This is a genomic window from Halopseudomonas pachastrellae, from assembly GCF_900114765.1.
GTDB lineage: Bacteria > Pseudomonadota > Gammaproteobacteria > Pseudomonadales > Pseudomonadaceae > Halopseudomonas > Halopseudomonas pachastrellae.
The window spans coordinates 1-114,676 of sequence record NZ_FOUD01000015.1; the positions used below are offsets into that span (position 1 = coordinate 1).

Genomic DNA, 114,676 nt, shown 5'->3' on the forward strand with positions numbered 1-114,676 from the left:
GCTTCAGCCTGACTGCTGCTACCCGCCCGGACCGTGTGGCCCGCCGCGATTACGACTTTCTGAAACCCCGCCTGCAGCTGGAGGCTGACGCCACATTGCAAGACGGCGCGCCGCAACCAGCGCTGGAAGACTACGACTACCCTGGCCGCTTTGCCGATCGCGAGCGCGGCAAGCAACTCAGCCGCATCCACCTGCAGCGCCATCGCAGCCATCAGCTGCAAGCCAACGGCGAGAGCGACCAACCCGGCCTGCGAAGCGGGCACTTTCTGACGCTCACCGGCCACCTGCGTGATGACTGGAATGACCTCTGGCTGCTGACGAGTATCGAGCACCAAGGCAAACAGCCGCAGGTGCTGGAAGAAGCCGTAACCAGTGATACCCAAGCCAGCGATGGCTTCACCCAAGGCTACCGCAACCGCTTTATCGCCACCCCTTGGCAAGCCATCTGGCGCCCGGCCTTGGACCACCCCAAACCCCGCATCGCCGGCAGCCAAAGCGCCGTGGTTACCGGGCCAGAAGGCGAAGAAATTCACTGCGACCCGCACGGCCGCGTGAAGGTACAGTTTCATTGGGACCGTGAAGGCCAGGCCGACGACACCACCAGCTGCTGGCTGCGTGTTGCCAGCGGCTGGGCCGGCGATCGCTACGGCGCCCTGGCCATTCCCAGGGTCGGCATGGAAGTGCTGGTGAGCTTTCTCGAGGGTGATCCGGACCAGCCGCTGATCACCGGCTGTCTTTACCACGCCGAACACGTGCCGCCGGTTGATCTGCCTGCCCACAAAACCCGCAGCACCTTCAAAAGCCTCAGTTCCCCCGGCGGCGAAGGTTATAACGAGCTGCGCATTGACGACCAGAAAGGCGCCGAGCAGATCTACGTGCACGCCCAGCGCGACTGGGACCAGCGCATTGAGCACGATCAACGCCTGCACGTTGGCAATGAACGTCACGACCACATCGTCGCCAACCATTACAGCGAGCACCTGGCCGAAGTGCACCGCACTGTCCACGCCAACCGCCTTACCGAACTCAAGGCCAATGATCATCTGACGATCGCCGAGAGCCAGCACACCCGCATCGGCCAACGCCAGCTGACCGAAGCCGGGCAGGAAATTCACCTCTCCAGCGGCCGCAAGGTCGTGATCGACGCCGGCATGGAAATCACCCTCAAGGCCGGCGGCAGCTTTATCAAAATCGACCCCAGCGGCGTCACTATCACCGGCGCCAATATCCGCCTGAACTCCGGCGGCAGCCCGGGGCAGGGCACCCCGGCTGAGCCGGGGTTGCCGGCTCTGCCGGCACACACTGCACTGGACAGCGCAGGGGAAACCACTGGTAGAGCAGCGTCTAACCTGCCAGTTGCAGAGTCGAATCAGAAGACCGGGCTGGAGCAACTGATAGTAGACGTGTGGGGAGACCCGGCGTTCGGCGGGCAGGTACAGCTGCTGGACCCGGAGGATAAGCAATGAGTGAACTCAAGGACGAGTCAATCGAGCAAGGCACGCGCAAGCGCGCCCAGTATGAAAACGCACAGCGGGCCAACCTGGCGTTGAATCTTGAGCGAGAGGATGGTGGCACCCTGCAAATTCTGGTCGAGCAGGACATGCGCAGCCACGAGGAAGAGCCGGAAATTCAGCAAAATACCTTCCTGGCAATCGTCCCCATGGCACGCCTGCCTGTCAGTGAGGGGGCCGACCAGGAGCCTGTTGGTGCGCTGACCAGACCGGGGCGTATCTATGTTTTTCGCAAGGGCAAGCTCTGGCGCGAGCAGGTGTGTGATGGCAGGGGGGCGCTTGCCGACGTTGATGTGAGCTACTGGCGGAGTCAGTCGGCGGTGGGCCAACCCTGCGACGACCGTGCCCCCGTAGGCAAGCCACTGGCACTCACGTTGGTGCCCGTATTGCTACAGGGGCGCTACGTCGGCGATCAGGTCGACATGGCCTACAGCGAGATGCCCTGGAGTTGGGAGTACATCAGTTGGCTCGAGGCGGACAGTAGCAGGGTCAAGGCGCGCTGCCAGAACGTAGCGCCCGCCTGGGCAGCAGCCGTGGTCGGCAAGGAACACTGGCGCCCGACTCTTGCGATGCCGGCCGTGCTGGTCGATGCACTGGAAAGCGGCCTGCGCCCTCGAGACCTGCACCTCGAGTGCCTGCTAAGCAATCCCGACACCTTTACGCCCGCACTGCTGGAGCTTAGCCCTGAGGAGCCGCTTGTGCGCTTGTACAGCCACCAGCAGGCCCTGGCCGAACACATGTCAACACAAGGCCCGCAGCCGCTGCCGGCGTTGCCGCCTGCCAATGATGTGCTGGATGACAAAGCCCTGCGAGGCTATCCCAAACTGGTCGGCCTGTTGTTGAATGATCCGCTATTTGAGTTTCGCCATGCTGTTGAACAATCTCGTTTGGCGACCGAAACCCTGCAAACCTGCAACGCGCTGATCCCCTATCAGCCCCATGGTCGTTATGCCGAGCTGCTGCATCAGTGGGCCATGTTGGCTGATGCTCCCTTGGCCAGCTTGCGCGCGCAGGTCGACACTCAGGCACTGGACAAGTCGATGATGGAACAGGAGCGACGCATGGCCCGCGACTGCCTGCACCGGCAACTCGATCGCACCATGTCGCTGTGCCACGACGGCCTGTCGCTAGTCTGGAACGACTGGATTTACTCCCGCGATGAACGTCTGCTTGAGCCATATAGCCTGCTGATAGAACTATTGGAGCAGCTTGGCCGCCTGCCGCACGATACCGATGCGCGTAGCACCGTAGCCGATAGCCGTCGGCTGTCGCGCTCGATAGAGCGCCTGGTAACCCACCTTGCGGAAGCCAGTCACCCGCTGACGCGCACAGCGCTTGCCGCAGGGGAGGGGGAGCTGCCGGAGCTGGCGAGCCGACTGGCTGACCTTGCTGCAAAAGCGCAGCCGGCGGACCCCGAGAATATGGGGATCAGTACCCTCGCGCTGTTTGCAGGAATGGAAAGCCAAGGCGATGCCAACTATCAGTACTCCACCCAAAACCTGGCTCTGGCAGTTGATGAGTGGCTGGCGCACCTGTCGAAAGTGATGCTGATGACGCTGCGAAAGTTGCGGGTAGCCCCCTCAACTGTGCAGGTGGAATTGCCGCGCCTGTTTACACCCACAATGGGGTTGCTGAAGTCGCTGCACTCCAAGGCAAAGTCGCTTCAGTTTCTACCCCAGGGTCAGGCACTGGCGCAGGATATGGTGGTGCTGGGCGTTCATGGTGCGGGCCTGAGTTTTGGGCTGACACCTAGCGAGCGAGCCACCCTGACCCGAGAAAACTACCTTTACAGTAACCTGCAGGGTCGTTCCGGCGACGTGCTCGGCACCTCCAGCGGCAAGCTTGCAAAGGCGAACCATTTTGCGAGCAAGGACCTGGGCCGCCTCATGGTGGTTGCTGCCCCGGCAAACGATCCGCTGGTGCAGGAACTCAATAGCTGGCGGGTGGGCGTCTCGAATGTTGGGAGGGCTGCGCAACTAGCCAAGTCGCCCGCGTTGCCGCTGCTGGCGACGGTGATGGCTGCGTATAACTTGCATGTGAACGTTGAGGGTGCGAGCGGGAAGGGCAGGACTACTACCGTCGCAATCTCAGCGTCTGTAGATCTTCTCTTAGCGGCCAACAATGTCGCGCTGAAAGTTCTTGAAGGTTCCAATAGCAAGTCTCCCTGGTATGTACTTTGGGAGAAGGGACGCATCGATGTATCAAAGGTATCAGAGCGCTGGGCTGGTAATTTAAAAAGTCGTACCGGTAGCACTTGGTTAAACGCGTCTCGGATTTTAGGTGGAGGAGCCATGGCGCTCACGGCGTTGATTTTTGTTTGGGACGCCAAGCGTGCTTTTGATGCAGGAGACAAAGATGTTTCGGTGGCAAATGCTATCGCAGCAGGGGGCGGTGCGATATGGGCTTTGTATACGATCGGCGTGCTCGCAAGTCCTTGGATACTGGCAGCAGGGGTCGTGCTGCTGATCGGTGGTGCGTTAGCTGCGGCGCTGATGGCCGACTGTGCTGATACGGTATTCACCTGACAGTTGACCACTGTCAGGGGTGGTGGTCATACGGCCTCGAACCGGGTTATGAAACGGGTACCCCTACCTGTCCGTAACCTGGAGAAGCACGCATGACCACCGAGGAGAAAATAGCACGACGTAAGCTCAGCCTGCTGGACTTGGCGCAAGAGCTACGCAACGTCAGCAAGGCCTGCAAGGTGATGGGATACAGCCGCCAGCAGTTCTACGAGATCCGCAGGAATTACCAGACCTACGGGTCATCTGGCCTGCTGGATAAGCTGCCGGGCTGCAAAGGTGCGCATCCTAACCGGGTGTCGCCCGAGATTGAGCAAGCCATTCTGGACTACAGCTTACAGCGCCCTACCCATGGCCCATTACGGGTATCGCAAGAACTGGCCCTGCGCGGCATCACGGTTAGCTCAGGCGGCGTTCGAGGCGTCTGGAGCAGGCATGACTTGCTGTCCAAGCATGACCGTTTGTTGCGACTGGAACGTGAGCAAAAGGATCGTGCGCTGGAGCTCAGCGATGAGCAGATTCGCCTGCTGGAACGCTTTAGCCCTGAGTTCCGGGAGCGGCAGATTGAGGTGCATCACACCGGCGAGTTGGTTGCGATAGACACGTTCTTTGTTGGCACGCTCAAAGGCGTCGGCAAGGTTTATCTGCAAACCGTCATCGACTGCTTCAGCCGTTTTGCTTTTGGGAGGCTGTACACGAGCAAGATGCCGGTCACTGCGGTTCATGTCTTGAATAACGATGTGCTGCCGTTCTTCGAGCAGCACGCCGTGAGGGTAGAAACCGTGCTGTCGGACAACGGCCGCGAATACTGCGGCAGGCCCGATAACCACCCCTTCGAACTGTTCCTGCAGCTCGAAGGGATCGAGCACCGAACCACGCGTGTTCGACGTCCACAGAGCAATGGATTTGTGGAGCGACTACACCGCACGCTGCTGGATGAGCACTTCCGCGTGGCAGGGCGTACGACGTGGTATGAGAGCGTTGAACAGATGCAGGAGGACTTCGATAAGTACCTGCACCACTACAACTACGAGCGCCCCCACCAGGGTCGAATGATGAACGGGAGAACGCCAAGCCAAGCGTTCATCGAAGGTATTGTTGAGCAGCCAGAGCCGGCCACGGAGGACGCTGCTTAACTCAGCCCCGGAACGGGGCCGGTGTCAGGTGAATACTTGATCTGTACAGGCCGACGGTGCGATTGAGCAGGCGATTAAGCACGGCCCCTTTGGTGTTGAGCATCGTTTGTCGCATATGAACGATCCGAGAGTGGCCTATCAGCAACTGCTGGGGGCGATTGGCGAACCACAGGTGAAGATCGTTCGCTTGAGTACTTGGGTGGCGGGTGCGCCGGAACATGAAAGCCGAAAACTGGAGCTGGCTGCGCGTGCGAGCCAGCGAGATTTACACCCCCTCGACTGGGTAGTGGAGCTGAAATCCGTTTTGCTGGGCCAGTATCCCAACGACAGCCGATTCCGATTGATGGCTTCTGAGCTGCAGTGGGTCCGAGGCCATCAGACAGGCTGGAAGCGTCTACCAGCCAGGCCGCTCTCTCATTACAAGCTAGGCGCGGTGGTTATGGATGCCAGCCGCGTTGTCTATGTCCTGCCGCATGTCGGTAGTCAGGCTTACACTGGCCTGATGCAAATGCAGTACGCCCTTAAAGTGAGAGCGCAGTTTGCGTTGGGGCGACAAGACTGCAGGCCGAATGATCCCTTTCCTGCCTTCGATGATCTGGTGCTACCGCAACCCCCTGCCCGTGACTGGGCTGTTTTTAACCCGCGACTGTTTCCCGAAGATAGTGATGTTGATGGTAGCGTCCCCTACTGGCTGATTGCGCTAAGTGAGCGTGACTCCCTATGAGCCAAATTCTGACTAATACGGTTTATGCCGCCAGTGCCTACGATTCAACCTGTATACCTGCTCAACCTCCGCACAAATGGCGCGAGGACGAGAGCCGCACTGACCTACAGCGTACCCAGTTGAGCTGGGGCCATTACGCCGGCCTGGAACCTTGGCAGGTTGTTGATATGCAGTTGCAGGGGAAAGAGCAAACTTGGTTGGAGGGTGCAGGTGGCGGTGATATCTATTGTGACCACCAGCGTTGGCGATTCGAGAACTTCAATAAAATAATTTTGCTATTGAGTTTCTTTAAATACTTTTCTTTGTTTTTTCTTGCATGGCTATTTTGGGCGATCTCTGTCGTGGGGCCTTTGCCAGAGGCCGACCATCAAACAAAGCTCATTTCTTTCGCTATAGGTGTATTTTCTGTGCTTATGATCGGATTGAGTGCTTGGCTGTACTGGGAACGAAGCTTAAGTTCCTACTTGATTCTGGCTGGTTGTGGCCTATGCGTTAGTGTTTCGTGCGCTATAGCTGACTACTTAGTATTAGGTAAGGGCTACAGCGTTTTTGGGCCTCCTGCGATAATGTGCGCTTCCATATTTATGGGCACTATCGGATTTGACCTATTGGTTGCTCTTTACCTGCGCCTGTTCAAATACGACGGCAGCGGTTTCAATCGTCAGACCGGGATGGTGACCGTTGCGCGTCGCTTTCGTAAGCCCTTTATGGCGCCGTTCTATGAGTTTGATGTCACCATGGAATACCGCCCTGGCTCGCACGGCAGCGGTGGTATGGCGCTCTGGCTACACCACAGGTACACCACCTGTGAGGTGTTCTTGGGTGGCAAACTGCATCCCCTGGGGCTTTCACCAGAGGAGGCGATGGCCTTCTGGGACTGCCTGCAACGCTACATGGATATCAGTCAGCCGCTGCCGGACTTACCGGTGCTGGAGCAATTCCGCCACCTTGATCCGACTACCGCGCGGTACGACGCTCAAAGCGGCAGGCCCCCACGCCGCTGGCGTGATACCAATGCCCGCGCCTGGCAACGGCGCGGCCAGCATGAATCCATGCGCCGCAACGCAGCCTATCGTTGGCAACAACAACCCTGCATTCTGCGCGCACGTATCGATCCGCAGTTAAGCATCGAGGCTTATTACCGCGACCAAGAAGCCCGTGGCATTCAGGCTACGCCCAAGGCAGAAGACTTTGACAATATTCATCGTGCTGGTGCGTAAAGCCCAGCACTGAAAAGGTCGTGCTGGTTAGAAACGTAAACTGCAGCTCACCGATTCAAGAAGGTTTGTACGTGGTTTCGCGTCAGCAAAGGAGCTGAATTGGACAGCCTTTCAACTGGCCTTACATACGCCGACAGCGCCTATGATTCGCGCCAAATACCCCGGCAGCCTCCTCATAAATGGCAGCAAGACGAAAACCGTACCAATCTTCGCCGTACCCAGTTGAGCTGGGGGCATTACGCTGGACTTGATCCGTGGCAGGTTGTCGATATGCAGCTGCAGGGGAAGGAGCAAGCATGGTTAGAGCGCACTGGTGGTGGCGATACTTATTGTGATCATCAGCGCTGGAGATTTGAGAATTTCAATAAGATTATATTGTTGTTTATTTATTTTAAGTACTTTTTCCTCCTCGTTATTACTTGGATGTCTTGGGCATTTTCAGTGGTGGAGCTAATACCCGATGAGTCTGATGACGTTCATCAGGTGGCTGCCTTACTGATGGGGCTCGGAGTTTTTTGCCTAATTATGATGGTTGTCAGTGTCTGGCTATATTGGGAGAAAAGCTTTAAATCATACTTGGTGCACGCAATCTCGGGTCTAGGAGTAAGCGTTGTATGTGTATCTATTGCGCACTTTTGGCTTGACAAGGACGTAGAGATTTTCTGGTTTCCAGTGGCCATGGGGCTATCCATATTTATGGCAGCCATCGGTTTTGATCTGTTGATCGCTCTTTACCTGCGCCTGTTCAAATACGACGGCAGCGGATTTAACCGTCAGACCGGGATGGTGACCGTCGCACGTCGCTTTCGTAAGCCCTTTATGGCGCCGTTCTATGAGTTTGATGTCACCATGGAATACCGTCCCGGCTCGCACGGCAGCGGTGGTATGGCGCTCTGGCTACACCACAGGTACACCACCTGTGAGGTGTTCTTGGGCGGCAAACTGCATCCCCTGGGGCTTTCACCGGAAGAGGCGATGGCGTTCTGGGACTGTCTGCAGCGCTATATGGATACCAGTCAGCCTCTGCCGGACTTACCGGTGCTGGAGCAGTTCCGCCACCTTGATCCGACTACCGCGCGGTACGACGCTCAAAGCGGCAGGCCACCACGCCGCTGGCGTGATACCAATGCCCGCGCCTGGCAACGGCGCGGCCAGCATGAATCCATGCGCCGCAACGCAGCCTATAGTTGGCAACAACAACCCTGCATTCTGCGCGCTCGCATCGACCCTGAGTTGAGCATCGAGACCTACTACCGCGACCAAGAAGCCCGTGGCATTCAGGCTACGCCCAAGGCGGATGACTATGACAACGTTCATCGCGGCTGAGGAGGGTGTTCGTTGTCTGGTTTGCCGCTTTGCCCTCAGTTGCTGAATACCCCTTTATAGCCGCTGGCTGACCGCCATCAGCCGCCCTGTTTGTTGTGCTACCGTCGGCGGATAACAAGTCGAGGTTTCATGCAGGAGGAGTGCAGCGGTGAATTACGATGATGTGGTGTTGGGGCGGCGCAGTATCCGTGCTTTTCGGCAACAGCCGGTGCCGCGCGAAGTACTTGAGGAGGTAATCAGTCTGGCCACACGTGCGCCGTCATCAATGAACTCCCAGCCTTGGCACCTGCATGTGTTGACCGGCGAGCCGCTGGACCGTATTCGAGCAGAGAACACCGAGCGCATGGTCACTGGCGTAGCGCCGTCCAAGGAAACCCGCGATTCAGGCAGCTACGAAGGTGTGCATCGCCAGCGTCAGGTTGAGATCGCGGTGCAGCTGTTCGAGGCCATGGGCATCGCCCGGGACGATAAGGAAAAGCGGCAGGACTGGGTGTTGCGCGGCTTTCGTCAGTTTGATGCGCCGGTATCGGTGGTGGTGACCTACGACCGCCAGTTGCGTGAGGGTGATATTGCGCAGTTTGATTGTGGCGCTTTGGTCAACGGGTTGGTCAACGCGGCCTGGTCGCGTGGATTGGGCTGTGTAGTTAACAGTCAGGGCATCATGCATTCACCGGTGGTGCGCGAGCACGCGGGTATTCCGGATGATCAGGTGATCATTATCTGTGTGGCGATGGGCTATCCCGACGACAGCTTCCCGGCCAACGCAGTGGTGTCGCGCCGCCGTGAGGTGGCAGAGGTGGCCAGTTTTGTAGGCTTTGCCGAGTAGTACGCGCGCTGGCGTGACCTTTGGGGGCGCCTTTCGGGCGTTCCCACCTTAAAGACTGTGAGGGCATAAGCGTGAAAGATGAGGCTCTGGAGCTCTCTGCCTTTGATTGGCATCGAGACGTGATCACCCCGCAGACGCCAGTCAATGCGGGATATCGCAACGCCCAGAATGTGCGTTGCTTTATGCGTGAGGCTTGTGGCCCGGCATTTCGCTTTGACAGGTCCTTTATGGCCTGGATGAGTGACGGCACGCCGAAAACCATGGGGGACGCGGCGGCTGAGTGGCTGAAGCAAAATGCCTGATTATCGGGACGCGCTAGTCGGTAGGCGACGGCTTGTCCAAACAGCAAAGACGGTAAGTGGGTGAAAGGCGCTTGCCGGCCTTTTTCTTTCCACCTCATCCAGGCTTCCAGCTTCCAGCTTCCACTCAGTCGTCCCTTCCCTCAAGCATGTTTCTGCGCAGCAGCACGTAGACCGATCCGGTGCCGCCGTGGCGGGGGATGCAGGAGGTGAAGGCGAGCACCTTGTCGTGCTGCCTGAGCCAGGTGTTGACGTGGCTTTTCATCAGCGGTTTGCGGCCGTCCAGCCTGCGAGCCTTGCCGTGAGTAACCCTGACACAGCGGATCTCCTGCTTGACCGCCTCGGCGAGAAAAGCCCATAGCAGCTCGCGGGCGCGCTCGATCGTCATGCCGTGTAAATCGATGGAGCCGTCGAAGGGTATCTGGGCTTGCTTGAGCTTGCGCAGCTGCGCGTCCTGCACACCGTTTGATGCCCAGGCCAGTTCCTGCTCGGGGTCCACGTCTATGACGAACTGGTCTGACAGGCCATCAACCACGACGGCGCTGTCTTTGAGGGTCGCACGCTGGCGACTGGCGGCGATGCTGGCGCGGTCGCGAGGGGCTTTGCCGACCTCGGCCTGGTCGTGCTTCAGACGCTTGGCGCCTTGCACGGCCTGACGGAAAAGGTCGAGATCGTCGTCGGGAGAAAAGTCCTGTGGCATGCTGCTGGCCGGTACGCAAAAAAGGCTAGTGTAACAGCTGCGGCTTATCGAAAAGCCAGCCTGGCGCGCGATTGCGCCGGTGTTTGTTTGCATTCGCGGCTGTTCGCAAGCGGTCTGGCGGGTAAAATGGATGCCTGCTTTGAATAAGGACTCTTGCATCATGAGTGAATACGCCGCTTTGCACAGCATTCAGGATCTGGTTCGCTGGGGCGTCAGTCGCTTCCATCAGGCCGAGTTGTTTTTTGGCCATGGCACCGATAATGCCTGGGATGAGTCGCGGTTGTTGGTGCTGCACGCCCTGTACCTGCCCTGGGAGACGCCGCAGGAGTACCTGCATTGTCGCGTAACCGACGAGGAGCGTGACGCCGTTGTGGCGTTGCTGGAGGAGCGTATTCGGTTGCGCATGCCGGCCGCCTATCTGACCGGACACGCACGTTTTGCCGGGCTGGATTTTGTGGTGGATGATCGGGTACTGGTGCCGCGTTCACCCATCGCCGAGCTGATTGATGGCCGCTTTGAACCTTGGCTTGAGCGCGCGCCGTTGCGCATTCTGGACCTGTGCACCGGTAGCGGCTGCATTGGTATCGCTTGCGCCTACGCGTTTCCTGAGGCCGAGGTGGTGCTGGCAGACCTGTCTGCCGATGCGCTGGCGGTGGCCGAACAGAATATCGAGATGCACGAATTGGCCGAGCGGGTTGAGGCGCGCTGGTCGGATGGCTTCGATGGGCTGGCTGGCGAGCGCTTTGATCTGATTGTCAGCAATCCGCCCTATGTGGATGCCGAAGACATGAGCTTGTTGCCCGACGAGTATCGACACGAGCCGGAGATGGGGCTGGCCGCAGGGGATGACGGGCTTGACCTGGTGCGCCGGATGCTGGCCGAGGCGGCGGACTACCTGACCGAGGACGGCGTGCTGGTAATCGAGGTCGGTAACAGCATGGTGCACGTGATGGCCGAGTGGCCAGAAGTGGATTTTGAGTGGGTCAAGTTCCGGCAGGGTGGCCACGGTGTGTTTGTGCTGAGCGCAGAGCAGTGCCGTCACTTTCAGTCACTGTTTGCCGAGAGCCTGTAACGCGTTTTAGCGGCTGGTGCGTGGCGTTCGCTGCGCAGGTCTTTGCTCAGGGTTGGCTCAGCGCAGCACAACCCACAGCAGCATCAACGCCTGAAAAATCGAGAAGACAATCAGACAGCCGATGGCGAAGCGGTTGCCCAGGTCCGCGCGCTTGTAGCTGGCGATGGCAGACTCGAGCTGGTTGATCTGGGCGCTTTGTTTCTGGGTCAGGCCCTCGTGCTCCCGCAGTTGGGCGAGCAGGTTGTTGACCTGTAGAGGTTGGATGCGCTCGGTATTCCAGCTGCCGATCAGGTCGTTGACGCGGTTGGCCTGGGCGATAGCGGTACCGGCCTCGCTGTCCAACGGGGTAATGCTGAAGCCTGCATGGCTGAGGATGGTGTCGCGGGCTTTGCGGGCGTCCTCGGTGGCGCTGTCACTGTCGCGCAGGGTGATGGGCGTCACAGCGTAGTCGCCGCAGTAGCGCTGGCACCAGTGAATCAACTGAGCGAGCATGAAGGTTCCCAGTCCGCGCTGACCAGGCTGTATCTGCACGCCTTCTATCGGGCCAAAGCGCACCCGCTTGCGCTTGTGGTCCACCAGCACTTCCATCCGGTTACCGGACTCGGCGAGCGGCTCTCCTTCAAAGCGTACCTGCAAGCGCAGCAGCTCCAGCGCGCCAGCCTGCTCCTGGGTGACCGCGATCTGGGCGAGCTTTTCCGGGTGCACCAGCATGCGCGCCTTGAACACGGGCTTGAGCTGCACCCAGTAGGAATCCGACGGTTTGGCGCGGGCGAACGGGTCCCGCAGGGCGCTTTGCTCCGGGGGAGTGCGGTCAGCCAGTGCGTCGGTTGAGGTCATGCTGTCATCCTGGGGGCTACGGGTGCTTGTGCACCTCTCCAGCCTGTATCGGCCGGATGACGGTTTTCTGTAATGTCACCACCAGCTGGACGCGGCTTCCCAGATCAGGCGAGCAGCCAACAAGCTGAGCACCAGGTTGAACAGTCGTCCAAAGTGCCGATCACTCATACGCTTGAGCAGATGCAGGCCTAGCCAGGTGCCCAGTGCGCCAGCGGCGATCATGGCCGCCATCAGGGCGAGCCAGTCATGAAAGATAAACCCTGCGGCGCTAAAGGCAAAGGCTTTGGGCAAGTGCTGCAGGCTCATGGCGGCGGCAAAGGTGGCGACTGTCTGCAACCGCTGGTGTGCTTGCTGCTGCTTGATGAAAGCGGCGACCAATGGCCCGGTGGCGCCGACAAACAGGCTGAGAAAGCTGGTAATCACCGAGGCGAGCAGGGTGCCGACAGGGCCGGTGGCTACCTTGGGTATTGCTGGCCCCCAGCACAGCAGCAGAATAAACAGCGCGATACTCAGTTGCACTACTGCCAGCGGCAGGCGCACCAGCAGCAGGCTGGCAGCCAGCGCCCCCAAAACCACGCCAGGGGCAAACCAGGCGATGACCCGCATGTTGATATGGCGCCAGGTCATCAGGGCGCGATTGGCGTTGGACCCCAGTTGCACCATGCCATGGACCGGAATGATTGCGGCAGCCGGCATGATCAGCGCCATGATAGCCAGGAGCATGACGCCACCGCCGGCGCCCATCGCAGCGGTTACCGCAGAGGTGAAGGCGGCGGCGAGGATCAGGATCAGCGCCCAGTGCGGAGCCAGGTTGTCGGGTAGCAGTAGTGGCAGCAACTCGCTCATGGTGGCTCCGGCGTCAAAGAGGAGGGCGTAGCCTACCCGCCGGGCCGCAGACTGTCACCGTTAACGGCCAGCGGGTATACTGCCGCACTGCCCATGTTTAGCTCAGGTTCTTGGTATGTCTGGAAACACGCTCGGTACCCTCTTCACCGTTACCACGGCTGGCGAAAGCCACGGCCCGGCGCTGGTCGCCATTGTTGATGGCTGCCCGCCCGGCCTGCCGTTGTCGAGCGAGGACCTGCAGCGTGATCTGGATCGCCGCAAGCCCGGCACCAGCCGCCACACCACCCAGCGTCAGGAGGCCGATGAGGTCGAAATCCTGTCCGGAGTGTTTGAAGGCGTAACTACCGGTTGCCCGATTGGTCTGCTGATTCGCAATACGGATCAGAAGTCCAAGGACTACTCGGCGATCAAGGATCTGTTCCGCCCGGCCCACGCCGACTACACCTACCATCACAAGTACGGCCTGCGCGATTATCGCGGCGGCGGCCGTTCGTCCGCGCGTGAAACCGCCATGCGCGTTGCTGCCGGTGCCATTGCCAAGAAATATCTGGCGGCCCAAGGCATCCAGGTGCGTGGTTACATGAGCCAGCTGGGCCCCATCGAGATTCCTTTCAAGAGCTGGGATGGCGTGAACGACAACGCGTTTTTCAGCCCGGATCCGGACAAGATTCCCGAGCTGGAGGCCTACATGGATCAGCTGCGCCGTGATCAGGACTCGGTCGGCGCCAAGATCACTGTCGTTGCCGAAGGCGTGCCGCCGGGGCTGGGTGAGCCGATTTTCGACCGCCTGGACGCCGAGTTGGCTTACGCCCTGATGAGCATCAATGCGGTCAAGGGTGTCGAGATCGGTGCAGGCTTTGCGTCGGTTGCTCAGCGTGGTACCGAGCATCGCGACGAGCTGACGCCGGAAGGTTTTGTCAGCAACCAGGCTGGCGGAGTACTGGGCGGCATCTCCTCCGGCCAGCCGATTGTGGCGAGCCTGGCGCTGAAGCCGACCTCCAGCATTACTACCCCCGGCCGCTCCATTGACGTGAACGGTGAGCCGGTCGATGTGATTACCAAAGGTCGCCACGATCCGTGCGTCGGCATTCGTGCAACGCCGATTGCCGAAGCCATGATGGCACTGGTGCTGATGGACCACCTGCTGCGTCACCGTGCGCAGAACGCTGACGTCAAGGTCACCACTCCGGTGCTGGGTCAGCTCTGACCCGGCGCGCGCAGCCGTGAGCACGGTCGCGGGTTCACCACTGCCGTATTGGCGGCTGTCCGGTTTCTATTTTGCCTACTTCGCCCTGCTGGGCGGGGTAGCGCCATTCCTGTCGCTTTATTTCGAATCGCTGGGCTTTTCGCCGGCGCGCATTGGCGAGCTGGTTGCCATCCCCATGCTGATGCGCTGCATTGCGCCCAACCTGTGGGGTTGGCTGGGCGATGCTACCGGGCAGCGTCTGCTGATCGTCCGGGTAGGCGCGCTGCTGACTGCGCTGTGTTTTGCGGGCATCTTCTGGCGGCAGGACTACTGGTGGCTGGCGGCGATCATGGCGCTGCACAGCTTCTTCTGGCACGCCGTCTTGCCGCAGTTTGAAGCCATTACTCTGGCGCACCTGGGTAGTCAGTCTGCGCGCTATAGCCAGCTGCGTCTTTGGGGCTCGGTTGGCTTTATCCTGACAGTGGTCTTGCTGGGCTTGCTGCTGCAGCGTGCCGGCATGGCTGTCTACCCCATGGCGATGTTCGGCATCATGCTGCTGATTGCAGTGTGCAGCAGCCTGGTACCGCAGCCGCCACGCCAGCCTGCCAGCGCCGCGGTGGCCGGCGACGGGTTCTTGCGGCGTCTGCGTCAGCCCGGTGTGCCTGCCTTTTTTGTGGCCGTGGCGTTGATGCAGCTGTCGCACGGGCCTTATTACACCTTTCTCAGTATCCACCTCGAGGCGCTGGGCTATGGTCGAGGCCTCATTGGCCTGCTCTGGGCGCTTGGGGTGTTGGCCGAGATCGTGCTGTTTATGTTCATGCACCGCCTGCTGGCCTGGATAAGCCTGCGGCAATTGCTGGTGGTCAGCTTTGCTTTGGCAGCGTTGCGCTGGCTGTTGCTCGGTACGCTGGCAGAGGAGATGCTGGTTCTGCTGTTTGCCCAGCTGCTGCATGCAGCGACATTCGGTGCATTTCATGTTGCCTCCATTCATCTGGTGCAACAACGTTTTGGCGAAAGGTATCAGGGACAGGGGCAGGCACTTTATGCCACGCTGGCAGGCATTGGCGGTGCGCTGGGTGCACTGTGTTCCGGTTACGCCTGGGCTGGCATGGGGCCCACGCTGACGTTTGCCGCTGCCGCGCTGGCAGCCTTTGTCGGCATGTTGCTATTGCTGCTACGCCTGCACGACCAATCATCAAAGGGGGCTGGATGAGCATTCTGGCGGTTTACGGGGTGGAGGATCTGCAGTGTCCACGCCGGGTACTGACTCATAGGCAGGATATTGAAACCGAGCTGGCGGCGATGGGTATTACGCTGTTGCCGGCCGAGGCGCCGGCTATGGTCGGGGCCCAGCGTAAACATGAGTGCCATGGTGCGCCTGCCTATGAACAGCCGGAGGAGCGCATTGATGGTGCTCAGGTTTTTGTTTGCGGGGCGCTGGAGCGCCGTATAGAGCGGGGGCGGGTGAGGCTGTGCCTGCTCAACGCGTCGTCGGTACTGCTCATTGCTCTGCGCGCTGGTGATCGCCTGACCTTGCCTGCCGGATTATCGCAATGTATGTTGCCCACGCCCGGTGATACCTGCAGCTGGGTGGATACGGCCGCCGTGGAAAGTGCCCTGGCGTATCAGCCGGTTCCCCAATCTGCGCTGGTCATGCTGGCGCCGCTGGAGGTCTGACAGCGGGATTGGCGAGCGCCTCCTATACTGTGGTGACACACAAAATGGGGGTACGTTATGAACATCAACACTGGCGGTGGGCTGATCGGCCTGCTGATTCTGATTGGCGATATCTGGGCCATCATCAACATTTTGCAGAGTAACGCCGGCATGGGGGCCAAGCTGTTGTGGATTCTGCTGGTGGTGTTGCTGCCGCTGCTGGGGCTGATTATCTGGTTTGTCGCGGGCCCGCGCGGCGGGAAGGTATAGAAAAAGCCCTCGGTGCATGAGCACCGGGGGCTTCTTCGTTACAGAGGCTGCTTATTTCTCGACGAAGGCGCGCTCGATCACATAGTGACCCTGGTCGCCGTGGCGGGCTTCCTGGAAGCCGTGCGCGTCGAGGATTTCACAGCAATCTTTCAGCATGCTGGGGCTGCCGCACAGCATGAAGCGGTCTTGCTCCAGGTCAAATTTCGGCAGGCCGATATCTTCGAACAGCTTGCCGTTGCTCATCAGGTCGGTCAGACGGCCTTCGTTGCGGAAGGGCTCGCGGGTAACCGTAGGGTAGTAAATCAGCTTCTCGCGTACCAGATCACCGAAGTACTCGTTGTTCGGCAGGATGTCGGTAATCAGTTCCTGATAGGCCAGGTCGCTGACATTGCGGCAGCCGTGGGTCAGAATGACCTTGTCGTACTGTTCGTAGGTTTCCGGGTCCTGAATGATGCTGATGAACGGCGCAAGACCGGTGCCAGTGCTGAGCAGATACAGGTTGCGGCCGGGGATCAGGTGGTCCAGCACCAGGGTCCCAGTCGGCTTACGGCTGATCATGATCTGGTCGCCGGTCTGAATGTTCTGCAAGCGTGAGGTCAGTGGGCCGTCCTGCACCTTGATGCTGAAGAACTCCAGAGTTTCCTCGTGGTTCGGGCTGGCGATGCTGTAGGCGCGCATCAACGGGCGACCTTCCACTTCCAGACCGATCATGATGAAGTGTCCGTTCTTGAAACGGAAACCCGGATCACGGGTGGTCTTGAAGCTGAACAGGGTATCTGTCCAGTGGTGCACGCTGAGTACTTTCTCGGTGTTGAAACCTGCCATGACGCCTCCAGAAGTGAACATCTCTTGGCTGGGGAGTCTACGCGCGGTTAGTCTTGCCGTTAAAGAGAATTGTTCTTATATAGCTATTCGGTAAAATCGATTATGAAATATACCCTGCGGCAGCTTGAGGTTTTTCTGGCCACGGCGCATTACGAAAACCTGACCCGCGCCGCTGCCAGCCTCTCGATGTCGCAGTCTGCGGCCAGCAGCGCGCTGAAGGATCTGGAAAGCCAGTTTGACGTGCAGCTGTTCGACCGGGTAGGCAAGCGCCTGCAGCTTAATGCGCTGGGTGACAGCATCCGTCCTCGCGCGCAGGCGCTGTTGGAGCAGGCGAGCAGTCTGGAGGAGGCCCTGGCCCGACATCAGGGCACCGGACATTTGCGCGTCGGCGCTACGCTGAGTATCGGTAACTACCTGGCAGTCGAGATCATGGCGCGGTACATGAGTGAGCAGGAGGGCGCTCGGGTAGAGCTGGAGGTGGCCAATACCGAGACCATCGTGCGCAAGGTGGCCAACTTTGAACTCGACCTGGGTCTGATCGAGGGCGAAAGCCGGCACCCTGACCTGGAAATGGTGCACTGGCGTGATGACGAACTGGTGGTGTTCTGCGCGCCAGATCATCCGTTGGCCGGCAAGCCCTGGCTATCGGATGACGACCTGCTTGATGCAGCGTGGATTGTCCGTGAGCAGGGCTCGGGCACGCGGCAGCACTTTGACTGGGCTATGCATGGGCTGCTGGCCAATATGGATATCAAGCTGGAGCTGCAGCATACCGAGGCCATCAAGCGTGCGGTGGAGGCGGGACTGGGGCTCGGTTGCCTGTCGGAGATCACGCTGGTCGATGCGTTCAATCGCGGGCGCCTGGTGCCGCTCCCTGTGCCGCATCGGGACTTTCATCGCCGTTTCTACTTCGCTTTGCACCGGCAGAAGTTTCGCAGCACTGGTGTGGAACGTTGGCTGGAGTTGTGCCGCGAGAGCACTCAGGGGCTGGAGTAAAGGCTGCCTGACAGGCAGCACGCGCTGTGTGGGTGGCATAAGGGCGTGATGGGGCAGGTTGCCAAGCGGCACCCTGAAAAAACAAGGCCGCGATGCTTGCGCATGGCGGCCTTGCGTTTACAGCGTGGGTAAATCAGTTGCTGCTCAGCACCAGCTGACCGTCTTTCAGCGGGATGCTGCTGCCGGGTTTCTCGTCCATGCGGACAGTGCCGGTTTCATCGCCGATGCGGTATTTTACGTTGTAGCCGACGACCTCGTCGTGGCTGTCGTAGACAGTCTCACAACGACGCTCGGTAGTGGTGTAGGTGCTGTTGTTCTGCATGTTTTCCTGTACGCGGTTGCCGGCATAACCGCCAGCGGCAGCACCTGCGACGGTGGCGATCTTCTTGCCGCTGCCGCCGCCTACCTGGTTGCCCAGGGCGCCGCCGACGACCGCGCCGGCGATGGTGCCAAGGATGCGGTTTTGATCCTGCACAGGTTTTTGCCGGGTGACGGCGACGTCATTGCAGACTTCCCGTGGGGTCCGTTGAGTTTCCGTGATTTCGGCTACATCAAGAACTTCAGCCTCGGTAGGGGTGGTGTCCACAAAGGCGGTGTAACCGGCAATGGCGCCGCCAGCTGTGGCTACCGCCGCGCCGATCAGGACGCCTGTCAACATAGACTTGTTCATGATGAGTACTCCTTTCCTGCCTATGATCTGAGGTCGCAACACGGTGTTGCGCTCCATGCCGATATGACAGCAAAGGTTGGCAGCCGTTCCCTTGGAGGCCGCGGATTCCGTCGCTTTGTGATCAAGTTGGCGGTTTAGGTGACGGCGTAGTCCGGCGGATTTTGCAGCAGGCTGCGTAGCTGGCTGGCGTCCATCGGCCTGCCGAACAGGTAGCCCTGAAATTGCTCGCAGCCTTGCTGGTGCAGAAATGTGAGCTGTTCCTGAGTTTCCACGCCCTCGGCGATCAGGCCCAGGTGCAAGCTGGTGGCAATCGCGATGATCGCGCGGATGATTTCGGCGTCGTTGGGATTGTGCGGGCAGTCGCGAACAAAGGATTGATCAATTTTCAGCAGGTCAACCGGCAGCTGTTTCAGGTAGCTGAGGGAGGAGTAGCCGGTACCGAAATCGTCGATGGCGAAGTGCACGCCGTGGCTGCGCAGCAGGTTCATCTTGTCGATGGTGTCGTTGATGTTCTCGATCACGATACCCTCGGTGATCTCCAGGCTCAGACATCTGGTCGGGATGTCGTGCAGGGCGATGGCCTCCAGCACGTCGTCGACAAAACTGGCATGGCGGAACTGGCGCGGGCTGATATTCACACTCAGGCTGAATTGCGGAGTGATCAGGCCGGCCTCCAGCAGTTCGGCGATGAAGGCGCAGGCCTGATGCAGAATCTGGCGACCTGCCTCGAGAATCAGGGTGCTTTGTTCGAGAACATCGATAAAGGCGCCGGGGCCTATCAGACCACGCTCCGGATGTTGCCAGCGCAACAGTGATTCGGCGCCTTCAATGCGCTGGCTGCGATAATCAAACTGCGGCTGGTAGTACAGGCAGAACTGCCCCTTGCTGATGGCCCGTCGCAGCTCGGATTCGATGGCCAGGCGTTCACTGGCCGCCACCTGCATCGATTGTTCAAAAAAGGCTATGCCGTCACGCCCGCGTTCCTTGACCCGGTACAGGGCTATATCGGCGCGTTTTAGCAGGTCTTCCGCGCTGTCGCCGTGGTCCGGTATCAGGGCAATGCCGATGCTGGCGCTGAGTTGCAGTGCGTGCCCCTCAATCTGCATGGGTGCAGAGATGGCATCAAGCAGCTCGCGGGCGGCACGCTCTACTTCCTGCGCGAGCGCTGCGCCATTGCTGGTAAAGCCGCTGAGCAGTACAACAAATTCATCCCCGCCAAGGCGGGCAACGGTATCTTCGGCTCGCACGCGGCAAAGCAGGCGGCGGGTTACCTCTTGCAGCACGGCGTCGCCACAGGAGTGCCCGAGCGAGTCGTTAATGTGTTTGAAATGGTCGAGGTCAAAGAACAGCAGGGCGCCTCGCAGGCCGTGGCGCTGGTGCAGGGCATTGAGTTGGCTCAGGCGGTCGCTCAGCAACAGGCGATTGGGCAGGTTGGTCAGTGCGTCGTGGTACGCGAGGTGTTTGACGCGGGCCTCAATGCGCTTCTGTTCGCTGATGTCGCGGGCGGTCAGCAACATGCAGTCGAGGCCATCCAGGGTTAGCGGCTGGGCCGAAATGGAGACAAGTATCTCTTTGCCGTGGCGTGTGCGGATACGCATCTCTCGCCCGTATACGCCGCCCTTTTCCTCCATCGTGCGGATCAGGTCGTCGCGCTCGTTTGCGTCTATCCAGATGCCGAGCTCGTCGACCGTGCGGCCAATGGCTTCCTCTGAGCTGTAGCCGGTCAGGCGACAAAAGCCGTCATTCACTTCGAGTTGGCGGCCGGTCTTCAGTTCGCTGATGCTGATCGAGTCGGGGCTGCCCTTGAAAGCGCGGGCAAACTTGTCTTCCGATGCGCGCAGCGCCGATTCGGCCTGGGTTCGCGCAGTGATATCGCGGAAGCTGAACAGCACGCACTGCTGGTGGTTGATACGAATACGTGTGCTGCCCACCTCACATAACAGCAAATGCCCGTTGTTGGTGGAAAAGGTCTCGGTAAAGCCGTGCAGCTCACGTTCACCACGCGCGGCTTGTTGCAGGCTGCGGTGTGCGCTGTGCGAGCTCCACAGGCCGATCTCTTCGGGTTGGCGCCCAATCAGATCAAGTGCGCTGTAGCCGAAGGTGCGCGCAAAGCTCTGGTTGACCTCTATGACGCGCTGATTGTGCAGCAGGCAGTAGGGGTCAGGCGCGTTTTGAAACAGGATGGCGAACTTGGCTTCACTTTCAACCAGAGCGTTCTGGTTGCGGCGCTGGTCGGTAATGTCGACCAGTGTGCCAATCATGCGTGCGGGCCGGCCCTGCTGATTGAGGTGCAAGGTGGCGGTCGCCTGCAGCCAGCGCTGGCGCTTGTTGACGGTGACGCGATAGGTTAACCGGTAACGCGGCTCGCGCCCCCGACAGATGGCAATGAAGGCGCGGCGAATGGCCTGCCGGTCCTCGGCAACGACATGCTGCAGGAAGTGGCTTGCGCAGCCGTCCCAGTCGTCGCTCTGGAAGCCGTGCAGCTCTGCACTGCGGGCAGAGCAGTGCAAGGCGTCGGTCGCTATCTGCCAATCCCAGATGCCCATTTGGCCGGCCTCCAGCGCCATTTTCAGGCGGCTGCGGCTGTCTTTTAGCGCTTGATCGCTGGCGTTGCTGCTTGAGCGTGGCTGCAGGCAGAGCAATAGCTGCTGGTTGAGTTTGACGATGCTCACCTGATAGCTGAGCAGGCCGCCATCACGGCGCAGCAATTCGATGGGTTGATCGTGTAGTGAGTTATGGCGCTGCTGGCTGCGCATCATGGCGCGCCAGCGCCTCGGGTGGCCCCATAGCGGAAAGTCGCCAGCGGGCTGTCCGAGCAGTTGCTGGCGTTCGTATTGCGTGGCCTCAATAAACGCCGGGTTGGCGTCGATGATGAGCTGGGTTTGACTGTCAATGAGCAGTGCAGGCCCAGGCATGCCGTTGAACAACAGCACAAAGGAGGAATCGGTCGCAGTGGAGGGAGTCGGCGGGGCGACTCCGGTTTTGCCTGGCATTGATGTTTGATCCATTTTGGGACCAACCAGGCCGGCGAAAAGCGATGGTTGGCCCGATGCCGAGCAGGGTGTTTGGGCGTCTTGCCCGGCGGTTTCCGACTACCTTGACCTTAGTCGTTGGCGCGCCAGTCAACAAGCCATTGTGCCTACGCCATTGGTCGGGTAGCCGAGCGGTCTGCCTTGGCGTCTGTGCGAGCCGCACGAAGCAGGGTAATCAATTCGCGGGCGGCGTTTGATTGGGTCCGTCCGCTGTGCCAGATGCAGCCCAGCTCGCGTTGCAGGTGCACGCCCGGGAGCTGCAACACGCTGACCTGGCTGTCGAGCATGCTGCGCGGCAGCACGCTCCAGGCCAGACCAATGGAGACCATCATCTTGATCGTCTCCATATAGTTGGTGCTCATGCTGATCTGCGGCTGGACGCGGTAATGCTCGAACAGGTCGCTGACCACCTTGTGGGTGAAGGTGTTGGTGCCAGGGAAGACCGCCGGATAGGCCGCCAGCTGGGCTAGCTCCAGATCGCGCTGTTGGGCAAGCGGGTGCTCGGGCGCGATAACAAAATCCAGCGGATCATCCCAGATCAGCTCGCTCATCACCGGTGGTGCAACCTCCGGCGCCAGGGTAATCACCGCCAGCTCGATTTCGCCGTGCAGGACCTTGTCGTAAGCAACTTCCGAGTCCAGAAACTGGATGTCGAAAGACACCTGCGGATGTCGGCGGGTAAACTCTCGCAGCACCGGCGGCAGGCGATGCAGGCCGATATGGTGGCTGGTGGCAATGCTCAGACGGCCGGATACCTCGCTTGATAGATTGCTCAGGGCGCGGCGCGTATCATTCATCAGACTGAGCACTTGCTGGGCCCTTGGCTGCAGGGCGAGGCCAGCTTCGGTCAGCGAGACGTGGCGGCCAATGCGGTCGAACAAACGCGCATCAAGCTGCTGCTCCAGCATGGCGATACGCTTGCTGACAGCCGGCTGGGTCAGGTGCAGCTGTTCGGCTGCTCGTGAGAACGAGCCGGTGTCGGCAACGGCAAGAAAGGCTTGCAGGTTTGCTGTGTCCATCTCGAATTCCAGTTGGTTATCTGTTTCATAAATAATATTCCTTTGTTTTATCTTCGGGCAAAATTTATTCTTTGCCTGTAGAAGAGCCGCCGCAGGGCCTGCAGTCGCAGGGGACGGTGGCCAGAGTCTGATGCCAGGAGTTACCCATGTCTGCAAAAACGCTGTACGACAAGTTGTGGGACAACCATCTCGTCAAGGAACGGGATGACGGTTCTGCGTTGATCTATATCGATCGCCACATTCTTCACGAGGTGACTTCACCGCAGGCGTTTGAAGGGCTGCGACTGGCTGGCCGCAAGCCGTGGCGCATTGATGCCAACATTGCCACGCCCGATCACAACGTGCCGACCACCAAGGCCGAGCGCCAGGGTGGCCTGGACGCTATCGCCGATGAAGTGTCGCGCATTCAGGTCAGAACGCTGGATGAGAACTGCGATGACTTCGGCATTCTCGAATTCAAGATGAACGACGTGCGTCAGGGCATCGTGCACGTTGTCGGCCCGGAGCAGGGCGCGACCCTGCCGGGTATGACGGTTGTCTGCGGTGATTCGCACACCTCTACCCATGGCGCCTTTGGTGCTTTGGCGCACGGCATCGGTACATCCGAGGTTGAGCACGTACTGGCTACCCAGTGCCTGGTCGCCAAGAAAATGAAAAACATGCAGGTGCGTGTTGAAGGGCAGTTGCCTTTCGGCGTCACGGCCAAGGACATTGTGCTGGCCGTGATCGGCAAGATTGGCACCGCTGGTGGTAACGGCCATGCAATGGAATTTGCTGGCAGCGCGATTCGCGAGCTGTCGGTCGAAGGCCGTATGACCCTCTGCAACATGGCCATCGAGGCGGGCGCGCGGGTTGGCATGGTCGCGGTTGACGAGAAGACTATCGATTACGTCAAAGGCCGCCCGTTTGCACCGCAAGGTGCTGATTGGGAGCGTGCCGTGGCGGCGTGGAAGGATCTGGTGTCTGACGCCGATGCGCACTTTGATACCGTCATCGAGCTGCGCGCCGAAGATATCAAGCCGCAGGTCAGCTGGGGTACGTCTCCAGAGATGGTGTTGGCGGTTGACCAGAAGGTGCCGGACCCAGAGGCGGAGGCCGATGCCGTCAAGCGCGGCTCCATCACGCGTGCCCTCAAGTACATGGGCCTGACAGCCAATCAGCCGATCACCGATATCAAGCTGGACCGCGTGTTTATCGGCTCCTGCACCAACTCGCGCATCGAAGACCTGCGCGCGGCGGCCGCCGTTGCCAAAGGCCGCAAGGTTGCCGCTACCGTGAAACAGGCGCTGGTGGTGCCGGGCTCCGGTCTGGTCAAGGCGCAGGCCGAGCAGGAAGGTCTGGACAAAATTTTTGTCGAGGCCGGCTTTGAATGGCGTGAGCCCGGTTGCTCCATGTGTCTGGCGATGAACCCGGACCGTTTGGAAAGTGGCGAGCACTGTGCTTCCACCTCCAACCGCAACTTTGAAGGTCGTCAGGGCAATGGCGGGCGTACCCACCTGGTTAGCCCGGCGATGGCTGCGGCGGCTGCGGTCACCGGCCACTTTGTAGATGTCCGTGAATTGATGCAGGCCTGAGGAGTCGCCCGATGAAAGCTTTTACCCAACATACCGGCCTGGTCTGTCCGCTCGATCGCGCCAATGTCGACACTGATCAGATCATTCCGAAGCAGTTTCTCAAGTCGATCAAACGTACCGGTTTCGGTCCGAACCTGTTCGATGAGTGGCGTTATCTGGATGTCGGCCAGCCGAACCAGGATTGCTCGACCCGTCCGATCAACGAAGACTTTGTGCTGAACTTTCCGCGCTATCAGGGCGCAAGCGTACTGCTGGCGCGTGAGAACTTCGGCTGCGGCTCCTCTCGCGAGCACGCGCCCTGGGCGCTGGACGAATATGGTTTTCGCACGGTGATTGCACCGAGCTTTGCCGATATTTTCTACAACAACAGCTTCAAGAACGGTCTTTTGCCGATCATCTTGGCCGATGAGGTCCTCGACGAGCTGTTCGCCCAGTGCGAGGCCACCGAAGGCTATCAGCTGACGATTGATCTTGAAGCCCAGGTTGTTACTCGCCCGGACGGTAAACAGTACCCCTTTGAGGTGGACGCGTTCCGTAAACACTGTCTGCTCAACGGGCTGGACGATATTGGCCTGACGCTGCAGGACGCCGAGGCCATCAGCGCCTTCGAGTCGGGCCATCGTCAGCGTCAGCCTTGGCTGTTTCGTGAGGCCTGAGGCAGGTTGAATTCAGCACAGAGCCGAGGCGCTCTGTGCGCAAGCACATTATGAGGAATGCAATGAGCAAACAGATTCTGATTCTGCCGGGTGACGGTATTGGTCCGGAGATCATGGCTGAGGCGGTCAAGGTGCTTAACCTGGCCAATGACAAGTTTGGCCTGGGCTACGAGCTGAGCTTTGATGATCTCGGTGGCGCTGCTTATGACCGTTACGGTTCGCCGCTGGCGGACGAAACCCTGGAGCGCGCCCGCGCTGCCGACGCCGTTCTGCTGGGCGCTGTTGGCGGCCCCAAGTGGGACACCATTGACCCGGCGCTGCGCCCTGAGCGTGGTCTGCTGAAGATTCGTTCCGAACTGGGCCTGTTCGGCAACCTGCGTCCGGCTATTCTGTACCCGCAACTGGCTGAAGCGTCCACGCTCAAGCCGGAAGTCGTCTCCGGTCTAGATATCCTGATCGTGCGTGAGCTGACTGGCGGTATCTACTTCGGCAAACCGCGCGAGCGCACCACGCTGGAAAACGGCGAGCGCATGGCTTTTGATACGCTGCCCTACAGCGAGAGCGAAGTGCGCCGTATTGCCAAGGTCGGTTTTGACATGGCGATGGTGCGAAACAAGAAGCTTTGCTCGGTCGACAAGGCCAACGTTCTGGCCTCCAGCCAGCTGTGGCGTGAAGTGGTCGAAGAAGTGGCCAAGGACTACCCGGAAGTCGAGCTGTCGCACATGTACGTCGACAACGCCGCCATGCAGCTGGTCCGTGCACCCAAGCAGTTTGACGTGATCGTCACCGACAATATGTTCGGCGACATCCTGTCTGATCAGGCCTCCATGCTGACCGGCTCTATCGGCATGCTGCCGTCGGCGTCGCTGGATGTGAACAACAAGGGCATGTACGAGCCCTGCCACGGCAGTGCGCCGGACATCGCCGGTCAAGGTATCGCCAATCCGCTGGCGACCATCCTGTCTGTTTCGATGATGCTACGTTACAGCTTTGGCCAGGTTGCTGCTGCCGATGCCATCGAGCAGGCGGTCAGTCAGGTGCTGGATCAGGGCTTGCGTACAGGTGACATTCAGTCCGCTGGTTGCCGCAAGGTCGGCACTGCGGAAATGGGTGATGCCGTGGTAGCAGCACTGAAAAACCTGTAATCTGTCCGATTATCCATTTACGCCCGGCCTCGGCCGGGCGTATGTGTCTTTGAATCTGTTACCCCACGGGGGTTGTTGTTATGAAACAAGTTGGTTTGGTTGGTTGGCGTGGCATGGTCGGCTCTGTGCTGATGCAACGCATGCGCGACGAGAATGATTTTGCCGATATCGATCCGGTGTTTTTCACTACCTCCAACGTAGGTGGCAAGGGTCCGGATATTGGTAAGGACATTCCTGCGCTCAAGGACGCTTTTGACCTTGAAGCACTCAAGCCGATGGACGTCATCATTACCTGCCAGGGCGGTGATTACACCAGTGAGGTGTACCCCAAGCTGCGTGCTGAAGGCTGGAAAGGCTACTGGATTGATGCGGCTTCCACGCTGCGCATGGAAGATGAGGCCGTCATCGTGCTGGACCCGGTCAACCGTCGCAATATCGATCAGGCGTTGCGTGATGGTGTCAAAACCTTTGTTGGCGGTAACTGCACTGTCAGTCTGATGCTCATGGGCCTGGGTGGCCTGTTTGAGCAGGGGCTGGTTGAGTGGATGAGCGCCATGACCTATCAGGCGGCCAGCGGTGCCGGCGCCCAGAACATGCGCGAGCTGATCAGCCAGATGGGCGCGATCAACGCTTCTGTTGCTGATCAACTGGCTGATCCGGCCAGCGCCATTCTGGACATCGATCGTACCGTTGCGTCTACGCTGCGTAGCGAGTCTTTCCCGGCTGACAACTTCGGCGTGCCGCTGGCCGGCAGTCTGATTCCGTGGATCGACAAGCAACTGGCCAACGGTCAGAGCCGTGAAGAGTGGAAGGCGCAGGCCGAGACCAACAAGATCATTGGTCGCAGCGGTCGTCCGATCCCGGTTGATGGTATCTGCGTGCGCATCGGTGCCATGCGTTGCCACAGCCAGGCGCTGACCATCAAGCTGAACAAGGATGTGCCGCTGGCGGATATCGAGTCGCTGCTGGCTGAGCACAACCCCTGGTCCAAGGTGATCCCCAATACCAAGGAAGACACCCTGGCGGGCCTGACCCCGACCGCGGTTACCGGTACCCTGAGTGTGCCGGTTGGCCGACTGCGCAAGCTGAACATGGGCTCGCAGTACCTGTCGGCGTTCACCGTGGGTGACCAGCTGCTGTGGGGCGCTGCCGAGCCGCTGCGCCGCATGCTGAGGATTTTGCAGGAAGGCTGAGGTCGTGCGCGACCGAGGTTGATCAGGGCACCCCGTCGTTGGCGGGGTGCCCTTTGTATTTGTGCAACATGAATATGTAGGGCAGGGCGATGAGCAACGTAGCGGATATTGCAATTGTTGGGGTGAGCAGCCTGGTTGGTGACATGCTGATCAATGTGCTGGAAGAGCACAGCTACCCCTTTGGCCAGGTGCGACTGGTTGATGTCGATGACGAGGCAGGTGAGCGGCGCATGATCAATGGTCAGAGCGTGCGCGTCGAGGCGTTGAGCAGCTTTGATTTTGCCGGCGTTAAGCTGGCCATCGTTGCAGGGGATCGTGATTTTGCCCTGCAGCATATCGCGGCGATTCGTGATGCTGGCGCGCTGGTGATCGATACCACCGGTTTGCTGACGGGGCAGGGCGTTACTGTCGTTGCCGAGGTGAACCCCGCAACGTTGGCCGATGCGGTGCAGCGACGCGTGGTTGCCTGCCCGGACAGCCAGGTCCTGCAGAGCGCGCTGGTGCTCAAGGTGCTCGATGGCATGTCGCCGGTGCAGCGGGTGAGTGTTGCTACCTATCAGTCGATGTCGACCCATAGCAAGGCGGCGGTCGAAGGTCTGGCGATGGAAACCGGCCGACTGCTTAACGGTCAGCCGATCGAGAAGGGTGGTGCGTTGGCCAAGCAATCGGCCTTTAATCTGCAGCCCTGTGCCAGCGACCTGGACGAGTCGGGCGCCAGTCGCGAGGAGCGCGACCTTGTAGCAGGCATTGGTGAGGTGCTCGGGTTGCCGTCGCTGCCGGTGCTGGCCAACTGCGTCATGGTGCCGCTGTTCTATGGCACCGCGCAGATGATGCAGGTCACTACCGCCGAGCCTCTTGATGCTCAAAAGGTGATCAACGTGCTGCGTCGGGCTAAGGGTGTCAAGGTGTTGGACAAGGCTGAAGCGGGTGGCTACCCGACGCCGGTGACCGATGCGACGGGCTCCGATCAGGTGTGGGTCGGACGGGTCCGCCAGGATGCAGGCCAGCCCAACACTATCCATTTGTGGATTGTGTCTGATAATTTGCGTAAAGGTGTCGCACTTAACAGTCTGATGATTGCTGACTTGTTGATAAAAGACTATTTGTAATCGATACTTGCTAGAGTTTTTGTATCAAGCAGGTTAGGTTTGCAGGAACTGAAACCGTTTGGCCGTCGTGACTGCGCGTGGCAAAACCGGGTGGGGAGATAGAACAATTGGCCGGTTTGTCGCAACAGGCACGTAGAAGCCTGGAAAAACGATAAAAGCAAAGGATTTACGCTATGGTTCGCAAATTGGTTATCGCTGTTGCCGCAGCAAGTGCCGTGATGTCGTCCGGAATGGTTCACGCGTTGGGAGTCGGCGATATCCATCTGCAGTCGTCATTGAACCAGCCGCTTGAAGCAGAGATTGATCTGTTGCAGGTGCGAGACCTCTCCAACGAGGAAATTCGCACCACGCTGGCCTCTCCCGACGACTTTGGTCGTGCCGGCATCGACCGTAACTTCTTTCTCACCGATCTCAAATTCCAGCCGGTCGTCAAGCCTGATGGCCGCTCGGTCATCCGAGTGACGTCCAGCCGTCCGGTCAGCGAACCTTTCCTGAACTTCCTCATGGAGGTGCGCTGGCCTTCTGGCAAGGTCCTGCGCGAGTTCACCGTTCTCCTCGATCCGCCGCTGTACCAGCCCACGCCGGTCGTCAGCAGCAGCTCTGTCCGCGCCCCGTCCAGCAGCGGTGCAATGCCCACGCCGCGCGTAGCGCCTGCGCAGCCCAGTGCTGCAGGTCGGGCCTCCGCAGCTGCGGTCTCTGGAGGCACTACTCAAACTACTGCAGCTCCTGCGTCGGCCCGTGATGGGCGTGTGACAACCAGCCGCTCTGACACTCTCTGGGAGCTGGCGCTGCGCAATCGCCCGCAGGGTGCCAGTGTGCATCAGACCATGCTGGCGATTCAGGACCTCAACCCCGGTGCGTTCAGTAACGGCAACATCAACCAGCTCAAGGCCGGGCAAAACCTGACCTTGCCAACTGCCGAACAGGCAGGCCGTCGCAGCAACAGTGAGGCGGTGGCTGAAGTCGCGGCGCAGAATCGCGCCTGGCGTGAAGGGCGCGCTCCGGCAAGCGCTGAGGCCAGTGCTCCGCAACTGGACGCTCGCCCACGCGAGAGCGCTGGTGCGGCGCCTGAAGCTGTCAGTGGTGAGGACTCTCTGCGCCTGGTGTCTGGCGCCGATGAAAACGCCGCTGAAGGTGGTGGTGATTCGGCTGCCGGTAACGGTGCTGAGTCGACACAGCTGCGTGACGCGCTGGACCGCACTAAAGAACAACTGGACTCGGCCGAGCGTGAGAAGGCCGAGTTGAATGATCGCCTGAGCGATGTGCAGGGCCAGGTAGAAACCCTGCAACGCCTGCTCGAACTGAAAGATGCCCAGCTGGCATCGCTGCAGGAGCAGGTTGCGGGCGGTGGTGAAAACACCGAGCTGACGCCCGAGCCGCAGGCTGACCTGCAAGACCTTGTCGATAGCGAAGATGCGGCAGTCGAAGCTGAGCCGGTGGTGGCCGATGAGGCAACTGACGAGGCGGGCGATGCTGCCGAGTCTACCGCCAGTACCGATGAGCTGGCCGCTGATGTCGAGGCCATTGATGGTGCGCCTGCGGATGAGACTGTCAGCGAAGAGGCGCCGGTCGTCGAAGAAGAGCCGGCTGTCGCCTCTGCGCCGGCAGACGTTGAGGCAGAGCCTGCGCCAGTGTCTGAGCCAGTTGCTCCGGCAGAACCTGCAGCGCCGGCAGAACCTGCCGCCAAGGACCCGACCTCCCTGCTGCAGGGGCTGATGCAAAATCAGATGCTGCTGATCGGTGGTGGTGTGGTCGCCATTTTGTTGCTGTTGCTGGTGCTGATGTCGCTGTCTCGTCGTAATGCGCGGCGCGAGGCCGAAATGGCTGACAACTTCATCGCCAATGCGGCCGACGATAAGTCAGAAGCCGCCGAAGCTGAGTCGGACGACTTCAACGTTGCGCTGGCCGGTAGCGATGACGGCGAGCAGGATGATATGAGCCTGGCAGCTGACCCGCTCGTTGAAGCGGATGCGCTGCTGGCCTATGGCAAGCCGCAGGAAGCGCACGATGTGCTGGCTGATGCTATCGCTGCCGAGCCAGAGCGTGATGACCTGCGCCTGAAACTGATGGAAGTCGAAGGTCTGCTGGAGAATGCCGAAGGTTATCGCGACCAGCGCGCGGTACTCGAAGCCAAGGGCAACCAGGCTGATCGTATCGCCGAACTGGATGCGCGCTTCCCGCTGATGGCCGCTGCTGCGGTCGGTGCTGCGGCGGTGGTACTGCAGGAAGACGACGAGCTGAATGCACCCGCGCCGGCAGTCGATGTCGCTGAAGACGACATGGATTTTGATTTCAGCGAGTTTGATCTTGGCGATGATGCTGCTGACAAGCCGGCGGAGGAAGTGCCCTTCGAAGACGTGCTGGCAGAGGCACCTGCAGAGCCGGCCGCAGCTGAAGATGATGGCTTTGATCTCGACTTTGACCTGGATGAGCCGGTAGCGGAACAGCCTGCGGAAGAGCCGCTCGATTTCGCTGCACCTGTTGAGCCGGCGCCGGCGTCTGCAGACGCGGCAGACGAGTTCGATCTGTCCGATTTTGAACTGGATACCGATAGCTTCGAACTGCCGGAGTCGGCAACCGAGCTGCCGCCAGAAGAGCCAGCGGCAACGCTGGATGCTGACTTTGACCTGTCCATGACAGAGGATCTGGAGGCGGACAGCCTGATCGCTGAGTTCGAGTCCATGGACTCGCCAGCAGCTTCAGGTGAGCCTGCGGCGGAGGAGTCGCTGGACCTGTCTGACGCATCGCTGTCTGATCTGGAGGCAGAACTGCCACCGACCGATGCGCTCGATGACCTGGAACTGCCGGCTGCTGAAGAGCAGGGCGATAGTCTGGACTCCTTTGAGTTGCCTGAGCTGGATGACGCCGACCTGACCCCGATTGACAGCGCCACGGAGGACACAGTGGGCGATACTCTGGATGAAGACGACGAGTTCGACTTCCTGTCTGGCACCGATGAGTGCGCGACCAAATTGGACTTGGCCCGTGCCTATATCGATATGGGTGACCAGGAAGGTGCTCGCGATATCCTTAACGAAGTGGTTGATGAGGGTAGCGAGCAGCAGCAGCAGGAAGCGCGCAGTCTGATGGAGCGCCTGACTGACTGATGGTAGATGATGCAATAACCTCAGCGGCCGCCCCCGAGGCGGCCGCTGTTGTTTCCAGGGTGGCCGCTTGCGTGGAGTACCGAGGTACCGCCTACCGTGGTTGGCAGCGTCAGCAAAAGGGCGTGCCCAGCGTACAGGAAGCGGTCGAGAAGGCATTGAGCCGGGTTGCCAATCACCCTGTACAGATATTCTGTGCCGGGCGCACCGATGCCGGCGTGCATGCCTCCTGTCAGGTCATTCACTTTGACAGCGACGCCGTTCGCTCCCCGCGCAACTGGATTCACGGCGCCAATGCCAATCTGCCGCCGGACATCTCCCTGAGCTGGGTGTTGCCTGTCGGGCAAGACTTTCATGCCCGCTTTTCTGCCCAGGCTCGCCGATATCGTTACGTCATCTATAACGATCCGGTTCGGCCGGCGCATCTGGCTCACGAGGTGACCTGGAACTATCGCCCGCTTGATATCGAGCGTATGCGTGCCGCAGCCAAGGTGCTGGTAGGGACCCACGACTTTACTTCGTATCGGGCGGTCGGCTGCCAGGCCAAGTCGCCGATCAAGACTATTCATCACCTTGAGCTGCTGGAGTTTGGCCGGTTCATTGTGCTGGATATCCGTGCCAATGCGTTCCTGCATCACATGGTGCGTAACATCGCCGGGGTACTGATGCAGATCGGCTGTGGCGAGCAGCCGGTCGGCTGGGCCGCCCAGGTGTTGGCTGCCCGGGATCGCGCCCAGGGTGGCCTGACAGCGCCAGCCTATGGCCTGTACCTGGTGGATGTAACCTACCCGCCGGAGTTCGACTTGCCGCACCGCTACCTGGGGCCGCACTTTCTGTCCGCGCTGCCGGATGTGCTGAACTGACGCCTGTGTCCCTATCTGCTAACATCGATCCCCTTTGAAACCAGACAGGTAAGCCCTCAGGCGATGACCCGAATCAAGATATGTGGCATTACCCGCGAGCAGGACGCGCTGGCCGCAGCTGCAGCCGGTGCCGACGCCATTGGCCTGGTGTTTTACGCTCCCAGTCCTCGCGCAGTCGATGCCGCCCAGGCGGCGCGCATCGTGGCCGCATTGCCTCCTTTTGTAACCACGGTTGGCTTGTTTGTTGATGCCGAGCCTGCGGCTGTGCGCGCGGTTCTGGCAGAGGTGCCACTGGATCTGCTGCAGTTTCATGGCGAGGAGAGTGACGACTATTGCCGTCAGTTCGGTCGCCCGTATCTCAAGGCGGTGCGGGTGCGCAGCGCTGATCAGCTGCAAGACGTGGCCGCGCAATGGCCAGGCGCAGCTGGCATTCTGCTTGATAGCTACAAGCCCGGCGTGCCCGGCGGCACGGGTGAGGTCTTTGACTGGCGGCTGGTACCGCGCGAGCGGGACTGGAATCTGGTGCTGGCCGGCGGCCTGGCCGCCGGCAATGTGCGTCAGGCGATAGATGAAATGCAGCCCTGGGCCGTGGATGTCAGCGGTGGTGTAGAGGCGGCCAAGGGCATCAAGGATGTGGCAAAAATTAACGCGTTTGTTCAAGAGGTGAAGCGTGTCTGACTCCAATTCCATCGATTTTTCTGCGGTGCCCGACGCGCGAGGCCACTTTGGCCCGTACGGCGGCCGCTTTGTTTCTGAAACCCTGATGGACGCGCTGGATGAGCTGGAGCGTCTTTATCGCACGTTGTCCGATGACCCTGCCTTTCAGGCGGAGTTTGACCGGGATCTGGCCTTTTACGTGGGCCGGCCTTCGCCGCTGTACCTGGCTGAGCGCTTGACGCAAAAGGTCGGTGGCGCGCAGATCTACCTCAAGCGCGAAGACCTTAACCACACCGGCGCCCACAAGGTGAATAACACTATCGGTCAGGCGCTGTTGGCCAAGCACATGGGCAAGCCGCGGGTGATCGCCGAAACCGGTGCCGGTCAGCACGGTGTGGCGACGGCGACGGTCGCTGCGCGTCTGGGCCTGAAATGCCAGGTTTACATGGGCGCAGAAGATGTTCGTCGTCAGGCGCTCAACGTGTATCGCATGAAGTTGCTGGGTGCTGAGGTGATTCCGGTCACCTCCGGTTCGCGTACGCTCAAAGATGCCATGAACGAGGCGATGCGTGACTGGGTCACCAACATCGACGATACCTTCTACATCATCGGCACCGTCGCAGGCCCGCACCCATACCCCGAGCTGGTGCGCGACTTCCAGTGCGTCATCGGCCGTGAGGCGCGCGAGCAGTGCCTGGCCCAGGCCGGTCGTCTGCCTGACGCGCTGGTTGCCTGTGTCGGCGGTGGCTCCAACGCGATCGGTCTGTTCCATCCGTTCCTGAATGATGAGGGCGTGCGCATGTTCGGGGTCGAGGCCGGTGGCCACGGCATCGCGACAGGTGAGCACGCCGCGCCGCTGAGTGCCGGTCAGCCGGGTGTTCTGCATGGCAACCGCACCTACCTGATGTCGGATGAGGCGGGGCAGATCATTGAGACCCACTCCGTCTCCGCTGGTCTCGACTATCCGGGCGTTGGCCCTGAGCACAGCTGGCTGAAGGACGTCGGTCGGGTTGAGTATGTCGATGCGACTGACGATGAGGCGTTGCACGCGTTCCGCGAGCTGACCCGCGTCGAAGGCATCATGCCGGCACTGGAGTCCAGTCATGCGGTGGCCTACGGCATGAAGCTGGCAGCCAGCATGAGCCCCGAGCAGATCGTCGTGATCAACCTGTCCGGTCGCGGCGACAAGGACATTCACACCGTCGCCGGCATTGACGGCATCAGCATCTAGTCGAGTTATCCATGAGCCGAATTCAAGCCCGTTTTTCCGCCCTGCAGGCCGCTGGCCGCAAGGCGCTGATCCCTTACATTACTGCCGGTGATCCTGCCCCGGCGGTAACCCTGCCGCTGATGCATGACCTGGTTGCAGCCGGTGCCGACGTCATTGAGCTGGGTATTCCGTTCTCCGACCCGATGGCTGATGGCCCGGTGATCCAGCTCGCCATGGAGCGTGCGCTGGCCCACGAGGTGAGCCTGCGTCAGGTGTTGCAGATGGTTGCCGAGTTTCGTCAGCGTGATAACGAGACGCCGGTGGTGCTGATGGGCTATCTCAACCCGGTCGAGCGCATGGGCTATGATGAATTTGCCCGTGAGGCGGCTGAAGCCGGCGTTGATGGCGTGCTGACCGTAGACCTGCCGCCGGAAGAGGCAGCTGACGTGGTGCCGCTGTTCAAGGCGCGTGGGCTGGACACTATTTTTCTGTTGGCGCCGACCACTACGCTCGAGCGTGCGCGCTCAATTTGTCAGCAGGCCAGCGGCTATGTCTATTATGTTTCTCTGAAAGGTGTGACCGGGTCCAGTGCTTTGGACGTCACCGATGTAGCAAACAAATTGGACATGCTGCGTACGGTAACCGACTTGCCGATTGGTGTTGGCTTCGGTATCCGCGACGGCGCTACTGCCGCAGCGGTTGGTGAGGTAGCCGATGGCGTTGTGGTCGGGTCTGTGCTGGTTAATCAGATTGCGGCCAATGCCGATAATCCGGATGCAGCGCGCAAGGCGATTTCGGCCATCATTGCCGAGATGCGCGGCGCCATGGACCACTGAACAACGTCCACTGCCCGCTGGCAGTGTTGACTGAGCTGATAACAGAGAAGGAAAGGCGATGAGCAACTGGTTGGTGGACAAACTGATTCCCTCCATTGTGCGCTCCGAAGCACAGAAGAGCAGTGTACCCGAGGGACTGTGGCGCAAATGCCCGTCCTGTGACGCGGTACTGTATCGGCCGGAGCTGGAGAAAAATCTGGATGTCTGCCCCAAGTGCAGTCATCACCTGCGTATTGGCGCCCGCCGCCGTCTGGATATCTTCCTCGATGCTGAAGGGCGCACTGAGATTGGCGCCGAGCTGGAGCCGGTGGATCGCCTGAAGTTCCGCGACAGCAAGAAGTACAAGGACCGCCTGACGGCCGCCCAGAAAGAAACCGGCGAGAAAGATGCGCTGGTTGTCATGCAGGGCGCGCTGAAGGGGTCTCCGATTGTCGCCAGCGCCTTTGAATTCAACTTCATGGGCGGCTCGATGGGCAGTGTAGTTGGCGCCCGCTTTGTACGCGGCGCAGAAATCGCCCTGCAGGAGCGTATCCCCTTCATTTGTTTCTCCGCCTCCGGCGGAGCGCGTATGCAGGAAGCCCTGTTCTCCCTGATGCAGATGGCCAAGACCAGCGCGGCGCTGGCACGCCTGCGTGAGGAGGGTATCCCCTTTATCTCGGTCATGACTGACCCGGTATACGGCGGCGTTTCCGCCAGTCTGGCCATGCTGGGTGACCTCAACGTTGCTGAACCCAATGCGCTGATCGGTTTTGCCGGGCCGCGGGTTATCGAGCAGACTGTGCGTGAGAAGTTGCCGCCGGGCTTCCAGCGCAGTGAGTTCCTGCTGGATCATGGTGCGCTGGATATGATCGTGTCGCGCGGTGACATGCGTGATCGCCTGGCCAGCATCCTGGCCATGCTGACCGGCGCGCCGGCGCCGGAGGGCAGTGCGGAGGTTGTCGAGGTCTGATATGAGTGCACGCAGTCTGGCCGATTGGCTGGTTCGGCTGGAAGGGTTGCACCCCAGCGAGATCGACATGGGGCTGGAGCGGGTACGGTTGGTCGCAGAGCGACTGGGCGTGCTCACTCCGGCCCCGCTGGTTTTTACCGTCACCGGCACCAACGGCAAGGGGTCAACCTGCGCCGCACTGGAAGCCCTGTTGCGCCGCAGCGGCCTGCGCACCGGCTGCTATACGTCGCCGCATCTGGTGCACTACAACGAGCGTGTGCGTCTTGATGGGCAGTTGGCCGATGACGCCAGCCTGTGCGCTGCCTTTGCTGCCATTGATGAGCTGCGCGGCGATATCTCCCTGACCTATTTCGAGTTTGGCACCCTAGCGGCGCTGTGGCTGTTCAAGCGCGCAGAGCTGGACGCCGTGGTGTTGGAAGTGGGGCTGGGCGGCCGTCTGGATGCGGTCAATGTGGTCGATGCTCATGTTGCGGTGGTGACCAGCATCGGTATCGACCATCAGGAGTATCTGGGCAACACACGGGCCTCGGTGGCCACCGAGAAGGCCGGTATCTTGCGCCATGAACGTCCGGTGGTCAGTGGCGAGCGAGAGCTGCCCGATACCTTTGTCCAGGCGGTTGAGCGCCTTGGCTGCCAGTTGGTCCAACGTGATCGAGACTTCACTGTGCAGGTGCAGCCGGATGGTCATTGGCAGTTGAGCGGCGAGGGCGGTGTTGGCGCGGCGCGGTCGCTGCTGCTGCCGCCGGTGCGCTTACCGCGCGACAATCTGGCAGTGGCGGTTCACGCCTTTTGGGCGGCCGGGCTGGACCTGCCTGACGCAGCTTTGGGTGAGGCGCTGGCTGCGGCCAGTGCAACCGGGCGGCTGGAGTCGCGCGAGATAGATTGGCAAGGGCAGCGCCGCCGTCTGGTGCTGGACGTGGGGCACAACCCGCATGCGGCAGCCTTTCTGGCCGAATCCCTGGTTCAGCAGGGCCAGCGCCCGCGTGTTGCGGTATTTGGTCTGTTGGCTGATAAGGACCTGCCGGGCGTGTTGGCGCCGTTGGCCGGTACGTTCGAGCGTTGGTTCGTGGCGCCGCTGCCAAGCCCGCGCAGTCGTTCCGCGCACCAGCTGCAACAGGCTCTTGACGCGACTGGTGAGCAGGTTCAGTCGTGTGCCTCTATCGCGGCGGCGTTGGAGTCGGCATTGAGCGAAACGTCTACTGATACTGAAATTGTCATTTTCGGGTCGTTTTTCTGCGTCGCCGACGCCATACTCTGGCTATCGTAATTAGCCGGGGTAAGCAGGATGGATGAACGTCTCAAACAGCGCATCATTGGTGCTGTCGTACTGATTGTCGCTGCCGTGGTTTTTTTGCCCATGCTGCTGTCCGGGCAGGATGAGACGGTTCAGGTCGAGGTGGAGGTGCCCGAGGCGCCACTGCTTGATCGTGAGCCGATTGCCCCGGTAGAGTCGGCTGAGCTGCCGCCGGCACCGACGGTCGCCGCGATGCCGGAGACGCTTGACCCAGCGCCCGCGCCGGTGGAGCCGGTCGCTACTCCGGAGCCAGCATCTGTTGTTGAGCCTGCCCCTGAACCTGAAACCGTCACCGCAGCGCCTGAGCCGGCCCCGGAGCCGGCCCCACCTGCCACTGGCGACTGGGTAATTCAGCTGGGCAGCTTTTCCAGCGCCGCCAACGCCGAGGGGCTGAGTCAGACGCTGCGTACCCAGGGTTACAACGCCTACACCCATGCCGTGACGGTGCAGGGCAATGCGATTACCCGCGTCTATGTCGGGCCGCTTGCCAGCCGTGAGGCGGCCAATCGCCTGCGTGACGAGCTGGAGCGCAAGCGTGGCAACAAGGGGTTGGTGGTAGCGTATGACGCTTCCAGCGGGCGCGGTTGAGTTGTCGCGTTTTTGCTTGTTTCGATGGCCCGAATAGCTCTGCTAGAATGTCGGCCTTTGTTGAGCAGGGTATTTAATCGTGTCTTTGACCTGGGTTGACTGGGCAATCGTCGCCATCATTGTGGTTTCCGCCCTGATTAGTCTGACCAGAGGTTTCGTCAAGGAAGCCTTGTCTTTGCTGACCTGGGTTATCGCCGGGCTGGTTGCCTGGCTGTTCGGCGGTGCGCTGGCTGAGCTGCTGGCTCCTTATATCGAGACACCGTCGCTGCGAGTCATTGCTGCCTGTTCCATTCTTTTTGTGATGACGCTGTTGCTGGGCGGGCTAATCAACTATCTGATCGGCCAGTTGGTGATAGCGACTGGATTGAGCGGTACTGATCGCTTCCTCGGCATGGTGTTTGGTGCCGCCCGGGGCGCGCTGCTGGTCGTGGTGGCTGTAGGGCTGCTCAGTCTGGCTCCGGTCGAGGCCGACACCTGGTGGCGCGAGTCCGTTGTCATTCCGCATTTTCTGCTGGTCGCGGACTGGTCGAAAAACCTCATTCTGCAAATGGCGGGACGCTGATCCGGGTGTCCCGGAATGCGCCGCCTCCCAATCAAGAAGGTACTCAGGCATGTGTGGCATTGTTGGCATAGTGGGCAAGTCGAACGTCAATCAGGCGCTCTATGATGCTCTGACCGTCCTGCAGCATCGCGGCCAGGACGCCGCCGGCATTGTGACCTGCGAGCACGGTCGGCTGTTTTTGCGCAAGGATAATGGTCTGGTCCGTGACGTTTTTCACCAGCGCCACATGCAGCGCCTGGTGGGCAACATGGGTATCGGCCACGTGCGCTATCCGACCGCCGGCAGCTCCAGCTCGGCTGAAGCGCAGCCGTTCTACGTCAACTCGCCCTACGGTATTACGTTGGCCCACAACGGCAACCTGACTAATGTGGAGCGCCTGTCGCGCGAGATTTACGAGTCAGATCTGCGTCACGTCAATACCACCTCCGATTCCGAAGTGCTGCTGAACGTGTTCGCTCACGAGCTGGCAGTACGCAACAAGCTGCAGCCGACCGAAGAGGATGTATTTGCCGCGGTCAGCCAGGTGCACCGCCGCTGTGTAGGCGGATACGCCTCTGTAGCCATGGTTACCGGTTACGGCATTGTCGGTTTCCGCGACCCCCATGGCATCCGCCCGATCGTGTTCGGCCAGCGCCACACCGACCAGGGTGTCGAGTATATGATCGCCTCCGAAAGCGTGGCGCTGGATGTCCTTGGCTTTACCCTGATTCGCGACCTGGCGCCGGGTGAGGCGGTCTACATCACTGAAGATGGTCAGCTGTTCACCCGCCAGTGTGCCGAGAACCCCCAGTATGCTCCCTGTATCTTCGAGCACGTTTATCTGGCTCGTCCTGACTCGCTGATGGACGGCGTATCCGTCTACAAGGCGCGCCTGCGCATGGGCGAGAAACTGGCCGAGAAGATCCAGCGCGAGCGCCCTGAACACGACATCGACGTGGTCATTCCGATTCCCGACACCAGCCGCACCTCGGCGGTCGAGCTGGCGAACCAGCTGGGCGTAAAGTTCCGCGAAGGCTTCGTCAAGAACCGCTACATCGGCCGTACCTTCATCATGCCGGGTCAGGCTGCGCGCAAGAAATCGGTACGGCAGAAACTCAACGCGATCGACCTTGAGTTTCGTGGCAAGAATGTGCTGCTGGTAGACGACTCCATTGTTCGCGGCACCACCTGTAAACAGATTATCCAGATGGCCCGCGAGGCCGGGGCCAAGAAGGTCTACTTCTGCTCGGCGGCACCGGCGGTGCGTTATCCCAACGTCTATGGGATCGACATGCCCAGTGCGCATGAGCTGATTGCTCACGGGCGTACCACCGAAGAGGTGGCGGAGCTGATCGGTGCCGACTGGCTGGTGTATCAGGATCTGGAAGACCTGAAAGAGGCTGTCGGTGGTGGTAAGGTCAAGATCGATGCCTTCGATTGTGCGGTATTTGACGGCCAATACGTGACCGGCGACGTCAACGAACAGTATCTGGATCGCATCGAGCAGGCGCGCAACGACGCGGCCAAATCGACCGTCGAGCGCGTCAGCGCCATTATCGATCTGCACAATAATTGAGATCGGCGGCGCTGGCCGCTGTGAAGGGGTTTTGACTGATGAGTGAACAATGGCAAGCAGGGCGCCTGGACAGTGATCTGGATGGTGCCGGCTTCGATACGCTGGCCGTGCGCGCCGGTCAGCGCCGCACGCCCGAGGCTGAACATGGCGAGGCGCTGTTTCTGACCTCAAGCTACGTCTTTCGCAGTGCTGCAGATGCGGCCGCCTGCTTTGCCGGCGAAGCCGAGGGTAATGTCTACTCGCGTTACATGAACCCGACTGTTCGTACCTTTGAGGAGCGTATGGCGCAGCTCGAAGGGGGCGAACAGGCGGTGGCTACGGCATCGGGCATGGCAGCCATAATGGCGACCGTCATGAGTCTGTGCTCGGCCGGTGACCATATTCTGGTCTCGCGTGCGGTGTTTGGCGCAACCGTCAGTCTGTTCGAGAAGTACTTCAAGCGTTTTGGCATAGAAGTGGACTATGTGCCGCTTTCTGATCTGGACGCCTGGCGTGCCGCCTTCAAGCCGAATACGCGCATGCTGTTTATCGAATCGCCTTCCAACCCGCTGGCGGAACTGGCCGATATCGGTGCACTGGGCGCGTTGGCACGTGAGCACGGCGCCAAGCTGGTGGTTGATAATTGTTTTTGCACGCCAGCCCTGCAAAAGCCGCTGAGTTTGGGCGCGGATATTGTTGTTCACTCTGCTACCAAGTACATCGATGGTCAGGGTCGTTGCCTGGGCGGCGTTGTGGTCGGTCGGCGTGAGCAGATGCAGGAGCTGGTCGGTTTCCTGCGCACAGCAGGCCCCACCCTCAGCCCGTTCAATGCCTGGGTATTTCTCAAGGGCCTGGAAACGCTGCGCCTGCGCATGCGCGCGCACTGTGAGTCGGCACAGCAGATTGCCGAGTGGCTGGAGCAGCGCCCTGAGGTGGAGCACGTTTACTACAGTGGCCTGCCGTCGCACCCGCAGCACGCGTTGGCCAAGGCGCAGCAGTCGGCCTTCGGTGCCGTGGTCAGTTTTGAACTCAAGGGCGGGCGTGAGGCAGCGTGGCGGTTTATTGATGCCACGCGACTGGTGTCCATCACCGCCAACCTGGGTGACGCCAAGACCACCATCACGCACCCGGCAACGACCACCCATGGTCGCCTGACGCCGGAAGCGCGTGAAGCCGCAGGTATTCGGGACGGGCTGATTCGCCTGGCGATCGGGCTTGAAGAGGTTGCTGATCTCAGGGCTGATCTGCAGCGCGGGTTCGACGCTCAGTAAGTATCTGCCAAGCAAGCTGCGAGTCAGATCACATCAAGGCCGCAGAGCATATCGCTCTGCGGCCTTTTTTGTTCTAGCTTGCGTGAGCCGCAGGGATAGTGGCTGAAGTCTGTTCCTTCAGTGCGGCGTTAACCAATCACATGGAGGAAGTAACATGCGTCAGTTATTGAGTGCGATGGCTCTGGTTGTCAGCTGCCTGCTGGCAGCTCCTACCTGGGCTGATGATGCAGCAGGCCCGACCGTCAACATCAACACCGCCAGCGCGGCAGAAATGGCCGAAGTGCTGCAGGGCATTGGCGAAGCCAAGGCCGAGGCCATTGTCGCTTACCGTGACGAGAACGGTGCCTTTGCGTCGGTTGAGTCGCTGACGGCAGTAAAGGGTATCGGCGCCAGCACGCTGAGCAATAATGCCGGCCGCATTGTGCTGGAGTAAGGGAGAGGGCAAGGCCGGGCGGCGAGCCGCCGCCCGGTGTGTCCTCAGGTGCGCAGCCGGCTGACAGCTTCGCTTAGCTGATTGGCCAGGCGAGCCAGCTGGTCACTGGTTTCAGCGCTGCTGATTGTCTGCTGAACAGTGCGTTCGGTAACGTCGCGAATCTCCACCACACTCTGGGTGATGGCATCGGCGACCTGACTTTGCTGTTCCACGGCGGATGCAATTTCGCTGTTGCCTTCACTGATTTGACTGACCGCGGCCGCAATTTCGTGCAACGATTCGCCCGCGTCGGCCACCTGATCAACCGAGGCATGGGTCAGTCCGGCGCTGGCCTGCATGTCTTCCACAGCGACGGCTGTACCGCCCTGCAGCGCTTCGATCATGCGCTGGATGTCATCGGTCGAGGTCTGGACCCGTTGTGCCAGTGCGCGAACCTCGTCGGCGACTACCGCAAAGCCGCGCCCTGACTCACCGGCACGGGCTGCTTCAATCGCAGCGTTCAAGGCCAGCAGGTTGGTCTGCTCGGCAATCTCACGGATTACCCGCACAACACCGCTGATCTCCTGGCTGTGGCTCGACAGCTGGTGCATATGCTCGGTGCAGCGGTCGATGCTGGTGACCAGGCCTGTGATGGTCTGGCGTACCTGCAGCACCTGATCGCGCCCACGTGTCGCTAGACTGTTGGCCTGAGTGGATTGGTCGCGCGACAGGGCAGTGCTGCCGGCAATGTCCTGCACGGTAGCGCTCATCTCGTTGACGGCTGCGGCCACCTGATCGGTTTCGCCCTGTTGCAACACCATGCCATCGCGGACCTGGCTCATCAGCCCTGCCATTGCCATTGCGCGTTGGTCCAATTCCTGAGCGGCCTGGCGCACCGAGGAGACGACCTGTTGCTGGGATTGCTGCATGGCGTTGAACGCGCGGGCCATGGAGCCCACTTCATCGCGTGAATCGGCCTTAGCCCGCAGGGTCAGGTCGCCGCTGTTCTGCACTGAAATCATGACGTCGCGCAGGGCCAGAATATGCTGGGTAATAAACGAGATCAGCATTTGCGAGACCAGCAGTACCAGCAGCATCAGCGCGAAGACAACCCCGGCATACAGGGGCGCTCTGGCCACGAGCAGCTGCATGAAGTCCTGACGCTCGACCGCCAGCGCTTTGCCGTCGCCAGCCAACCAGGCACCGGTGAAGCGCTGTGCCTGCTGATTGCCCAGGGCTGTGGCATCGACCCAGCGGTTGCTGCCGCTTTGCCCTGCGGGTGCGTTGATCCACTGCACCCCGTCGGCCTGCGCCTGCGTAGCAGGGCTGGCGGCAATGGCCTGGGCCAATTGCTGTCGGCTGTGCTCAATCGTTCGCTGCTCTACGCCGAGGGCAACTAGTACCAGTGCCAGGGTGGCAGCAAAGGCGACGCCATTGAGTGCCCAGAACTTGTATTTCAGCGGCAGGTGTTGAAGAAAACGCATGCATACTCCAGAGCACGGTGGAAACAGGAACGGTCGACAGATTGGCGTCAGCAGAACGCCAGTATCCGTTGTCACCCTCTTATATCGGTTGATCCCGGTCAAACTTGAAGCGCTCTAGCAATGAAGTCCTGGCCGAGGCTTCGGCTCACCCACCGATTGTTGGTCTGCAGGTCCGCTAGACGCTGCAAAAACGCAGCCAGGCTATTCGTTGTAGCGCTTCACAGCCTGATACAGGCAGGGCTGATCAGTACGCTCCGGGCGCGGCAGGGCGGCGGTTGATCAGTTATACTGCGGCCAGTTTACACATAAGGCCGCCCATGACTACGCCGTTGGCAAAAACCCTGATGATTGATGATAACGCCGAGCTCGCGCGCTGGTGCCGACACTGGCAGAGCCTGCCCTTTGTTGCGGTGGATACCGAGTTCGTTCGCACGGAAACCTTTTATCCCATTGCTGGCCTGATTCAGGTTGGTGATGGCGAGCAGGCGGTATTGATTGATCCGCTGGCAATTACCGACTGGGCCCCGCTGGTTGCTTTGCTAGAGGATCCGGCGGTAGTGAAAGTCCTGCATGCCTGCAGCGAGGACCTGGAGGTCTTTTCGCGCCTGTGCGGTGCGCTGCCAAGCCCGCTGTTTGATACGCAGCTGGCAGCCGCGTTTCTGGGTATGGATTTCTCCATGGGCTATTCGCGGCTGGTCAGCGAGTTGCTGCAGATCGATCTGCCCAAGGATGAAACCCGCTCTGACTGGCTACAGCGCCCGTTGAGCGCCGCGCAGGTGGAGTATGCCGCGCGTGACGCCCAGCACCTGGCCGAGCTGTATCGCATCATGGCGCCACGTCTGGAAGCTGCCGGGCTGACTGATTGGCTATTGGCCGACACCGCTGAGCAGGTGGCCGCCAGCGGGCAGGTCATCGAGCCGGCCTTGGCTTATCAACACGTGAAGCAGGCCTGGCGCCTGGAACCTGCCGATCTCGCCGTGCTGCAGGTCATTGCCGCCTGGCGCGAGCGCGAATCACGCGCACGTGATGTTGCGCGTAACCGGCTACTGCGCGAGCGAACGCTCTGCCCGCTGGCCCAGCGCCGGCCTGACTCGCTGCAAGCGCTGTCGCGGATTGAGGATATGCATCCGCGTACCGTACGCCACGAAGGCGAAACCCTGCTGCGTCTGATTCGAGAGGGTCAGGCAGTGGCGCCGGCGGACTACCCCGAGGCCTTGCCAGAGCCCTTGCCGGCTGCAGCCAACCGTCTGCTCAAGCGTCTTCGCAAGGTGGGCCAGCAGGAAGCCGAACGCCGTGGTATCGCGCCGGAAATCATGCTGCGTAAAAAGGTATTGGAGGCAATGGTGCGCACTGGTTATCCCAGCGGACCCTACAGCTTGCCGGAGGAGTTGACCGGGTGGCGGCGAGCACTGCTCGGCGATGCGTTGCTCAACGCAGCCAACAACGCGCTGGAGGTGGCCGAATGAGCTTGCCTTGCTCTATCTATCGCAGCAGCAAGCGCCAGGGTATGTATCTGTACCTTCCCACGGGCGCGGCGCTGGATGAACTGCCGGCTGCCTTGTTGCAGTACGTGGGGCGGCTCGAGCATGCCATGGATCTGGAGTTGAGTGCCGAGCGCAAGCTGGCGCAGGAAGACGTGCTCAAGGTCATGGAGAATCTGAACGCTCAAGGGTTTCACGTACAAATGCCGCCTCAGCAGGATGATTACATCCAGCACCTGCCCGAAGAGCTGCTGACCCGCAACGACCCGGTATAAGTTGCGGTCATGCAAAAAAGCCGTCGTTATGCGACGGCTTTTTTGTGTCCGGTGCTGGCGTGTTTACCACTCGCGCCGCATGTTCTCGACAGAAATCTGTTCGTTCAGTGTCCAGTAGTCGTAAAGAATGCCGATCAAAAATAGCCCGCCGGTGAAGAAGTAGATGATGGCGGTGATCCACTTGCCCATGTAAAGACGATGGGCACCAAATAAGCCAAGGAAGGTCAATAGAATCCAGGTGAGGTTGAAATTGATCCGCCCGGTACGGAAGCGACGGTCAGCGGCGCGATCCATGCTCGGGATCAGAAACAGGTCGATAATCCAGCCGATAAAGAACAACCCAAGGGTGAAGAACCACAGGGTGCCGGTCCAGGGTCTGCCATAGTAGAAGCGGTGTGCACCCATAAATCCGAAAATCCAGAGAAGGTAACCGATAGCCTTGCTGTGGGAATCCGAATACGCCATTAGGGGGTGCCTCTTTGCCTGGGGTGGTTGTGTAATACTGGTCATAGACCATAAATGATTTCTGGAGTGCCTGCACCGTGCCAAATAATTCTGCGAACTGGTTCAAGCAAGTGGCACAACGTGCCGAGGGACTGGGACAGCAGCGTTTGAGAGTCGGAGTAACCGGCCTGAGTGGGGCCGGCAAGACTACCTTTATCACCAGCTTGATTAACCAGTTGGAGAACCACAACAAAGGCCTGCTGTCCCGGCGTGCGCCCTTTGACCGGCTCGAATCGGTACGCTGGCAGCGCGATAATGTGGAGCGTGCCTTCCCCTATCTGGAGTCGTTGGGCGCCTTGTCGGCGCAGCCCGCGCGCTGGCCTGACTCCACCAGCGACCTCTCACGGGTGGTGATAGATCTGCGCTTTCGCCCGCAAGGCTTGCTGCGCAAGCTGCAATCCACCCGCCAGCTGCGGCTGGAGATTATCGATTACCCCGGTGAGTGGCTGCTTGATCTGCCGTTGCTGCAGCTCGACTACGGACAATGGTGCGAGCAGATGCGGCAATGGCTCGAAGCCGAGCCGCGCCGCTCCCTCGCGGGACCGTTGAGAGACACGTTGCTGGGCCTTGACCCCGCTGCCCCGGTGGACGCGGTTCAGCTGGTTGATTTGACTGAGCAGTGGCGGCAGTTCCTGCTGCGCTGCCGTAGTGAGGCCGGTTTGTCGCGTAATCAGCCAGCGCGTTTTCTCCAGCCCGGCAGTGATGTTGCGCCACAAATGCTGCAATTTGTCCCGCTGCTGCTTGCCAATCGACATAGCGCGGGCGAGCAGGGTAGTTGGTGGGCGGAGTGCCAGGCGCGCTTCAATTACTATCGTGATTTTGTTGTGCGGGGCTTTTTTGAACAGCATTTCCGGCATCTGGATCAGCAGGTATTGCTGGTGGATATGCTCGGCCCGATGGACGCCGGCGAGGCCGCGTTGAACGACCTGCGCGATGCGATGGAGGCAGTGCTTGCCAGCTTTGACTATGGCCGCAGTGGCCTGCTGGCACGGCTGCTGCGCTTTCGTCCGCGGATTGGTCGCCTGGCCTTTTGCGCCACCAAGGTCGATAAGGTTAACCCGGCCCAGCAGCGCGCCGTGCAGCAGTGCCTTGAGGACCTGATGGTCGACCGGTTGGCTGATGTGCGTCATGGCGGGGTTGAGGTGCGCGGACTCCCCCTGTCGGCCATTCGTGCCACCCGTCAGGAGGGAGATGCGCTGGTCGCCGGTTTGCAGGGCGAGGAGGGGTGGGTGCGGTATCGTCCGGGCGATATTCCGGCGCATCTGCCGCAATCACTGCAGGTCAGCAGTCCAGATCTGCTGCCACTGCGCCCGCCGCCAGGCCTGCACCGTAGCGAGCCGTTTCCGCATTACCGCATGGATGATCTGATTGCCTGGCTGATTGAAGGAGCCGAGCCGTGAGCAGTGACCAGAAAACCCGGATTCTCGACACCTGGCAGACCACAGCCGATGATCCAACCCGGCGCACCGAGCTGCTTGGCAGCGCTGAGGCGCTGCCTGGCGAGCAGGCTCAAGAGATGCCCGAGCTGCCATCGACCCTCAACGCGCCGCCGCCGAGCCGCTGGCCACGACGGCTGTGGGGGCTGGGGCTGGGTGTCGCCTTGGGCGGTGCTGGCCTGCAGTGGGGCGAATGGACTTGGCAGGCCTGGCAGTGGCAACCCCTGTGGGGCGCGCTGGTGGGCAGTGTGGGGACGGCGCTGGCGGGCACCGGGCTGCTCGCCTGGCGAGACCTGCGACGCCAGCGCCACCGCCTGAGTGAGCTCGAGCAGTTGCGTAGTGAAATGCACCAGGCGCTGCGTGAGCCGGGGCAACGTGTAGCGGTGGATTGGCTGGATCGCTTGCAGGGCGTGTACGCAGACAGCCCGCTGGCTGGTCTGTTGCAACGCGCCTGTGCTGATCTTGATGGCTCCCACGATGCGCGTGAAATCACTCAGCGGCTTAACCTGCAGTTTTATCAGCCGATCGATCAGCGTGCCCGGCAGATCATCCGCCAGGAGTCGGTCAGCACCGGTGTGCTGGTCGCCTCCAGTCCCTGGGTGGCGGTCGACTTGTTGCTGGTGGTGTGGCGCAATATCCGCCTGATGCAGCGCGTCGCGGTGTGCTACGGACTGCCGATTGGCCGCCTCAGCCGCTGGCGCCTGGCACGTCATGTGTTGCGTAATATCGCCCTGGCCGGTGGCACTGAGGTGGCTGTGAGCGCACTCAGCGATTCGCTGCTGTCCGGGTTGCTGGAGAAGTTGGCGGCGCGTGTAGGGCAGGGCGTAGGGGTTGGCCTGTACAGCTCGCGACTGGGCCACTTCACGCTGGACCTCTGCCGCGCCGTGCCGGTGGCCGAGGCGCAGATGCTGGTTGAAGATTACAAGGGCATTATCCGCATGATGAAAGAACGATTGGGGCAACTGAACGATGGGCGCCTATAAGTCGCGTCGTCGCTGGCTTGCCGAGCGCTGGGTGGCCGGCAAGCAGGCCGAGTTGGGTGCACGCTGGGACGCGCTGCGTGAGCAACTGCTGCCGGCTAGCTGGCCACGTCGCATGCAGCGCGTGGCCGAGCTGAGTGAGGGCGAAACTGTCAGCTGGCAGCCTCGGGCCGGCTCCAGCAGTGCCGAGCTGTTGGTCTGGGTAGAGCAGTTGCCGGGCTTTCAGCGCCGTTGGCTGGCCGCCTTGCTGGATGCGCCCAGCGCTGGCCCTGTGACCCTTATCGAGTCCATCGAGCGGGCGCAGCTGGACTGGCGCAGCCAGGTTAACCCGCTGACCACTCACCGCGAGTACGCAGCTCAATTGGCTATTCTTGCCGCCCAGATGGATCTGCAACCGGCTGCCCAGGCAGCGTACCTGGAAAACGAGAAGCAGATATTTACTCGTCTGGACGAGCTGCTGTTTGCGTCGCTACCCATGCGCCTGCGGGCCCAGTTGGCGGGGCAGCATGCCACCGGGCAGGGCTTCTATCTGGTCTGGTGGTACGAGCGGTTGATGGCCCGTGCCGGTGAGCCTGGTTTTGAGCTGCTGGATATCGGCGCGGCAGACTGGCCGGACATGCCGCCAGCGTGGCTGGCCTTGGGCTGGCTGTGTGGTTTGCGTTTGCAGCACCAGGGCCGCAGCTGACTGGTAAGTAGGCAGGGGCTCGCCTATGATGGTCGGCTTTGTTCGACTAGCCGGAACCAGACCATGAATTTTGCTGCTCTTCTCGCCGCTTTTGATCAGTCCTCGGATTGCACTGTCACCGTACCGCCCGAGTGGGCCCAGGGCCGTGCCGGCTACGGCGGCCTGGTTGCCGCACTAGTACTGCGTGGCATGCGAGCCAGCCTTGCCGAGCCGCGACCGGTGCGCTCGCTGGCGATAACCTTTGTTGGTCCGGTTCAGCCCGGTATTCCCGTACAGGTTCAGGCAGAAGTGCTGCGCGAAGGCCGTGCGGTGACGCAGGTGCTGGGCCGTGCGGTACAAAATGGCGAGACCATGTGTATCGTGCAGGGCAGCTTTGGCGCGGGCCGCCCCTCAAGTGTCGATGTGCCGGCTGAGCCTGCGCCTGCCGCGCCTGCGCCAGAGACCTGCCAGCGCACGCCCTTTGTTGAGGGTGTGATGCCCAACTTTCTGCGTTATTTCGATACCCGCTGGACCTTTGGTGACTACCCCTGCACCAATAGCCGCAAGCGCGAGATGGGCGGCTGGATGCGTTTTGACGAGCCGCTTGCGCAGTTCGATGAGGTGCATCTGGTCGGTCTGGTCGACGTATGGCCACCCGCGGTACTGCCGCACCTGAAAGAGCGTGCTCCGGCCAGCTCACTGACCTGGACTATCGAGTTTGTGCAGCCCCAGCCACCGGTCGGTGCAGACGGCTGGTTGCTCTACAAGGCCATCATTGAGCATGCGCGTGACGGTTATGGGCACTGCTCGGCGATGATCTGGAATCCAGCTGGTGAGCTGGTGGCGATCAGTCGGCAGACGGTTACGGTGTTTGGGTAAATTACTGCCGTGCTCGGGTGCTTGTGTCGAGCGGCGTGCAAAGGATTTGGCTTGCTGCTGTAGTGGAGCCCGCCTTTCGCCTTTTACGACGAGCCAAGGGGAGCTGCTTGCCCAGCCATCCCCCGGGCACCCGACTACGCGGCCCTTCGGGTTCGCTGCGTTGCTCGGCCTGACGGGGGTGGCCGGCGAGGTAGTCATAAAACTCGTCGCTTCGCTCCTCAGATATCCTATGACTCTTTTTCCCGTCAGTCCTGCGCTACTCGCCCGCGTAAACGGGACAACCCCTGTGCACGTTTCACCATGCGTGTTTTGGACAGGCGTTATTCGAGCTCTTTTACTTACGCGCCACCAGTGTCGCGCGCAACGGCGCCGGGTAGCCTTCAATGGTCTTGCTGCTGTCGGCCGGGTCAAGGAAGGACGGCAATGACTGAAAGCGCATCCAGTCGGTGCTGCGCTGCTCGTCCACACTGGTGCGATTCAGATCGACGCAGCGGACGTCGCTGTAGCCCGCGCGGCGCAGCATGCGCTCAAGCATGGGCACCGATGGCAGGAACCATACGTTGCGCATTTGCGCATACCGGTCTTCGGGCAGCAGGCATTGCTGCTCGTCCCCCTCGATAACCAGCGTCTCCATCACCAATTCACCGTCGGGGCGCAGGCAGGCTTTGAGCTGCAGCAGATGGTCAAGTGGCGAGCGGCGATGGTAGAGCACGCCCATGGAAAACACGGTGTCAAAGGCGGCTGTCGGCTCGGGCAGTTCCTCCAGCGTGAACGGCAACTGCCAGACCGGCGCGTGCGGCAGGTAGCGCTTGACCGCCTCAAACTGGTTGAGAAACAGCAGGTTGGGGTCTACCCCGATGACCAGCTCCGCGCCGGCCTGCCACATGCGCCACATGTAGTAGCCGTTGCCACAGCCAATATCCAGTACCCGCTTGCCGCTGAGGTCGATATGCGGCGCCACGCGTTGCCACTTCCAGTCGGAACGCCACTCCGTATCGACATGCACGCCAAACAGATCGAAGGGCCCCTTGCGCCAGGGGTGCAGCCCCTGAAGCGCGTCATGTAATTGCGTCTGCGTGGTCTGATCCAGCGGCGTGTTGCTCCGCAGGCAGACGCCCTCGGAAAAATCGCACTCCACGCCAGCAACCGGTGGCAGCGTGTTCAGGCTGCTCTGCCAGCGCTCCAGATCGCCATGTTGCAGGCCTTCCAGGCGCTGTTGCAGGCCCGCAGCCAAGGCGCTCTGCCAATGTGCCAGAGGGGAGTGGGAGAGGGTTTTGAGCAGGGGGCTGTAATCAATCACGCGTGAGCAATCATCGAGCAAAAATTGAGACACTGGAACCAGAGATGGCTGTGGCTGAAGCCCGCGTCGAGCAGGCGCTGCTGGTGCACTTCGAGCGGGTCCGGGCGCATGACGTTTTCAATTGCCGTGCGTTTCTGGGCGATCTCCAGTTCGCTGTAGCCATTGGCACGCTTGAAGCCATAGTGCAGTGCTTCAAGGCTGTTCTGGGTCTGGCTGTCGGTAAAGGTCAGCTTTTCTGACAGGATCAGGGCGCCGCCGGGCAGCAGGGCCTGGCGGATCTGGCGAAGCAGTGCCAGGCGTTGTTCCGGCGGCACAAACTGCAGGGTAAAGTTCAGTACCACCAGCGAGCAGGGTTGCAGTGTCAGCTCGGTAATATCGGCACAGATCACCTCGGCGGCAATCGGCTCCTCAAGCATGGCATCTTGCGCACTGAGGTACTCGCGGCAGCGCTCGACCATGGCCTCGGCGTTGTCGACGGCCAGAATCCGGTTACCCTGCTGGGGCAAATGACGGCGCATGGACTGGGTTGCCGCGCCGAGCGAGCAGCCCAGATCGTAGATCAGTGTATCGGGCTGGGCATATTGCCTGGCAATGACGCCAATGCTTTCGATAATGGTCGGATAGCCGGGTACCGAGCGCTTGATCATGTCCGGGAAAACCCGCGCAACGGCGTGGTCAAAGGTGAAATCATTGACCTTGCTGAAGGGGTTGGCGAACAGGTTGTCGACCTCGGACATGCCGGCTTTCCACGTGGCTGAATGGGTAGCGCATTCTAGCAGGCTTGACAGGGTGGCGGGTGGGTTGCTTGACTTGTTGAGGAAGTGTGCGCTGTGTCACATGGCCAAGTTATTGGCTTTGCAGCTCCAAAGTGATCATTTTCACTGTTTTTTTGACTATAAATGACCCTGTGGCATTCGATTCGCGTAACGCTGGTGGCATAATGCCGACTTATGCGGCGCCCGTGTCGGACTACATGGGTAAAACCGCTGATACTAATAGCAATGGACGCACCGGGTAGCGGGGCACTAAGCCGTTACCGACAGGCAAACGAGGAAAGGGTATGGCTGCCAAACGCCAGATAGTTATTGGGGCCGCTTCGCTAGCGGTACTCTATGCCGGAGTTGCAAATGCGCTGGGGCTAGGGGAGATCCAGCTCAAGTCAGCTCTGAACCAACCCCTGGATGCGGTGATCGCGTTGCAGGGCGCCGAGGGCCTCGGGCCGTCGGACGTCGTGATCAAGCTGGCAGATTCCTCTGCCTTTGATGCGGCGGGCATTGAACGGCCCTACTTCCTCACCGGGTTGCAGTTCACCCCGGTGGTGGAGAACCGCCAACTGACGGTGCGCGTAAAATCATCGCAGCCGGTGCGCGAGCCCTACCTTAACTTTCTCGTCGAGCTGCGTCGTCCCAGTGGCACCTTGTTGCGCGAGTACACGGTATTGCTGGACCCGCCGCTTTACTCCGAGACCGCCCCGGTGGCTGTGAACCCGGTGGTCAGTGCGCCGCCACCGCGCTCGCGCATCGCCGACCGCCCCGCCGAATCGGCGCCGCGTCCTGAAGCGGCCTCGTTGCCTGAATTCAAGCCCCAGCCAGGAGCCGAGCGCTACACGACTGTTTCCGGCGATACGCTTTGGACCATTGCCGAGCGCACGCGTCCTACTCCGGTCGCCTCCATCAATGACACCATGGCTGCTATCCATTCGCTTAACCGTGGTGCCTTCGTCAATGGTGATATCGACCGTTTGAAGCTGGGCCAGACGTTGGTCCTGCCGACCGCCGAGCAACTGGGTGGCAGCGGCGATGCCCAAGCCGCTTCCAGCGTGGCGGAGGTGGCTGACGACGATGCCGGTACCGAACAGCGCGCGGCGCTGCCCAGCAGCCAGGCGAGCAGTAGCGCTCAGGTTGATGGTGCATCCCAGGACGAAGCGCCTGAGACACCGGCGGTGGCGCAGACCGGCGAAGCCCGTCTGCGCATCGAAGAAGACGAAGTGACAGAGGCAGAAGCCGAGTCAGCCCAGCTGCAAAGCCGGCTGACCGATCTGGAGGGCCGCTTCAATGCTCTGCTGAGCGAGCTGGATACCCGCGACCGTCAGATTGCTGCACTGCAGGCCGAGCTGGAAGTTCTGCGCGCTGCCCGTGAAGCCGAACAGGAGCAGGCAGCTATGGCCGGCGCCGGTGGTTCTCTGGGTAGTGGTGGCGGCGGTTCTGATGCATCCCCGTACGGCAGTGATGACCCGGCCGCCGGTGCCATTGCCGCCGAAATGCCTGCAGCCGCTGAGGAGTCCAAGTCCTCCGGTGGCATGCTTTGGTGGTCTTTGCTGGTCGGCTTGCTGGCCTTTTTGATCGGTTTGGTTGTTTCCCGCCTGCGCGGTAAGCCGCAGCCGGCAGCACCTGCGCCGGCCAGCAGCGCTCCGCTGTCGGGTTCGGATAATCGCGTTGTCGCCGCTGGTGGCGCTGCTGCTGTTGCCGCGACCGGTGCGTCTACCAGCGCCGCATTCGAAGACAGTGCAGAAGGTGTTGATTTGTACATCACCTATGGCCGCTTTGCCGAAGCGCGTTCGCTGCTGGACAAATCGATTGCCGAAGATCCTGACAACCTGGACCTGCGTTACAAGCAGGCCCGCGTGACCGGCGAGCTGGGTGACGCAGAGGGCTTTGCCGAGCAGTCTGCTGCTATCGCGCGTCTGGACGGTGACATGCAGCGTGTCGATCAGCTGAAGGCCCGCTTCCCGCAGCTGGAGAAGCCGAATGCAGCGCCGCTGGACACCGTTGAGGATGTGCTGGCTGGCGATGAAGATTTTGGATCGGCTGAGTTGGATGACGATCTGGATACCAGCGATACGCCGATGAACCTCAATGACTTCACCTTGGACCCTGACTGGGATCTGATTGAAGGTCTGACTCCCACTCCGGCCCGCAAGAACAGCAAGACCGAGTCTGCTCCGGTAGATGATGAGCCGTTCGAGAGCAGCCTGCACGAGTTCCCCGAGATTGAGGAATTGGACGAACACGATTCGTTCAACCACCTTGAGCGCGAGGACTCCAAGCGCTGAGCTGGCGGTAATGAAAAGGGCGACCCTCGGGTCGCCCTTTTTCGTTCAGGCAAACAGCACCTTGGCAACATCACGGAAGTGCCTGGCGAAGTGTACGGTCATGCCCTCGCGCAGGTAGTCCGGCAGTTCCTCATAGTCACCCCGGTTTGCCTCCGGCAATATCAGCTCGTGAATGCCCTGGCGGCGCGCGGCGATAACCTTTTCGCGAATGCCGCCAACGGGCAGTACATGGCCGGTCAGCGTGATCTCGCCGGTCATCGCCAGTCCACTGCGGGGCGCCTGCTGGCGGGCTAGCGAGAGTAGGGCGCTGGCGATCGTTACGCCGGCGGAGGGGCCGTCCTTTGGCGTTGCTCCTTCCGGGACGTGCAAGTGAACAAAGGCCTCGTCAAAGAAACTGCGCTCTGCCTTGTACGTGGCGAGGTTGGCGCACAGATAGCTGTAGGCGATTTCGGCCGACTCTTTCATCACCTCGCCCAGTTGGCCGGTCAGTTTGAAGCCCCGGTTGAGGGTGTGTATGCGGGTTGCCTCAACGGGCAGGGTGGCGCCGCCCATGGACGTCCAGGCCAGGCCGGTGATGATGCCGATGCCTTTGAGCTGCTTCTCGGTACGAAACGCCGGTGTGCCAAGCAGGTCTTTGAGGTCGGCTGGCTTGATGCTGATGCGTTTGTCAGGCTGTTCCAGCAATTGCACAACGGATTTGCGCACCAGCTTGCCTAGCTGCTTCTCCAGGTTGCGTACCCCGGCCTCGCGAGCATAGCCCTCAATCACCTGGTGCAGCGCCTTGTCGGTTATGCGCAGTTGGCTTTTCTTCAAACCGGCGCGCTCCAGCTGACGTGGCCAGAGGTGATGCTTGGCGATGGCGAGTTTCTCTTCGGCGATATAGCCAGATAGACGAATGACATCCATACGATCGAGCAGCGGGCCCGGGATGCTGTCCAGCGTATTGGCGGTGCAGACGAACACGACCTTGGACAGATCCAGTCGCAGGTCCAGGTAGTGATCGAGGAATTGGCTGTTCTGCTCCGGGTCCAGGGTCTCCAGCAAGGCAGAGGCCGGGTCGCCCTGATGGCTGCTGCCCAGTTTGTCGATCTCATCGAGCATGATGACCGGGTTCATTACGCCAACGTCTTTCAGCGCCTGCACGAACTTGCCTGGCATGGCGCCAATGTAGGTGCGGCGATGGCCCTTGATCTCCGCTTCATCGCGCATGCCGCCAACGCTGAAGCGATAGAACGGACGGTCCAGGCTTTCGGCAATAGAGCGGCCGATGCTGGTCTTGCCGACACCCGGCGGGCCCACCAGCAGGATGATTGAGCCCGCCACCGAGCCACGGAATGCGCCCACGGCGAGGAACTCGAGAATCCGCTCTTTTACGTCTTTCAAACCATCGTGATCGCGGTCGAGCACCTTGCGCGCGTGGGCAAGGTCGATCCGATCCGGTGGTGTGATGCCCCAGGGCAGCGCCGTGGCCCAGTCCAGGTAGTTGCGGGTGACGGCGTATTCGGGCGAGCCGGTCTCCAGTACCGACAGTTTGTTCAGCTCCTCGTCGATGCGTTTCTGTACATCGTCGGGCAGTGTTTTGTCCTCAAGGCGTTCGCGGAATTGCTCGATATCGGCGGTGCGGTCATCCTTGGACAGCCCCAGCTCCTTCTGGATGATTTTAAGCTGCTCTTTGAGGAAGAACTGGCGCTGGTGATCGCTGATGCTGCGATTGACCTCGGCGGTTATCTCACCCTGCAGACGCGCTACTTCAATTTCCTTTTTCAGCAGGCCCAGCACTTTTTCCATGCGGCGCAGGATGCTGACCGTGTCCAGCACGTCCTGCAGCGCCTCGCCCTTGGCAGAGGTGAGGGCGGCGGCAAAGTCGGACAGGGGCGATGGGTCGTTGGGGCTGAAGCGGTTGAGGTAGTTTTTCAGCTCTTCGCTGTACAGCGGGTTGAGCGGCAGCAGTTCCTTGATCGCATTGATCAAGGCCATGGCATAGGCGCGCACCTCATCGCGCTCATCGGCCGGCGCTTCGGGGTACTGGACCTCTACCCGGTACGGCGGCGTCTTGCTCAGCCAGCGGGTGATGCGTACCCGGGTCAGGCCCTGGGCGATGAACTGGATCTTGCCGTTTTCGCGCACGGCATGGTGAATGCGCACCGCGCAGCCGGTGTCCGGCAGCTGTTGCGGGTCAATCTCACCGTCGGCGTCCAGCGGGCTGTCGACATAGAACAGCGATAGCGCCTTGTGCTCGGTACCTGCCACCTGCTCAATGGTTTCATGCCAGGGCTGTTCGTTGACGACAACTGGCATGACCTGGGCAGGAAAGAAGGGGCGGTTGTTGATGGGCAACAGGTGCAGCGTCTTGGGCAACTGCTGGTTGGGTAGCGCTAGGCCAGTGCCGTTGCTCTGGTTGGCGCCGTCCGCGTTGTGTTCGATGTAGTCTGAATCCTGATCGCTCATGTGTTGGCCTTTTCAGTGGTTCATGCTGCAGAGATGGCGGCGGCCGATGGCGATTTCAATAGCGGTTTTTTTCGGGCACTTGTGGCAGCATGGGCGCCTGCATTGATGGATGGCCCAGCATGCGCACACGCATTCTCGATCTGCCGGTTCAAACCGCGACCCATGCCCACCCCGAGCACCAACTGGTGATCGGGCTGCGTGGCTGCGCGGATTTTGAAGTGCAGGGGCAGGGCGGGGCGGTCAACCGCCTGCACGCGTGTGTGGTGCCCAGCGGCGAGGCCCACGCCTTTTCCGGGCGTGGGCACAACAACATGCTGATCATGGATTTACCGGTGGCGGCTGCGGGCGCGCTGGCCAGTGATGGCGCACACCGATTGTTCGAGCGGCCGCGCTTTGTGCAGCTGGATCATCAATTACAGGGGCTGCTGGACTTTGCCCAGTACGCGCTGGCCGCGCCGCAAGCGGCTGACGATGGTCTTGAATGGCATCTGGGCGGCGTGGTGCTTGCTTCCTTGCAGCGGCGTCTGGGCCTGGATGGCGATGTTCAGCGTGCGCGCGGCGCGCTGAGCGCGCAAGAGCTGCAACGGCTTGAGGCCTATGTGCTGGCCAATCTGGATAGACCGCTCAGTGTTGCAGCGCTCGCCGCGCAGGTGTGTGTCAGCAGTAGCCATTTTCATGCGCTGTATCGACAGGCCACCGGCATGACGCCGCATCAGCACGTACTGGCGTTGCGTGTGCGTGAGGCGGCGCAGTTGCTGCGTGAAACCCGCCTGCCGGTTGCCGAGATCGCCAGCCGCTGCGGCTTCTCCAGTCAAAGCGCGTTGACGCACGCGCTGCGACGTCAGCTTGGTGAAACGCCTCGGGCGGTCCGTCTGAGCGCTTGAGTTCCGAGCTTTTCGCAAAAAAATCAGAGTTTTCTGCAAGATTCCCGTCGGTTCTGCTTCTACAGTCGATGATCGTGCCTGCCGATCTGGCAGTGGCGAATTTACATCACAACAAAGCGGATGGTTCGTCGCCTGCGCCCTGATGGTCTAGGGTGGTAGTAAGGCGAACTCATAACCCGCCGGCTCACTGCCGAGCCCGGGTCGATCCAGGAGCATGCCAGAATGTTTAAAGCCAGCGAGGCGTTGCAGGGTGACTTCCTGCGCAGCCAGCCCAGTGAATTCCTGCACACCGTCAGTGCCAATTACGCCGTCGACGAAGACAGCTATCTGCGTGAGCTGATAGAGCTGGCACAAGCGCAGGACCTTGCAGCGCTGTCGCGCAAGGCCAACCAGTTGATCATCGACGTACGCAAGCGTGACAACGCCGTCGACAGTATCGACGCCCTGCTGCAGCAGTACAGTCTGGACACCCAGGAGGGCATCATGCTGATGTGTCTGGCCGAGGCGCTGCTGCGCGTGCCCGACGCTGATACCGCTGACGCGCTTATCCGCGACAAGCTCAATGCCGCTCAATGGGATCGCCACGTGGGCCAGAGCGAGCACACCCTGGTCAACGCTGCCGCCTGGGGGCTGGTCATGACTGGCAAGGTGGTCAATCTGGACAAGCGCCACGACGGCACGCCCGGCACCGTGCTCGGCCGTCTGGTCAAGCGCAGCGGCGAGCCGGTTATTCGCGGCGCGATGATGCAGGCCATGAAGATCATGGGCCGGCAGTTTGTCCTTGGTCGCACCATCACCGAGGCACTGAAGAACGGCAAGCCGCAGCGTGACCAGGGTTATACTTATTCCTTTGACATGCTTGGCGAGGCGGCACTGACCCGCGCTGATGCAGCCAAGTACTTTGCCGACTACAGCAAGGCCATCGCCGCGCTGGTCGATGACAAATACAAGGGCGCCAGCCCCAAGCCCACCATCTCTATCAAGCTCTCCGCACTGCATCCGCACTACGAAGTTGCCCGTGAAGAACAGGTGATCGAAGAGCTGGGCGAAAGCGTGCTGGAGCTGGTGCGTCAGGCGCGCAAGGGTGATGTTGGTATCACCATCGACGCTGAAGAGGCGGACCGTCTGGAGCTGTCGCTCAAGCTGTTCGAAAAGGTCTATCGCCACCCCGATGTGCAAGGCTGGGGCAACTTCGGTCTGGTCGTTCAGGCCTACTCCAAACGCGCCTTGCCGGTGCTGTGCTGGCTGACCCTAGTGGCGCGCTCGCAGGGTGATCGCATTCCGGTGCGCCTGGTCAAAGGCGCCTACTGGGACTCGGAAATCAAATGGTCGCAGCAGGCGGGTCTGGCCAATTACCCGGTGTTTACCCGTAAGGAAGCCACCGATGTTTCCTACCTGGCTTGTGCTCGTTACCTGCTTAGCCCGCTCACTGATGGTCATATCTATCCGCAGTTTGCGACCCACAACGCGCATACCGTGACCTGTATTCTGTCCATGGCCGGCGAGCGTGAGTTCGAGTTCCAGCGTCTGCACGGCATGGGCGATGCGCTGTATGACACTGTCATCGAGCAGGCGGGTTGCCCGGTGCGCATCTACGCGCCGGTCGGCGCTCACAAGGATCTGCTGCCCTATCTGGTGCGACGCCTGCTTGAGAACGGCGCCAACTCCTCTTTTGTGCACAAGCTGGTCGATCCGCGCGTGCCGGTCGAGACGCTGACGGCTCACCCGGTGGCAACCCTGCAGCGCCATACTGTGCTGGCCAACCCGCGTATCCCGCTGCCGCCGGCCCTCTACGGAGAAGGGCGGCGCAATTCGCGCGGCATCAACATGAACGTACTCTGCGAGTGGCTGCCGCTGAAAGAGCAGCTGGACAGCTGGTGGAACAGCCGCTGGAGCGGTGCTCCACTGGTTAACGGCAAGCGCCTGAGCGGTGAGGTTCGACCTGTGCTGTGTCCATACCAGCTGTCGCATCAGGTAGGTGAGGTGGTCTGGGCTACCGCCGATCAGACCCGCGAGGCGATCGATGGCTTGAGCAGCGCCTTTGTGCGCTGGAATGCCACCCCGGTGGATCAGCGCGCTGCGATTCTGGAACGGACCGCAGACAAGCTTGAAGAGCACATGCCAGAGCTGATGGCGCTGTGCACCCTGGAGGCCGGCAAGCTGCTGCAGGACGGTATTGATGAAGTGCGCGAGGCGGTGGATTTCTGCCGCTATTACGCCGCTCAGGCCCGTCAGCGTTTTGCCACCATCACCTTGCCCGGCCCGACCGGCGAGAGTAACGAGATCTATCTGCAAGGCCGCGGTGTGTTTGCCTGCATCAGCCCCTGGAACTTCCCGCTGGCGATCTTCCTGGGGCAGGTCAGTGCTGCGCTGGTCTGTGGTAACACCGTGGTTGCCAAGCCCGCAGAGCAAACCAGTTTGGTGGCGGTACGCTGCGTCGAGCTGATGCACGAAGCCGGCCTGCCGGGTGATGTGCTGGCCCTGCTGCCGGGTGATGGCAAGCAGGTGGGCAGTGTGGTTACCGCCGACTCGCGTATCACCGGCGTTGCCTTTACCGGCTCAACCCAAACCGCGCACATCATCAACCGCGCCCTTGCTGCCCGCGACAGTGCCATCGCGCCGATGATTGCCGAGACGGGCGGCCAGAACGCGATGATCGTTGACTCCACTGCGTTGCCTGAACAGGTGGTCAAGGATGTTGTGCACTCTGCCTTCCAGAGTGCCGGCCAACGCTGCTCGGCGCTGCGGGTTCTGTTTGTGCAGGAAGATATCGCCGAGCGCGTGATCGAGCTGCTCAAGGGCGCGATGGCTGAGCTGCATGTAGGTGATCCGGCGCGTCGTGACACCGACGTGGGCCCGGTCATCGACGCTGAAGCGCGAGAAGGGCTGCTGGCCCACGTGCGTGAGCTCAAGCAGGCCGGGCGACTGATCGCCGAGACACCGGTTCCGCCGGGCCTGGATGGGCATTTTATCGCGCCGGTGGCTTTCCGCCTGGATAGCATCAATGAATTGACCAAGGAGCACTTTGGGCCGATTCTGCACGTGGTCACCTGGCGCAATCGTGACCTGGACAAGGTTATCGATGACATCAATGCGACCGGCTTTGGCTTGACGCTCGGGGTGCACAGCCGCAACGAGGATACGGCAGAACACATTGATGCGCGGGTGCGCATCGGCAACGTGTACATCAACCGTAACCAGATTGGCGCTGTGGTCGGTGTGCAACCGTTTGGCGGGCAGGGCTTGTCGGGCACCGGCCCCAAGGCCGGTGGGCCGCACTATCTGCTGCGCTTTGTTACCGAGCGCACGCGTACAATCAACACCACCGCAGTGGGTGGTAATGCCAGTCTGTTGTCCCTCGGCGATGGGGAGCCTTGAGGCGCCGGGTGACAGGAGTGCAGCAACAGGGATGAATCAGCAGCAGGGATAGTTCAGCAACCGAGGGTGCAAGGCGCGATCAGGGTTGCCACAATAGGTGGCAGCCCGCCGCAAATCGGCGGCATCAGACTTCGCATCTCTGAGAGAGAGAACAAAAAATGGAAGGTAATACTGCAGTCGTTACGGCGACGTTCGTTGTCTACATCGGGGTAATGCTTGCGCTTGGCTATATCGCCTACAAGCGCACCACCAACCTGTCCGACTATATCCTGGGTGGTCGCTCGCTGGGCCCGGGTACCGCTGCGCTGTCGGCGGGGGCCTCCGACATGAGTGGCTGGCTGCTGCTCGGTCTGCCGGGTTACGCGTTGTCCGCAGGCTACGAAGCTTCGTGGATTGCCATGGGCCTGCTGGCCGGCACCTGGGCCAACTGGCTGATCGTGGCTCGCCGCCTGCGGGTTTACTCGCATCTGGCCAGTGATTCGCTGACGCTGCCGGCGTACTTTGAAAACCGCTTTGAAGACAACAGTCGACTGCTGCGGGTGATTTCGGCGATTTTCATTCTGCTGTTCTTCTTGTTCTACACCAGCTCGGGGCTGGTAGCTGCCGGCAAGCTGTTTGAAAGCACCTTCGGCTTTGGTTACAGCATTGCCGTGATTGTCGGGACGGTGGCGATCATCTCCTATACCTTCTTTGGCGGCTTTCTGGCGGTATCCTGGACCGACGTTATTCAGGGCCTGCTGATGGCGGCAGCGCTGATTGTCGTACCGGTCATGGCGCTCAATATCATGGGCGGCTGGGACGCGGTACATGGGGCGATGGAGGCCCGCAACCCGGAGCTGCTGAACCTGTGGACCAATGTTGAGGGTGAGCCGCTGGGCTTTATTGCGATCATCTCCCTGCTGGCCTGGGGCCTTGGCTACTTCGGTCAGCCGCACATTCTGGCGCGCTTCAAGGCGGTAGAAAGTGACGCAGCCCTGCCGACAGCGCGCCGTATTGCCGTGCTGTGGTCTGGCGTGTGCCTGCTGGCTGCCCTGGTCATCGGTTGGGTGGGTATCGGCTACTTTGGCGAAGAGGGTCTGGCTGACTCCGAGACCGTGTTCCTCTCGCTGGTTCAGGCGCTGATGCATCCTCTGGTCGCGGGCATTCTGCTGGCGGCGGTACTGGCGGCAATCATGTCGACTGCCGACTCCCAGTTGCTGGTGTCGTCCTCTGCACTGGCCGAGGACTTCTACAAGGCGCTGTTCCGTCGCGACGCCACGCAGCAGGAACTGGTCTGGGTTGGTCGTGTTGCGGTAGTGGGTATCGCTGCGATCGCGCTGTTGCTGGCGTTTAACCCCGACAGCACCGTGCTGGGTCTGGTGTCCTACGCCTGGGCCGGCTTTGGCGCTGCCTTCGGTCCTGCGGTGATCCTGTCGCTGTTCTGGCGCCGGATGAACCGCTTTGGCGCGCTGGCCGGTATCGTTGTCGGCGGTGTAACTGTGGTGCTGTGGAAGCAGTTCGACAGCAGCGGTCTGTACGAAATCGTGCCGGGCTTTATTCTGGCGACTATCGCGATTGTGGTGGTGACCTTGGCGACGCCTGCGCCTTCCGCCCATGTAGAGGCGCAGTTTGACGATATGAAGTCGCGCTTCTAACGTCTGACTGAACTAAAAAGCCCGCCCGGTGCAATGTGCCGAGCGGGCTTTTTTGTGGCTGTTTTCTACGTTGAGCTGTTGCTGAGTCAGCTTTTCGCCTTCACGGCGAGCCAAGGGGAGCTGCTTGCCCAGCTCCCCTTAGGGTTCGCTGTGTTGCTCGATTTATCGGGGAGACCTCGCCGGCCACTCAAAAACTCGTCGCTAGGCTCCTCAGACATCCTATGACTCTTTTTCCCGATCAATCTGCGCTATTCGCTCGCGTAAAGGGGAGCTGCATGTGCACACTTGACCATCCGAGCATTCGGCAAGCTGTCGTGACGCGTTTGGGCTTGCTGCTTATCCGATGACCCTCAGCAAAAACGCATACTCCTCCGCCACCTCCCGCATGGCCTGATAGCGTCCGCTTGCGCCGCCATGGCCGGCAGTCATTTGGGTGCGTAGCAGCAGTGGCTCGTCGTTGCTGCGTGTGGCGCGCAGGCGGGCGACCCATTTGGCCGCTTCCCAGTACTGCACGCGCACATCGTGATAACCCGCGGTGACCAGCAGGGCAGGGTAGGCCTGTGCCCTGACGTTTTCATATGGCGCGTAACCCTTGATGCGTGCGGCGACCTCGGGCTCTGCAGGGTTTCCCCATTCTTCATATTCGCCAATGGTCAGCGGCAGCTCCGGGTTGTTCATGGTGTTCCACACGTCGACGAAGGGCACGTCTGCCACGGCGGCGCGGAACAGCTCGGGGCGCTGGTTGATCACATTGCCGATCAGCAAGCCACCAGCGCTACCGCCAGCGATGGCCAGCTGGCTGCTGTCGGTCTTGCCAAGTGAAATGAGTTGCTCGGCGCAGCGGATAAAGTCGCTGAAGGTGTTCGCCTTGTGCTCCAGTTTGCCTTGCTGGTACCAGTTCTCGCCCATGTCGGCGCCGCCACGGACGTGGGCGATTGCAAAGCGCCAGCCGCGCTGCAGCAGGGACAGGCGGGCATGGGAAAACCAGGGGTCCATGCTGGCGCCATAGGCACCATAGCCGTACAGATACAGCGGGCTACTGCCCTGGGTATTGACCGGTTCTATCAGGCTGATGGGGATACGCGCACCGTCGTCGGCCACGGCCCACAGGCGCTGGACCTGATAATCGTCAGGTGAGAACTGACCTTCCACCGGCGTGGTGCGCAGGACGCGTTGGCTACCGTCTGCCAGCGTGAGGGCGAGTATCTCGGCCGGCCGATTCAGCGATTCATAGCGCAGGCGTACCTGAGGGCTGTTGTACTGTTCCCCGCCTTGCACATGCAGGCTGTAGACCGCGTCAGGCATCTCGACCAGATAGCCTGGGCTGTTGTTGGGTTGCACTTCCAGCTGAACCAGGCCGGCGTTGCGGTACTGCAGGATCAGCGCGCTGCGCTGCAGTTCTACGCCTTCGAGCGTGCGGCTGTCGTCAACGGCGCGTAGCACCTGCCAGTTATCCTCTCCGGGCATTGCCGGATCGCAGACAAACAACCCGAAGTTCTCGCCCAGGCTGTTGCTGCGAATCACAAAGCCCTGTTCGCCGTGGTCGGCATCGTACTCATGGCCGCTGCGACGGGGCGCCAGATACTGCAGAGGTGTCGCTGGTTCATCCGCTGGCAGGTACTGCAGCTCGCTGGTGTTCTTGCTGCTGCTGGCCACGCAGATATAGCGGTCCGAGCTGCTGCGGTACACATCCAGATAGAACAGCGGGTCGTTTTCTTCAAATACCCTTACCGGGTCGGCATCCTGACGCAGGCGCCAGAGTGTGGCTGGGCGGGCGCTGGCATCCAGGCTGATGGCAAACAGCGTGCGGTTGTCATTGGCCCAGCACAGGGTGCCGGCAGCCTGCTCCAGAGGCAGGCTGTATTGCTGCTCGTCTATCAGGCTGCGTACAAACAGCTGATACACCTCGTTGCCCTGGGTATCGAGGCTGTAGGCCAGCCAGTTCTGGTCCGGGCTGACGCTGAAATCGCCCACCTCAAGAAATGGGTGCTGCTCGGCCAGCTGGTTTGGGTCCAGCAGTAACTGCTCGCTGGCTGTATCGATCTCAAGGCTAAGCTCGGACTGGCGCTGGCAGCGGTAGTAGCGCGGATACTCTGCGCCTGCCTCGGTGCGCTGATAGTAGAGCCAATTGTCGCGTACGCTGGGCAGGCCGAGATCGGTCTCGCGGATGCGTCTGCGAATTTCCTGGAACAGCTGCTCGCGCAGCGAGTGTGCGGGAGCGAGCCATTGCTCCGTGTAGTGGTTTTCGGCTTCCAGGTAGGCGATGACATCAGCGTTGTCGCGCTCCTGCAGCCATTGATAAGGGTCGGTGCCGGCAACGCGGCGAGCTTGCGGGGCTTTCAGGTCAGGACGCATGTTGTAAAAACCGTTATGATGGCGCGGTCATTTTTTGGGTTAGGTGCCGGCCAATGTTCAATGAAGCAGAGTATCAGTCAGTCTGGTGGGTCTATCTGGCCGCTGCCGGTGGTTGCTGGCTGGTCTGGTGGAAGATTACCGCGCTGGCGCGCTGGTGGTTTGTACGTGAGCCGCTGTGCCTGATCATGGCTGTGCTGCTGTTCACGCCGATGCCGGTAGAGCAGGGCGGTGGCTGGTATGCGCCAGCGTTTCTCATCTACCTGCTCGATACAATTTTGTCGACCGGCGACAATGGCCCTCGTGCACTGGCCGAGATCAGTATCACGCTGTCGATCGCGGCAGTCTGCTGGTTGGTTTACGCCGCCATTCGCGTTGTGGTCATGCGCTGGTGGCGGCGCACACACCCGGCCGACGAGCAGCAGGCGCCGGCCGAGTCCTAGTCGGCAGCGGTTACTCGCCGTTGCGTTGCTCGTGCATCATGCGCGCAAGGCGCATGACCTGCTCCTGAAACTCGGTACGCTGGGCATCGGTCATTGGGCACATGCCTAGTTGCTCAAACAGGCGATAGCCGCGCACTGAGAAGAACAGGATCGCCGCCTGAGCCAGGCCCAGCGGTGACTTCTCAAGAATATCGAACAGGCCTTCGACGTTGTCGGCACTGGTTTGCAGCAAAGCCGGGTTGCTGGCGGCGGCGGCAAAGATGGCCGAGTCCAGATTCTTTTCTTCGCTTGATTCGCTCATGTTGCTCAGTAGCAATGCCTTGAGCTCGCGCATCGGCTCATCGGGCAGCACGCTCTCATAAGCGCCCCAGCGCACACGGAAGCGCTCAAGGCGGTATTCAATCATGGCGGTCAGCAGGGCATCCCGGTCAGGGAACATCTGCTGCAGGGTGGATTCTTCAATCTTGCTGCGTTCACTCAGGCTGGCAAAGGTGAGTTGCGATGCGCCGAGCTCGCTGACGATGGCTTCCGCTGCGCGGAAAATAATGACTTTGAGTGCATCCGGGTTCTGACTGCTGACCGTGGTATCCACTGGTGGCCCCCTGTGAAAGACTGTCCTGCTCGCCGCCGACGGTCAGGTCATCGGGCGAGGGTGGTAGAGGTGATCTAACTGCGGCATCCAGGGGCTGCCCAGGGCGGGAGCGGGAGGTTGGATGGCCTATGCAATAGCGCATAGGGTAGCCCGTTGGGGCGAAGGAGGCGAGTGCTTTTTGGCTGATGTGCAGGCAATAAAAAACCCGGCCTGAGCCGGGTTTTCTTCAGAGCATCGGATTAGCCGATGATCTGAATGTTTGCAGCCTGCTTGCCCTTCGGACCAGTGGTCACGTCGAAAGACACTTTCTGGTTCTCAGCCAGGGACTTGAAGCCCTGAACTTTGATCTCGGAGAAGTGGGCGAACAGATCGTCTCCACCGCCGTCCGGAGTGATGAAACCAAAACCTTTAGTGTCGTTGAACCACTTGACTGTACCAGTTGCCATTTCAGCTAATTCCTATCAGATTGAAATACTTGAGCTTTCACTCAATTAAGCGTGGGAATCAAAGATTACGAGATGACAAACTTACGTACTGAGAAGTGCGTTTGCAGCCTACAACTCTATCTCTTGAAAACCTACGCGCTCACTCTGCGCCTTTCAGTACAACAAGTCAAGGGATCTTGACAGCCGTCCTTGGACGCGAATAAACAGCATTGAGTATACGTCAGATTCAGAAAATCACACCCTTGTTCCAATTTTTTTTTAAGCCCGCGCAAAGCCCCGTCCTCAGGGCGTTGCAGCCGCTCTGCGGTAGGGATAAACGTCAATCACCTGGCCGGCCTCGATCTGCGCCTGCAGGCTTTTCCAGTAGCTCGCCTCAAACAGGTCGCCATGCATGCCGGCGAACTGACGGCGGTGACGAATATCGGCAAACAGAAACACCGGGAACTCTTCCGGAAAAACGTCGTTGGGCGCGACCGAGTACCAGGGCTCGGAGGCCATCTCCTGCTCCGGGTACAGCGGCTCGGGTATGACGCGAAAGTTAACCTCGGTCAGATAGCTGATTTCGTCGTAGTCGTAGAACACCACGCGCCCGTGGCGGGTGACGCCGAAGTTTTTCAGCAGCATATCCCCGGGGAAAATATTGGCCGCTGCCAGCTCCTTGATGGCCTTGCCGTAGTCGAGCAGGGCATCGTGCGTTTGCGTTTCGCTGGCATGCTCCAGATAGATGTTCAGCGGGGTCATGCGGCGCTCGGTCCAGCAGTGGCGAATCAGGATGCTGTCGCCTTCTTCTATTACGGTAGAGGGCGCTACCTCCAGTAGCTCGCGCAGGCATTCGGGGTCGAAGCGGTCACGGGGAAAGCGGAAGTCGGCAAATTCCTGGGTGTCGGCCATGCGCCCGACGCGGTCATGACGTTTTACCAGGCGGTATTTTTCGATGACGGTTGCGCGGTCGATGTTCTTGGACGGCGCAAAGCGGTCCTTGATGATCTTGAACACGGTGTTGAAGCCGGGCAGGGTGAATACGCTCATCACCATGCCGCGCACGCCGGGTGCCATGATGAAACGATCATCTGAGTTGGCCAGGTGAGCAATCAGCGCACGATAGAATTCTGATTTGCCCTGCTTGTAAAACCCGATGGCGGTGTACAGCTCGGCCAGGTGCTTGCCGGGAATCAACTGCTTGACGAAGCCGATCAGCTCGCTGGGTACCGCACACTCGACCATGAAGTAGGAGCGGGTGAAGGAAAAGATGATCGAGACTTCGGACTCGTCGGTAATCACGGTGTCGACGCTGATGCCCTGATGTTCGCGGTGGACCAGCGGCAGCACAAACGGCCATTGCTCATGCTGGCTGATCAGGCGCCCGACCAGATAGGCGCCCTTGTTGCGATAGAACACGCTCTGCACCATCTCGGCCGTCAGGCCGCGGTCCATCTGCGCCCAATCAGGCAAGCCCTGCTGCAACTCAGTGACGATCATCTCGACATCGCGGGTCATGTCTTCCCAGGGCACATCAAAGCTGTATTCGCTGAGAATCTGATGGGCCAGATCGTGCAGCGAGCCTTCGGAAATGAAGCCGCGGGTCAGGGCGATGCGTGATGGGGGGCGGCTGACGGGCCGGGTGCTGTGCACGAACATGGTTTTATCGCTGATCTGATCGTGCTGGTGCAGGCTGCAGAAAATGGAGTTGAACCAGGTTTCGGCCAGTTCATCGTCAAAGCGCTGGTCAATCAGATGGATGTAGGCCTCACGAATTCCCGGCCATGCCTCGACGTCCAGTACCTGAGGCCCAAATGTACTCTGAGTCAGTCCGTCGGCTGTTTCCTGCACCTGCTCTTCGTAGGCGTTGATGCGCAGGGTGGACGCCTCCTGAATATCATTCCAGCGAGCTTGCTCGAAGCGCGCCCGGGCGCCGGAGGTAAGGTCGCGAAAGAGTCGACGGTAGCGGTCGAAGCCTGACAGTATCTGCTGGGCTATCTGGTCTGAAGATTGGGGCATGGAGGGCCTGCGAGCTGAGGGGCTAAAGCTCGCAGCATAGCCAGTTGGCTACCTGCGCGGCAACACCGTCGCCGAGGGCGGCGGTGTTGCGCGGTGGGTTGGCGCTTACTGAACGGTTTCCTGCTCGGTGAACAGGTCGGTAAACAGCATCGAGGACAGATAGCGCTCGCCGGAGTCCGGCAGGATGACAACGATGGTTTTGCCCTGCATGTTCGGCTCCTCGGCGACGCGCACAGCAGCCGCCATGGCCGCGCCGCAGGAGATACCCACCAGAATGCCTTCTTCGCGCATCAGGCGCAGGGCCATGTCCTTGGCTTCCTCGTCGCTGACCTGCTCAACCCGGTCGACCTGGCTAAGGTCCAGGTTGGCGGGGACAAAGCCGGCGCCAATGCCCTGAATCTTGTGCGGGCTGGGTTTTACTTCATCGCCCTGCAGCGTCTGGGTGATGACGGGCGAGGAGCTGGGCTCTACGGCGATGGAGACAATCTGCTTGCCACAGGTTTGCTTGATGTAGCGCGATACCCCGGTGATGGTGCCGCCCGTGCCGACGCCGGCAACCAGCGCGTCAATAGCGCCGTCGGTGTCTTTCCAGATTTCCGGGCCGGTGGTTTTTTCGTGGATCGCCGGGTTGGCCGGGTTTTCAAACTGCTGCAGCAGGACATAGGTGTCCGGGTGCTGAGTAGTCAGCTCCTGGGCCTTCTCGATCGCGCCTTTCATGCCCTTGGCGGGTTCGGTCAGTACCAGCTCGGCGCCGAGCGCCTTCAGCACCTTGCGGCGTTCCAGACTCATTGACGCGGGCATGGTCAGTACCAGCTTGTAGCCGCGGGCAGCGGCAACAAAGGCCAGGCCAATACCGGTGTTGCCGGAGGTTGGCTCGACGATGGTCATGCCCGGCTTGAGTCGGCCGCTGGCTTCGGCGTCCCAGATCATGCTGGCGCCAATACGGCATTTGACGGAATAGGCTGGGTTGCGGCCCTCAATCTTGGCCAGGATGGTGACGCCCTTGGGGCCCAGTCGGTTGATGCGGACCAGCGGCGTATTGCCGATGGCCTGGGAGTTGTCTGCGTAGATCCGGCTCATGGTGGCGACTCCTTGGTAACGATGGCAGCAGGGTGGGCCAATCAGCCTATGCTGGGCGGGTATTAACGTCAATTGGCTGAACCATGCGCTGCCTTGCTGGTCAATTGCGCATGACTCGTCGATCCAAGGTTGGTTGGTCCATTCTGGTTCTGCTGGCACTGCTGTTGCTGGCAGTGCATCTGCTGTTGCCGGTTTTTATCAAAGACATCATGAATCGCAAGATGGCCGATATGGGCGACTATCGTGGCCATGTGGACGATGTTGATATTGTGCTGTGGCGTGGCGCCTACCGGCTCAACCAGCTGAATATTGTCAAGGTAGACGGTGAGCAGCAGGTGCCTTTTGTGCGTTTGCCGCGCACCGATATCAAAATGCGCCTGCGCCCGCTCTGGGAGAGCGGCAGTATCGTTGCTGAGGTAGACCTGTACTCCCCGCAGCTGAATTTTGTCGACGGCGACAGTGAGCAGCAAAAGCAGACGGGCGAGGGCGTTGGCTGGCGTCAGGCGCTGCAGGAGCTGATTCCGGTGCGGCTGGACCGGGTGGAAATCTACGATGGCGAAGTGGCGTTCCGTAACTTTCACTCCGAGCCGCCGGTTAACTTGTACGTCAATCAATTGCACCTGACGGCGCACAATCTGACCAACGCCGAGCAGCGCGAAGGCGCGCGCGATGCAGACCTGCAGGGCGAAGGTTTGTTGCTTGCCCATGCGCCTGTGCAGTTTTCCTCGCGCTTCGACCCCTTGGGTGATTGGGAGAACGCCGACATGCGCTTGCGCGTAACGGATGTCGAGCTGCCGAGGCTGAATGACTTTGCCACTGCGTATGGGCGTTTTGATTTTAATGACGGCACCGGCGACCTTGTGATGGAGGCCGAGGTGCGCGACGGTCAGATGCAGGGGTATATCAAGCCGCTGGTGCGCGGTGCAGACATCTTTGATGTCCAGCAGGACTTGCGCAACCCGGACAAGAGCCTGATTCGCGGGCTGTGGGAGGCGGTTGTCGGCGGTGGACAGCAGCTGCTGCAGAATCAGCAGGCTGATCAGTTTGCCACCCGTGTCGATCTGGAAGGCTCCGTTCGTTCTCCTGATCTCAGCGCCTGGCAGGCGTTCTTCAATATTCTGCGCAATGCCTTTGTTGAGGCGTTTACCAGTCGCTTTGAACGGGTCGACCCCGACCAATAAGAGCGACTGCGTCTATCTCGTAATGGCTGATAGTCCGGCATCAGCCGGGCTTTGGTTCTGGCTGCCCGCGTTTACAGTGCAAACAGGCACAGGCTATAGTTTTCGATCTTTTTTCTGGTTCAACACGGCTTCGGCCCAAGGAATATCCGATGAAGTTCGAAGGTACTCAGTCTTACGTCGCTACCGACGACCTGAAACTGGCGGTTAACGCTGCCATCACACTGGAACGCCCGCTGCTAATCAAGGGTGAGCCGGGCACCGGTAAAACCATGCTGGCCGAACAACTGGCCGAGTCGCTGGGCGCCAAACTGATTACCTGGCACATCAAGTCCACCACCAAGGCTCACCAGGGGTTGTACGAGTACGACGCGGTCAGCCGTCTGCGTGACTCGCAGCTGGGTGTCGACAAGGTCCATGACGTTGCCAACTACATCAAAAAAGGCAAGCTGTGGGAGGCGTTCGAGTCTGAAGAGCGCGCCATCCTGCTGATCGATGAGATCGACAAGGCTGACATCGAGTTTCCGAACGACCTGCTGCAAGAACTCGACAAGATGGAGTTCTACGTTTACGAGACCAACCAGACGATCAAGGCCAAGCAGCGCCCGATCATCATCATCACCTCGAACAACGAGAAAGAGCTGCCGGATGCGTTCCTGCGCCGCTGCTTCTTCCACTACATCGCCTTCCCTGATCGCGACACCATGAAGAAAATCGTGGACGTGCACTTCCCGAAAATCGAAAGCGCACTGCTGTCCGAAGCCATGGACATCTTCTTTGATGTCCGCAAGGTGCCGGGCCTCAAGAAAAAGCCCTCTACTTCCGAGCTGGTCGACTGGCTGAAGCTGCTGATGGCCGATCAGATCCCTGAGGCCGTGCTGCGTGACCGTGATCCGACCAAGGCCATCCCGCCGCTGTATGGCGCGCTGGTCAAGAACGAGCAGGACGTGCAGCTGCTGGAGCGCCTGGCGTTCATGACGCGTCGTCAGAATCGCTAACAGGTCGTTGAAACGCTAACTGCGTGGAGATTGCGGCTTTAATGTCAGGCCTGCTGTGCCGTAGCCTGACATTGGCCGCCTCGCCGACGTTTTCAACAACCTGCCAAGGGGGTGCCCGATGTTACTGGGCCTGTTCAATGAAATGCGTGCAGCCAAGGTGCCGGTATCGGTACGCGAGCTGCTGGACCTGATCAACGCGCTGAAGCACCACGTGGTGTTCGCCGATATGGACGAGTTCTACTATTTGGCGCGCACGGTGATGGTCAAGGACGAACGCCACTTCGACAAGTTTGACCGTGCCTTTGGTGCCTATTTCAAGGGGCTGGAAAACCTTAACCAGCTGATTGAGGCGATGATTCCCGATGATTGGCTGCGCAAGGAGTTCGAGCGCATGCTGACCGAGGAAGAAAAGGCCAAGATCCAGACGCTCGGCGGACTCGACAAGCTGATCGAGGAGTTCAAAAAACGCCTTGAAGAGCAGAAAGAGCGCCATGAGGGCGGCAACAAGTGGGTTGGCACCGGTGGTACCAGTCCGTTTGGCTCCGGTGGTTTCAATCCCGAGGGGATTCGCGTCGGCGAGGCCGGCAAGCGCCAGGGCAAGGCCGTCAAGGTGTGGGATCAGCGCGAGTACAAGAACCTGGATGACCAGGTTGAACTGGGTACGCGCAATATCAAGGTCGCGCTGCGTCGCCTGCGCAAGTTCGCACGCCAGGGCGCGCACGATGAGCTGGATATCGACGGCACTATTGATCACACCGCCAAGGATGCGGGGTTGCTGAATATTCAGATGCGGCCGGAACGACGTAATGCGGTCAAGCTGTTACTGTTGTTCGATATCGGTGGCTCGATGGACGCGCACATCAAGGTGTGTGAAGAGCTGTTCTCTGCCTGCCGTACCGAGTTCAAGCACCTGGAGTATTACTACTTCCATAATTGCATTTACGAGTCGGTGTGGAAGAACAACATGCGCCGCACCAGCGAGCGTACCTCGACACTGGACCTGCTGCACAAGTACGGCCCGGACTACAAAGTGATCTTTGTGGGTGACGCTGCCATGGCGCCATACGAGATCACCCAGCCCGGCGGCAGTGTCGAGCACTGGAACGAAGAGGCTGGTTACGTCTGGATGCAGCGCTTTATGGAGAAGTACAAGAAGCTCATCTGGATCAACCCGTACCCCAAGGATGCATGGGAGTACACCTCATCCACCAAGCTGATTCGTGAGCTGGTTGAAGACAAGATGTATCCCCTGACCCTGCAGGGTCTGGAAGACGGGATGAAGTACCTTAGCAAGTAGTAGGTTTGTGCGCTCGGCCTCAGGCTCGCCTGGGGCCGAATGCCATCAGTGGTCCATGCCTTGAGTGTCTGACCTGCCGTGCCGCAATGGTGCGGATGCTTGCTGCCTGTTGTGATTTCTCTACCGAATCTGCTTGGCGCTGTCGCTAACCACTACGGGTGATGGGCGCGGGCGTCGGCCTGTGGTCAAGTGGCGGGAAACAACAATGGCAGGTTTCTCGTGCACCCCCATACCATGCCCCATAGCGTTGACGGCCGCTGGCTGCTGGCGCTGTACCTGATCATTCCGCTGTCACTGGTCGCAGTACTGGTAGACCTGCTGCTGTTCGACCGCCACTGGCAGCAGCAATGGCTGCCGGATGACCCCAACGACTGGGCTGTGTGGGCGCTGCTGTTCGGGCTGCCGCATATTGTTGCCAGCGCCATTACGGTGGCCAAGCCAACCTATATTCGCCATTTCTGGCGTCGCCTGTTGCCGGCATTGCTGGTGTTCTGCGTGATCAGCCTGTTGGGCTTGCTTGGACCGCAACCGTTGAGTTATCAGGTGCTGTTCGTGTTTTTTGCCGCTTTTACGGTATATCACGTGCTGTCGCAGCAGTTGGGTATTGGGCTGGTGCTGGCAGGGCGACGCCCGGATGCGCTGTTTCTACGCTGGAAATGGACGGCGATTGTCTGCGGCCTGGCTATTTACCTGAACGTATACGGCCAGCAGTTTCTTGGGCGGGTGCAGATTGTAGGGGTAGATCTGTATCAGTTGTTGGGTCTGGCGGGGGCGCTGCTGTGCGCCGGCCTAGTGCTGCTGACCTGGCAATTGGCGCGATTGACGGAAGGGCGACTGGGGCGTGCCTATCTGTGGGCCAATGCATTGCTGCTGCTATCTGCATTGGTAATCGACCGACTGGGCTATACGCTGTTTGTGATACTGATGCCGCGCCTGATTCATGACCTGACGGCCTACAGCGTCTACGTCACCCACGATCGCAACCGCAATCAGAGTGACCAGCCCGGGTGGCTCTACCGCTGGCTGCCACGGGCCCAGTGGCTGCCGCTGCTGTGGTTACCACTGTGTTCGGTGGCCATCGCCTGGCCGCTGAACAACCTGCAACACTACTGGCCGGTGGCGGCGCTGGTGCTGGTGGTGTCCTTCATGCATTACTACTACGAGGGCTTTGTCTGGCGCGGCGATAGTCCGCTGCGCCGACATGTGCGCTTTCGTTAGGCCTTTTTGACAAACTCTGATTTCAGCTTCATGGCACCGATACCGTCGATGCGGCAGTCGATGTCGTGGTCGCCGTCGACCAGACGGATGTTCTTGACCTTGGTGCCAACCTTGACCACCAGAGACGAGCCCTTGACCTTCAGATCTTTGATGACGGTGACAGTGTCGCCATCTAGCAGCGGGTTGCCGTTGGCGTCCTTGATGGTGTTGCTGTCGCTGTTGCTGTCCGCCTCGGACCATTCATGTGCGCATTCCGGGCACACAAACAGCAGCCCGTCCTGATAGGTGTAGGTGGATTGGCAGGCAGGGCAGTGGGGCAATTCGCTCATCATGAGGACCTTTTCTGGCTATGACCCTGCGTGCTGCAGGGTCTTTGGCGCGGCATGATGCCCCAAGCGTCCAGCCCTATGCAACCGACAGGGCTGGACGGGCGGCTTTATTCCTGCGGTTTGGCGACGATGCGGCGGTCATCGCTGCTGATCAGCAGCAGGTTGCCTTGCTCATCCAGATCAAAGCGCTGCAGGTGCTGCAGCAGATCGAACATCTGTTGATCCTGCTGCATCAGTGGCTCCAGGCAGGCGCGCATGGTCGCTGCCACGGCCTTCACGCTGAGGCCTTCGCCAGTGAGCTGATAGTTGCTGGTGAACTGGTTGCACGCGCCCTTGCCGCCAAACAGGCCGTCGGGGTTGAACTGCAGGCTGGCGGGGTGCTCGGTATCCACCGCATTCCCGTTGATGCTGACCACCTGCCAGGGGTGAGCGGTCAGCAGACTTTGTGCGGCACCGCCGCAGCCCTCCAGGCGGGTGTCGCCACTGTGTACGGTTACCCGGTAAGGGTGGGGCATGCCGGTCATGCTGTCGCGGCATAGTTGCGGTGTTACCTCGACGCGCAGCTGGTTGCTCTGGTTAGTGGCGTCAAACTGGTAGGTCTGGCCATCCATGGTGGCGCTGGGTGTGGGGGTAAGCTGCGTCGCTGTCTCGCCCTGGCGGTTGAGTGCGATGCGCTGGGTATCCATTTCGAGGGTCCAGCCCGGCTCGTTGCCGCTGGCTTGCAGCGGCAGCAGTGCACTGGCGTCAACAATCTGCGCGTCATCGGCAACACGGCCGCTGACCTTGACCATGTTCAACAGGCCGAGGTTATTGACCCGCTGACTGACATCAATGGGGTTGCTTGTGTCGGTGGTCCACAGCAGGGCGCCGTCTGCGCTGCGAATTTGTGCCGAGACACTGTAGCGCATGCGTGCATCGAACATTCGCGGCTCGACGTCCAGCTCAAAGGGCACGGGCACCTGGGTGCCGATCAGGGTGATGGTCTGTTCGGCCAACACCGCTGCAGGCGCATCTGCGCGTGAAACGTCGGATAGCTTGACCTGAGCTACGCTGCCGGGCGGCAGGGCAATGCGTTCGCGGTAGCCAATAGAGCCGGTTACCAGACGCGTCTGCGGCATCACCTGTTCCTCCTGGAGCTCTGCTTCGTCGGTGGCGCTTTCAGGCTGGCTGCTGTTGTTGGCGCAGGCGCCAAGGGCGGCACTCAGTGCGATGGGGAGCAGGTAACGGCTAGGGACTTTGGGCATGGGGTTCCCTCCAGCAAGGTCGCGTGGGCGACATGGTCCATGGATCACTTGAGTTTAAACCAGTTTGCTCGGCGCGCCGGGCAAACTGGTGTGCTTGTGTCTACAGGTTTTGATACCGATTGATATCAAACAGACCAGCCTGGGTTGGATCAGTTTCCTCTACGTACTGGCGGAAGTCCGCCAGAATCTCCCAGAATTGGGGGTGGGTGCGGCGTACGCCCCAGCGATCAGCAACCTGTTCCAGTCCTTGGCTATCCTCGGCTGCCTGCAAGGCTGCGACAAAGTCGGGCAGGGCTTGCAGCTCGACGTTGAAGCTGAAGTTCGGGTAGCTACCCAGGGTGCCTTCCATGATGGTCAGGTCATCCCGCTCTGGCTGCAGTCGGTCTTCTTCGCCAAACATGAAGGCAACGTTGCTGTGGGCGCGGTTGTGGACCAGGCTGTAGACCCAGCGCTGGTCGCCGTTGGTGACCCGCAGAAAACTGACTTCCGGCAGCAGCTTGATCACCGGCAGGCTGGCCCCTGTTGCGTGTGCCAGTGGTTGCAGCAGCGTCTGGATCTGTTGCTGCTCTGCGCTGAGGTCCGGCCGCTGGCAGTTGTTGTGTGCGCAGCGGTTCAGGGTGTCGGGCGTACCGGCAACGGCTCCGGCGCGTTCACCCAGTTGGGCGGCAAACCGCTGCAGGACGCTTCGGTTGGTTTCCAGATCGGTTTTGCTGTAGGTCAGTGCCGTTGGCGTGGTGTGATCAAAGTCGGTGTAGGCGATGGCATCCTTGAGCTGCGCGTGCCCCTGATACCACTGGTTGTACAGGGCCTGACGCTGCTCGGCCGGCACGAAGCGCAGGAAATTCTGTTCCGAGCCGTTGCGGATCAGGTCGAAGTACAGTCGGGTCTGCGCCTGATGCGACAGGCTGCCAAACACGTTGAAGTTGACCACCAGCTCGTAATAGGTGCGTTCCAGCAGAGGATAGTCCATCACCCAGATGGTGTCGGGCACGCGTCCCCAGAGCCCTTTGCGTACCGAGGCGCTGTCATGATGACGGAAGATGGTCAGCAATGCGTCCTGGTTGTAGCCCTCGCCATCCCAGAGCTCATCGAGCGTGGCACCGCTCGGCTTGCGCTGGCTGTAATGAGCGTGACGCTGCTGCAGGTACTCATTGCGTTTGCCACTGTATTTAAGCCAGGCGCTGCCCAGTGATAGCAGGTCACTGTCCTGACCGGGCAGGCCCAGCAGCGGGGTTACCTGGGCGCGGTATACAGGGTCGTTGACGTAGGCTTCCTGCGCTGGGTCTTCAAAAATGGCCCAGAACTGGTCGCGGATAACGTCGGTGGCTACCTGCCCACGGCAAACCGGCCCGCGGATAAAGGTGCGGACAAAATACTCCGCGGTGTCCAGCATGAACTCATAGCGTGCCTTGGCCGGAATGGAGGTGAAGGTGGCAAACGGGTTGGCGCGTTCGCTGTAGCCATAGCCGGGCAGCACTGCCACATTCCAGTCGTCGCTGAAGAATAGTTGTTGCCAGCGTTGCATGCGCTGGTCATCCAGTCCGTAGGTAATGTGGGTTTTTTCTACCAGCGTTTCGCGCAGTGGACGCAGACGATAAAAGAACGCCTGCTCGGGCGCATCGTTTGGTCGCACTGTACGCAGCGGCACCACCGGCTCGCCCGGCGGGGTGCTGGAGCGCACCAGTTCGTAGAAGCTGCTGCCGTTGATGCTCGGGAAGTGGATGTGAGCCACAAACAGGTGTTCGAACAGGTAACGGGAGACCAGTTGCTCGCGCTGCCCCGTCTGGTTGAAGAAGTTTTCCCAACGCGTAATGCTGGCTTGCTCTGCGGCAGAGGGTGTCCAGGGCATTGGCTCGGTGACGGCGCCTTCGGCGATCCACTGGCTAAGCCGGGCAAACTGTTCGGCGCTCAAGCCTGTTGTGGCATAGGGCATGCCCCCGTGCGGGTTGGCCTGGGCGTAGTCGGCAAAGGTGTCCAGGGTGGGGCAGCTGAAGCTGTGCGAGGTGCCAATCTTGATGGTGTCCGGCAGGCGGCTGTTGGCCGGCAACGGGTTGCGTTGACCCAGTTCAAGCATGCGAAACAGCAGTGAACCGTCGAGACCGCTTGCGACGCCTTCATCGGCATCGTGCAGCACCGAGAAAAAACCCTGCTCGCGCCACTGGGCTTCGCTTTGGGCGTCGGTTCCAAGGCGGGTCGGGAGCATATCTTCCAGGCGAGCCGCATCATAGACCTGCAATTGTGATGCGCCGCGTTTGACACCGTCGGCGCTGGTCAGCTTGAGCTGGCAGGGCGCGTCGTAGCAGCCATGGCAGGCCATGCAGCGGTTTTCCAGAATCGGCTTGATGTCGCGTTGATAGGCGAAACTTTGTTGGGGCGCCACCACAGGTTCGCTGTGGGGGTATTCGGGGATATCGCTACAGGCGATGATCAGGGCGGTGAGGGTCAGTAAACCAAAGCCGATCAACCCGCGAAGCGGGCGTGAGGCAAACTTCATGGCAGCAATCCTTTGAGGCGTAATCAGCAGCCCCGGTATGGTGCATGAAGCAGGCCCGTAAGCGCCAGTGCTTCCCGGCTTTACCTTGCCTTGGGGCCGGTAATCACCAGAGCAATGCCACCCAGAATCGCCAGAGAGGACAATACCAGCAGCATGCTGGGCGTCTCATTAAGCAGCAGCAATCCGCCGACGGCGGTAATGACCGGCACGCTGAGTTGCACACTGGCAGCGGCGCTGGCCCGCAGGCCCGGTAAGGCCGCATACCAGATGGCATAGCCCAGCCCCGAGGTCAGTGCTCCGGATGCCAGCGCATAGAGCGCGCCGCCCAGGTCGACCATCAGCCAGGGTAGCGTGATCAGTGACAGAATCAGGGTCAGAGGCACTGCTCGTGCGAAGTTGCCCGCCGTGGCTGCCAGCGGATCGGCTGCTCCCCGCCCGCGAAGCGAATACAGCCCCCAGGCGACCCCGGCGCTCAGCATGCTGATGGCAGGCAGCACCGGTGGTGCGCTGGCGCCAGGTGCCAGCATAGCCGCAAGGCCGACCAGAGCCAGGGCAAACCCTGCGGTTTGCGCTGCGCTGAGCCGTTCTCCGCGCAGCAGGCCGATGCCGAGCATGCTCACTTGCACCGCAGCAAACAGCAACAAGGCGCCGCTGGCGGCATCGAGCTGGATATAGGCCCAGGAAAACGCAGCGGCGTAGATGAACAATGCAATGGCCGAGCCCCAACTGCCGCCAGCTTCCCCGCGCTGGCGGCGGCTACGCAACAGCAGCCAAAGGACGGCTGCGCCTGAGATCAGGCGCAGGCTGGTAAAGCTCGCGGGGTCTATTGCGGTATCGCGCAGCGCCAGGCGACAGAGTACCGAGTTGCCGGCAAAGGCCAGCATCGCGAGGGTTGTCAGCAGGGACAGTCGGGCAAGTGGCATGGTGCGCTCCAGCGAAACTAGCCCCCATCTGGCCTGTTTTGCCGGTGCATCGCAATACTACTTTGGGGTGTCGGCGGTCACGCCCAGGCGCTGCATGCGATAGAGCAGGGTGCGGCGCGGCAGGCCCAAGGCCTGAGCGGTCAGGGTTTGATTGCCGCCATGCAGCTGCAACCCCTCGATCAGCAGGTTACGCTCCACTACTTCCAGCTGCTCGCGCAAGCCCAGGCGGTGTGCATGCTCCGGTGTCCCCGGCAGTTGCAGGTGCTCAGGCAGCAACAGATTGCCGTCGCACAGCAGCAGCGCGCGGGCAATCAGCCCCTTGAGCTCACGCACGTTGCCAGGGAAGCGGTGGCTGGCCAGATAAGCTAGTGCGCTGTCGCTCCAGTGACAGGGGCTGCGCTGCAGGAAGGTGCAGGTGTCGCTGGCAAAGTGCAGGGCCAGCTGGCGGATATCGCTACCGCGCTCACGCAGCGGCGGCAGCTCGATCGGGAAATGACCCAAGCGGTAATACAGATCCTCGCGAAACAGACCCCGCTGCACCTGCTCATGCAGACGCTGGTGGGTAGCGGCGATGATGCGCACGTCTACCCGATGGCTGCGGGTGCTGCCGAGCGGACGAATCTCGCCCTCCTGCAGCACGCGCAGCAACTTGGCCTGCAAGGCCAGTGGCATGTCGCCAATTTCATCGAGAAACAGGGTGCCGCCGTCAGCGGCATCAAACAAACCGGCGCGATCCTGCATGGCGCCGGTGAAGGCGCCCTTGCGGTAGCCGAACAATTCGCTTTCCAGGAGTTGCTCGGGCAGGGCGCTGCAGTTCTGGGCAATAAAGGCCTGACTGCGGCGAAAGCCGTAGTCGTGAATTGCCCGGGCCACCAGCTCCTTGCCGGTGCCGGTTTCACCACCAATCAGTACGGTGACCGGGTTATGCAATACCTTGCTGATCAGGCGGTATACCTGCTGCATCGCAGGGCTTTGGCCAATGAGCCCGAAGCTGCCGTATTCCGCTTGAGTGCTGGGCAGGGCGATGCTGTCGTCGTGGCCATGTTGCAGGTCGCGTTGCTGCTGCAACAGGCTGAGCCGGCCCAGACCGATGCTGCCCAGATGGCTCAGCGGCTCGCTCAGTGCGTCGGCGATATCGCCTTGGTGGCGCGCCAGCAGGAGCAATCCGGCCAGCTGCTGGTTGGCGTCATGCAGGGGCAGACATAGCAGGCTGCGCCAGGGATGGGCTGTCTCTGGCAGGAAGGGTGTTGCGTACAGGCTGTTGTCCAGCGCGCGCAGGTTCAGACTGCGGTTCTGGGACAGGCAGTACTGCAGCAGTTGTTGATCAAACCAGTTGGTGGGTTCTACACCGGTATCGACCTGGAGTGGCGCTCCATCGAACCACTGGCTGCTCAGGTGCAGCCCGGTGTGGGTCTTGTCTAGCAGGTAAAGTTGCGCCAGAGGGCACTGACTGAGATTACTGGCAAAGGCAAGCAACTGATGCTGCAGTTGTTGTGGCTCGCCGGCCAGCGCGGCCAGACAGGCCAGTACCGGTGCGGCGCAGCTCAGTTGGTGCGTGCTGTCCGGCAGGCCAAGGGATTCAAGCGAAGTCACAGCGAATGTCTCCCGTGTCGTCGACAGCCAGGTGCAGGGTGCGGGGGCTGGCGGCGTCAGCCAGCAGCCGATTGGCAATGGGCGCCTGGACATGACGCTCGACCCAGCGTTCGATCAGGCGCGCGCCGCCTTCGGTATGGCATTGCGTGGCGATGTGCGCCGGTAACGCAGCGTCATAGCTGACACTCAGCTGGCGAGCGCTCAGGCGGTCGGCAAGCAGCTGCAGACGCTGCCTTGCCACCGCCGCCAGCGCATCGGTGTCCATGGGGAAGTAGGGTAGTACCCGCATGCGTGCCAGCAGCGCCGGCTTGAAGTAGGCGCGCAGGCCGGGCTCGATCTGTTCGAGTAGCTCGGCGGCCTGCGGGCGCTGGGTTTGGCACAGCTGGTTGATCTGCTCGCTGGCGAGGTTGGAGGTGAGCAGAATCAGGGTGTTGCGAAAGTCGATTTCGCGCCCTTCACCATCGTTGGCGATGCCCTTGTCGAAGATCTGGTAGAACAGGTTCAGCAGTTGGGGGTGCGCCTTTTCAACTTCGTCCAGCAGTACCACCGAGTAGGGCCGCCGGCGCACGGCTTCGGTCAGCTGTCCACCTTCGCCGTAGCCCACATACCCGGGTGGCGCGCCAATGAGCCGAGCCAGACTGTGTGGCTCCTGATATTCGCCCATGTTGATGATGGTCAGAAAGTCAGGGCCGCCGTACAGCAGCTCGGCAATGGCCTCTGCCGTGGCGGTTTTGCCGACGCCACTGGGGCCGACCAGCAGAAACACGCCGCTGGGCCGATCCGGGCGGCTGAGGCCCAGCGCTGCAGCGCGCAGGCCCTGATCCAGCTCGGCGATTGCCTCGGGTTGGCCGTGCAGTCGTTGTGTCAGTTGAGCGGCAAAGCCTGCAATCTGGTCGCTGCGGCTGCCTTGCAGGCGTTCCAGCGGAATACCGGTCCAGCCGCTGACGACCTCGGCGACGGCGCGGCGGTCTACCTCGGCGCTGACCAGCGGCAGATCTTGCTGCAAGGCAAGCAGCTCGGCGCGGGCACTGCCAGGCTGCTCCTCTTTGTGCAGTTGCTCTGCCAGAGCCCGTTGCCTGGCCCACTGCTCAGACAGCGCCTGGGCTTGCTCCAGCGCGGCTGGCTGGGCGCTGTGCAGGCGGTCTAGCTGGGTGAGGTCAACGCTCAGGCCGCGCCGGTGATCCTGCTGCAGGGCCGCGCCGTGCTGCTCTAGCTGTTGTGCATGCGCCTGCAGTTGTTCTACCTCAAGCGGCGCGCAGGCCAGGTTGACGCGGGTCCGGGCGCAGGCGGTGTCCAGCAGGTCGATAGCCTTGTCTGGCAGTTGGCGGTCCGGCAGATAGCGCGCGGCCAGCTCGACTGCGGCAACCACGGCCTCATCGGTGACATGCAAACCGTGGCTGGCAGCGTAACGGGGAGCCAGCCCGCGTAATAGCGCGGTTGCCTGAGCGACATCGGGTGCATGCAGCACGACTGGTTGAAAGCGGCGAGCCAGCGCCGGGTCCTTCTCGATGTGCTTGCGGTACTCGCTCCAGGTGGTCGCTCCAATGGCCTTGAGCTGTCCGCGAGCCAACGCGGGCTTGAGCAGGTTTGCGGTATCGGCGGTGCCGGCGTCACCGCCATGGCCGATCAAGGTGTGCGCTTCATCAATGAACAGGATGATGCGTGCGCCAGGCTGGCTTGCTGCGCTGATGACACCCTGCAGGCGGCGCTCAAGCTCGCCGCGCATGCCGGCGCCGGCTTGCAGCAGGCCCAGGTCCAGGGCCAGCACGCGGTAGTCGCGCAGTGTCTCTGGTACCGCGCCGGTGATGATGCGCTGCGCCAGGCCCTCGACCAGTGCGCTTTTACCCACGCCTGCCTCGCCAAGGATCGCCGGGTTACTTTTGCGGCGGCGGCACAGGATGTCTATCAACTGCCGCAGCTCGTTTTCGCGGCCCAGGACCGGGTCCAGCTCTCCGTCTTTGGCTTGGCGGGTCAGGTCCTGGGTAAATTCCTCCAATAGCTGGTCTTGCGGCTCAGGCTCGCTACCGTGCGCGTTGTCATCCAACCCGAGCATTTGCTCTGCGCTGAGCATCGCCAGCAGTTCTGGGTTGGCTGGTGGGCTGCGCAGCCAGGCCAGCAGCAGTGCTCGCTGGTCGATGAGACGCCGTTGCAGCTCGGTGCTGGCAAGCAGCAGTGCGTCCTGCAGCCAGCCGATCAGTGTATTAGACAGAACCGGGTTGCGCTGCGCCTCGGCAGGAGAGCCGGCAAGCTGCAGGGCCGCTGCGATAACCTCGGGTTCCTGGCCGCTGGCAAGCAGGGCGCGCTGCAGCAGGCTGTCCGGTCGTTGCAGCAGACTCAGCAGCAGGTCTTCAGGCTGAACGCTGTGGCCGCCGCGCTGCAGGCAGTGCGCTGCGGCAGTTTCAAGGTCGCGGCGCAGATCCAGGCTGAGCAGGCGTATGAGTTGGTGCAGGTCGATATTCAGCATGGGGCGGTGTCTCGTCGGTTGGGTGCCAGCCGGATCAGCGCATCGCCCTCAGGCTCCCCGAGCCAGCTGGTCCAACCCAGGTGGCAGGGGTTGCGTTGGCCGATGCGCAGTTCGCGCAGCTCGTCACGGCGCAGCTGCAACTGCAGGTCGTACTGCAGGGGCGTGCGCAGCACAAATCTGAGCAGGGCACAGAGCGGGGCGTGGTCCTGCCCGGGGGGCAGAAAGCGGTGAAAGTCGTTCCAGTCGAGCTGGCGCAGATGAACCCGAAAGCGGCCGCTACCATCAACAACGGCGTTGCCGAGCACGCAGTCGCTGGCCAGCGTGCTGTTGTGTTGACCGAGTTGGCATAGCTGCTCGGGCGGAATCTCGATGCGCTGGGCCAGACACTGTTCCAGCTCGATATGCGGGTAACGGAAGTAGTAGCGCAATACGGCGCAGACCAGCTCGGCAGACTGGCTGCGCATGCCGATGAGGCCCAGATAAGGCAGCAGTCGCCGCGGTTCCAGGCCGACATCGGCGCCATCGCAGTCAAGCCCGGCTGTGGCCAACAGACGCTGTGATAGCTGATCACTGGCGCCGCCCTGAAACCGGCTGTAGTACCGGTATTTTTGCCAGATAGGCAGCAGCAGGCGTTGCAGGCGGTCGTTGAACAGATCCAGCAGGTCGCGGATGCTGCGGCTGCCGGCGTCCTCACCGAGGGCTTGCTCGACATAGCTTGCCGGCAGCGGTGAAGCTGCACCACTCAGCGCGATCAGGTTGAGCTGCAGATGACAGTGCAGGCCGTCCGCGCGCTGTTCGAAGGTCAGCTGTTCGATATCACGGGTGGCGAAGCCCAGGCTCGGGTTGGCGCTGAAGCTGATGCGGCGGTACAGCGCTTGCGGGCCGAGTGTCGGGTGTTGCAGCTGCAGCTGGTCCATCAGCCTGAGCAGAGCTTGGTACAGGCTGTAGTGTTGAATGTCCCGCTGCAGGCGGGTCAGAACAGGGGCTGTTGGCCCATGCGCGGCACCCATTGATAGGCATCCCCCTGTAGTGTGCTGACGGACAGCTCGTGGTAGGTGTTCAGGCCGGCGTGGTGGGCCAGAAATTCGTTGAGCACCGAGCAGAACAGGTAGAGGTCGCCGGCGCCGTTGTAGCGCTGCGCGTCGAGCTGCAATTCGGTGCGAATACCGCGCAGCGGCAGTCCTTGCTGCAGCCGCGCGACTTGGCGATGGGCAACCCGGATCAGGCCGTCCAGGCGCTGTTGGCTGACGCGCGCGGCCTGCTGATCGTAGTGGCGCGGCAGGTCGTAGGAGCCGAGTACCCGGCGCAAGGCGCCGATGTCTTCCAGGCTCTGGTAGTTCAGCGCCATGTTGCTGATCAGCCGCCACAGACCGTCTTCATGCAATGGTGGCGCGTAGCTGGGCGTTACCCGCCCGATATTGCGAAACTGGATAAACTCGGGCGTGCCCTCGCAGGGCAGACAGATGTCGCCTTGTGCCAGCCGGGTGGGCAGGTGATGGTTGGTGCAGGTCAGCTCTACCGACAGGGTTTCTTGCTGGTCCTGGGCTTGCGGAGCAAAACACAGGTAGCTGTCAGGGTTGTCACCCAGTAGCGAGGGATATTGCCGCAGGCTATAGCAGGGCACAGGCTCGCTGCTGCCCAGGCGTCGGTCGTGTTCGAAGGCCTCGAACGGCGCGTAGCGGCGGTAGCCCATGCCGCCGGGCTTCCAGCCGGTGACGCGGTCAACCGAGAAAATGCCGCAGTGTTCCCCAGGCAGCTCAGAGGGGCGCAGTAGGTAACGGTCCTGTCGGCCGTCCAGCCGAATGGGGGTGGCGTCGTGGGCGAAGAGGTTGACGATTGGCGCACAGTGCAGGCGCAGATGTTCCCGGCCCGGGCTGATCTGCCGGCAGTCCGGATGACGCAGCTCGAACTGCAGAGATAGCGCGCGCGCAGTTTTCAGGCTGTCGCCGGCGCGCTGCTGCCACTGCTCAAGGCCCTTGAGCTCGACAAACAGAAACTTCTCCGCAAAGGCAAAGTACTCCTGCAGGTGCCGGTAGCCGTTAAAGGTGTTATCGGCATAGGGCAGCAGAGCCTGTTCAGCCTCAAAGCCGGCCGCCGTCAGGTGGTCAGATGGCAGGGTGAGTGAGCAATGCTCTGCGCCCAGAGGCTGGCCGTCGGCATCCAGTGCCTGCACGCCGATGCTTTGCAGGTGCTGGGTCAGAAACAGGTAGAGATTACGGCTGACGTGCTCGTCGCCGCTTAGGTGCAGGCGCAGGGTGTCGAGCTTTACGCTGTTGAGGCTGCCTTCGGCCGTCAGCTGCAGGCGCAGTTCCAGCCGCGCGCCCAGACTGTGGCTGTGGTAGCTGACATGTTCGAGGTCCAGTGGCAGCAGGCGGGTGGGGCCGGCGGTGCGAAAACGGCAGCGCACGCCGTCGACCGGGTGTGATTCTACCGGTGTCTGTGCCAGGACCAGCAGCTCAGGTAGCGGGCGCTTGAGAGGTTCAAACTGCAGCATGGCGAAGGATGGCAGGGGCCGCATGCAGTTGGGCCACAGCAGGTGCATCAGCGAGTGAGTCAGCTCGGGGAGCTCGTCATCCAGCTTTTGGCGCAGTCGCCCGGTCAGGAAGGCAACCCCTTCTAGCAGGCGCTCAACGTCCGGGTCGCTGCTGCTGCTCTCCAAATAGGGGGCCAGGGCCGGGTTGCGGCGGGCAAACTCACGGCCCTGCTCGCGCAGTGCGCTGAGTTCGCTCTGGTAATAGTGGTTGAAGGACATGCTCAGTGCGACCCGCTGTGCATGACCTGGGTCTGGCCCTGGCCGTCCAGCTCGATGCAAAAGCTTACTGGCTGTTGCAGATCGCCAACATTCAATCTGGCGTGGATGTCGAAGGTCAGATGCAGGGGATCAGCGCCGTCACCTTTACTGACCACGCGTACCTGCTGCAGGCGGGGTTCATAGGTGTTGATGAAGCGCTCTATGGCCATGCGTGCCTGCTGACGGGTGTCGTGCAGCGACAGGCGCATATCGTTGAGCTCGGGCAGGCCGTAGTCCGGCAGCATCTGGACGCTGCCGGCCCGCGCACTGAGCATGCGCGTCAGGTGGTTGGCGATAGAGGCGCTGACGCTGAGTTCGCGCGGCTGGTGTCCGCGCGCCTGGGCGCTGCCGCCCAAGCGCTCGAACAGGGTGCCGTAGTACGGGGCCGCCATCAGTCTCGATCCAGTTTGCCGACCAGCGACAGGGTAAAGTCGGCGCCCATGTACTTGAAGTGCGGCCGCACGCTGAGGCTGACCCGGTACCAACCCGGTTGACCTGCGACGTCCTGCACTTGCACTTCAGCGGCTCGCAAGGGGCGACGGCCGCGTACCTCGGCGCTTGGGTTGTCCTGGTCAGCCACGTATTGACGAATCCACTTGTTCAGCTCCAGCTCCAGATCGGTGCGCTCTTTCCATGCGCCGATCTGTTCGCGCTGCAGCACCTTCAGGTAGTGGGCCAGGCGGTTGACGATGAACAGGTAGGGCAACTGAGTGCCGAGGCGAAAGTTCAGTTCGGCGTTCTTGCCTTCTTCGCTATTGCCAAAGAAACGGGCCTTCTGGGTGGAGTTGGCAGAGAAGAACGCGGCGTTGTCGCTGCCCTTGCGCATGGTCAGCGCGATAAATCCGGCGTCTGCCAGCTCGTATTCGCGTCGATCGGATACCAGTACCTCGGTGGGTATCTTGGTTTCGATTTCGCCCATGCTGGCAAAGTGGTGCAGCGGCAGGTCGTCGACTGCGCCGCCACTTTGCGGGCCGATGATATTGGGGCACCAGCGATAGCGCGCAAAGCTGTCGGTCAGGCGGGTAGCGAAGGTAAAGGCGGTGTTGCCCCAGAGGTAGTGTTCATGGCTGTCGCTGACCGACTCGCGGTAGGCGAAGCTGCGGACCGGGTTGTCCTCGGGGTCGTAGGGGGTGCGCAGCAGAAAGCGCGGCAGGGTGAGGCCGACGTAGCGCGCATCTTCGCTCTCGCGAAAGCCTTGCCACTTGGCGAATTGCGGGCCGTCGAAGTGATCCTTGAGGTCTTTCAGGTCGGGCAGGCCGGTGTAACTGTCCAGCCCAAAAAAGCCAGCGCCGGCGGCGGCGATGAAGGGCGCGTGGGCCATGCTGGCAACCCCGGCCACTTGCTGCAGCAGGCGGATATCCTGAGTGCCGGGGCCAAATTCGTAGTTGGCGATCATGGCGCCAACGGGCTGCCCGCCAAACTGGCCGTACTCTGCTGTATAGACATGTTTGTACAGGCCGGATTGAACCAGTTCCGGGCTGTCTTCAAAGTCATCGAGCAGATCCTGTTTGGAGGCGTTGATCAGCTCCAGGCGGATGTTTTCACGAAAGTCGGTGCGCTCTACCAGCAACTTCAGGCCCCGCCATGCAGACTCAAGCTGCTGAAAGTCGGGGTGGTGCAGAATGCTGTCCATCTGCCGGCTGAGTTTGCTGTCAATCTCGGCGATCATGCGATCTACCAGCGCTTTTTTTACCGGCTCACGTTGGTTGTGCGGTTTCAGCAACTCGCTGATAAAGGCCGAGACGCCCCGCCGGGCGATGGCATAGGACTCGTCTTCGGGGTGCAGGTGGGTTTCGGCGATAACGCGATCCAGCAGGCTGTCGCTGGTCTGGCTGGCGCTACCTTGTACGGCGGCGTGTGTACTCATGGCAGTCTCCGGTCAGGCGTTGTCGGCCAGCCCCAGCTCAGCCAGGACCTGGCTGCGGGCGTGTTCATCGTTAAGTAGCGCTTCAATCGCACGGCGAAAGGCGGGGGTGTTGCCCAGCGGCCCCTTGAGGGCCACCAGCGCTTCGCGCAGCTCCATTAGCTGCCCCAGTTCGGGAACCTGCTGCACCAGACTGGCGGGGTTGAAGTCGCGCATGGAGCGAATGTCCAGCTGCACCGGCAGGTCGTTTTCGTTGTCTGCCTCGTCCTGCAGGCGATTGGGTACGGTGAAGGCCAGCGACAGTTCCTGCTTGGCCAGCACGTCGTCAAAGCTGTTGGCGTCGACGGCAATCGGCTTGCGCTGCTCGATGCTGCGTTCGTCCTGGCGCTGGGTGAAGTCACCGAGCACCACCAGCTTGAGCGGCAGTTCGACATCCTGCTGCACGTCGCCGGTATTGGGTGTAAAGGTGACGTTGACTCGCTCACGCGGGGCGACGCTGTTGTCTTTGGCCATCAGGGCTCTCCTTGCAGGGCAGGCCGGGCGGCCTGATCGAGGGTGTGTTCGATATCCAGCCAGGCCAATTGCTGTTGCAAGGCCTGCTGGCTGGTTTTGTCACGGGGCAGGCTGACACTGCTTTGCTGCAACAGGCGCAGGGTGTCGATCAGCAGTCTGGGCTCCCACAACGCCAGGGACTGGTTGGCTTGCAGCTGTTGCCGGATGCATTCGAGCAGGGCGCGCGCCTGATCGGCCTGGCCGTTGTGCAGGTGCAGGCGCGCCAACTCAAGGCGGGCAATGACACGGGGGCGCTCGCCTGGCTGGCCCTGCACCTGGCGTTGCAACTCCGCGGCGGCTGCAGCAAAGCCATTGCGTTGCAGTATCTCAACGGGGCTGGCGTCGTCGTTTGGGGCCCTCGCTTCCGGCGCAGCTGCGGGCGTGCTGGCGATCCATTGGCGGGTGGTTTGACTGGCAAAAGGGGTGCCGTCGCTGAAGCGCAGGTGTTCCAGCCCGGGCAGGTCGCGCAGTAGTTGCTGCAGTTGCAGGCGTAGCTGATCGGCAGCGTTGCTGGCGCTGATGGCCTGACAGCATTGCCAGGCCAAGTGGTGGCCGTCCAGCCAGAAGGGGGCGCGGCGCAGGCTATTTTCGATCTCATGCAAGAGCTGGCGCGGATCGCCGCTGTGCAATTGCTCGGTATAACGGTTCACGCGCTCCGGCGGCCGGGGGCGTAGTTGGGTGATCAGCTCCGCATTGTGGCTCGGCAGCGTCGACAGGCTGGCGCGAATCAGGGTGCGGGTCAGGTTGATGGCGTGGTGCTCTTGCGCCCCGTCGCCCAGCCACCACTGCAGCAGCGGTGCCGCGCAGTCCTGTAGGTGCTTCAGGCGTTGCTGGGCCTCGCGTTCGCTGTTGATTACGCTGTTGTCGACGGCTGATGCCACCGGCGCCGCTGATGGCGCCTGACTGGCTGGTGCCTGCGCGGGTTCTTGCTCTGCAGGTGCGGCGCTGTCGAGCTGTTGGGCCAAGTGCTGCCAGCTATCACTCTGGTCGTTGTCGATGGCCCGCAGGGCGCTGGCCAATCGCTCCATGCTGCTGCGCAGCGCACGGCGAAGCGGCTCCTGGCTGGCGGCAAGCTCGGGGTGCTCGGCCAGTCTGCCATGTAGCCAGCTGAGGGCGGCCAGGCGCCCGCGCAGGCGTGGTGGCTGGCTGCTGGCCCAGTGATGGGTAATCAGGGTTTCAAGCGCTTGCAGCGCAGGCACTAGCCCGGAGCAGCCCTGCAGCTGCAGGCAACTTAGGCTGTACCAGCAACTGACGTGCAAATCGTGGCCCAGGGGCATGAGGTGCGCCCCAAGCGTTTGCACCTGCTGCCAGTCGGGCGCTTGATCAGCATGCACGGATGCCAGTTTGCCGATTTCGGCCTCCAGCAACACAAACTCCTCGCTGGCGCGCAGGTCGTTATTGGCTGCGCGGGCGCCGGACTGGTCGAGGCTGGGTGATGGCAGCATGTTGACGTTCCTGTCCCCTGGTTGGCGATACATCCTGTTCGCCCTTGATGCATGACGTTGTTTGTCGAGCGGCGCATGCTAGGTAGCACGCCCCTTCGCTGGCAAACGTCGGGTCTGTGAGCTGGTTAGCGCTTAGGGGGTGGATTAATCGAGCTTTGGCTCCTTGGGTGACGGTCGGTTTTTATTTAAAACAACGGGTTACAAGAGGCTTGTCAGGCTTTTTGTCTGGGTTGGGGCGGTCTGTGGTGGGTTCGGGGTTCTGTGCGCCAGTCATCATTTGTTGGGTGTAGTAACCCGCTGTTACCCCTTTTCTGGGGAGCCGGCGCATGATGGTGTTCTACTCAAACGCATGGAGGATGCGACGTGTCGACCAAGAAAATTCTGCTGCTTGCCGGGGACTTTACTGAAGACTACGAGACCATGGTGCCGTTTCAGGCGCTGACCATGCTCGGTTATCAGGTTGATGCGGTGTGCCCGGATAAGGCGGCGGGTGATACCGTGAAAACCGCAATTCACGATTTTGAGGGTGATCAGACCTACACAGAAAAACCCGGCCACCTATTTGCCCTGACCGCTGATTTCGACAGCGTGAAGGTGGAGGATTATGTGGGGCTGGTGGTGCCGGGTGGCCGCGCACCGGAGTATCTGCGCCTGAATGAGCGCGTGATCGAGATCGTGCAGGGCTTTGCTGCTGCGGACAAGCCCATCGCGGCGGTTTGCCATGGCGCCCAATTGCTCGCCGCTGCTGGTATCCTGCAGGGCCGTGAATGCAGTGCTTACCCTGCATGTGGGCCGGACGTGCGCATGGCCGGTGGCACCTACATCGACATTCCGGCTGATCAGGTCCATGTGCAGGGCAACCTGGTCACGGCGCCCGCCTGGCCGTCGCATCCGCGTTGGCTGGCTGCGTTCGTCAAGGTGCTGGGCGCGCGCATTGAGCTGTAGCTGCACTGACCCAACCGTATTTGCCGGGCTGTTAACGCCTGCAGGAGAGCCGTATGTGTGAACTCTACGTCAAGGCCGATCCGATTCTTTACGAATCGCGCTCACGCTCGTTACGTATCCGCGGTGTGGTCACAACACTGCGCCTGGAAAATCAGTTCTGGGACATCCTGCAGGAGATCGCCGAGGTCGATGGGATGACGACCAATCAGCTGATCACCAAGTTGTATGACGAGGTCATGGAGCTGCGCGGGGAGGTGGTCAATTTTGCCTCGTTTCTGCGTGTGAGCTGCACCCGCTACCTGTCTCAGCGTGAGGCACGTGTGGTGCCCTTGGCGCTGGTCGGGCGCAGTACAGCGCAAGGCTGAATTGCTGCCCAGCTGTACGGTTGGTTAAAGACGGCATCCTGCTAGGATGCCGTTTTCATTTCTGGCAGACCCTTTCATGTCACTCGATACCTGGCTGGCCTTTTTCGTTGCGTGCTGGATCATCAGCCTGTCTCCGGGCGCTGGCGCTATCGCATCCATGTCCAGTGGGCTCAATTACGGCTTTGCCCGAGGCTACTGGACGGCGCTGGGCCTGCAACTGGGGCTGGTATTGCAGGTGACTGTGGTGGCGGCGGGTGTCGGCGCACTGCTGGCGACCTCGGCGCTGGCATTCACGCTGATCAAATGGTTTGGCGTGCTCTATCTGCTCTACCTGGCGCTGCGTCAGTGGCGGGCGCCGGTGCAAGCGCCTGACAGCGTAGCGCTGAGCGGTGCCGTCGGCGTCAGCCCTTGGGGATTGCTGCTGCGCGGTTTGCTGGTCAATGCCGGTAATCCCAAGGCGGTGGTATTCATGCTGGCGGTCTTGCCGCAGTTTCTCGCGGTACAGCAGCCATTGCTGCCCCAATACCTGGTGATGGGGGCGACTATGATCGCGGTAGATCTGATCGTTATGGCAGGTTACACCGGCCTGGCATCCAGGCTGCTGCGATTGTTGCGCTCTCCGCGTCAGCAGCGGGTATTGAATCGCACCTTCGCAGGCCTGTTTGCCGGCGCCGCTGGCGCCCTGACGTTGGTACGTCGCGGCGTCAGCTGATGCTGGTGCGATAGGCTGAGGGGCTGACGCCCATCGCCTGGCGGAAGCGGTTGCTGAAATGGCTGGCTGAGCTGAAGCCGCAGCGCAGAGCGATGTCCTGCAGGCTGATACGGTGGTCGCGGAGCAGTTGCCGTGCCAGCGCCAGACGTCGCTGGCTCACGTACTGGTGGGGCGCAACACCGATACTGCGTTTGAACATGCGGGCGAAGTGGTATTCGCTCAGCTGGCACTGGGCGGCCAGTTCGTTCAGCGGCAAGGGCTGGTCCAGGTGCGCCTCAATATAGTCGCAGATGTGCTGGCGTTGCCGCGGTGCGAGGCCGCCGGTAACACCCGGTAGCTGCCAGTTGACCTGGGTGTAGTGGCGCAACACGTGGCTAAGGAGCAGGGTGCTGGCGCTGCTGAGGGTGAGGCGGTCGCTGGTGTCGTGCCAGTTGGCCCGCAGCAGAAAGTGGCGGTAAAGCAGGGCGATCTGCGGGTCATCGGCGAACAGCCGCTCATCGACACTCAGGTTCAGCGGGCTGCGATCCCAGGTCTGCTCGGCCAACTGGCGCAAGTGCTGATCGGTGAAATACAGATGGACGAACGACAGCGGCCCACGAATGTTCCAGGTGGAGGTGTACTGTCGGGGTAGCAGACACAGGCGATCTGGCCCGCCGCCGTTGTGCCAGCCATCGGCTGCCTTGAAGTAGGACTGGTAGCCGTCAGCCGTGTACAGGCTGAGGGTGTGGTGGTCGGCGTTCTCCAGGGCAATCAGATCCCGCTCGTTATACCAGGCAGCCAGCCCGGTGCCGTTCTCCAAGCGCGCGTTGTCGAGCAGGCGGGTATTGTGCTGGCGCAGGCTATCAAAAACCGCAAACCTGTCGTCTGTCATCACCTTGCCCGCCATGCCGTTGCCCAGTTTGCATGGTATGCCCGTCGGCGCCAGGCGCCAAGCGGGTGCCAGCTGGCTGCGCAAAAAAACGCAGCAATCTGCAAGTCGGCGCAAGCCTGTGCAAGCGTCAGCGGCGGGTGCTGGGAATACTGGCTCTTTGCACGCGCTGATTTGTTTGAGGATAGGGAATGAACGCTACGCTGTATGCCGCCACTGTACTTATTTGGGGAACCACCTGGATTGCCATTGCGATGCAGTCCGGCCCTGTGCCCTCGGCGGTGTCGGTCTTCTATCGCTTTGCTCTGGCCAGCGTGCTGCTGCTGACGGTTTTGCTGCTCAGCCGCCGCCTGCGCCGCATCGGGTGGCGCGACCATCTGTTCTGCCTGCTGCAGGGCCTGTGCGTCTTCAGCTTCAATTTCTACTGCTTCTACAGTGCCAACGCCTATATCAACAGCGGTCTGGAGGCGGTGTTGTTTTCGATGGCCACGCTGTTCAATGCCATTAACGGGGTTATCTTTTTTGGTCAGCGTCTGGAGGGGCGCCTGATACGCGCCAACCTGCTCGGACTGGTGGGTATTGTCTGCCTGTTCTGGCATGACCTGAGCGCGGCCGACTTGAGCCGCGAAACCTTGGTAGGGATTGGTTTGAGTCTGCTGGGGACCTACGGTTTCTCCCTTGGCAACATGATTAGCGTGCGGCACCAGGCCCGGCGACTGGATCTGCTGTCGACCAACGCCTATGCGATGGGATATGGCGCCTTGGCCATGCTGCTGTTGGCGTGCCTGCGCGGTGACACCTTTGCGCTGTTGTGGACACCCGCCTACATGGGCTCGCTGGTGTATCTGGCGGTGGTTGGGTCGGTTATCGGGTTTGCCGTTTACTTCGCTCTGATAGGGCGCATTGGCGCCGGGCCTGCGGCCTACGCGACGGTGCTGTTCCCGCTCATTGCGTTGGGTATGTCAACGTTGTTTGAGGGCTACCAGTGGAGCGCAATGGCGGTGGTGGGGCTGGTGCTGATTCTCTGCGGTAATCTGCTGCTATTCCAGCGACCGCGACCCTCTGCCACACCGCCTGCGCAGGTGGAGCGGGTATAGTCTGCGGATCAGGGGAGGGGCTATGGACTATTTCATCATCGCTGCGGTCAGTTTCAGTGGGCTGTATTTTCACTGGTGGCTGTATCGCCGTATTCGCCGCTGGACCGAGCGCGACCTGGCGTTGTCGATGGCCCAAGGCGATGCAGACAAGCGTGAATACATGCTTGCCTGCCTGCAGCAGGCGCGGGCGCAGAAGGTCTCTCGCAAAGCGCTTGAGAGCTGGCTGCAGGAAGCCGCTGAGCGCTATGAGCGAGAACATCGCTAAATAAATGTGGAACTCCGGCGGGCCGGCTGCACTCTGTTTTGATACGACACCTTTTCCACTGTCGAGCAAGGAGAGTCACGATGGAGCTGCACAACAAAGACCTGAGTACCCTGTTTGAGCAACTGGGCCTGCCGGCAGATCAGGCCAGTATGGACGCCTTCTTTGCCAGCCATTCGCTGGACCACGACACCAAGTTGATCGATGCGCCGTTCTGGAATGAATCCCAGGCCGCGTTTTTGCGTGAAGAAATGCGCGAGGACGCCGAATGGGCCCCTCTGGTGGATGAACTGAACGCGCGTCTGCACGAGCAGTAATGTTGATTGTGTGACAAGTAACCCCTTTTTCAATAGAGCGAGGATCTGTCATGACCAGTACAACTGACAAGCTGAAAGGCAAGTACAACGAAACCGCCGGCAAGGCCAAGCGTGAAACCGGCCGTGCACTTGATGATGAAGAGCTGCAGGGCGAAGGTGAACTGCAGAATCTCAAGGGCAAGGGCCAGTCGCTGAAGGGCAAGACCAAGGAGAAACTGAAGGACCTGGTCGACCGTAGCTGAGGTTCTGTTTCGCCAGCGCCCGGGCTTGTCCCGGGCGTTGTTGTTTTTGCCAGACAGGGACAGCGGATGCGCATTCTGGCATCATGCTGTTCTTTCGCCTGCGAAGCTTATTGGCACCCGAGCAAGCTCAGACGCTGCTGAGCATTCATCTTTATAGTCATTGTGTTGTGTCCTGCCCCACGCCAGGACCGGCGCGCAGCACTAGCGCGGTGTGGAGCGCTTCAGCTCCCTTTACCTCGGCTGCATTATTACGGAACTCTGCCTAATGCCCCTGCATATTCTGCTCATTCTGGGTGGTCTCAGTGCCTTTGGTCCCTTATCCATCGACATGTACCTGCCGGCTTTTCCGGCGATGGCAGAGGATCTGGGCGTTAGTAGCGAGCAGATCCAGCTGAGCCTGTCGGTGTACTTCATCGGGCTGGCCAGTGGGCAACTGGTGTACGGTCCGTTAGCCGACCGTTTCGGGCGGCGCAAACCGTTGCTGTTTGGTATTGGCCTGTTCTGTGTTGCCTCGCTTGCCTGCGCGCTGGCGCCCACGTTGGAGTGGCTGCTTGCTGCGCGCTTTGCCCAGGCATTGGGTGGTTGTGCGGGTATGGTGGTAAACCGGGCAGTGGTGCGCGACCTGTGCGAGCCGATTGATGCGGCCAAGGCGTTTTCACAGCTGATGCTGATCATGGGCGTGGCACCGATTCTGGCGCCACTGGCCGGGACCGCGTTATTGGGGCTGGCGGGCTGGGCGAGTATTTTCTGGTTTCTGACGGTGTTCGCCGGGCTGTTCGCTCTGGCGGTGTACTTCTTTCTGCCTGAAACACTGCCGCCACATATGGCGCCGCCGCCGCTGCGCAGTGCGTTTGGGCGCTATATCGGGCTGCTGCGTGAGCCCTTGTTCATGTTTCACGCCTTGACCGGGGGCGTTGCCATGGCGGGCATGTTCGCCTACATCTCCGGCTCGCCCTATGTCTTTCTCGAGCTGTACAAGGTGCCCGTTGAGCAGTACGCCTGGCTGTTCGGCAGTATTGCTGCCTGCTTCATTCTGTCTGCCCAGTTGAATTCGCGGCTGCTGCGGCGCTGGAGCCAGCTGGCTCTGATACGCGGGACCACGTTCATCTACATGCTGGCGACCGTAACTCTGCTGCTGGCCGCCTGGTTGCAGGTTGAGAGCCTTTGGCTGTTTTTGCCGCCGCTGGTGCTGAGTGTGGCGATCATTTCCCAGGTGCTGCCTAACGCCTCGGCCTGTGCGCTGGCCGGTCATGGTCATCAGGCGGGGATTGCCTCGGCGTTGATGGGCACCATGCAGTTTGCGATTGCCGGGATCACTTCTGCTGCGGTTGGCATGCTGCATGACAATACGGCAGTGCCCATGGCTGGGGTGATGGCGGTGTGTGGGTTGTTAACCGTGGTGATGGCAGCGCTGGCGCGTCAAGCCAATGGGCGTATCGCCGCTACGCATTAATGCGCGGGTGATATTCACAGAGCACAAACAACAAGGCCGCAGCAAAAGCTGCGGCCTTGTTGGCAGAGCGGGTTAGATCAGGCAGCCCAGCGCTTGAGGATCAGGGTGGCGTTGGTGCCACCGAAACCGAAGCTGTTGGACATGATCAGATCAACCGCCTGGTCCAGACGCTCACGCAGAATCGGCAGGTCGCCAGCGTTCTCGTCCAGTTCATCGATGTTGGCCGAGGCGGTCAGGAAGTTATCACGCAGCATCAGCATGCAGTAGATGGCTTCCTGTACACCGGCAGCGCCCAGCGAGTGACCAGAGAGGCTCTTGGTCGAGCTGATCTTCGGTGCCTTGTCGCCAAACACTTCTCGGATGGCCTTGAGCTCGGCAACATCACCAACCGGCGTAGAGGTACCGTGGGTGTTGAGGTAGTCAATGGCGCCATCAACGGTTGCCAGCGCTTGCTGCATGCAGCGTACTGCGCCTTCACCGCTCGGAGCGACCATGTCGTAGCCGTCGGAGGTGGCGCCGTAGCCAACCACTTCAGCGTAGATCTTGGCGCCGCGAGCCAGTGCGTGCTCCAGCTCTTCAACAACGACCATGCCGCCGCCACCGGCGATAACAAAACCATCACGGTTTGCATCGTAAGCGCGGGAGGCTTTGGTCGGGTTTTCGTTGCTCTGGGTCGACAGTGCGCCCATCGCATCGAACAGCATGGTCTGGGACCAGTGTTCCTCTTCACCACCGCCCGCGAAGACAATGTCCTGCTTGCCCAGCTGGATCAGTTCGGCAGCGTGGCCGATACAGTGTGCGCTGGTGGCGCAGGCAGAGGAGATGGAGTAGTTGACGCCCTTGATCTTGAACGGCGTTGCCAGACAGGCAGAAACGGTGCTGCCCATGGTGCGCGGTACACGGTACGGCCCGATCTTCTTGACGCCTTTTTCGCGCAGAATGTCGATGGCTTCCATCTGGTTCAGAGTGGAGGCGCCGCCGCTGCCGGCCACCAGGCCGGTGCGTACGTTGCTGACTTGCTCTTCGCCCAGGCCCGCATCGGCAATCGCCTGTTGCATGGACAGGTAGGCGTAAGCAGCCGCATCACCCATGAAGCGCTTGACCTTGCGATCGATGGCGGCTTCGAGGTCGATGTCTACGGAGCCGGAAACGTGGCTACGCAGACCCATTTCGGCGTACGAGGGATTGAAACGGATGCCGGATTTGCCTTCTTTCAGACTGGCAGCAACGGAGTCCAGGTCCTGGCCCAGGCAAGAAACGATGCCCATGCCGGTAATCACGACGCGACGCATAGTGATGATCCTCAGAAACTATCGGTAGAAGTGAACAGACCCACGCGCAGACCTTCGGCGCTGTAGATCTCGCGACCATCGACGGCCACGCTGCCATCGGCGATGCCGAGGGTCAGGGCGCGGTTCATGGTGCGCTTGATGTGAATGGTGTAGGTCACCTTTTTGGCGGTCGGCAGCACCTGACCGAAGAATTTGACTTCGCCGGAGCCCAGCGCGCGGCCACGGCCTTCATAGCCGAGCCAGCCGAGGTGAAAGCCAACCAGTTGCCACATGGCATCCAGACCCAAGCAGCCCGGCATGACCGGGTCACCTTCAAAGTGGCAGGCGAAGAACCAGAGATCAGGGTTGATATCCAGTTCGGCGACGATTTCGCCCTTGCCGTATTTGCCACCGGTCTCGCTGATGTGAGTGATGCGGTCGATCATCAACATGTTGGGGGCTGGAAGTTGTGCGTTTCCGGGGCCAAACATCTCGCCACGGCTGCATTTGAGCAGCTCTTCCCGGGTGTACGCATTCTGTTGTGTCATTAGTGGCTCCTGCTCATCCCCGTCACGGGGGCTGTTGATTCGGCTTGTTCTGTGTCAGCGAGTATCCGAAAGGGCGCATGGCTGTTCATGATAGTCGAGCCTGCCCTGATTGGCTGCTGTACCGGCCTGACCTGGGTCAAGTCGGATGCACGCGCCTCAGGTTGTACTGCACTTTCGGTTACCAACTGATGGTTTCCAAATGATTTAGCAACGTGGACCTATGCTCAGACTTCGCGTTTTTCGAGAAAGTCACAACACAGGTTCCGAGGCGTTGAGGATACGCGCGAAGGCCGCCGAGGACAAAGGTTCTTCGTCTCGGCGGCGCGCGGGGTGGGGCGGGCGAGGGCGAGTATCAGGCGAGTACGCCGAACTCGGCCTGGAACTGATCGCGCAGTTCGCGCTTGAGGACCTTGCCGATGGCGCTACGTGGCAGCTCATCGGTGATGATCACGCGATTAAGGCGCTGGATCTTGCCGACGCGCTCATTGAACCAGGCCTGGAGCTGGTCTGCGTCCACACTGCGGCCTGCGAACGGCACTACATAGGCGACTGGCGTCTCGCCCCAGCTGGTGGAGGCAACACCAACCACGGTAACGTCCTGCAGGTCGGGATGCTTGCGCAGCTCTGCTTCCAGGTCGCTCGGGTAGACGTTGAAGCCGCCGCTGATGATCATGTCCTTGCGGCGATCCATCAGCGTCAGAAAGCCTTCTTCATCGAAGCGGCCGACGTCGCCGGTGCGGATGAAGCGCTTGCCTGTGCTGTCGAACCACTCGGCTTCGGCTGTTTTTTCGGGCTTGTTCAGGTAACCCGCCATCATCGCCGGGGAGTGGCCTACGACCTCGCCAATCTCGCCACGCGGCAGTTCCTCACCGTCTTCGCTGATCACGCGCATGTCGTGGCCTTCCATCGGCAGGCCGACAGTGTGCAGCTTGTCGGGGTAGGTGTGGGCAGCCAGTGCGCAGGAGCCACCGCCCTCGGTCATGCCATAGAACTCGACCAGGCCACCCGGCCAGCGTTTGATGACGTCGGCTTTGAGCTCGGCGTGGAAAGGCGCGCTGGTGCTGAACTTCATCATGTAGCTGCTGAGGTCGTAGCTGTCGAAGTCGGGGCGAGCCATGATGCGCTGGTACTGCACGGGCACCAGCATGGTGTGGGTAATGCGGTTTTCTTGCGCCAGCTTCAGGTAACGCTCGGCGTCAAATTTGGCCATGATCACCACGGTTCCGCCCAGCCCGATGGTGGGCAGAAAGGACACCAGCGTGGTGTTGGAATAAAGCGGTGTGGACATCAGCGTACGGCAGTCAGGCCCGTAGCCCATGGTCAGGCCGCGCTGAATGTGCGACCAGCGCATGCCGTGGGACTGCACGATACCCTTGGGCTCGCCAGTGGTGCCGGATGAATAGATGACGTTGAAGGTCATCTCCGGGGTGATTTCCACCGCAGCAGGCTGGGCGCCGTCTTCGGCCAGCCAGTCATTGAAGTGACGCTCGCTGCCGCTGTTGTCCAGTGTCAGTAGCGGCATGCTCAGACGGTCACGGACACCCGCGATGGCCTTGTTGACGCTGGCGTCGACGAAGAACAGTTTGGAGGCGGAGTCGGCGAGCATGCCGAGCAGACTTTCCGGGCTGGAAGAGGGTGCCAGCGGGGCGACGGTCAGGCCGGCGCGCAGTGCACCGACAAAAAGCACGGCATAGTTGATCGAGTTGCTGCCACAGATGGCAATGGCGTCGCCGGCTTTCAGGCCGTCACGCTGCAGCGCGGCGGCAACACGGTTTGCTTCGGCATCCAGCTGTCGGTAGGTCATCTGTTGATCGTCTTCGATCAGAGCCGGGTGCTCTGCGCGGTCAATCGCGTGCTGGGCGATCAGTACAGGAAGAGTAGAAAAGGGCGATTCTAGCGTGATGATGGACATGGTCTGGATGCTCAAAATTATTGGGGTTGTGGGAGCAGGCTGTCTGCGCTGAGCTGATGCAGCCTTTCTTAATCGACCTAGTGTCTCGGTTTGAAGACACTGAATCCAGCGCCGCAGGGCCTTAATTTGTTGGGGAAATGTTAAGGAATCACTGATGGACTGCGCGCAACACTGCCAGCTGTCCGCCCGATCCATGTGGACTTCAAGCAGTGACGCCGGTGTGCTCTGAACGTTGGCTGGGCCCTGTTACTTCGGGTTAGTCCAGGGGCTGAGCGCCTGCAGCAGCGCCTGGCGGTTGACCGGCTTGCTGAGAAAATCCTGCATGCCTGCTGCTTCGCAATCGCGTCGGTCAACGTCAAAGGCGCTGGCTGTCAGGGCGATGCAGGGCAGTGGTTCGAGCTGCTGCTCGGTGCAGTGTTCGCTGTACCGACGCCAGACCTCAAGGCCGTCAATGTTGGGGAGCTGGATGTCCATCAGCACGGCAGCATAGGCCGCCGACCGATCGGCCAGATGGCGCAGCGCATCTTCGCCGCTGGCAACGGCTACCACGCGAATGTCCGCCGTGTTGAGCATGCCTTCAATCACCATCTGGTTGACCGGGTTGTCCTCGACCAGCAGCACCGGGCGGTCACTGCCCTGAACTTCGCGAGTGGGTGCCTCGTTGGGCTTGCTCAGCGGCTTATCGCGCAGCGCCAGTGGTATCTCGAAGGTAAAAACCGAGCCCCTACCTTCATGGCTTTGCGCGACCAGTTTGCCGCCCATCTTCTCCGCAAAGGTACGGGCGATGGACAGGCCCAGCCCGGTTCCGCCGAAGCGTCTGGATGTGCTGCTGTCGGCTTGCTGAAAGGCATCGAACATACGCTCAAGGCGCTCCGGCGCGATGCCGATACCGGTATCTGAGACTGCACAGCGCAACCACAGTGCGTCGGTGCCGGTCAGTTGCCAGCTGGCATGCACGGCGATGGAGCCCTGTTCGGTGAACTTCATCGCGTTGCCGATCAGGTTTACCAGTATCTGCCGGATACGAGTCGGGTCGCCCACCACCTCAGCGTAGTTGTCGTTGCCTTCGAGTTTGGTGATCAGTTTCAGTTTCTTCTGCCGGGCGGTGTGCTCGAACACATTGACCGAAGACTGGATCAGTTGCGGCAAGTTGAAAGGAATATGTTCCAGCTCCAGCGCGCCGCGCTCAATGCGGGAGAAGTCGAGGATGTCGTTGATGACCTTAAGCAGGTGGTCGGTCGACTCGCCGGCGATATGCACGTATTCGCTCTGTTCGCTATTAAGGTCGGTGGTCTCGAGCAGTTGCAGCATGCCGAGCACGCCGTTCATGGGGGTGCGCAGTTCGTGGCTCATCATGGCCAGAAATTCCGACTTGGCGCGGTTGGCCGATTCGGCCTCTTCACGGGCGCTGATCAGCGCCTGCATGGCGCGTTGCTGTTGTGTTTCTGCGCGCTCCAGGGTTTCGGCCAGGCTGTTGATGTTGTGCATCAAGTGGCCGATCTCATGCTCATCGTTGACCTCTAGGCGTGTGTCAAGCTCCCCTTGCTGCAGTCGCGCAACGGCGTTGCCCATGCGCTCCATCGGGTCTGCCAATGCCTTGGCCAGACGAATGGCTAGGAACAGCGTTGCCACTAGCACCAGCGCTGCTAGCGCGAGCGTCTTTAACAAAATGCTCTGCTGGCGCTCGATAAAGGCGCTGCTGCTCAAGCCCACATGTACCTGGCCCAAATAGCGTTGCTGGTCGTCGTGGCTGATTACGGGCGCGTCGAGCAGAAATAGATCATTTTGCAGGGGGATGCGTTCGCGCAGGATGTCAGCAACAAACACCTGCATGCCCTCGCGCCCAACCGGATCCGCTTGTCCCAGGTGCAGCAGCGCTCGCCCGGTGCGGTCGTAGACCTCAACGTAGCGGACATGGGGTACGTTGAGCGCTCCTTTGACCAGGCTCTCCAGGGTGCGCAGATTGCCGCTGATAACACCGTATTCGGCTGCAGGTGCAATCTGGTCGGCAATCAGTTGTCCGGTGACTTGCAGCTCTTTATTCACATCGTCCAGACGGGCGGTGGTGAAAAAGGTGAAGCCCACCACGCCCATCAACAGCGCCGGCAGCGTTGCAATAAGGATCAGACGGCTGTAGATGGTGCCGCGTTGTAGAAAATTCATGGCTCTTGCTCCAGCTCGGCCAGGCGGCGGGCGAGGGTGGCATCGTCTGGCAGCGGGATACCCAGGGAACGGGCGACCTGGGCGTTGCTCAGCACGGAAAAGTAGCGGGGGTAGGACGCTGCGCCGGCGGGCATGCCCTGTTCAATCAGGTAAGCGACGCTGCGCGCCATGTCTTGTGGGCTGCTGTAGGTCGTACTCAAGCTGCCCGCGTCGATAAAGGGCGCGCTGGGGCCGATCAGCACCTTGTTGCGCGAGTAGCTGGTCAGCAGGATGGTTTTCAGATTGTCGGCGTTGTAGATGCTGCTGTCGTCGGTACCGAGCAGGATGTCGCTGTCCAGAATGACTTCACCCAGGCGGCGGGTGAGGCTGGCGCCAGTGGGGATGACCACCGCATGCAGGGTGCGGTCGGCTTGTGTTGCGGCGTTTTGCCAGTCCGGCAACTGGGTCTGCCGCTGCTGGCTAATTAACACGCCCAGGCGACTGGCGCCCGGCATCAGCAGTTTTGCCAGGGCAACCTGGCGTGTTGGCGCAGGGTTGGCGAGCAGCGTGTGTGCATTGCTGCCAAGTTGTTCATCTGCTTGCAGGGTTTCGAGTGTGATGTAGGTAGCCAGCGTAGGCTGTGTGGCCGGCTGTTGCTGGCGGTAGACCAAAGTGCTTCGGCCCATGGTGATGACCAGGCTGGTATCTGCTGGCAATTGCTGGTCAGGGTCAACGCTGGTCACACGTTGGCCTGGCAGAGCCCTGGTCAACTCGCTGATAAAGGCTTGGGTAAGGCTCGATTGTGTCGGGACCAGAACGGCTATTTGATCCGCCTTGGCATGGGGCATCAACATGGCAAGCAGCAGGCCGCCAAGCAGGCACAACAGCTGCCGGCTCACCGGGTCCGTCCTTTGGCTGCGTAGTGCATATCGACAATCCGTGTCATTTGTAGGGAGGCCATCGCCTGGACAGGTGAATCAGAAGTCTAGTTCCGCAGACAGGTACACGTGGCTACGGTCGTCGTAGAGGTTTTCGCCCCAGGTCAGGGCTTCATCATCCAGCCGGAACTGCCAGTTCAGCGCCAACTCCAGTTCGCTGGTACTGCCGAGCGAGAAGCGTTTGGCCAGACGACCATCCAGGCGCTCGAAGCGCCGCTCGTTGAGCGCATCAGCACCATAATAGATGATGCTGCTTTCGACGCTCCCAGCCCAGTTGCGTAACCAGGCCAGGGAGCCACTGTTGCGTGGGGTCAGGCGCTGGTCCAGTTCGTTGCTTGCGAAAAAGTCGACATAGGCATAGGTAACCCGGAGCCGGTCTTGTGCTGTCAGCCTCCAGTCTGCCTGAGTCTCGATGCCTGTGAAGCGGGTAGAGCTGCTGTTATCCGGTTCAAAATTCACTACCTGCAGTGGCTGGCTGATCATATTGTCAATTTCGTCATAGAACGCTTTGACGTCAATTGCCAGCCCGAGGTCGTGGAAGTGCCCGTTGTAGCCCAGTTCGTAGGAGCGCATTTGCTCCTGCTCCAGGTCGCCGGGCCCCTGAGCCAGCGCATAGTAAGTGTCGCCTGTAGTGCCGGCACCACTAAGGCCGCTGGGGTAATAGGTCCAGTATGCGTTGTTCTCGTACATGTCTGGAGAGCGCACCGCTTCAGAGTACACCGCGCGCAGACTGTGGGAGGGCGCGACGAAGTAATGCGCTGCCAGCCTGGGAGAAAAAGAGAAGTCGCTCAGGCGATCCTGTTCGGCCATGGCGCCGGCATGTAGCAGCCAACGCTCGCCCAGACGGTACTCAAGGTTGCCAAAAAGCTGCCCAACCGAGTTCTCGACCTTGCCATTGAAGAAGGTTTTCGATTTCGCCTGATCATATCTGAGGTTGAGGCCAAAGACGGTTCGCAGTGCGTCGTTGACTTGTATGGTGTTCTGAACTTCTGCCTCATAGCGTGTTTCACGCAGGTTTTCGTTGAGGTTGAAACAGGCTGGGGCGCTGTCGCGTGCGGCCGCATGCTGTGCTACGAGGCCATCTACCAGCGGCAGCAGCTCAGGCGGTAGTCCGTCCTGGTTGACCAGCCAATCGCTATAGAAGGCCGGGTCTGCCCAGTACCCTCTGCGATTACGCAGAATGTAGTTGAAGCGCCGCGCGTAGACATTGCCGGCAAGGTACAGCTGGCGCAGCTCAGGTGAGAATACGACTGGAGAGTCGCAGGCGCGCCACTGACTGAGACGTTCCATATGCTGGGCGTAGGTTTTGATCTCCAGTCGGTGCGCGGGGCTCAGGTCGTTCTTCCAGTTTAACTGCACGAAGTAGTCGCGGGCGGTAACGTCGGATGAAGGAAAGCCTTGCTCGTACATGAGACGGTCGAACAGGTAACTATCGTCCGTTGGCTCGGCCATGACGCTGTAGTCATTGGACTGTTGGTTGGTACCTTCTTTTGCACCCAGTTGCCACGAAAGGGCCTGGGTGGGACTGAGGTCGGTATTGCCAAGCAGGTTCAGCGCGCTGAGGCGACGCCCGTCACGGTAATCGCTGCCGTCTTGCACGTGGTCGAAGCCGTCATCCTCTTTGCCGATCAGGCTGATGCGCGCCTGAGAGCTGCCGAAGGTGAAACCTTGACTGGCATACAGATCGCTGACGCCGCGGGTGCCGCGGGTGACCTTTACCCGGGTGCCTTGACTAAGTTCAGGCCGGGTGGAAATGATGTTGATCACGCCCATCAACGCATTGGCACCGTACGCCGCCGTGTTTGGGCCTCGGAAAACCTCAATGCGCTCGATATCTTCAATGGCCAACGGAATATCGGTCCAGTCGACCGTTGCCAGGCCCGGTCTATAAACCGAACGGCCGTCCACCAGCACCTGCATGCGCCGGGCCTCGCTGATGTTGGTGCCGTGGTAGTTCACGTTGGCCAGGTTGCCGGCGGAATAGCCAACCATCATGCCGGGCACCAGCCGCATTAGTTCTGGTACGTCTCGTGCGCCCGAGCCACGAATCAACTGCCGATCAATCACCGTCATACTGCCCGGCACCTCTGCCGGGCTTTGTTTCAGGCGGGTAGCGCTGAGTACGGTGGGTAGCTGCAAGTCGTCGAGCAGCGGGTCGTTCAGGGACTGGGCGCCGAGAGGGGCGCTGCAGCACAAGAGGACAGCGGAGGCGGCGAGGCGCGGCTTTAGCATAGTGATGGCACTTGGATTCTTTTATACGAATGCGCACATATTAACCAGCCGAGCAGGTTTTTCCAGCGGCAAATCGCGCCGTCGGCGTGCTCGGCTTATACTGGCGCCAGATTCACTGTCTAAGGATGTTGCATGACCGATCGCAAAGCATCTGTCTGTGTGTTGGGTGGGGGCAGTTTTGGTACCACCCTGGCCAACCTCATGGCCTCCGAAGCTGTGCCGGTAACCCTCTGGTTGCGTGACCCCGAGATGGCCCGGCATATCAGCGAACAGCACGAAAATCCGCGTTACCTGCCCGGCATTGCTCTGGATGAGCGGTTGCGGGTGACCACCGACCTGAATGCGGCGCTGGCGACGGCAGAGATCGTCTTTCTGGCTATCCCGTCCAGTTCTTTCCGCACTGTACTCCAACAGATCGGCCCGCAGCTGGCCGGCAAACAGGTTGTCAGCACCACCAAGGGTATCGAGCAGCCTGGCTTTCTGATGATGAGCCAGATTGTCGAGCAGGAAGCACCTGAAGCCCGCGTGGGCGTGCTGTCCGGGCCTAACCTGGCCAAGGAAATTGCCGCAGGAGAGCTGACTGCGACCGTGGTCGCCAGCGAAGACGAGCAGCTGTGCCGTGATGTGCAGGCCGTGCTTGGCTGTGCCAACCTGCGGGTCTATGCCAGTCAGGATCGCTATGGGGTAGAGCTGGGCGGCGCGCTGAAGAATGTCTACGCGATTATTTCCGGTATGGCCTCGGCGCTTGGCATGGGCGAAAACACCAAAGCGATGCTGATTACCCGGGCGCTGGCCGAGATGACGCGCTTTGCCGTGCACATGGGCGCCAACCCGCTGACTTTCCTGGGACTGGCGGGGGTTGGCGACTTGATCGTTACCTGTGTGTCGCCACAGTCACGCAATTTTCAGGTAGGGCATGCGCTGGGCAAGGGCGAAACTCTGGAGCAGGGTGTGGCCCGGCTGGGCCAGGTAGCCGAGGGCGTCAACACGCTCAAGGTACTCAAGCACAAAGCGGCAGAAGAGAGCGTTTACATGCCACTGGTCGATGGCCTGCATGCCATTGTCTTTGAGCACAAGCCGCTGCCGGCGGTGATTGCCCGCCTGATGTCGGCTGAACAGAAAAACGATGTTGAATTTGCCGCCTTCATGTCGGCTGCACCGGTCAATTCCTGAGGAGTTTTTGTGAACGCGTTTTTGAATAACCTTTGCTCCGCCGATTTTTGGCTGCGACTGCTGTATGTCGTTTTCTTTGCCCTGGCCTGGCAGGTGGCCGAGGTGGCGCTGGCAGTATTGGTCCTGATCCAGATTGCCTATCGTTTGTTTCGTGGTGAGCCGGATGCCGATTGCGCGCGCTGGGGTAGCAGCCTTTCGCAGTACGTCTGGCAGAGCGGTCGCTACCTGACTGGTGCCAGTGAGCAAAAGCCCTGGCCCTTCAGCGAATGGCCGGACGGTGATGCGCAGTGGCTGCGTGAGCTCCGTGACCAGGAACCACAATGAGACTCTGGATTCTGCGCCATGGTCAGGCTGCGCCCCAGGCTCCGACGGACCCCGAGCGGCCGTTGACCAGCGCCGGCGAGAATGAAGTGCGCAGCATGTGCCAGATCCTGGCCGGGCAGCCACTCGATGCGATGCTCGCCAGCCCTTATCTGCGGGCACAGCAAACGGCTGCGCTGGTGGCCGATCAGCTGGATTTTGCCCGCGGCGTATCAACCGCGCCCTGGCTGACCCCCGATGATGAGCCGGCTGAAGTGCTGCGTTATCTGAGCGAGCGCAACGAACAGCAGTTACTCCTGGTTAGTCACCAGCCGCTGGTCAGTCAGTTGCTCAGCCTTTTGTGTGAGGGCCACCGGGCAGGGCATTTTCCCATGCCTACGGCTGGTCTGGCCTGCGTTGATCTGGACTTTGTTGCCGCAGGTCTCGGTCAATTGCAGTTGTTGCAGAGCCCCGCGCAATTGACCAGCTAATCGCAGACTGAATGTCCTGCGGTGGCAATGGCTCACATCTGCGCGCGATTGCTCTGCGCCGGCCTTGTAGCCATCTGTCGGCTGGGATAGTGTGAGGGCAATTCCTACCGGCAGGCTGTCCTCAGAGGCGGCCGTCGCAACAATAATAATGATTCGGCGGAGCAGGGCATGGGTGCATTGGCAACGCAGCCTGCGACGGCGCTTGAGGCCTTCTTACGTCAGGAGGCCCTGCGCCCGAGCACTACCTATCTGGTTCAACCGCTGCCTGACGGCAGTATTCAACGTCTGACCTGGGCCGAGGTTGGCGAGCAGGCGCGCCGCGCTGCTGGCTACCTGGCTAGTCTGCAGCTGCCAGCCGGCAGTTGCATTGGCCTGCTGGCGCCCAACTGCGCCCACTGGATCGTGGCTGACCTGGCTATCTGGATGGCCGGTCATGTCTCCGTTCCCCTGCATCCTGGTCTCACTGTCGATTTTATTTCTCAAGTAGCACGTCACGCTGACCTCAGGGCGGTGTTTCTTGGGCGTCTGGAAGGGTGGCCGGCACAGAGTGCGGGTTTGCCCGATGAGCTGGTGCGCCTTGCCCTGCCGCAGGGGCCGGAGGAGGCCGGTGTGCTGCCCTGGTCCGAGCTGCAGCAGCATTCACCGCTGGAGCCGCACAAGCCTGCTGCCGATCAGTCCGCTACCATCATTTACACCTCTGGCACCACCGGTGTACCCAAGGGTGTGGTCTTGAGCTTTGCCAGCATGTATCTGGCGGCCAGCAACTTCCTGCGTCTGTTTACCATTTCGGCGTCGGATCGCATGTTGTCATGCCAGTCTTTTAGTCATATTGGCGAGCGGCAGTTCATCGAGATGACCTCATTGCTTGGCGGTCAGCAGGTGTTCTTTGTCGAACGTGCCGCCAGTTTTCTGGAGGATTGTCGTCGAGCCAGACCAACCCTGTTTATTGCCTCGCCCAGGGTTTGGCAGGACTGCATGGATGCCTGTGATCGGCGTTGGCCGGCGCGCTGGCAGGGCGCTTTGCTGCGCCTGCCGGTGCTGGGGCCGCGCCAGGGCAGGCGCGTGCTGACCTATTTAGGCTTGGATCAGGTGCGCTATGCCGTCAGCGGGGCTGCGCGTTTGAGTCCGGCGCTGCAGCATCGATTCGCGGAGTTCGGCCTGCAGGTGGTAGAAGCCTATGGCATGACAGAGAACTGCGGTTACTCGCATGTCGGGCGTCCTAGCAAAGCGCGCCCCGGCTTTATTGGGCTGCCCAACCCCGGCGTCGAGTGCCGGCTGGGGGATCAGGGAGAGTTGCTGGTGCGCAGCAAGACCCTGATGCTGGGCTATCACAAGGACCCGGCACGTACTGCCGAGGTATTGGACGAGGATGGTTTTCTGCACACAGGCGATGTGGCGGAGATCGACCAGGAGGGCTTTTTGCGGCTGACAGGTCGCCTGCGTGATATCTTCAAGACCTCTCAAGGCCGCTACGTCACCCCTGCACCCATCGAACAGCGCCTAATGGACGATGCACTGGTAGAAGAAGCCTGTGTGGTTGGTCAGGATCTGCCCCAGCCGCTGGCGCTCGTGCGGTTGGCCCCGGGGCTCACGGCCGACAAAGTCACCCTTGGACGCCTGCAGGTACTGTTCGAGTCCGTTAATGAAACCTTGCCTGCCACCGAACGTCTGGGCTGCCTGGTTATTGTGCAAAGCGCCTGGGATATCGCGGGCGGGTTCCGCACGCCAACGCTGAAGCTGCGCCGCAACGTGGTGGAAGCAACTTATCATCGCCATTTCCAGTATTGGCTGGTCAGCGGCAAGAGTATTGTTTTGGAGGAGAGTGACCCATGAGCGCCATTTGGCATCGCCCCCTGGATATCGAGGCCATGAATGCGCCCGGTCCGCATATCAACACGCTATTGGATATTCGTATCGAGGAGGCGGGAGACGACTGGATCAGCGCAAGCATGCCGGTTGACCAGCGCACTCATCAGCCCTACGGCATCCTGCATGGTGGCGCGTCGGTGGTGCTGGCTGAAAGCGTCGGCAGTATGGCGTCCTACGCCTGCATTGATACCAGCACCCATTACTGCGTGGGCCTGGATGTGAACGCCAATCACCTGCGTGCGGTGCGTACCGGCCGGGTTACTGCGCGGGCTACGGCGGTGCATCTGGGGCGTACAACGCACGTCTGGGACATCCGCCTGCGGGATGAACAGGGCAAGACCACCTGCATCGCCCGCCTGACCATGGCGATTGTGCCATTGAAGGCCGATTGAGCCAGGGCTGCGCTGGCCGGCCGTGTATGGAGCTGTATTCACGGATACCCCAAGGCTTGTTCGCGCGGCAGCAAGCCAGTAGATTTCTGCGGCATCCGTTCCCCTCAGCAACCGGAGGCCGCATGCCCCTTACCAGCCATGAAGTACGCTTTTCCCTGCCGCACATTGAAGTAGCCGGCAAGGCTTGGGGCGAGCCCGGCGGTTTGCCGGTGATTGCGCTGCACGGCTGGCTCGACAATGCCGCCACCTTTGATCGAGTGGCACCGGCGCTGGAGGGCGTTCACCTGGTCGCGCTGGACCTGCCGGGGCATGGCCTGTCAGGGCACATGCCCGCTACCGGTTACAGCCTGTGGCAGCAAGCGGCCAGCGTGCTTCAGGTGGCAGAGGATCTGGGCTGGGAGCGCTTTGCCCTGCTTGGGCATTCCATGGGCGCGATTATCAGCGGCATTCTGGCGGGCAGCCTGCCGGAGCGGATTATCGGTGCGGCCATGATCGACGGGCTGATGCCCTTTACCTCGGAAGCTGACGATGCGCCTCGGCAGATGGCGCGTTTTTTCAAATCCAGCCTGCAGTTGGGCAGCAAGCGTAAACCCATTTATGACAGCGCCGACAAGGCAATCTCGGCACGGGTGCTGGGCGGTACTACGCCCATCAGCCGCGAAGCGGCGGGCTGTCTGGTAGAGCGCGGACTGATGCCGCACGATGGTGGCTGGACTTGGCGGACCGACCCGCAACTGATGCTGCCTTCGCCACTACGCCTGACCCAGCGTCACGCCGTTTCCTTTATCGAAAACATCAGCGCACCGGCCTGCCTGGTACTGGCCAATCAGGGCGTGATGCACAAGCATCCCGAGGTGCTGGACCGCATCGATGCCTTTGAGCATTTGCAGGTGCACCGTATCGACGGTGGACACCATCTGCATCTGGAAGCCCAGGCGCCGGAGGTGGCTGCCATTCTGAAAGACTTCTACACAAGCCTGAGCTGACCCATACGCCCAGTCGCGGTATCCTCGGAGTCGATGTGGCGCGTCAGCGCCCGCATAATGACGCCCGCAGGTGGGCGCTGAGGAGATGCATGGGGTCCATAACACGAAGTGCGCCGCTGCTGCTTGCCGGGCTGTTGTTTGCCGGAGTGCTGCAGGCCGAAGACGCCGTCTCGACACTGGTTGTCGAGCCTTTCACCCATTCGCGCCTGGTCGACCAGCGCTTGCAGACCCAGGGGGATCAGCCGGTGGTCATTGGCAGCATCCGGCGCATCAACAACCAGCTGCGGGCCGAACGCGAGGTGCGTGCCAGTGGCGATCTGGCATCGGTCAGCTGGGAAATTCTCGACGGCTACGAACCCGAAGTGGCGTTCAGTCATCTGCTTGGGCAGTTGCTGGAACAGCCCCATACGCTGCTGTATGCCTGCGATGGCCGCGAATGCGGCAGCAGCAGTTTGTGGGCCAACCAGGTGCTGCATAACTCGCGCCTGTACGGCCCAGACGAAGATCAGCGCTACCTGGCGCTGCGCCTGGATGCCGAGCCGCAGCGCTTTATCACCCTCTACAGCATTACCCGCGGAAATCGGCGGAGTTACCTCAACATGACCCAGCTGACGCCCGATCAGCCGGTTCAGCAGGCGCTGTACCCGACGCCGTCAACCTTGCTCAAGGTGCTGCGCAGTGAGAACAACCTGGCACTGCCTTCGCTGCAGGACCCACGGCTGCGTGAAGACTGGACCCGGCTTCTGGTGCGCATGATGCGGCTGGACTCGTTGCTGCGGCTGCAGCTGGACGGGGGCGATGCACCGCAACTGGCCAACGACATGAAAGCCGCTGGTGTGGCGGCGTCGCGCATGCAGCTGGGTGAGCCTGTGCCCGCTGAGGGTGCGGTGCTGCAGCGTATTCGCTAGGGGCTGTTACCGCGCCTCCCGCAGCCCATTTGTCGGCCAGGCAACGCTGCAGGGGGCGCAGTGCAGTCGCTCTGCATACACGGCCGATAATCTGGGCCGAATAATGAGCCCGGCCCTTAGGGCTGCAGCTCCAGCTGATCGGGGAGGGCGCGAATCGACAGCCAGTCGAACAGCTGCGCCCGATAGCGGCCCTCGTTGAACATCTCGGCCTGGTCCCAGGCGTGGGCATCCAGCGGGTTGCCGGCCTGGCCTAGCGGGTTGATGCCCAGGCTGGCGTTCAGGTCTGCCAGGTCGATCAGGCGACGGGTCGATGGGCCGGCCTTGATCTGATATTGCGCGGTACCGCGGTCGAAAACCATGTTGTTAAGGGTTTCGTTGCCGCCGTCTACCGCGACCGGCTGGCTGCTCAGATACTCGCCGAAGGGCAGTCGCTCGCTGAGTGCGTGCTTGTGCTGCAGGCTGGTCAGGCGCGACCACTGCCACTGCTGCGGGTCATCACCCAAGTCTTTTACCAGCCCTTGCAACGCATTCTTCCAGGCATGCGTGATGGCTGCCTGGCGGCCGTCCAGGCTTGGGTGTTCGCGGTTGTCCCACCAGGGCGAGGTCGGCTTCCAGTACAGGCTGGCCAATGTCTTTTCTGCCATGAAGGTATTACGGAAGTAGCTGTAACGCGGGCCCAGCTCATCGGCAAACAGGGCTTCGGACAGCGCATCCTGCCAGCGCTGGAAAATGCTGGCGGCCTGGCTGTCGCGCCGGTAGTGCCCATCCCAGCTGCTGAGCAGTGCGAGCGCCTGGGTACCGGTGTCGCGCAGCTCCTCTGGCAGCTGTTGCGGGTCCATGAGCGGCATGGCGTCGGCGAGCATGCTCAGGGCAAGTGGGCGCTGATCGTCGAGCTGGAAGGCCTTGAAGTCCGACAGGTCGAAGGGCGCTTCGCGGTTCAGCAGGTCTTCAAGGCGCTGTGCGCGATCGGTAGGTGCGTAATAGCCTGGCAGCTTGCGGCGCGGATTGCGCTCGGCATACGGGTTGTTGGTGGAGAAGATAACGCCCTCGCGCGGGTTGATGATGCGCGGGTTGGTCTCAAAGGGTTGATAGCCCAGAAAGTCATCCCGGCCCGACCCCCCGTTGAGCAGCGAAAAGCCGTTGCTGCTTTGTGGCCAGCGCTTGAGTTTGCCAATCGCCCACATGGCGATGTTGTCATCCACGTCGGCGTACACCAGATTCAGGCCGGGCGCGCTGTGCAGTGCAGCGGCGGCCTGAAACTCGTCTAGGCTGGTGGCGCGGGTAAAGCCGTAAAAGGCGCTGGCCGAGTCGTTCTCCGGGTCGAGGAAACTCCAGAACAGGCTGACTGGTTCGCGCTCAAGGCTGCCGGGCAGATCGTTGACGATAGGGCCATGGCGGCTGCTGCGCGTGCGGATCAGTCGATCTTCCTGGCCGCGAATCTTGATGACCTCTTCATGCACTTGCAGCTTCTGCCAGCGGTCGACCGCCCAGACCTGCTCCGGGTCGTCCGGGTTGACGCGTTCGCGGTAGAAGTCCACGTCATCGTTCATCAGCATGGTCAGGCCCCAGGCGTGATGACGCGTCTGGCCCAGCAGCGGAAACGGGATACCGGCGAGAAAGTGGCCATAGACTTCGCTGTCGGGTGTGCGGATGTGCGCTTCGTACCATACCGCCGGCGCGGCAAAGCCGATGTGCGGGTCGTTGGCCAGCAGCGGCGCGCCACTTGCGCTGCGCCCGGCGTTGACTACCCAGGCGTTGGAGCCGAGGAACTGGCCTACCGGCAGGGTCTGTTCAACCTGGCTGATCTGCTCGAGCATTGGCGTCAGCAGTTCGATGTAGGGCTGTCCGGAAGAGCGCACCGGCGGCAACTGGTCTGGCCAGCTGGGTACCAGATCACGGTAGTGGCGTTCGCTCAGGGTGCCGCGAATGGTGTCGACCAGAGCATCGGTCTTGAATGCCTCGGCAAAGGAGTACGCCATATAACCCATGGTATTGGCGATGTCCTGGGTACTGAAGTAATCCGGCTTGGTCATCAGCAGGCGATATTCCAGTGGTCGGCCGCCCTGGTCGATGTACTGGTTGATACCGTCCTGATAGGCGTGGAGCAGCTGTACCTGGGGGCTGTCTGCCTGTTGCTCCAGACGCTCTGCGTACTGGCGGGCGTAGCGGCTGATGCCCAGGGTCCGGAAGAATCGGTCGGTTGCGAACGACTCGGCGCCGAACAGCTCGGACAGGCGTCCGCCGCCGATGCGCCGCAGCAGGTCCATCTGAAATAGCCTGTCCTGGGCATGCACGTAACCCAGCGCGAGGTACGCGTCGTGCTCGCTCTGGGCATCGATGTGCGGTACGCCCCAGGCGTCGTAGTAGACAGACACCGGTGCCGTCAGCCCCTCCAGCTTGAGTTTGCCGCTGCGCTTGGCCTCTGCGGTGTGGATAAACCACGTTATAAGCAGGGCGCACAGTGCCATGAGCAGGGCAACAAAGAGGATGATTTTCAGAGGGCGATTCAGACGGGCGTTCACAATGGGCCTTGTGCAGCGGAAAAACGTCCGGGCATCATGCGCAGCGCGGTGGTATACGTCAATCGGGACACGCGAGTTTGTGAAGGAGTAAGAACACGATGGCACGAAGAGTCGCTCTGGTACTGGGCAGCGGAGGCGCAAGGGGATATGCGCACATAGGCGTGATCGAAGAAATTGAGCGTCGAGGCTATGAGATCGCCTGTATTGCCGGCTGCTCCATGGGCGCGGTGGTGGGCGGCATTCACGCTGCCGGTCGGCTGGCTGATTACCGCGAGTGGGTGTCCGGTCTGGATTACCTGGATGTCATCCGGCTGCTGGATATCGGCTTTGGCACCTTGGGCGCGATTCGCGGTGAGCGGGTGTTCGGACGAATCCGCGAGATACTCGGCGATATCGATATCGAAGACCTGGCGATCCCTTTCACTGCTGTCGCCACCGACCTGACCAACCAGCAGGAGGTGTGGTTTCAGTCGGGCTGTTTGCATCAGGCTATGCGTGCCTCGGCGGCTATCCCCAGTCTGTTTTCCCCGGTACGCCAAGGCAATCGCGTGCTGGTTGACGGCGGCCTGCTTAATCCGCTGCCGATTGTGCCGGTGGTGTCGGCGCATTGTGATCTGATCATGGCGGTGAACCTCAACTCGATTGAAAGCAACCACTATCAGATGCCCGTGATCGAGCGGCCTGCGCCCATTCGTCAGCAGTGGGAGCAGTGGATGGCCGCGCTAAAGCCGTCCTGGCTCGGACGGCGGGCCGAGGAGGAGGAAGAGCAGGCCGGTCAGCAGGCGCTGCCGCTGACGCCGGAGGAGGGCGATGAGCCGCACTCGCGTGAGGAGGACCAGGATGCCCCGGTCGAAGTGGAGCCACCGGTGGGCCCTGCCAGCATGCTGGAGCTGGTCAACCTGTCATTTGAGGCGATGCAGGCCTCGCTTACTCAGTACAAGATTGCTGGCTATCCGCCAGACGTGGTGTTCAATGTGCCCAAGCGCCTGTGCCGGTTCTTCGAGTTCTATCGCGCCCCTGAGTTGATCGAGCTGGGCCGCATGGTAGCCAGCGATACGCTGGATCAGTTCGAACGTCGCCAGCACTGAACTGCGTCTGGTGTCTGCTAGAATCCGGCTTTCTATGTAACCGTCGCGGAGCCGAGCATGACCCAGACCATACGTTTGACCGAATATAGCCACGGCGCTGGTTGTGGCTGCAAGATTGCGCCGCGCGTGCTCGATGAGATGCTCTCGGTCGGCCAGCCTGGCCCGGCCTTTGAGCAGCTCTGGGTGGGCAATGCCAGCCGCGATGATGCGGCGGTATTCGGTCTGGACGACGAGCAGGGCATTGTCAGCACCACTGACTTTTTCATGCCAATTGTCGATGACCCCTTCGACTTTGGCCGCATCGCTGCGACCA

100 protein-coding genes (1 of these 100 cut by a window edge) are annotated in these 114,676 nt (G+C 60.9%); 63 read left to right on the top strand and 37 right to left on the bottom strand.

Going from position 1 to position 114,676, the window contains the following annotated elements; genetic code table 11:
• The 8 genes from tssI to BM116_RS12380 all read left to right on the top strand — a co-directional run.
• A partial coding sequence (gene tssI, locus BM116_RS12345) for a type VI secretion system tip protein TssI/VgrG (protein ID WP_139222363.1) occupies positions 1–1,466 on the top strand: 1,466 nt, incomplete at its 5' end.
• Positions 1,463–4,036, top strand: a complete 2,574-nt coding sequence (locus tag BM116_RS12350; RefSeq protein WP_083728195.1) for a hypothetical protein — start codon at positions 1,463–1,465, stop codon at positions 4,034–4,036. The genes tssI and BM116_RS12350, both read left to right, overlap by 4 nt.
• A gap of 92 nt (positions 4,037–4,128) precedes the next feature.
• Positions 4,129–5,169: an IS481 family transposase gene (locus BM116_RS12355; protein WP_083728194.1), complete on the top strand. Its 1,041-nt coding sequence runs from the start codon at positions 4,129–4,131 to the stop codon at positions 5,167–5,169.
• A gap of 130 nt (positions 5,170–5,299) precedes the next feature.
• On the top strand, positions 5,300–5,893 hold the full coding sequence (locus tag BM116_RS12360; RefSeq protein WP_139056989.1) for a hypothetical protein: 594 nt from the start codon (positions 5,300–5,302) through the stop codon (positions 5,891–5,893).
• Positions 5,890–7,113 (top strand): hypothetical protein, encoded by a 1,224-nt coding sequence (locus BM116_RS19180; RefSeq protein WP_235846751.1) that lies wholly within the window; start codon positions 5,890–5,892, stop codon positions 7,111–7,113. The genes BM116_RS12360 and BM116_RS19180 overlap by 4 nt, the downstream gene beginning before the upstream one ends.
• A 99-nt stretch (positions 7,114–7,212) precedes the next feature.
• Entirely contained in the window at positions 7,213–8,439 is a 1,227-nt protein-coding gene (locus BM116_RS19185; protein WP_235846752.1) for a hypothetical protein, read from the top strand.
• A gap of 148 nt (positions 8,440–8,587) precedes the next feature.
• Positions 8,588–9,265, top strand: coding sequence for a nitroreductase (locus tag BM116_RS12375; protein WP_083728191.1), 678 nt, complete (start codon positions 8,588–8,590; stop codon positions 9,263–9,265).
• A gap of 71 nt (positions 9,266–9,336) precedes the next feature.
• A complete protein-coding gene (locus BM116_RS12380) occupies positions 9,337–9,567 on the top strand; it encodes a DUF6434 domain-containing protein (RefSeq protein WP_235846753.1) in 231 nt (76 codons plus the stop codon).
• A gap of 124 nt (positions 9,568–9,691) precedes the next feature.
• Here BM116_RS12380 and BM116_RS12385 read toward each other — a convergent pair whose 3' ends face one another.
• On the bottom strand, positions 9,692–10,264 hold the full coding sequence (locus BM116_RS12385; RefSeq protein WP_083728197.1) for a Smr/MutS family protein: 573 nt from the start codon (positions 10,262–10,264) through the stop codon (positions 9,692–9,694).
• A 160-nt stretch (positions 10,265–10,424) separates the two neighbouring features.
• Between BM116_RS12385 and prmB the strand changes: the two genes are divergently transcribed.
• Positions 10,425–11,336 (top strand): 50S ribosomal protein L3 N(5)-glutamine methyltransferase, encoded by a 912-nt coding sequence (gene prmB / locus BM116_RS12390; protein WP_083728190.1) that lies wholly within the window; start codon positions 10,425–10,427, stop codon positions 11,334–11,336.
• 57 nt (positions 11,337–11,393) lie between these two features.
• Here prmB and BM116_RS12395 read toward each other — a convergent pair whose 3' ends face one another.
• A complete protein-coding gene (locus BM116_RS12395) occupies positions 11,394–12,173 on the bottom strand; it encodes a hypothetical protein (protein WP_083728189.1) in 780 nt (259 codons plus the stop codon).
• 75 nt (positions 12,174–12,248) lie between these two features.
• Entirely contained in the window at positions 12,249–13,019 is a 771-nt protein-coding gene (locus tag BM116_RS12400) for a sulfite exporter TauE/SafE family protein (RefSeq protein WP_083728188.1), read from the bottom strand.
• Between the two features lie 115 nt (positions 13,020–13,134).
• Between BM116_RS12400 and aroC the strand changes: the two genes are divergently transcribed.
• The 4 genes from aroC to BM116_RS12420 are packed head-to-tail and all read left to right on the top strand — an operon-like array spanning position 13,135 to position 16,131.
• Positions 13,135–14,226 carry a chorismate synthase gene (aroC, locus tag BM116_RS12405; RefSeq protein WP_083728187.1) on the top strand — a complete coding sequence of 364 codons (1,092 nt, stop codon included), beginning with the start codon at positions 13,135–13,137 and terminating at the stop codon, positions 14,224–14,226.
• Between the two features lie 16 nt (positions 14,227–14,242).
• The gene (locus BM116_RS12410; RefSeq protein WP_083728186.1) at positions 14,243–15,418 is read left to right on the top strand and encodes an MFS transporter; all 1,176 of its coding nucleotides are present in this window, start codon (positions 14,243–14,245) and stop codon (positions 15,416–15,418) included.
• On the top strand, positions 15,415–15,882 hold the full coding sequence (locus tag BM116_RS12415; RefSeq protein ID WP_083728185.1) for a hypothetical protein: 468 nt from the start codon (positions 15,415–15,417) through the stop codon (positions 15,880–15,882). Before BM116_RS12410 ends, BM116_RS12415 begins: the two co-directional genes overlap by 4 nt.
• 57 nt (positions 15,883–15,939) lie before the next feature.
• Positions 15,940–16,131 carry a PLDc N-terminal domain-containing protein gene (locus BM116_RS12420; RefSeq protein ID WP_083728184.1) on the top strand — a complete coding sequence of 64 codons (192 nt, stop codon included), beginning with the start codon at positions 15,940–15,942 and terminating at the stop codon, positions 16,129–16,131.
• A 51-nt stretch (positions 16,132–16,182) separates the two neighbouring features.
• On the opposite strand, the gene BM116_RS12425 is transcribed toward BM116_RS12420, so the two are convergent.
• Positions 16,183–16,956, bottom strand: a complete 774-nt coding sequence (locus BM116_RS12425) for a ferredoxin--NADP reductase (RefSeq protein ID WP_083728183.1) — start codon at positions 16,954–16,956, stop codon at positions 16,183–16,185.
• A gap of 102 nt (positions 16,957–17,058) precedes the next feature.
• Between BM116_RS12425 and BM116_RS12430 the strand changes: the two genes are divergently transcribed.
• Positions 17,059–17,952: a LysR family transcriptional regulator gene (locus tag BM116_RS12430; protein WP_083728182.1), complete on the top strand. Its 894-nt coding sequence runs from the start codon at positions 17,059–17,061 to the stop codon at positions 17,950–17,952.
• A 133-nt stretch (positions 17,953–18,085) separates the two neighbouring features.
• Here BM116_RS12430 and BM116_RS12435 read toward each other — a convergent pair whose 3' ends face one another.
• The 3 genes from BM116_RS12435 to BM116_RS12445 all read right to left on the bottom strand — a co-directional run bounded on the left by BM116_RS12435 (position 18,086) and on the right by BM116_RS12445 (position 22,673).
• A complete protein-coding gene (locus BM116_RS12435; RefSeq protein ID WP_083728181.1) occupies positions 18,086–18,622 on the bottom strand; it encodes a glycine zipper 2TM domain-containing protein in 537 nt (178 codons plus the stop codon).
• Between the two features lie 134 nt (positions 18,623–18,756).
• Positions 18,757–21,615, bottom strand: coding sequence for a bifunctional diguanylate cyclase/phosphodiesterase (locus BM116_RS12440; RefSeq protein ID WP_169847289.1), 2,859 nt, complete (start codon positions 21,613–21,615; stop codon positions 18,757–18,759).
• 146 nt (positions 21,616–21,761) lie between these two features.
• Positions 21,762–22,673, bottom strand: coding sequence for a LysR family transcriptional regulator (locus tag BM116_RS12445; protein ID WP_083728179.1), 912 nt, complete (start codon positions 22,671–22,673; stop codon positions 21,762–21,764).
• A gap of 146 nt (positions 22,674–22,819) precedes the next feature.
• Between BM116_RS12445 and leuC the strand changes: the two genes are divergently transcribed.
• The 17 genes from leuC to BM116_RS12530 all read left to right on the top strand — a co-directional run bounded on the left by leuC (position 22,820) and on the right by BM116_RS12530 (position 41,651).
• Complete coding sequence (gene leuC, locus BM116_RS12450) at positions 22,820–24,247, top strand: 3-isopropylmalate dehydratase large subunit (RefSeq protein ID WP_083728178.1); 1,428 nt, start codon at positions 22,820–22,822, stop codon at positions 24,245–24,247.
• Positions 24,248–24,258: 11 nt separating this feature from the next.
• Positions 24,259–24,903 (top strand): 3-isopropylmalate dehydratase small subunit, encoded by a 645-nt coding sequence (leuD, locus tag BM116_RS12455; RefSeq protein WP_083728177.1) that lies wholly within the window; start codon positions 24,259–24,261, stop codon positions 24,901–24,903.
• 62 nt (positions 24,904–24,965) lie between these two features.
• Positions 24,966–26,048, top strand: a complete 1,083-nt coding sequence (gene leuB / locus BM116_RS12460) for a 3-isopropylmalate dehydrogenase (RefSeq protein ID WP_083728176.1) — start codon at positions 24,966–24,968, stop codon at positions 26,046–26,048.
• Positions 26,049–26,128: 80 nt separating this feature from the next.
• Positions 26,129–27,241, top strand: coding sequence for an aspartate-semialdehyde dehydrogenase (asd, locus tag BM116_RS12465; protein WP_083728175.1), 1,113 nt, complete (start codon positions 26,129–26,131; stop codon positions 27,239–27,241).
• Positions 27,242–27,330: 89 nt separating this feature from the next.
• Positions 27,331–28,350, top strand: coding sequence for an aspartate-semialdehyde dehydrogenase (locus BM116_RS12470; RefSeq protein WP_083728174.1), 1,020 nt, complete (start codon positions 27,331–27,333; stop codon positions 28,348–28,350).
• A 173-nt stretch (positions 28,351–28,523) separates the two neighbouring features.
• Positions 28,524–31,457 carry a FimV/HubP family polar landmark protein gene (locus BM116_RS12475; RefSeq protein ID WP_083728173.1) on the top strand — a complete coding sequence of 978 codons (2,934 nt, stop codon included), beginning with the start codon at positions 28,524–28,526 and terminating at the stop codon, positions 31,455–31,457.
• Positions 31,457–32,317 carry a tRNA pseudouridine(38-40) synthase TruA gene (gene truA / locus BM116_RS12480; protein ID WP_083728172.1) on the top strand — a complete coding sequence of 287 codons (861 nt, stop codon included), beginning with the start codon at positions 31,457–31,459 and terminating at the stop codon, positions 32,315–32,317. Before BM116_RS12475 ends, truA begins: the two co-directional genes overlap by 1 nt.
• Before the next feature lie 27 nt (positions 32,318–32,344).
• Positions 32,345–32,995: a phosphoribosylanthranilate isomerase gene (locus BM116_RS12485; protein WP_268874572.1), complete on the top strand. Its 651-nt coding sequence runs from the start codon at positions 32,345–32,347 to the stop codon at positions 32,993–32,995.
• Positions 32,988–34,205, top strand: coding sequence for a tryptophan synthase subunit beta (gene trpB, locus BM116_RS12490; protein WP_083728170.1), 1,218 nt, complete (start codon positions 32,988–32,990; stop codon positions 34,203–34,205). The genes BM116_RS12485 and trpB overlap by 8 nt, the downstream gene beginning before the upstream one ends.
• 11 nt (positions 34,206–34,216) lie before the next feature.
• Positions 34,217–35,020, top strand: coding sequence for a tryptophan synthase subunit alpha (gene trpA / locus BM116_RS12495; protein WP_083728169.1), 804 nt, complete (start codon positions 34,217–34,219; stop codon positions 35,018–35,020).
• A 58-nt stretch (positions 35,021–35,078) separates the two neighbouring features.
• On the top strand, positions 35,079–35,969 hold the full coding sequence (gene accD, locus BM116_RS12500; protein WP_083728168.1) for an acetyl-CoA carboxylase, carboxyltransferase subunit beta: 891 nt from the start codon (positions 35,079–35,081) through the stop codon (positions 35,967–35,969).
• 1 nt (position 35,970) lies between these two features.
• Positions 35,971–37,236 (top strand): bifunctional tetrahydrofolate synthase/dihydrofolate synthase, encoded by a 1,266-nt coding sequence (folC, locus tag BM116_RS12505; RefSeq protein ID WP_083728167.1) that lies wholly within the window; start codon positions 35,971–35,973, stop codon positions 37,234–37,236.
• An 18-nt stretch (positions 37,237–37,254) separates the two neighbouring features.
• Positions 37,255–37,851: an SPOR domain-containing protein gene (locus tag BM116_RS12510; protein ID WP_083728166.1), complete on the top strand. Its 597-nt coding sequence runs from the start codon at positions 37,255–37,257 to the stop codon at positions 37,849–37,851.
• Positions 37,852–37,930: 79 nt separating this feature from the next.
• Entirely contained in the window at positions 37,931–38,413 is a 483-nt protein-coding gene (locus BM116_RS12515) for a CvpA family protein (protein ID WP_083728165.1), read from the top strand.
• Between the two features lie 49 nt (positions 38,414–38,462).
• On the top strand, positions 38,463–39,968 hold the full coding sequence (gene purF, locus BM116_RS12520; RefSeq protein ID WP_083728164.1) for an amidophosphoribosyltransferase: 1,506 nt from the start codon (positions 38,463–38,465) through the stop codon (positions 39,966–39,968).
• Between the two features lie 38 nt (positions 39,969–40,006).
• Positions 40,007–41,218, top strand: a complete 1,212-nt coding sequence (locus BM116_RS12525) for an O-succinylhomoserine sulfhydrylase (RefSeq protein WP_083728163.1) — start codon at positions 40,007–40,009, stop codon at positions 41,216–41,218.
• Between the two features lie 154 nt (positions 41,219–41,372).
• Positions 41,373–41,651 (top strand): ComEA family DNA-binding protein, encoded by a 279-nt coding sequence (locus tag BM116_RS12530; protein ID WP_090475187.1) that lies wholly within the window; start codon positions 41,373–41,375, stop codon positions 41,649–41,651.
• A 44-nt stretch (positions 41,652–41,695) separates the two neighbouring features.
• Here the strand turns inward: BM116_RS12530 and BM116_RS12535 are convergent, their stop codons facing one another.
• On the bottom strand, positions 41,696–43,114 hold the full coding sequence (locus BM116_RS12535; protein ID WP_083728162.1) for a methyl-accepting chemotaxis protein: 1,419 nt from the start codon (positions 43,112–43,114) through the stop codon (positions 41,696–41,698).
• Positions 43,115–43,431: 317 nt separating this feature from the next.
• On the opposite strand from BM116_RS12535, the gene rnd reads away from it, so the two are divergent.
• Together rnd and BM116_RS12545 are read left to right on the top strand one after the other, a co-directional pair.
• Complete coding sequence (rnd, locus tag BM116_RS12540; RefSeq protein ID WP_083728161.1) at positions 43,432–44,580, top strand: ribonuclease D; 1,149 nt, start codon at positions 43,432–43,434, stop codon at positions 44,578–44,580.
• Complete coding sequence (locus tag BM116_RS12545) at positions 44,577–44,870, top strand: YcgL domain-containing protein (RefSeq protein WP_083728160.1); 294 nt, start codon at positions 44,577–44,579, stop codon at positions 44,868–44,870. Before rnd ends, BM116_RS12545 begins: the two co-directional genes overlap by 4 nt.
• Positions 44,871–44,933: 63 nt before the next feature.
• Here the strand turns inward: BM116_RS12545 and BM116_RS12550 are convergent, their stop codons facing one another.
• Positions 44,934–45,335, bottom strand: a complete 402-nt coding sequence (locus tag BM116_RS12550; protein ID WP_083728159.1) for an NINE protein — start codon at positions 45,333–45,335, stop codon at positions 44,934–44,936.
• Between the two features lie 77 nt (positions 45,336–45,412).
• On the opposite strand from BM116_RS12550, the gene BM116_RS12555 reads away from it, so the two are divergent.
• The 4 genes from BM116_RS12555 (at position 45,413) to BM116_RS12570 (ending at position 49,333) form a co-directional block, all read left to right on the top strand.
• The gene (locus tag BM116_RS12555; RefSeq protein WP_169847288.1) at positions 45,413–46,774 is read left to right on the top strand and encodes a YcjX family protein; all 1,362 of its coding nucleotides are present in this window, start codon (positions 45,413–45,415) and stop codon (positions 46,772–46,774) included.
• A complete protein-coding gene (locus BM116_RS12560; RefSeq protein ID WP_090475189.1) occupies positions 46,771–47,793 on the top strand; it encodes a TIGR01620 family protein in 1,023 nt (340 codons plus the stop codon). Before BM116_RS12555 ends, BM116_RS12560 begins: the two co-directional genes overlap by 4 nt.
• A complete protein-coding gene (locus tag BM116_RS12565; RefSeq protein WP_083729208.1) occupies positions 47,780–48,475 on the top strand; it encodes a hypothetical protein in 696 nt (231 codons plus the stop codon). Before BM116_RS12560 ends, BM116_RS12565 begins: the two co-directional genes overlap by 14 nt.
• Positions 48,476–48,538: 63 nt before the next feature.
• Positions 48,539–49,333, top strand: a complete 795-nt coding sequence (locus tag BM116_RS12570; RefSeq protein WP_083729206.1) for an acyl-CoA thioesterase — start codon at positions 48,539–48,541, stop codon at positions 49,331–49,333.
• A 334-nt stretch (positions 49,334–49,667) separates the two neighbouring features.
• Here BM116_RS12570 and cmoB read toward each other — a convergent pair whose 3' ends face one another.
• Both cmoB and cmoA read right to left on the bottom strand, forming a co-directional pair.
• On the bottom strand, positions 49,668–50,633 hold the full coding sequence (cmoB, locus tag BM116_RS12575; RefSeq protein WP_083729204.1) for a tRNA 5-methoxyuridine(34)/uridine 5-oxyacetic acid(34) synthase CmoB: 966 nt from the start codon (positions 50,631–50,633) through the stop codon (positions 49,668–49,670).
• Positions 50,630–51,370, bottom strand: a complete 741-nt coding sequence (cmoA, locus tag BM116_RS12580; RefSeq protein WP_083729202.1) for a carboxy-S-adenosyl-L-methionine synthase CmoA — start codon at positions 51,368–51,370, stop codon at positions 50,630–50,632. Before cmoA ends, cmoB begins: the two co-directional genes overlap by 4 nt.
• A gap of 323 nt (positions 51,371–51,693) precedes the next feature.
• On the opposite strand from cmoA, the gene BM116_RS12585 reads away from it, so the two are divergent.
• Positions 51,694–53,685, top strand: coding sequence for a type IV pilus assembly protein FimV (locus BM116_RS12585; RefSeq protein ID WP_083729200.1), 1,992 nt, complete (start codon positions 51,694–51,696; stop codon positions 53,683–53,685).
• Positions 53,686–53,730: 45 nt separating this feature from the next.
• Here BM116_RS12585 and lon read toward each other — a convergent pair whose 3' ends face one another.
• A complete protein-coding gene (gene lon, locus BM116_RS12590; RefSeq protein ID WP_083729198.1) occupies positions 53,731–56,133 on the bottom strand; it encodes an endopeptidase La in 2,403 nt (800 codons plus the stop codon).
• Between the two features lie 119 nt (positions 56,134–56,252).
• Between lon and BM116_RS12595 the strand changes: the two genes are divergently transcribed.
• The 3 genes from BM116_RS12595 to putP all read left to right on the top strand — a co-directional run bounded on the left by BM116_RS12595 (position 56,253) and on the right by putP (position 62,029).
• On the top strand, positions 56,253–57,017 hold the full coding sequence (locus tag BM116_RS12595; RefSeq protein ID WP_083729196.1) for an AraC family transcriptional regulator: 765 nt from the start codon (positions 56,253–56,255) through the stop codon (positions 57,015–57,017).
• 222 nt (positions 57,018–57,239) lie between these two features.
• Positions 57,240–60,395, top strand: a complete 3,156-nt coding sequence (gene putA / locus BM116_RS12600) for a bifunctional proline dehydrogenase/L-glutamate gamma-semialdehyde dehydrogenase PutA (protein ID WP_090475192.1) — start codon at positions 57,240–57,242, stop codon at positions 60,393–60,395.
• Between the two features lie 158 nt (positions 60,396–60,553).
• On the top strand, positions 60,554–62,029 hold the full coding sequence (putP, locus tag BM116_RS12605) for a sodium/proline symporter PutP (protein WP_083727475.1): 1,476 nt from the start codon (positions 60,554–60,556) through the stop codon (positions 62,027–62,029).
• A 336-nt stretch (positions 62,030–62,365) separates the two neighbouring features.
• On the opposite strand, the gene BM116_RS12615 is transcribed toward putP, so the two are convergent.
• Entirely contained in the window at positions 62,366–64,384 is a 2,019-nt protein-coding gene (locus BM116_RS12615; RefSeq protein ID WP_083727471.1) for a S9 family peptidase, read from the bottom strand.
• Positions 64,385–64,437: 53 nt separating this feature from the next.
• Here BM116_RS12615 and BM116_RS12620 point away from each other — a divergent pair, with 53 nt between their 5' ends.
• On the top strand, positions 64,438–64,824 hold the full coding sequence (locus BM116_RS12620) for a hypothetical protein (protein ID WP_083727469.1): 387 nt from the start codon (positions 64,438–64,440) through the stop codon (positions 64,822–64,824).
• Positions 64,825–64,834: 10 nt separating this feature from the next.
• Here BM116_RS12620 and BM116_RS12625 read toward each other — a convergent pair whose 3' ends face one another.
• The 4 genes from BM116_RS12625 to cysK form a co-directional block, all read right to left on the bottom strand.
• The gene (locus tag BM116_RS12625; RefSeq protein ID WP_083727466.1) at positions 64,835–65,416 is read right to left on the bottom strand and encodes a TetR/AcrR family transcriptional regulator; all 582 of its coding nucleotides are present in this window, start codon (positions 65,414–65,416) and stop codon (positions 64,835–64,837) included.
• A gap of 239 nt (positions 65,417–65,655) precedes the next feature.
• A complete protein-coding gene (locus tag BM116_RS12630) occupies positions 65,656–65,862 on the bottom strand; it encodes a cold-shock protein (RefSeq protein WP_083727464.1) in 207 nt (68 codons plus the stop codon).
• A gap of 282 nt (positions 65,863–66,144) precedes the next feature.
• A complete protein-coding gene (gene aceK / locus BM116_RS12635) occupies positions 66,145–67,860 on the bottom strand; it encodes a bifunctional isocitrate dehydrogenase kinase/phosphatase (protein WP_083727462.1) in 1,716 nt (571 codons plus the stop codon).
• Positions 67,861–67,965: 105 nt separating this feature from the next.
• Entirely contained in the window at positions 67,966–68,940 is a 975-nt protein-coding gene (gene cysK / locus BM116_RS12640; RefSeq protein ID WP_083727460.1) for a cysteine synthase A, read from the bottom strand.
• Positions 68,941–69,050: 110 nt separating this feature from the next.
• Here cysK and BM116_RS12645 point away from each other — a divergent pair, with 110 nt between their 5' ends.
• The 4 genes from BM116_RS12645 (at position 69,051) to BM116_RS12660 (ending at position 73,631) form a co-directional block, all read left to right on the top strand.
• On the top strand, positions 69,051–70,121 hold the full coding sequence (locus BM116_RS12645; protein WP_083727493.1) for a DUF748 domain-containing protein: 1,071 nt from the start codon (positions 69,051–69,053) through the stop codon (positions 70,119–70,121).
• Between the two features lie 149 nt (positions 70,122–70,270).
• Positions 70,271–71,116: an AAA family ATPase gene (locus BM116_RS12650; RefSeq protein ID WP_083727458.1), complete on the top strand. Its 846-nt coding sequence runs from the start codon at positions 70,271–70,273 to the stop codon at positions 71,114–71,116.
• Positions 71,117–71,234: 118 nt separating this feature from the next.
• Positions 71,235–72,413 carry a vWA domain-containing protein gene (locus tag BM116_RS12655; RefSeq protein ID WP_083727456.1) on the top strand — a complete coding sequence of 393 codons (1,179 nt, stop codon included), beginning with the start codon at positions 71,235–71,237 and terminating at the stop codon, positions 72,411–72,413.
• 234 nt (positions 72,414–72,647) lie between these two features.
• Positions 72,648–73,631, top strand: a complete 984-nt coding sequence (locus tag BM116_RS12660) for a hypothetical protein (RefSeq protein WP_083727454.1) — start codon at positions 72,648–72,650, stop codon at positions 73,629–73,631.
• On the opposite strand, the gene BM116_RS12665 is transcribed toward BM116_RS12660, so the two are convergent.
• The 12 genes from BM116_RS12665 to tssA form a co-directional block, all read right to left on the bottom strand.
• Positions 73,628–73,960 (bottom strand): zinc ribbon domain-containing protein YjdM, encoded by a 333-nt coding sequence (locus BM116_RS12665; RefSeq protein WP_083727491.1) that lies wholly within the window; start codon positions 73,958–73,960, stop codon positions 73,628–73,630. The genes BM116_RS12660 and BM116_RS12665 overlap by 4 nt on opposite strands.
• A 107-nt stretch (positions 73,961–74,067) precedes the next feature.
• Entirely contained in the window at positions 74,068–75,204 is a 1,137-nt protein-coding gene (locus BM116_RS12670; RefSeq protein WP_090475194.1) for a YbaY family lipoprotein, read from the bottom strand.
• 100 nt (positions 75,205–75,304) lie between these two features.
• Positions 75,305–77,698, bottom strand: coding sequence for a fatty acid cis/trans isomerase (locus BM116_RS12675; protein ID WP_083727452.1), 2,394 nt, complete (start codon positions 77,696–77,698; stop codon positions 75,305–75,307).
• Between the two features lie 80 nt (positions 77,699–77,778).
• Positions 77,779–78,621: a DMT family transporter gene (locus tag BM116_RS12680; RefSeq protein WP_083727450.1), complete on the bottom strand. Its 843-nt coding sequence runs from the start codon at positions 78,619–78,621 to the stop codon at positions 77,779–77,781.
• Positions 78,622–78,678: 57 nt separating this feature from the next.
• Positions 78,679–80,190 (bottom strand): sigma-54 interaction domain-containing protein, encoded by a 1,512-nt coding sequence (locus BM116_RS12685; protein ID WP_407920316.1) that lies wholly within the window; start codon positions 80,188–80,190, stop codon positions 78,679–78,681.
• A 10-nt stretch (positions 80,191–80,200) separates the two neighbouring features.
• Complete coding sequence (gene tssH / locus BM116_RS12690) at positions 80,201–82,678, bottom strand: type VI secretion system ATPase TssH (RefSeq protein ID WP_083727447.1); 2,478 nt, start codon at positions 82,676–82,678, stop codon at positions 80,201–80,203.
• Positions 82,672–83,688: a type VI secretion system baseplate subunit TssG gene (gene tssG, locus BM116_RS12695; RefSeq protein WP_083727445.1), complete on the bottom strand. Its 1,017-nt coding sequence runs from the start codon at positions 83,686–83,688 to the stop codon at positions 82,672–82,674. Before tssG ends, tssH begins: the two co-directional genes overlap by 7 nt.
• Positions 83,652–85,430 carry a type VI secretion system baseplate subunit TssF gene (gene tssF / locus BM116_RS12700; RefSeq protein ID WP_083727443.1) on the bottom strand — a complete coding sequence of 593 codons (1,779 nt, stop codon included), beginning with the start codon at positions 85,428–85,430 and terminating at the stop codon, positions 83,652–83,654. The genes tssG and tssF overlap by 37 nt, the downstream gene beginning before the upstream one ends.
• 2 nt (positions 85,431–85,432) lie before the next feature.
• Positions 85,433–85,861, bottom strand: coding sequence for a type VI secretion system baseplate subunit TssE (tssE, locus tag BM116_RS12705; protein WP_083727441.1), 429 nt, complete (start codon positions 85,859–85,861; stop codon positions 85,433–85,435).
• Complete coding sequence (gene tssC / locus BM116_RS12710; RefSeq protein WP_083727439.1) at positions 85,861–87,336, bottom strand: type VI secretion system contractile sheath large subunit; 1,476 nt, start codon at positions 87,334–87,336, stop codon at positions 85,861–85,863. Before tssC ends, tssE begins: the two co-directional genes overlap by 1 nt.
• 12 nt (positions 87,337–87,348) lie before the next feature.
• Complete coding sequence (gene tssB, locus BM116_RS12715) at positions 87,349–87,846, bottom strand: type VI secretion system contractile sheath small subunit (RefSeq protein WP_083727437.1); 498 nt, start codon at positions 87,844–87,846, stop codon at positions 87,349–87,351.
• A complete protein-coding gene (tssA, locus tag BM116_RS12720; protein WP_169847276.1) occupies positions 87,846–89,330 on the bottom strand; it encodes a type VI secretion system protein TssA in 1,485 nt (494 codons plus the stop codon). Before tssA ends, tssB begins: the two co-directional genes overlap by 1 nt.
• Before the next feature lie 363 nt (positions 89,331–89,693).
• Here tssA and BM116_RS12725 point away from each other — a divergent pair, with 363 nt between their 5' ends.
• The 3 genes from BM116_RS12725 to BM116_RS12735 all read left to right on the top strand — a co-directional run bounded on the left by BM116_RS12725 (position 89,694) and on the right by BM116_RS12735 (position 91,352).
• A complete protein-coding gene (locus BM116_RS12725; RefSeq protein WP_083727433.1) occupies positions 89,694–90,275 on the top strand; it encodes a DJ-1/PfpI family protein in 582 nt (193 codons plus the stop codon).
• Positions 90,276–90,328: 53 nt separating this feature from the next.
• Complete coding sequence (locus tag BM116_RS12730; protein ID WP_083727431.1) at positions 90,329–90,640, top strand: ribbon-helix-helix domain-containing protein; 312 nt, start codon at positions 90,329–90,331, stop codon at positions 90,638–90,640.
• A gap of 76 nt (positions 90,641–90,716) precedes the next feature.
• A complete protein-coding gene (locus BM116_RS12735; RefSeq protein ID WP_083727487.1) occupies positions 90,717–91,352 on the top strand; it encodes a LysE family transporter in 636 nt (211 codons plus the stop codon).
• Here BM116_RS12735 and BM116_RS12740 read toward each other — a convergent pair.
• The gene (locus tag BM116_RS12740) at positions 91,345–92,223 is read right to left on the bottom strand and encodes an AraC family transcriptional regulator (protein ID WP_083727485.1); all 879 of its coding nucleotides are present in this window, start codon (positions 92,221–92,223) and stop codon (positions 91,345–91,347) included. The genes BM116_RS12735 and BM116_RS12740 overlap by 8 nt on opposite strands.
• A gap of 188 nt (positions 92,224–92,411) precedes the next feature.
• Between BM116_RS12740 and BM116_RS12745 the strand changes: the two genes are divergently transcribed.
• The 5 genes from BM116_RS12745 (at position 92,412) to BM116_RS12765 (ending at position 95,591) form a co-directional block, all read left to right on the top strand.
• Entirely contained in the window at positions 92,412–93,317 is a 906-nt protein-coding gene (locus BM116_RS12745) for a DMT family transporter (RefSeq protein WP_083727429.1), read from the top strand.
• Positions 93,318–93,339: 22 nt separating this feature from the next.
• The gene (locus tag BM116_RS12750) at positions 93,340–93,582 is read left to right on the top strand and encodes a 30S ribosomal protein S3 (RefSeq protein WP_083727427.1); all 243 of its coding nucleotides are present in this window, start codon (positions 93,340–93,342) and stop codon (positions 93,580–93,582) included.
• Positions 93,583–93,662: 80 nt separating this feature from the next.
• Positions 93,663–93,896 carry a DUF2789 domain-containing protein gene (locus BM116_RS12755; protein ID WP_083727425.1) on the top strand — a complete coding sequence of 78 codons (234 nt, stop codon included), beginning with the start codon at positions 93,663–93,665 and terminating at the stop codon, positions 93,894–93,896.
• 50 nt (positions 93,897–93,946) lie between these two features.
• A complete protein-coding gene (locus tag BM116_RS12760) occupies positions 93,947–94,138 on the top strand; it encodes a CsbD family protein (RefSeq protein ID WP_083727423.1) in 192 nt (63 codons plus the stop codon).
• 265 nt (positions 94,139–94,403) lie between these two features.
• Positions 94,404–95,591 (top strand): Bcr/CflA family multidrug efflux MFS transporter, encoded by a 1,188-nt coding sequence (locus tag BM116_RS12765; protein WP_083727420.1) that lies wholly within the window; start codon positions 94,404–94,406, stop codon positions 95,589–95,591.
• A 77-nt stretch (positions 95,592–95,668) separates the two neighbouring features.
• On the opposite strand, the gene fabB is transcribed toward BM116_RS12765, so the two are convergent.
• The 6 genes from fabB to BM116_RS12795 all read right to left on the bottom strand — a co-directional run bounded on the left by fabB (position 95,669) and on the right by BM116_RS12795 (position 104,634).
• Positions 95,669–96,883: a beta-ketoacyl-ACP synthase I gene (gene fabB, locus BM116_RS12770; RefSeq protein WP_083727418.1), complete on the bottom strand. Its 1,215-nt coding sequence runs from the start codon at positions 96,881–96,883 to the stop codon at positions 95,669–95,671.
• Between the two features lie 11 nt (positions 96,884–96,894).
• Positions 96,895–97,410, bottom strand: a complete 516-nt coding sequence (fabA, locus tag BM116_RS12775; RefSeq protein ID WP_083727416.1) for a 3-hydroxyacyl-[acyl-carrier-protein] dehydratase FabA — start codon at positions 97,408–97,410, stop codon at positions 96,895–96,897.
• 352 nt (positions 97,411–97,762) lie between these two features.
• Positions 97,763–99,322 (bottom strand): class I adenylate-forming enzyme family protein, encoded by a 1,560-nt coding sequence (locus tag BM116_RS12780; protein ID WP_083727414.1) that lies wholly within the window; start codon positions 99,320–99,322, stop codon positions 97,763–97,765.
• Between the two features lie 246 nt (positions 99,323–99,568).
• Positions 99,569–101,485 carry an ATP-binding protein gene (locus tag BM116_RS12785; RefSeq protein ID WP_083727412.1) on the bottom strand — a complete coding sequence of 639 codons (1,917 nt, stop codon included), beginning with the start codon at positions 101,483–101,485 and terminating at the stop codon, positions 99,569–99,571.
• Entirely contained in the window at positions 101,482–102,363 is an 882-nt protein-coding gene (locus tag BM116_RS12790; RefSeq protein ID WP_083727410.1) for a hypothetical protein, read from the bottom strand. The genes BM116_RS12785 and BM116_RS12790 overlap by 4 nt, the downstream gene beginning before the upstream one ends.
• A 78-nt stretch (positions 102,364–102,441) precedes the next feature.
• On the bottom strand, positions 102,442–104,634 hold the full coding sequence (locus tag BM116_RS12795) for a TonB-dependent receptor plug domain-containing protein (protein ID WP_083727408.1): 2,193 nt from the start codon (positions 104,632–104,634) through the stop codon (positions 102,442–102,444).
• Positions 104,635–104,766: 132 nt separating this feature from the next.
• On the opposite strand from BM116_RS12795, the gene BM116_RS12800 reads away from it, so the two are divergent.
• The 7 genes from BM116_RS12800 (at position 104,767) to BM116_RS12830 (ending at position 110,753) form a co-directional block, all read left to right on the top strand.
• Positions 104,767–105,807: an NAD(P)H-dependent glycerol-3-phosphate dehydrogenase gene (locus tag BM116_RS12800; RefSeq protein ID WP_083727406.1), complete on the top strand. Its 1,041-nt coding sequence runs from the start codon at positions 104,767–104,769 to the stop codon at positions 105,805–105,807.
• A 9-nt stretch (positions 105,808–105,816) separates the two neighbouring features.
• Entirely contained in the window at positions 105,817–106,131 is a 315-nt protein-coding gene (locus BM116_RS12805; protein ID WP_235846754.1) for a DUF4389 domain-containing protein, read from the top strand.
• Positions 106,128–106,598, top strand: coding sequence for a phosphohistidine phosphatase SixA (gene sixA / locus BM116_RS12810; RefSeq protein ID WP_083727405.1), 471 nt, complete (start codon positions 106,128–106,130; stop codon positions 106,596–106,598). Before BM116_RS12805 ends, sixA begins: the two co-directional genes overlap by 4 nt.
• 168 nt (positions 106,599–106,766) lie before the next feature.
• Entirely contained in the window at positions 106,767–108,431 is a 1,665-nt protein-coding gene (locus tag BM116_RS12815) for an AMP-binding protein (RefSeq protein ID WP_083727403.1), read from the top strand.
• Entirely contained in the window at positions 108,428–108,859 is a 432-nt protein-coding gene (locus BM116_RS12820; protein WP_083727401.1) for a hotdog fold thioesterase, read from the top strand. The genes BM116_RS12815 and BM116_RS12820 overlap by 4 nt, the downstream gene beginning before the upstream one ends.
• 122 nt (positions 108,860–108,981) lie before the next feature.
• Positions 108,982–109,845, top strand: coding sequence for an alpha/beta hydrolase (locus BM116_RS12825; RefSeq protein ID WP_083727399.1), 864 nt, complete (start codon positions 108,982–108,984; stop codon positions 109,843–109,845).
• An 89-nt stretch (positions 109,846–109,934) separates the two neighbouring features.
• Positions 109,935–110,753 carry a DUF4892 domain-containing protein gene (locus BM116_RS12830; RefSeq protein WP_083727397.1) on the top strand — a complete coding sequence of 273 codons (819 nt, stop codon included), beginning with the start codon at positions 109,935–109,937 and terminating at the stop codon, positions 110,751–110,753.
• 116 nt (positions 110,754–110,869) lie between these two features.
• Here BM116_RS12830 and BM116_RS12835 read toward each other — a convergent pair whose 3' ends face one another.
• The gene (locus tag BM116_RS12835) at positions 110,870–113,275 is read right to left on the bottom strand and encodes a penicillin acylase family protein (RefSeq protein ID WP_083727395.1); all 2,406 of its coding nucleotides are present in this window, start codon (positions 113,273–113,275) and stop codon (positions 110,870–110,872) included.
• A gap of 98 nt (positions 113,276–113,373) precedes the next feature.
• On the opposite strand from BM116_RS12835, the gene BM116_RS12840 reads away from it, so the two are divergent.
• Positions 113,374–114,363, top strand: coding sequence for a patatin-like phospholipase family protein (locus BM116_RS12840; protein ID WP_083727393.1), 990 nt, complete (start codon positions 113,374–113,376; stop codon positions 114,361–114,363).
• A gap of 57 nt (positions 114,364–114,420) precedes the next feature.
• Positions 114,421–114,676: the 5' portion of a selenide, water dikinase SelD gene (gene selD, locus BM116_RS12845; RefSeq protein ID WP_083727391.1), read on the top strand. The gene runs 782 nt beyond the window's last position; only the first 256 of its 1,038 coding nucleotides appear in the window; its start codon is at positions 114,421–114,423; its stop codon lies off the right edge, out of view.

What these genes read in the sequence shown, in the direction of transcription:
- BM116_RS12425 (WP_083728183.1), bottom strand. Translation starts at nt 16,956, where the DNA reads ATGGCAGGTTTCAACACCGAGAAAGTACTCAGCGTGCACCACTGGACA.
- BM116_RS12565 (WP_083729208.1), top strand. Translation starts at nt 47,780, where the DNA reads ATGGGCGCCTATAAGTCGCGTCGTCGCTGGCTTGCCGAGCGCTGGGTG.
- BM116_RS12525 (WP_083728163.1), top strand. Translation starts at nt 40,007, where the DNA reads ATGAGTGAACAATGGCAAGCAGGGCGCCTGGACAGTGATCTGGATGGT.
- cysK (WP_083727460.1), bottom strand. Translation starts at nt 68,940, where the DNA reads ATGAGCCGGATCTACGCAGACAACTCCCAGGCCATCGGCAATACGCCG.
- BM116_RS12535 (WP_083728162.1), bottom strand. Translation starts at nt 43,114, where the DNA reads ATGCGTTTTCTTCAACACCTGCCGCTGAAATACAAGTTCTGGGCACTC.
- BM116_RS12655 (WP_083727456.1), top strand. Translation starts at nt 71,235, where the DNA reads ATGTTACTGGGCCTGTTCAATGAAATGCGTGCAGCCAAGGTGCCGGTA.
- BM116_RS12435 (WP_083728181.1), bottom strand. Translation starts at nt 18,622, where the DNA reads ATGAACAAGTCTATGTTGACAGGCGTCCTGATCGGCGCGGCGGTAGCC.
- accD (WP_083728168.1), top strand. Translation starts at nt 35,079, where the DNA reads ATGAGCAACTGGTTGGTGGACAAACTGATTCCCTCCATTGTGCGCTCC.
- BM116_RS12830 (WP_083727397.1), top strand. Translation starts at nt 109,935, where the DNA reads ATGGGGTCCATAACACGAAGTGCGCCGCTGCTGCTTGCCGGGCTGTTG.
- lon (WP_083729198.1), bottom strand. Translation starts at nt 56,133, where the DNA reads ATGAGCGATCAGGATTCAGACTACATCGAACACAACGCGGACGGCGCC.
- BM116_RS12585 (WP_083729200.1), top strand. Translation starts at nt 51,694, where the DNA reads ATGGCTGCCAAACGCCAGATAGTTATTGGGGCCGCTTCGCTAGCGGTA.
- tssG (WP_083727445.1), bottom strand. Translation starts at nt 83,688, where the DNA reads ATGGGTGCCGCGCATGGGCCAACAGCCCCTGTTCTGACCCGCCTGCAG.
- prmB (WP_083728190.1), top strand. Translation starts at nt 10,425, where the DNA reads ATGAGTGAATACGCCGCTTTGCACAGCATTCAGGATCTGGTTCGCTGG.
- trpA (WP_083728169.1), top strand. Translation starts at nt 34,217, where the DNA reads ATGAGCCGAATTCAAGCCCGTTTTTCCGCCCTGCAGGCCGCTGGCCGC.
- BM116_RS12800 (WP_083727406.1), top strand. Translation starts at nt 104,767, where the DNA reads ATGACCGATCGCAAAGCATCTGTCTGTGTGTTGGGTGGGGGCAGTTTT.
- BM116_RS12440 (WP_169847289.1), bottom strand. Translation starts at nt 21,615, where the DNA reads ATGCCAGGCAAAACCGGAGTCGCCCCGCCGACTCCCTCCACTGCGACC.
- BM116_RS12470 (WP_083728174.1), top strand. Translation starts at nt 27,331, where the DNA reads ATGAGCAACGTAGCGGATATTGCAATTGTTGGGGTGAGCAGCCTGGTT.
- BM116_RS12740 (WP_083727485.1), bottom strand. Translation starts at nt 92,223, where the DNA reads ATGACAGACGACAGGTTTGCGGTTTTTGATAGCCTGCGCCAGCACAAT.
- tssC (WP_083727439.1), bottom strand. Translation starts at nt 87,336, where the DNA reads ATGAGTACACACGCCGCCGTACAAGGTAGCGCCAGCCAGACCAGCGAC.
- leuC (WP_083728178.1), top strand. Translation starts at nt 22,820, where the DNA reads ATGTCTGCAAAAACGCTGTACGACAAGTTGTGGGACAACCATCTCGTC.
- BM116_RS12550 (WP_083728159.1), bottom strand. Translation starts at nt 45,335, where the DNA reads ATGGCGTATTCGGATTCCCACAGCAAGGCTATCGGTTACCTTCTCTGG.
- aroC (WP_083728187.1), top strand. Translation starts at nt 13,135, where the DNA reads ATGTCTGGAAACACGCTCGGTACCCTCTTCACCGTTACCACGGCTGGC.
- BM116_RS12430 (WP_083728182.1), top strand. Translation starts at nt 17,059, where the DNA reads ATGAAATATACCCTGCGGCAGCTTGAGGTTTTTCTGGCCACGGCGCAT.
- BM116_RS19180 (WP_235846751.1), top strand. Translation starts at nt 5,890, where the DNA reads ATGAGCCAAATTCTGACTAATACGGTTTATGCCGCCAGTGCCTACGAT.
- BM116_RS12570 (WP_083729206.1), top strand. Translation starts at nt 48,539, where the DNA reads ATGAATTTTGCTGCTCTTCTCGCCGCTTTTGATCAGTCCTCGGATTGC.
- fabB (WP_083727418.1), bottom strand. Translation starts at nt 96,883, where the DNA reads ATGCGTCGCGTCGTGATTACCGGCATGGGCATCGTTTCTTGCCTGGGC.
- BM116_RS12660 (WP_083727454.1), top strand. Translation starts at nt 72,648, where the DNA reads ATGCCCCATAGCGTTGACGGCCGCTGGCTGCTGGCGCTGTACCTGATC.
- BM116_RS12820 (WP_083727401.1), top strand. Translation starts at nt 108,428, where the DNA reads ATGAGCGCCATTTGGCATCGCCCCCTGGATATCGAGGCCATGAATGCG.
- truA (WP_083728172.1), top strand. Translation starts at nt 31,457, where the DNA reads ATGGTAGATGATGCAATAACCTCAGCGGCCGCCCCCGAGGCGGCCGCT.
- sixA (WP_083727405.1), top strand. Translation starts at nt 106,128, where the DNA reads ATGAGACTCTGGATTCTGCGCCATGGTCAGGCTGCGCCCCAGGCTCCG.
- BM116_RS12765 (WP_083727420.1), top strand. Translation starts at nt 94,404, where the DNA reads ATGCCCCTGCATATTCTGCTCATTCTGGGTGGTCTCAGTGCCTTTGGT.
- aceK (WP_083727462.1), bottom strand. Translation starts at nt 67,860, where the DNA reads ATGCCCCAATCTTCAGACCAGATAGCCCAGCAGATACTGTCAGGCTTC.
- BM116_RS12840 (WP_083727393.1), top strand. Translation starts at nt 113,374, where the DNA reads ATGGCACGAAGAGTCGCTCTGGTACTGGGCAGCGGAGGCGCAAGGGGA.
- BM116_RS12825 (WP_083727399.1), top strand. Translation starts at nt 108,982, where the DNA reads ATGCCCCTTACCAGCCATGAAGTACGCTTTTCCCTGCCGCACATTGAA.
- asd (WP_083728175.1), top strand. Translation starts at nt 26,129, where the DNA reads ATGAAACAAGTTGGTTTGGTTGGTTGGCGTGGCATGGTCGGCTCTGTG.
- BM116_RS12665 (WP_083727491.1), bottom strand. Translation starts at nt 73,960, where the DNA reads ATGAGCGAATTGCCCCACTGCCCTGCCTGCCAATCCACCTACACCTAT.
- BM116_RS12795 (WP_083727408.1), bottom strand. Translation starts at nt 104,634, where the DNA reads ATGCTAAAGCCGCGCCTCGCCGCCTCCGCTGTCCTCTTGTGCTGCAGC.
- tssH (WP_083727447.1), bottom strand. Translation starts at nt 82,678, where the DNA reads ATGCTGAATATCGACCTGCACCAACTCATACGCCTGCTCAGCCTGGAT.
- BM116_RS12415 (WP_083728185.1), top strand. Translation starts at nt 15,415, where the DNA reads ATGAGCATTCTGGCGGTTTACGGGGTGGAGGATCTGCAGTGTCCACGC.
- BM116_RS12615 (WP_083727471.1), bottom strand. Translation starts at nt 64,384, where the DNA reads ATGCGTCCTGACCTGAAAGCCCCGCAAGCTCGCCGCGTTGCCGGCACC.
- BM116_RS12670 (WP_090475194.1), bottom strand. Translation starts at nt 75,204, where the DNA reads ATGCCCAAAGTCCCTAGCCGTTACCTGCTCCCCATCGCACTGAGTGCC.
- BM116_RS12645 (WP_083727493.1), top strand. Translation starts at nt 69,051, where the DNA reads ATGACTCGTCGATCCAAGGTTGGTTGGTCCATTCTGGTTCTGCTGGCA.
- BM116_RS12745 (WP_083727429.1), top strand. Translation starts at nt 92,412, where the DNA reads ATGAACGCTACGCTGTATGCCGCCACTGTACTTATTTGGGGAACCACC.
- BM116_RS12780 (WP_083727414.1), bottom strand. Translation starts at nt 99,322, where the DNA reads ATGTCCATCATCACGCTAGAATCGCCCTTTTCTACTCTTCCTGTACTG.
- BM116_RS12620 (WP_083727469.1), top strand. Translation starts at nt 64,438, where the DNA reads ATGTTCAATGAAGCAGAGTATCAGTCAGTCTGGTGGGTCTATCTGGCC.
- tssE (WP_083727441.1), bottom strand. Translation starts at nt 85,861, where the DNA reads ATGGCGGCCCCGTACTACGGCACCCTGTTCGAGCGCTTGGGCGGCAGC.
- BM116_RS12385 (WP_083728197.1), bottom strand. Translation starts at nt 10,264, where the DNA reads ATGCCACAGGACTTTTCTCCCGACGACGATCTCGACCTTTTCCGTCAG.
- purF (WP_083728164.1), top strand. Translation starts at nt 38,463, where the DNA reads ATGTGTGGCATTGTTGGCATAGTGGGCAAGTCGAACGTCAATCAGGCG.
- BM116_RS12545 (WP_083728160.1), top strand. Translation starts at nt 44,577, where the DNA reads ATGAGCTTGCCTTGCTCTATCTATCGCAGCAGCAAGCGCCAGGGTATG.
- BM116_RS12475 (WP_083728173.1), top strand. Translation starts at nt 28,524, where the DNA reads ATGGTTCGCAAATTGGTTATCGCTGTTGCCGCAGCAAGTGCCGTGATG.
- putA (WP_090475192.1), top strand. Translation starts at nt 57,240, where the DNA reads ATGTTTAAAGCCAGCGAGGCGTTGCAGGGTGACTTCCTGCGCAGCCAG.
- cmoA (WP_083729202.1), bottom strand. Translation starts at nt 51,370, where the DNA reads ATGTCCGAGGTCGACAACCTGTTCGCCAACCCCTTCAGCAAGGTCAAT.
- BM116_RS12530 (WP_090475187.1), top strand. Translation starts at nt 41,373, where the DNA reads ATGCGTCAGTTATTGAGTGCGATGGCTCTGGTTGTCAGCTGCCTGCTG.
- BM116_RS12750 (WP_083727427.1), top strand. Translation starts at nt 93,340, where the DNA reads ATGGACTATTTCATCATCGCTGCGGTCAGTTTCAGTGGGCTGTATTTT.
- BM116_RS12400 (WP_083728188.1), bottom strand. Translation starts at nt 13,019, where the DNA reads ATGAGCGAGTTGCTGCCACTACTGCTACCCGACAACCTGGCTCCGCAC.
- tssB (WP_083727437.1), bottom strand. Translation starts at nt 87,846, where the DNA reads ATGGCCAAAGACAACAGCGTCGCCCCGCGTGAGCGAGTCAACGTCACC.
- BM116_RS12420 (WP_083728184.1), top strand. Translation starts at nt 15,940, where the DNA reads ATGAACATCAACACTGGCGGTGGGCTGATCGGCCTGCTGATTCTGATT.
- BM116_RS12395 (WP_083728189.1), bottom strand. Translation starts at nt 12,173, where the DNA reads ATGACCTCAACCGACGCACTGGCTGACCGCACTCCCCCGGAGCAAAGC.
- BM116_RS12350 (WP_083728195.1), top strand. Translation starts at nt 1,463, where the DNA reads ATGAGTGAACTCAAGGACGAGTCAATCGAGCAAGGCACGCGCAAGCGC.
- folC (WP_083728167.1), top strand. Translation starts at nt 35,971, where the DNA reads ATGAGTGCACGCAGTCTGGCCGATTGGCTGGTTCGGCTGGAAGGGTTG.
- tssF (WP_083727443.1), bottom strand. Translation starts at nt 85,430, where the DNA reads ATGTCCTTCAACCACTATTACCAGAGCGAACTCAGCGCACTGCGCGAG.
- BM116_RS12510 (WP_083728166.1), top strand. Translation starts at nt 37,255, where the DNA reads ATGGATGAACGTCTCAAACAGCGCATCATTGGTGCTGTCGTACTGATT.
- BM116_RS12730 (WP_083727431.1), top strand. Translation starts at nt 90,329, where the DNA reads ATGTGTGAACTCTACGTCAAGGCCGATCCGATTCTTTACGAATCGCGC.
- leuB (WP_083728176.1), top strand. Translation starts at nt 24,966, where the DNA reads ATGAGCAAACAGATTCTGATTCTGCCGGGTGACGGTATTGGTCCGGAG.
- BM116_RS12815 (WP_083727403.1), top strand. Translation starts at nt 106,767, where the DNA reads ATGGGTGCATTGGCAACGCAGCCTGCGACGGCGCTTGAGGCCTTCTTA.
- BM116_RS12760 (WP_083727423.1), top strand. Translation starts at nt 93,947, where the DNA reads ATGACCAGTACAACTGACAAGCTGAAAGGCAAGTACAACGAAACCGCC.
- BM116_RS12445 (WP_083728179.1), bottom strand. Translation starts at nt 22,673, where the DNA reads ATGGACACAGCAAACCTGCAAGCCTTTCTTGCCGTTGCCGACACCGGC.
- BM116_RS12650 (WP_083727458.1), top strand. Translation starts at nt 70,271, where the DNA reads ATGAAGTTCGAAGGTACTCAGTCTTACGTCGCTACCGACGACCTGAAA.
- fabA (WP_083727416.1), bottom strand. Translation starts at nt 97,410, where the DNA reads ATGACACAACAGAATGCGTACACCCGGGAAGAGCTGCTCAAATGCAGC.
- BM116_RS12755 (WP_083727425.1), top strand. Translation starts at nt 93,663, where the DNA reads ATGGAGCTGCACAACAAAGACCTGAGTACCCTGTTTGAGCAACTGGGC.
- BM116_RS12355 (WP_083728194.1), top strand. Translation starts at nt 4,129, where the DNA reads ATGACCACCGAGGAGAAAATAGCACGACGTAAGCTCAGCCTGCTGGAC.
- BM116_RS12785 (WP_083727412.1), bottom strand. Translation starts at nt 101,485, where the DNA reads ATGAATTTTCTACAACGCGGCACCATCTACAGCCGTCTGATCCTTATT.
- BM116_RS12680 (WP_083727450.1), bottom strand. Translation starts at nt 78,621, where the DNA reads ATGCCACTTGCCCGACTGTCCCTGCTGACAACCCTCGCGATGCTGGCC.
- tssA (WP_169847276.1), bottom strand. Translation starts at nt 89,330, where the DNA reads ATGCTGCCATCACCCAGCCTCGACCAGTCCGGCGCCCGCGCAGCCAAT.
- BM116_RS12735 (WP_083727487.1), top strand. Translation starts at nt 90,717, where the DNA reads ATGTCACTCGATACCTGGCTGGCCTTTTTCGTTGCGTGCTGGATCATC.
- BM116_RS12630 (WP_083727464.1), bottom strand. Translation starts at nt 65,862, where the DNA reads ATGGCAACTGGTACAGTCAAGTGGTTCAACGACACTAAAGGTTTTGGT.
- putP (WP_083727475.1), top strand. Translation starts at nt 60,554, where the DNA reads ATGGAAGGTAATACTGCAGTCGTTACGGCGACGTTCGTTGTCTACATC.
- rnd (WP_083728161.1), top strand. Translation starts at nt 43,432, where the DNA reads ATGACTACGCCGTTGGCAAAAACCCTGATGATTGATGATAACGCCGAG.
- BM116_RS12595 (WP_083729196.1), top strand. Translation starts at nt 56,253, where the DNA reads ATGCGCACACGCATTCTCGATCTGCCGGTTCAAACCGCGACCCATGCC.
- leuD (WP_083728177.1), top strand. Translation starts at nt 24,259, where the DNA reads ATGAAAGCTTTTACCCAACATACCGGCCTGGTCTGTCCGCTCGATCGC.
- BM116_RS12675 (WP_083727452.1), bottom strand. Translation starts at nt 77,698, where the DNA reads ATGAAGTTTGCCTCACGCCCGCTTCGCGGGTTGATCGGCTTTGGTTTA.